At 70.5% G+C, this 111,696-nt stretch carries 114 protein-coding genes (2 of these 114 only partly in view); 75 read left to right on the top strand and 39 right to left on the bottom strand.

Annotated elements, in window-relative coordinates:
- The 8 genes in view from ACTOWY_RS05750 to ACTOWY_RS05715 are tightly spaced (at most 39 nt apart) and all read left to right on the top strand, a layout consistent with a single transcriptional unit that may run on beyond the window.
- Window positions 1-2,041 carry the 3' portion of a hypothetical protein gene (locus ACTOWY_RS05750; RefSeq protein ID WP_441308551.1) on the top strand. Its footprint begins 593 nt before the window's first position, so 2,041 of the gene's 2,634 nt are visible here — the last part of the coding sequence; its start codon lies beyond the left edge, outside the window; its stop codon occupies window positions 2,039-2,041.
- 15 nt (window positions 2,042-2,056) lie between these two features.
- Window positions 2,057-4,378 (top strand): carbohydrate binding domain-containing protein, encoded by a 2,322-nt coding sequence (locus ACTOWY_RS05745; RefSeq protein ID WP_441308550.1) that lies wholly within the window; start codon window positions 2,057-2,059, stop codon window positions 4,376-4,378.
- Window positions 4,379-4,391: 13 nt separating this feature from the next.
- A complete protein-coding gene (locus ACTOWY_RS05740) occupies window positions 4,392-4,859 on the top strand; it encodes a hypothetical protein (RefSeq protein WP_441308549.1) in 468 nt (155 codons plus the stop codon).
- An 8-nt stretch (window positions 4,860-4,867) separates the two neighbouring features.
- Window positions 4,868-5,398: a hypothetical protein gene (locus tag ACTOWY_RS05735; protein WP_441308548.1), complete on the top strand. Its 531-nt coding sequence runs from the start codon at window positions 4,868-4,870 to the stop codon at window positions 5,396-5,398.
- A 26-nt stretch (window positions 5,399-5,424) separates the two neighbouring features.
- A complete protein-coding gene (locus tag ACTOWY_RS05730) occupies window positions 5,425-5,682 on the top strand; it encodes a hypothetical protein (RefSeq protein ID WP_441308547.1) in 258 nt (85 codons plus the stop codon).
- Window positions 5,679-6,503, top strand: coding sequence for a hypothetical protein (locus ACTOWY_RS05725; protein WP_441308546.1), 825 nt, complete (start codon window positions 5,679-5,681; stop codon window positions 6,501-6,503). Before ACTOWY_RS05730 ends, ACTOWY_RS05725 begins: the two co-directional genes overlap by 4 nt.
- A 39-nt stretch (window positions 6,504-6,542) precedes the next feature.
- A complete protein-coding gene (locus tag ACTOWY_RS05720) occupies window positions 6,543-7,394 on the top strand; it encodes an N-acetylmuramoyl-L-alanine amidase (protein ID WP_441308545.1) in 852 nt (283 codons plus the stop codon).
- Entirely contained in the window at window positions 7,391-7,621 is a 231-nt protein-coding gene (locus tag ACTOWY_RS05715) for a hypothetical protein (protein ID WP_441308544.1), read from the top strand. Before ACTOWY_RS05720 ends, ACTOWY_RS05715 begins: the two co-directional genes overlap by 4 nt.
- A 240-nt stretch (window positions 7,622-7,861) precedes the next feature.
- Here ACTOWY_RS05715 and ACTOWY_RS05710 read toward each other — a convergent pair whose 3' ends face one another.
- From ACTOWY_RS05710 to ACTOWY_RS05690, 5 genes are all read right to left on the bottom strand, one after another.
- A complete protein-coding gene (locus ACTOWY_RS05710) occupies window positions 7,862-8,119 on the bottom strand; it encodes a hypothetical protein (protein WP_441308543.1) in 258 nt (85 codons plus the stop codon).
- The gene (locus ACTOWY_RS05705) at window positions 8,116-8,400 is read right to left on the bottom strand and encodes a hypothetical protein (RefSeq protein ID WP_441308542.1); all 285 of its coding nucleotides are present in this window, start codon (window positions 8,398-8,400) and stop codon (window positions 8,116-8,118) included. Before ACTOWY_RS05705 ends, ACTOWY_RS05710 begins: the two co-directional genes overlap by 4 nt.
- Window positions 8,401-8,898: 498 nt before the next feature.
- A complete protein-coding gene (locus ACTOWY_RS05700; protein ID WP_247762671.1) occupies window positions 8,899-9,096 on the bottom strand; it encodes a hypothetical protein in 198 nt (65 codons plus the stop codon).
- Window positions 9,093-9,374, bottom strand: coding sequence for a hypothetical protein (locus tag ACTOWY_RS05695; RefSeq protein WP_441308541.1), 282 nt, complete (start codon window positions 9,372-9,374; stop codon window positions 9,093-9,095). The genes ACTOWY_RS05700 and ACTOWY_RS05695 overlap by 4 nt, the downstream gene beginning before the upstream one ends.
- Window positions 9,375-9,675: 301 nt before the next feature.
- Entirely contained in the window at window positions 9,676-10,890 is a 1,215-nt protein-coding gene (locus ACTOWY_RS05690) for a helix-turn-helix domain-containing protein (RefSeq protein ID WP_441308540.1), read from the bottom strand.
- A gap of 368 nt (window positions 10,891-11,258) precedes the next feature.
- On the opposite strand from ACTOWY_RS05690, the gene ACTOWY_RS05685 reads away from it, so the two are divergent.
- The 7 genes from ACTOWY_RS05685 to ACTOWY_RS05655 are packed head-to-tail and all read left to right on the top strand — an operon-like array spanning window position 11,259 to window position 18,250.
- Complete coding sequence (locus ACTOWY_RS05685) at window positions 11,259-11,945, top strand: DUF2848 domain-containing protein (protein ID WP_441308539.1); 687 nt, start codon at window positions 11,259-11,261, stop codon at window positions 11,943-11,945.
- Between the two features lie 44 nt (window positions 11,946-11,989).
- Window positions 11,990-13,588, top strand: coding sequence for an ABC transporter substrate-binding protein (locus ACTOWY_RS05680; RefSeq protein WP_441308538.1), 1,599 nt, complete (start codon window positions 11,990-11,992; stop codon window positions 13,586-13,588).
- Window positions 13,585-14,580 (top strand): ABC transporter permease, encoded by a 996-nt coding sequence (locus ACTOWY_RS05675; protein ID WP_441308537.1) that lies wholly within the window; start codon window positions 13,585-13,587, stop codon window positions 14,578-14,580. The genes ACTOWY_RS05680 and ACTOWY_RS05675 overlap by 4 nt, the downstream gene beginning before the upstream one ends.
- The gene (locus ACTOWY_RS05670) at window positions 14,573-15,481 is read left to right on the top strand and encodes an ABC transporter permease (protein ID WP_441308536.1); all 909 of its coding nucleotides are present in this window, start codon (window positions 14,573-14,575) and stop codon (window positions 15,479-15,481) included. The genes ACTOWY_RS05675 and ACTOWY_RS05670 overlap by 8 nt, the downstream gene beginning before the upstream one ends.
- Window positions 15,478-16,425, top strand: coding sequence for an ABC transporter ATP-binding protein (locus ACTOWY_RS05665; RefSeq protein ID WP_441308535.1), 948 nt, complete (start codon window positions 15,478-15,480; stop codon window positions 16,423-16,425). The genes ACTOWY_RS05670 and ACTOWY_RS05665 overlap by 4 nt, the downstream gene beginning before the upstream one ends.
- A complete protein-coding gene (locus ACTOWY_RS05660; RefSeq protein ID WP_441308534.1) occupies window positions 16,419-17,078 on the top strand; it encodes an ABC transporter ATP-binding protein in 660 nt (219 codons plus the stop codon). The genes ACTOWY_RS05665 and ACTOWY_RS05660 overlap by 7 nt, the downstream gene beginning before the upstream one ends.
- Window positions 17,075-18,250, top strand: coding sequence for an aminotransferase class V-fold PLP-dependent enzyme (locus ACTOWY_RS05655; protein ID WP_441308533.1), 1,176 nt, complete (start codon window positions 17,075-17,077; stop codon window positions 18,248-18,250). The genes ACTOWY_RS05660 and ACTOWY_RS05655 overlap by 4 nt, the downstream gene beginning before the upstream one ends.
- Before the next feature lie 60 nt (window positions 18,251-18,310).
- Here ACTOWY_RS05655 and ACTOWY_RS05650 read toward each other — a convergent pair whose 3' ends face one another.
- The 4 genes from ACTOWY_RS05650 to ACTOWY_RS05635 form a co-directional block, all read right to left on the bottom strand.
- Window positions 18,311-19,396 (bottom strand): S1 family peptidase, encoded by a 1,086-nt coding sequence (locus ACTOWY_RS05650; RefSeq protein ID WP_441308532.1) that lies wholly within the window; start codon window positions 19,394-19,396, stop codon window positions 18,311-18,313.
- 287 nt (window positions 19,397-19,683) lie between these two features.
- On the bottom strand, window positions 19,684-20,979 hold the full coding sequence (locus ACTOWY_RS05645) for a M14 family metallopeptidase (protein WP_441308531.1): 1,296 nt from the start codon (window positions 20,977-20,979) through the stop codon (window positions 19,684-19,686).
- Window positions 20,980-21,065: 86 nt separating this feature from the next.
- Window positions 21,066-22,079, bottom strand: coding sequence for a M14 family metallopeptidase (locus tag ACTOWY_RS05640; RefSeq protein WP_441308833.1), 1,014 nt, complete (start codon window positions 22,077-22,079; stop codon window positions 21,066-21,068).
- A gap of 168 nt (window positions 22,080-22,247) precedes the next feature.
- Window positions 22,248-23,561, bottom strand: a complete 1,314-nt coding sequence (locus tag ACTOWY_RS05635; protein WP_441308530.1) for a M14 family zinc carboxypeptidase — start codon at window positions 23,559-23,561, stop codon at window positions 22,248-22,250.
- A 305-nt stretch (window positions 23,562-23,866) separates the two neighbouring features.
- On the opposite strand from ACTOWY_RS05635, the gene hisD reads away from it, so the two are divergent.
- The 5 genes from hisD (at window position 23,867) to ACTOWY_RS05610 (ending at window position 27,491) form a co-directional block, all read left to right on the top strand.
- Window positions 23,867-25,189, top strand: a complete 1,323-nt coding sequence (hisD, locus tag ACTOWY_RS05630) for a histidinol dehydrogenase (protein WP_441308529.1) — start codon at window positions 23,867-23,869, stop codon at window positions 25,187-25,189.
- Complete coding sequence (locus ACTOWY_RS05625) at window positions 25,186-26,304, top strand: histidinol-phosphate transaminase (RefSeq protein WP_441308528.1); 1,119 nt, start codon at window positions 25,186-25,188, stop codon at window positions 26,302-26,304. Before hisD ends, ACTOWY_RS05625 begins: the two co-directional genes overlap by 4 nt.
- The gene (gene hisB / locus ACTOWY_RS05620; protein ID WP_441308527.1) at window positions 26,301-26,900 is read left to right on the top strand and encodes an imidazoleglycerol-phosphate dehydratase HisB; all 600 of its coding nucleotides are present in this window, start codon (window positions 26,301-26,303) and stop codon (window positions 26,898-26,900) included. The genes ACTOWY_RS05625 and hisB overlap by 4 nt, the downstream gene beginning before the upstream one ends.
- Before the next feature lie 61 nt (window positions 26,901-26,961).
- Complete coding sequence (locus ACTOWY_RS05615) at window positions 26,962-27,120, top strand: hypothetical protein (protein WP_441308526.1); 159 nt, start codon at window positions 26,962-26,964, stop codon at window positions 27,118-27,120.
- Between the two features lie 2 nt (window positions 27,121-27,122).
- The gene (locus ACTOWY_RS05610; RefSeq protein ID WP_441308525.1) at window positions 27,123-27,491 is read left to right on the top strand and encodes a hypothetical protein; all 369 of its coding nucleotides are present in this window, start codon (window positions 27,123-27,125) and stop codon (window positions 27,489-27,491) included.
- On the opposite strand, the gene ACTOWY_RS05605 is transcribed toward ACTOWY_RS05610, so the two are convergent.
- Window positions 27,492-28,322, bottom strand: a complete 831-nt coding sequence (locus ACTOWY_RS05605; protein ID WP_441308524.1) for a MerR family transcriptional regulator — start codon at window positions 28,320-28,322, stop codon at window positions 27,492-27,494. It lies immediately after the preceding gene.
- Window positions 28,323-28,359: 37 nt separating this feature from the next.
- The gene (gene soxR, locus ACTOWY_RS05600) at window positions 28,360-28,821 is read right to left on the bottom strand and encodes a redox-sensitive transcriptional activator SoxR (RefSeq protein WP_441308523.1); all 462 of its coding nucleotides are present in this window, start codon (window positions 28,819-28,821) and stop codon (window positions 28,360-28,362) included.
- Window positions 28,822-28,880: 59 nt separating this feature from the next.
- On the opposite strand from soxR, the gene ACTOWY_RS05595 reads away from it, so the two are divergent.
- The 4 genes from ACTOWY_RS05595 to priA are packed head-to-tail and all read left to right on the top strand — an operon-like array spanning window position 28,881 to window position 31,864.
- Window positions 28,881-29,573: a transketolase gene (locus tag ACTOWY_RS05595; protein WP_441308832.1), complete on the top strand. Its 693-nt coding sequence runs from the start codon at window positions 28,881-28,883 to the stop codon at window positions 29,571-29,573.
- Window positions 29,570-30,481 (top strand): transketolase family protein, encoded by a 912-nt coding sequence (locus ACTOWY_RS05590; protein ID WP_441308522.1) that lies wholly within the window; start codon window positions 29,570-29,572, stop codon window positions 30,479-30,481. Before ACTOWY_RS05595 ends, ACTOWY_RS05590 begins: the two co-directional genes overlap by 4 nt.
- A gap of 9 nt (window positions 30,482-30,490) precedes the next feature.
- Window positions 30,491-31,123 carry an imidazole glycerol phosphate synthase subunit HisH gene (gene hisH, locus ACTOWY_RS05585; protein WP_247760326.1) on the top strand — a complete coding sequence of 211 codons (633 nt, stop codon included), beginning with the start codon at window positions 30,491-30,493 and terminating at the stop codon, window positions 31,121-31,123.
- Between the two features lie 9 nt (window positions 31,124-31,132).
- Window positions 31,133-31,864 carry a bifunctional 1-(5-phosphoribosyl)-5-((5-phosphoribosylamino)methylideneamino)imidazole-4-carboxamide isomerase/phosphoribosylanthranilate isomerase PriA gene (priA, locus tag ACTOWY_RS05580; RefSeq protein ID WP_441308521.1) on the top strand — a complete coding sequence of 244 codons (732 nt, stop codon included), beginning with the start codon at window positions 31,133-31,135 and terminating at the stop codon, window positions 31,862-31,864.
- Here priA and ACTOWY_RS05575 read toward each other — a convergent pair.
- Entirely contained in the window at window positions 31,861-32,262 is a 402-nt protein-coding gene (locus tag ACTOWY_RS05575; RefSeq protein WP_441308520.1) for a PPOX class F420-dependent oxidoreductase, read from the bottom strand. The two genes, priA and ACTOWY_RS05575, sit on opposite strands and share 4 nt — an antisense overlap.
- 245 nt (window positions 32,263-32,507) lie before the next feature.
- Here ACTOWY_RS05575 and hisF point away from each other — a divergent pair, with 245 nt between their 5' ends.
- From hisF to ACTOWY_RS05550, 5 genes are all read left to right on the top strand, one after another.
- The gene (gene hisF, locus ACTOWY_RS05570) at window positions 32,508-33,281 is read left to right on the top strand and encodes an imidazole glycerol phosphate synthase subunit HisF (RefSeq protein ID WP_441308519.1); all 774 of its coding nucleotides are present in this window, start codon (window positions 32,508-32,510) and stop codon (window positions 33,279-33,281) included.
- A complete protein-coding gene (gene hisI / locus ACTOWY_RS05565; protein WP_441308518.1) occupies window positions 33,278-33,631 on the top strand; it encodes a phosphoribosyl-AMP cyclohydrolase in 354 nt (117 codons plus the stop codon). Before hisF ends, hisI begins: the two co-directional genes overlap by 4 nt.
- Before the next feature lie 62 nt (window positions 33,632-33,693).
- Window positions 33,694-33,993 carry a hypothetical protein gene (locus ACTOWY_RS05560; protein ID WP_441308517.1) on the top strand — a complete coding sequence of 100 codons (300 nt, stop codon included), beginning with the start codon at window positions 33,694-33,696 and terminating at the stop codon, window positions 33,991-33,993.
- Window positions 33,990-35,663, top strand: coding sequence for an alpha/beta hydrolase (locus tag ACTOWY_RS05555; RefSeq protein ID WP_441308516.1), 1,674 nt, complete (start codon window positions 33,990-33,992; stop codon window positions 35,661-35,663). The genes ACTOWY_RS05560 and ACTOWY_RS05555 overlap by 4 nt, the downstream gene beginning before the upstream one ends.
- Window positions 35,641-36,174, top strand: coding sequence for a hypothetical protein (locus tag ACTOWY_RS05550; protein WP_441308515.1), 534 nt, complete (start codon window positions 35,641-35,643; stop codon window positions 36,172-36,174). The genes ACTOWY_RS05555 and ACTOWY_RS05550 overlap by 23 nt, the downstream gene beginning before the upstream one ends.
- Here ACTOWY_RS05550 and ACTOWY_RS05545 read toward each other — a convergent pair.
- Complete coding sequence (locus ACTOWY_RS05545) at window positions 36,171-36,785, bottom strand: TetR/AcrR family transcriptional regulator (RefSeq protein WP_441308831.1); 615 nt, start codon at window positions 36,783-36,785, stop codon at window positions 36,171-36,173. The two genes, ACTOWY_RS05550 and ACTOWY_RS05545, sit on opposite strands and share 4 nt — an antisense overlap.
- Before the next feature lie 33 nt (window positions 36,786-36,818).
- Between ACTOWY_RS05545 and ACTOWY_RS05540 the strand changes: the two genes are divergently transcribed.
- From ACTOWY_RS05540 to ACTOWY_RS05500, 9 genes are all read left to right on the top strand, one after another.
- Complete coding sequence (locus tag ACTOWY_RS05540; RefSeq protein ID WP_441308514.1) at window positions 36,819-38,375, top strand: anthranilate synthase component I; 1,557 nt, start codon at window positions 36,819-36,821, stop codon at window positions 38,373-38,375.
- Window positions 38,365-38,940, top strand: a complete 576-nt coding sequence (locus tag ACTOWY_RS05535; protein ID WP_441308513.1) for a Trp biosynthesis-associated membrane protein — start codon at window positions 38,365-38,367, stop codon at window positions 38,938-38,940. Before ACTOWY_RS05540 ends, ACTOWY_RS05535 begins: the two co-directional genes overlap by 11 nt.
- Window positions 38,941-39,024: 84 nt before the next feature.
- Window positions 39,025-39,834, top strand: a complete 810-nt coding sequence (trpC, locus tag ACTOWY_RS05530; protein ID WP_441308512.1) for an indole-3-glycerol phosphate synthase TrpC — start codon at window positions 39,025-39,027, stop codon at window positions 39,832-39,834.
- Between the two features lie 26 nt (window positions 39,835-39,860).
- Complete coding sequence (gene trpB, locus ACTOWY_RS05525) at window positions 39,861-41,090, top strand: tryptophan synthase subunit beta (RefSeq protein WP_441308511.1); 1,230 nt, start codon at window positions 39,861-39,863, stop codon at window positions 41,088-41,090.
- Entirely contained in the window at window positions 41,090-41,887 is a 798-nt protein-coding gene (trpA, locus tag ACTOWY_RS05520; RefSeq protein ID WP_441308510.1) for a tryptophan synthase subunit alpha, read from the top strand. The genes trpB and trpA overlap by 1 nt, the downstream gene beginning before the upstream one ends.
- A gap of 133 nt (window positions 41,888-42,020) precedes the next feature.
- Complete coding sequence (locus ACTOWY_RS05515) at window positions 42,021-42,584, top strand: Uma2 family endonuclease (protein WP_441308509.1); 564 nt, start codon at window positions 42,021-42,023, stop codon at window positions 42,582-42,584.
- 85 nt (window positions 42,585-42,669) lie between these two features.
- Window positions 42,670-43,707: a prolipoprotein diacylglyceryl transferase gene (gene lgt / locus ACTOWY_RS05510; RefSeq protein WP_441308830.1), complete on the top strand. Its 1,038-nt coding sequence runs from the start codon at window positions 42,670-42,672 to the stop codon at window positions 43,705-43,707.
- A 186-nt stretch (window positions 43,708-43,893) separates the two neighbouring features.
- The gene (locus tag ACTOWY_RS05505) at window positions 43,894-44,556 is read left to right on the top strand and encodes a response regulator transcription factor (RefSeq protein ID WP_185008462.1); all 663 of its coding nucleotides are present in this window, start codon (window positions 43,894-43,896) and stop codon (window positions 44,554-44,556) included.
- Window positions 44,557-44,565: 9 nt separating this feature from the next.
- Entirely contained in the window at window positions 44,566-46,098 is a 1,533-nt protein-coding gene (locus tag ACTOWY_RS05500) for a HAMP domain-containing sensor histidine kinase (RefSeq protein WP_441308508.1), read from the top strand.
- Between the two features lie 18 nt (window positions 46,099-46,116).
- Here the strand turns inward: ACTOWY_RS05500 and ACTOWY_RS05495 are convergent, their stop codons facing one another.
- A complete protein-coding gene (locus tag ACTOWY_RS05495) occupies window positions 46,117-47,073 on the bottom strand; it encodes a TAXI family TRAP transporter solute-binding subunit (RefSeq protein ID WP_441308506.1) in 957 nt (318 codons plus the stop codon).
- Window positions 47,074-47,260: 187 nt separating this feature from the next.
- On the opposite strand from ACTOWY_RS05495, the gene dctA reads away from it, so the two are divergent.
- From dctA to ACTOWY_RS05470, 5 genes are all read left to right on the top strand, one after another.
- Window positions 47,261-48,634 carry a C4-dicarboxylate transporter DctA gene (gene dctA, locus ACTOWY_RS05490; RefSeq protein ID WP_441308505.1) on the top strand — a complete coding sequence of 458 codons (1,374 nt, stop codon included), beginning with the start codon at window positions 47,261-47,263 and terminating at the stop codon, window positions 48,632-48,634.
- 164 nt (window positions 48,635-48,798) lie between these two features.
- Window positions 48,799-49,497, top strand: coding sequence for a hypothetical protein (locus tag ACTOWY_RS05485; protein WP_441308504.1), 699 nt, complete (start codon window positions 48,799-48,801; stop codon window positions 49,495-49,497).
- Window positions 49,494-49,805 carry a hypothetical protein gene (locus ACTOWY_RS05480; RefSeq protein ID WP_441308503.1) on the top strand — a complete coding sequence of 104 codons (312 nt, stop codon included), beginning with the start codon at window positions 49,494-49,496 and terminating at the stop codon, window positions 49,803-49,805. The genes ACTOWY_RS05485 and ACTOWY_RS05480 overlap by 4 nt, the downstream gene beginning before the upstream one ends.
- A gap of 8 nt (window positions 49,806-49,813) precedes the next feature.
- Window positions 49,814-50,575: a WXG100 family type VII secretion target gene (locus ACTOWY_RS05475; RefSeq protein WP_441308502.1), complete on the top strand. Its 762-nt coding sequence runs from the start codon at window positions 49,814-49,816 to the stop codon at window positions 50,573-50,575.
- Between the two features lie 32 nt (window positions 50,576-50,607).
- The gene (locus tag ACTOWY_RS05470) at window positions 50,608-51,087 is read left to right on the top strand and encodes a hypothetical protein (RefSeq protein WP_441308501.1); all 480 of its coding nucleotides are present in this window, start codon (window positions 50,608-50,610) and stop codon (window positions 51,085-51,087) included.
- Window position 51,088: 1 nt separating this feature from the next.
- Here ACTOWY_RS05470 and ACTOWY_RS05465 read toward each other — a convergent pair whose 3' ends face one another.
- From ACTOWY_RS05465 to ACTOWY_RS05455, 3 genes are read right to left on the bottom strand one after another with little or no spacing between them, the layout of a single operon-like run.
- Entirely contained in the window at window positions 51,089-51,859 is a 771-nt protein-coding gene (locus tag ACTOWY_RS05465) for an ABC transporter ATP-binding protein (RefSeq protein WP_441308500.1), read from the bottom strand.
- Window positions 51,859-52,884 (bottom strand): FecCD family ABC transporter permease, encoded by a 1,026-nt coding sequence (locus ACTOWY_RS05460; protein WP_441308498.1) that lies wholly within the window; start codon window positions 52,882-52,884, stop codon window positions 51,859-51,861. Before ACTOWY_RS05460 ends, ACTOWY_RS05465 begins: the two co-directional genes overlap by 1 nt.
- Complete coding sequence (locus tag ACTOWY_RS05455; protein ID WP_441308497.1) at window positions 52,881-53,831, bottom strand: ABC transporter substrate-binding protein; 951 nt, start codon at window positions 53,829-53,831, stop codon at window positions 52,881-52,883. The genes ACTOWY_RS05460 and ACTOWY_RS05455 overlap by 4 nt, the downstream gene beginning before the upstream one ends.
- Before the next feature lie 309 nt (window positions 53,832-54,140).
- On the opposite strand from ACTOWY_RS05455, the gene gltB reads away from it, so the two are divergent.
- The 4 genes from gltB (at window position 54,141) to ACTOWY_RS05435 (ending at window position 62,316) form a co-directional block, all read left to right on the top strand.
- Window positions 54,141-58,709: a glutamate synthase large subunit gene (gene gltB, locus ACTOWY_RS05450; RefSeq protein WP_441308496.1), complete on the top strand. Its 4,569-nt coding sequence runs from the start codon at window positions 54,141-54,143 to the stop codon at window positions 58,707-58,709.
- The gene (locus ACTOWY_RS05445; RefSeq protein ID WP_441308495.1) at window positions 58,702-60,207 is read left to right on the top strand and encodes a glutamate synthase subunit beta; all 1,506 of its coding nucleotides are present in this window, start codon (window positions 58,702-58,704) and stop codon (window positions 60,205-60,207) included. Before gltB ends, ACTOWY_RS05445 begins: the two co-directional genes overlap by 8 nt.
- Window positions 60,208-61,018: 811 nt before the next feature.
- Window positions 61,019-61,672 (top strand): DUF2461 domain-containing protein, encoded by a 654-nt coding sequence (locus tag ACTOWY_RS05440; RefSeq protein WP_441308494.1) that lies wholly within the window; start codon window positions 61,019-61,021, stop codon window positions 61,670-61,672.
- Entirely contained in the window at window positions 61,672-62,316 is a 645-nt protein-coding gene (locus ACTOWY_RS05435) for a DUF2461 domain-containing protein (protein ID WP_441308829.1), read from the top strand. Before ACTOWY_RS05440 ends, ACTOWY_RS05435 begins: the two co-directional genes overlap by 1 nt.
- Window positions 62,317-62,436: 120 nt before the next feature.
- Here the strand turns inward: ACTOWY_RS05435 and ACTOWY_RS05430 are convergent, their stop codons facing one another.
- From ACTOWY_RS05430 to ACTOWY_RS05400, 7 genes are all read right to left on the bottom strand, one after another.
- Entirely contained in the window at window positions 62,437-63,180 is a 744-nt protein-coding gene (locus ACTOWY_RS05430; RefSeq protein ID WP_441308493.1) for an urease accessory protein UreD, read from the bottom strand.
- Window positions 63,180-63,869 (bottom strand): urease accessory protein UreG, encoded by a 690-nt coding sequence (ureG, locus tag ACTOWY_RS05425; protein WP_441308492.1) that lies wholly within the window; start codon window positions 63,867-63,869, stop codon window positions 63,180-63,182. Before ureG ends, ACTOWY_RS05430 begins: the two co-directional genes overlap by 1 nt.
- 10 nt (window positions 63,870-63,879) lie before the next feature.
- Window positions 63,880-64,554 (bottom strand): urease accessory protein UreF, encoded by a 675-nt coding sequence (locus ACTOWY_RS05420; RefSeq protein WP_441308491.1) that lies wholly within the window; start codon window positions 64,552-64,554, stop codon window positions 63,880-63,882.
- A complete protein-coding gene (locus ACTOWY_RS05415) occupies window positions 64,554-66,275 on the bottom strand; it encodes an urease subunit alpha (RefSeq protein ID WP_441308490.1) in 1,722 nt (573 codons plus the stop codon). Before ACTOWY_RS05415 ends, ACTOWY_RS05420 begins: the two co-directional genes overlap by 1 nt.
- Window positions 66,272-66,571, bottom strand: a complete 300-nt coding sequence (locus tag ACTOWY_RS05410) for an urease subunit beta (RefSeq protein ID WP_441308489.1) — start codon at window positions 66,569-66,571, stop codon at window positions 66,272-66,274. Before ACTOWY_RS05410 ends, ACTOWY_RS05415 begins: the two co-directional genes overlap by 4 nt.
- Window positions 66,568-66,870: an urease subunit gamma gene (locus tag ACTOWY_RS05405; RefSeq protein ID WP_441308488.1), complete on the bottom strand. Its 303-nt coding sequence runs from the start codon at window positions 66,868-66,870 to the stop codon at window positions 66,568-66,570. Before ACTOWY_RS05405 ends, ACTOWY_RS05410 begins: the two co-directional genes overlap by 4 nt.
- A 63-nt stretch (window positions 66,871-66,933) precedes the next feature.
- The gene (locus ACTOWY_RS05400) at window positions 66,934-67,236 is read right to left on the bottom strand and encodes a VanZ family protein (protein ID WP_441308487.1); all 303 of its coding nucleotides are present in this window, start codon (window positions 67,234-67,236) and stop codon (window positions 66,934-66,936) included.
- Between the two features lie 154 nt (window positions 67,237-67,390).
- On the opposite strand from ACTOWY_RS05400, the gene pyk reads away from it, so the two are divergent.
- Window positions 67,391-68,821 carry a pyruvate kinase gene (gene pyk / locus ACTOWY_RS05395; RefSeq protein ID WP_441308486.1) on the top strand — a complete coding sequence of 477 codons (1,431 nt, stop codon included), beginning with the start codon at window positions 67,391-67,393 and terminating at the stop codon, window positions 68,819-68,821.
- 42 nt (window positions 68,822-68,863) lie between these two features.
- Window positions 68,864-69,823 (top strand): acyl-CoA thioesterase II, encoded by a 960-nt coding sequence (gene tesB / locus ACTOWY_RS05390; RefSeq protein WP_441308485.1) that lies wholly within the window; start codon window positions 68,864-68,866, stop codon window positions 69,821-69,823.
- A gap of 70 nt (window positions 69,824-69,893) precedes the next feature.
- On the opposite strand, the gene ACTOWY_RS05385 is transcribed toward tesB, so the two are convergent.
- The 3 genes from ACTOWY_RS05385 to ACTOWY_RS05375 all read right to left on the bottom strand — a co-directional run bounded on the left by ACTOWY_RS05385 (window position 69,894) and on the right by ACTOWY_RS05375 (window position 72,390).
- Window positions 69,894-70,193 carry a DUF2218 domain-containing protein gene (locus ACTOWY_RS05385; RefSeq protein ID WP_441308484.1) on the bottom strand — a complete coding sequence of 100 codons (300 nt, stop codon included), beginning with the start codon at window positions 70,191-70,193 and terminating at the stop codon, window positions 69,894-69,896.
- Between the two features lie 100 nt (window positions 70,194-70,293).
- Entirely contained in the window at window positions 70,294-71,592 is a 1,299-nt protein-coding gene (locus ACTOWY_RS05380; RefSeq protein WP_441308483.1) for an MFS transporter, read from the bottom strand.
- 54 nt (window positions 71,593-71,646) lie between these two features.
- Window positions 71,647-72,390 carry a zf-HC2 domain-containing protein gene (locus ACTOWY_RS05375; protein WP_441308828.1) on the bottom strand — a complete coding sequence of 248 codons (744 nt, stop codon included), beginning with the start codon at window positions 72,388-72,390 and terminating at the stop codon, window positions 71,647-71,649.
- A 70-nt stretch (window positions 72,391-72,460) separates the two neighbouring features.
- On the opposite strand from ACTOWY_RS05375, the gene ACTOWY_RS05370 reads away from it, so the two are divergent.
- The 3 genes from ACTOWY_RS05370 to ACTOWY_RS05360 all read left to right on the top strand — a co-directional run bounded on the left by ACTOWY_RS05370 (window position 72,461) and on the right by ACTOWY_RS05360 (window position 76,076).
- Window positions 72,461-73,021: a sigma-70 family RNA polymerase sigma factor gene (locus tag ACTOWY_RS05370; RefSeq protein ID WP_441308482.1), complete on the top strand. Its 561-nt coding sequence runs from the start codon at window positions 72,461-72,463 to the stop codon at window positions 73,019-73,021.
- Between the two features lie 679 nt (window positions 73,022-73,700).
- Window positions 73,701-74,948, top strand: a complete 1,248-nt coding sequence (locus ACTOWY_RS05365) for a cytochrome P450 family protein (RefSeq protein WP_441308481.1) — start codon at window positions 73,701-73,703, stop codon at window positions 74,946-74,948.
- Window positions 74,949-75,071: 123 nt separating this feature from the next.
- Entirely contained in the window at window positions 75,072-76,076 is a 1,005-nt protein-coding gene (locus tag ACTOWY_RS05360) for an L-tyrosine/L-tryptophan isonitrile synthase family protein (protein ID WP_441308480.1), read from the top strand.
- Here the strand turns inward: ACTOWY_RS05360 and ACTOWY_RS05355 are convergent.
- Genes ACTOWY_RS05355 through ACTOWY_RS05345 form a run of 3 tightly spaced genes read right to left on the bottom strand, consistent with a single transcriptional unit; the run spans window position 76,036 to window position 79,390 of the window.
- Window positions 76,036-77,079, bottom strand: a complete 1,044-nt coding sequence (locus ACTOWY_RS05355; RefSeq protein WP_441308479.1) for an ABC transporter ATP-binding protein — start codon at window positions 77,077-77,079, stop codon at window positions 76,036-76,038. The genes ACTOWY_RS05360 and ACTOWY_RS05355 overlap by 41 nt on opposite strands.
- Window positions 77,079-78,191, bottom strand: a complete 1,113-nt coding sequence (locus ACTOWY_RS05350) for a FecCD family ABC transporter permease (RefSeq protein ID WP_441308478.1) — start codon at window positions 78,189-78,191, stop codon at window positions 77,079-77,081. Before ACTOWY_RS05350 ends, ACTOWY_RS05355 begins: the two co-directional genes overlap by 1 nt.
- Entirely contained in the window at window positions 78,191-79,390 is a 1,200-nt protein-coding gene (locus ACTOWY_RS05345) for an ABC transporter substrate-binding protein (RefSeq protein ID WP_441308477.1), read from the bottom strand. Before ACTOWY_RS05345 ends, ACTOWY_RS05350 begins: the two co-directional genes overlap by 1 nt.
- Before the next feature lie 206 nt (window positions 79,391-79,596).
- Here ACTOWY_RS05345 and ACTOWY_RS05340 point away from each other — a divergent pair, with 206 nt between their 5' ends.
- The 17 genes from ACTOWY_RS05340 (at window position 79,597) to ACTOWY_RS05260 (ending at window position 95,538) form a co-directional block, all read left to right on the top strand.
- Window positions 79,597-79,947 (top strand): helix-turn-helix domain-containing protein, encoded by a 351-nt coding sequence (locus tag ACTOWY_RS05340; RefSeq protein WP_441308476.1) that lies wholly within the window; start codon window positions 79,597-79,599, stop codon window positions 79,945-79,947.
- A 16-nt stretch (window positions 79,948-79,963) separates the two neighbouring features.
- On the top strand, window positions 79,964-80,830 hold the full coding sequence (locus ACTOWY_RS05335) for an ImmA/IrrE family metallo-endopeptidase (protein WP_441308827.1): 867 nt from the start codon (window positions 79,964-79,966) through the stop codon (window positions 80,828-80,830).
- Window positions 80,827-81,447: a hypothetical protein gene (locus tag ACTOWY_RS05330; RefSeq protein WP_441308475.1), complete on the top strand. Its 621-nt coding sequence runs from the start codon at window positions 80,827-80,829 to the stop codon at window positions 81,445-81,447. Before ACTOWY_RS05335 ends, ACTOWY_RS05330 begins: the two co-directional genes overlap by 4 nt.
- Window positions 81,448-81,585: 138 nt before the next feature.
- Window positions 81,586-82,638, top strand: a complete 1,053-nt coding sequence (gene hisC / locus ACTOWY_RS05325; protein ID WP_441308474.1) for a histidinol-phosphate transaminase — start codon at window positions 81,586-81,588, stop codon at window positions 82,636-82,638.
- Window positions 82,639-82,642: 4 nt separating this feature from the next.
- A complete protein-coding gene (locus ACTOWY_RS05320; protein WP_441308473.1) occupies window positions 82,643-83,677 on the top strand; it encodes an HAD-IIA family hydrolase in 1,035 nt (344 codons plus the stop codon).
- Window positions 83,678-83,790: 113 nt separating this feature from the next.
- Window positions 83,791-84,354, top strand: a complete 564-nt coding sequence (locus ACTOWY_RS05315; RefSeq protein ID WP_441308472.1) for a YbaB/EbfC family nucleoid-associated protein — start codon at window positions 83,791-83,793, stop codon at window positions 84,352-84,354.
- Complete coding sequence (locus tag ACTOWY_RS05310; protein WP_441308471.1) at window positions 84,354-84,680, top strand: hypothetical protein; 327 nt, start codon at window positions 84,354-84,356, stop codon at window positions 84,678-84,680. Before ACTOWY_RS05315 ends, ACTOWY_RS05310 begins: the two co-directional genes overlap by 1 nt.
- Window positions 84,677-85,885 (top strand): WXG100 family type VII secretion target, encoded by a 1,209-nt coding sequence (locus ACTOWY_RS05305; protein ID WP_441308470.1) that lies wholly within the window; start codon window positions 84,677-84,679, stop codon window positions 85,883-85,885. Before ACTOWY_RS05310 ends, ACTOWY_RS05305 begins: the two co-directional genes overlap by 4 nt.
- Window positions 85,885-86,460, top strand: coding sequence for a hypothetical protein (locus ACTOWY_RS05300; protein WP_441308469.1), 576 nt, complete (start codon window positions 85,885-85,887; stop codon window positions 86,458-86,460). The genes ACTOWY_RS05305 and ACTOWY_RS05300 overlap by 1 nt, the downstream gene beginning before the upstream one ends.
- 199 nt (window positions 86,461-86,659) lie before the next feature.
- Window positions 86,660-87,019, top strand: a complete 360-nt coding sequence (locus ACTOWY_RS05295) for a hypothetical protein (protein WP_441308468.1) — start codon at window positions 86,660-86,662, stop codon at window positions 87,017-87,019.
- A 25-nt stretch (window positions 87,020-87,044) separates the two neighbouring features.
- Complete coding sequence (locus ACTOWY_RS05290; protein WP_441308826.1) at window positions 87,045-87,632, top strand: DUF3558 domain-containing protein; 588 nt, start codon at window positions 87,045-87,047, stop codon at window positions 87,630-87,632.
- The gene (locus ACTOWY_RS05285; RefSeq protein WP_441308467.1) at window positions 87,625-88,860 is read left to right on the top strand and encodes a hypothetical protein; all 1,236 of its coding nucleotides are present in this window, start codon (window positions 87,625-87,627) and stop codon (window positions 88,858-88,860) included. The genes ACTOWY_RS05290 and ACTOWY_RS05285 overlap by 8 nt, the downstream gene beginning before the upstream one ends.
- A gap of 28 nt (window positions 88,861-88,888) precedes the next feature.
- Window positions 88,889-89,677 (top strand): ESX secretion-associated protein EspG, encoded by a 789-nt coding sequence (locus ACTOWY_RS05280; RefSeq protein WP_441308466.1) that lies wholly within the window; start codon window positions 88,889-88,891, stop codon window positions 89,675-89,677.
- Window positions 89,678-89,940: 263 nt separating this feature from the next.
- A complete protein-coding gene (locus ACTOWY_RS05275; RefSeq protein ID WP_441308825.1) occupies window positions 89,941-92,262 on the top strand; it encodes a chitinase C-terminal domain-containing protein in 2,322 nt (773 codons plus the stop codon).
- Window positions 92,263-92,338: 76 nt separating this feature from the next.
- Window positions 92,339-93,211 (top strand): DUF4429 domain-containing protein, encoded by an 873-nt coding sequence (locus ACTOWY_RS05270; protein ID WP_441308465.1) that lies wholly within the window; start codon window positions 92,339-92,341, stop codon window positions 93,209-93,211.
- A gap of 76 nt (window positions 93,212-93,287) precedes the next feature.
- Window positions 93,288-94,835: a D-alanyl-D-alanine carboxypeptidase/D-alanyl-D-alanine endopeptidase gene (gene dacB, locus ACTOWY_RS05265; protein WP_441308464.1), complete on the top strand. Its 1,548-nt coding sequence runs from the start codon at window positions 93,288-93,290 to the stop codon at window positions 94,833-94,835.
- Window positions 94,836-94,863: 28 nt separating this feature from the next.
- Complete coding sequence (locus tag ACTOWY_RS05260) at window positions 94,864-95,538, top strand: class I SAM-dependent methyltransferase (RefSeq protein WP_441308463.1); 675 nt, start codon at window positions 94,864-94,866, stop codon at window positions 95,536-95,538.
- Here the strand turns inward: ACTOWY_RS05260 and ACTOWY_RS05255 are convergent.
- Both ACTOWY_RS05255 and ACTOWY_RS05250 read right to left on the bottom strand, forming a co-directional pair.
- Window positions 95,535-96,341, bottom strand: a complete 807-nt coding sequence (locus ACTOWY_RS05255; protein ID WP_441308462.1) for a SigB/SigF/SigG family RNA polymerase sigma factor — start codon at window positions 96,339-96,341, stop codon at window positions 95,535-95,537. The two genes, ACTOWY_RS05260 and ACTOWY_RS05255, sit on opposite strands and share 4 nt — an antisense overlap.
- The gene (locus ACTOWY_RS05250; RefSeq protein WP_441308461.1) at window positions 96,338-96,769 is read right to left on the bottom strand and encodes an ATP-binding protein; all 432 of its coding nucleotides are present in this window, start codon (window positions 96,767-96,769) and stop codon (window positions 96,338-96,340) included. The genes ACTOWY_RS05255 and ACTOWY_RS05250 overlap by 4 nt, the downstream gene beginning before the upstream one ends.
- 200 nt (window positions 96,770-96,969) lie before the next feature.
- Between ACTOWY_RS05250 and ACTOWY_RS05245 the strand changes: the two genes are divergently transcribed.
- Entirely contained in the window at window positions 96,970-98,028 is a 1,059-nt protein-coding gene (locus tag ACTOWY_RS05245; RefSeq protein ID WP_441308460.1) for a glycosyltransferase, read from the top strand.
- A gap of 6 nt (window positions 98,029-98,034) precedes the next feature.
- On the opposite strand, the gene ACTOWY_RS05240 is transcribed toward ACTOWY_RS05245, so the two are convergent.
- Both ACTOWY_RS05240 and ACTOWY_RS05235 read right to left on the bottom strand, forming a co-directional pair.
- On the bottom strand, window positions 98,035-98,418 hold the full coding sequence (locus ACTOWY_RS05240; protein WP_441308459.1) for an STAS domain-containing protein: 384 nt from the start codon (window positions 98,416-98,418) through the stop codon (window positions 98,035-98,037).
- A 271-nt stretch (window positions 98,419-98,689) separates the two neighbouring features.
- Window positions 98,690-101,005, bottom strand: a complete 2,316-nt coding sequence (locus ACTOWY_RS05235; protein WP_441308458.1) for a SulP family inorganic anion transporter — start codon at window positions 101,003-101,005, stop codon at window positions 98,690-98,692.
- A gap of 479 nt (window positions 101,006-101,484) precedes the next feature.
- Between ACTOWY_RS05235 and ACTOWY_RS05230 the strand changes: the two genes are divergently transcribed.
- Window positions 101,485-102,141 (top strand): DedA family protein, encoded by a 657-nt coding sequence (locus ACTOWY_RS05230; protein WP_441308457.1) that lies wholly within the window; start codon window positions 101,485-101,487, stop codon window positions 102,139-102,141.
- Between the two features lies 1 nt (window position 102,142).
- On the opposite strand, the gene ACTOWY_RS05225 is transcribed toward ACTOWY_RS05230, so the two are convergent.
- The 3 genes from ACTOWY_RS05225 to ACTOWY_RS05215 form a co-directional block, all read right to left on the bottom strand.
- On the bottom strand, window positions 102,143-105,268 hold the full coding sequence (locus ACTOWY_RS05225) for a BTAD domain-containing putative transcriptional regulator (protein ID WP_441308456.1): 3,126 nt from the start codon (window positions 105,266-105,268) through the stop codon (window positions 102,143-102,145).
- 54 nt (window positions 105,269-105,322) lie between these two features.
- Window positions 105,323-106,582, bottom strand: a complete 1,260-nt coding sequence (locus ACTOWY_RS05220; RefSeq protein WP_441308455.1) for a nitric oxide synthase oxygenase — start codon at window positions 106,580-106,582, stop codon at window positions 105,323-105,325.
- A 271-nt stretch (window positions 106,583-106,853) separates the two neighbouring features.
- Window positions 106,854-107,147: a hypothetical protein gene (locus tag ACTOWY_RS05215; RefSeq protein WP_441308454.1), complete on the bottom strand. Its 294-nt coding sequence runs from the start codon at window positions 107,145-107,147 to the stop codon at window positions 106,854-106,856.
- A 27-nt stretch (window positions 107,148-107,174) separates the two neighbouring features.
- On the opposite strand from ACTOWY_RS05215, the gene ACTOWY_RS05210 reads away from it, so the two are divergent.
- The gene (locus ACTOWY_RS05210) at window positions 107,175-108,512 is read left to right on the top strand and encodes a helix-turn-helix domain-containing protein (protein WP_441308453.1); all 1,338 of its coding nucleotides are present in this window, start codon (window positions 107,175-107,177) and stop codon (window positions 108,510-108,512) included.
- 486 nt (window positions 108,513-108,998) lie between these two features.
- Entirely contained in the window at window positions 108,999-109,790 is a 792-nt protein-coding gene (locus ACTOWY_RS05205) for a response regulator (RefSeq protein WP_441308452.1), read from the top strand.
- 31 nt (window positions 109,791-109,821) lie between these two features.
- Here ACTOWY_RS05205 and ACTOWY_RS05200 read toward each other — a convergent pair whose 3' ends face one another.
- The gene (locus tag ACTOWY_RS05200; RefSeq protein ID WP_441308451.1) at window positions 109,822-110,307 is read right to left on the bottom strand and encodes a GNAT family N-acetyltransferase; all 486 of its coding nucleotides are present in this window, start codon (window positions 110,305-110,307) and stop codon (window positions 109,822-109,824) included.
- Between the two features lie 151 nt (window positions 110,308-110,458).
- Between ACTOWY_RS05200 and ACTOWY_RS05195 the strand changes: the two genes are divergently transcribed.
- On the top strand, window positions 110,459-111,079 hold the full coding sequence (locus ACTOWY_RS05195) for an alpha/beta hydrolase (RefSeq protein WP_185008359.1): 621 nt from the start codon (window positions 110,459-110,461) through the stop codon (window positions 111,077-111,079).
- 9 nt (window positions 111,080-111,088) lie between these two features.
- Here ACTOWY_RS05195 and ACTOWY_RS05190 read toward each other — a convergent pair whose 3' ends face one another.
- Window positions 111,089-111,472: a hypothetical protein gene (locus ACTOWY_RS05190; protein ID WP_441308450.1), complete on the bottom strand. Its 384-nt coding sequence runs from the start codon at window positions 111,470-111,472 to the stop codon at window positions 111,089-111,091.
- A gap of 161 nt (window positions 111,473-111,633) precedes the next feature.
- Here ACTOWY_RS05190 and ACTOWY_RS05185 point away from each other — a divergent pair, with 161 nt between their 5' ends.
- Window positions 111,634-111,696 carry the 5' end (the start) of a GmrSD restriction endonuclease domain-containing protein gene (locus ACTOWY_RS05185; protein WP_441308449.1) on the top strand. 606 nt of this gene lie beyond the right edge of the window, so the window shows 63 of its 669 coding nt (coding positions 1-63); it begins with the start codon at window positions 111,634-111,636; its stop codon lies off the right edge, out of view.

Here is a 111,696-nt window from a genome sequence, read left to right as displayed (position 1 = left end):
GAGTGGACTCGGCGGGCTGCTGCGCAGCATCCTCCCGGCCGCCGGGGCGCTGATCCGCCAGCTCTCCGACGCCGCGTCCGGCAGCTTCGGCGCCATCAGCGGTGCCGTGCTGGGCGCGGTCCAGGTTTTCGGGCAGCTCTCCGGCGGGGCGCTGCCGGTGCTGTCCGTGGCGCTGACCGCGGCGGCCAGCGTCCTGGAGGGCATCACCTCGGTGCTGTCCCCCTTCGCCGGGATCCTCGGCGCGGTCACCGGCGCGATCCTGGCCGGCGCGGCAGCCTGGAAAATCTGGACCGCCGCCTCCGCCGGGATCGAAACCCTCGTGGGCGGGATCGACCGCGTGCGCACGAAGATGGCCGCGGCCACCACCGGTGCCAGCGGCTTCTTCGGCCGGTTGCGCGGTGTGGCCGGGATGCTGGGCGGCCCGCTGGGGCTGGCCATCACCGGCGTCACGGTGGGCCTGGGGCTGCTCGGCGGCGCCCAGGAGTCCAGCGCCGAAGCCGCCAGCCGGCACGCCTCCTTCACCCAGACACTCTCCGCCGCTCTGCGGGAGTCCGGCGGAGTGATCGATGCCAACGTCCGCAAGCAGGTCGCCGGCAACGAGGGCACCACCGAGGCGATCAAGAACGCCCGTGAGTTCGGGATCGCCAGCGGCCAGGTAGTGGACGCGGTAACCGGGCAGGGCACCGCCCTGGAAGACCTGCGCCGCAAGCTGGAAGGCATCGCCAATGCCAACAAGCTGATCGGCAAGGACGCCGAGACCGGCCTCGATGTGTGGATGGGCGGCTACAACAAGACCGGTGAGGCGGCCAACGCCCTGGCCGCCGAACTGGGCACGCTGGCCGGTAAGACCAAAGAGCAGCTGGCGGCCGAGAAGGAGTACGCGGCCGCGACCCAGACCGTGGGCCGGTCCCTGCTGGAGTCCAGTGGCGCGGGCAAACAGTTCGGCGCGGCGATCAAGACCCTCTCCGATGCCATGGCCACTGGTGATGAGAAAGCCAGGGCGCTGGTGGACGCGCTGAACGCGTTGTCGGGGACGGACATCTCCCTGGAGCAGAGCACCGCCAAGATCCACGACGGCCTGGCCAAGCTCGGCGACATGTTCGACAAGAGCGTGGTGAAGTCCGACGGGTGGGGCAAGTCGCTGATCACCCAGGACGGGCACGTCAACACCGCCACCAAGAACGGCCGGGGCCTCCTGGACGTCATGACCGGGCTGCGCGATTCCACCGCCGAGGCCGCGCAGAAAACCTATGATCTGGCCATCGCGCAGGGGGACTCGATCCCGGTCGCGATGGACAAGGCGACCAAGGTGGTGCAGACCAGCCGCGACGGCATTCTCAAACATGCCAAGGCATTGGGCCTGAACAAGGACGAAGCCAAGTTGCTGGCCGACCAGTACGACATCTACCCCGAGCTGATCGCGACCTTGATCAAGCAGCCGGGCATGCCGGAAGCCCAGCGCGAGCTGACGGTGCTGGGCGCGCTACTCAAGGGCATCCCGCCGGACAAGCCGGTGCGGATCAAGAGCTTGTCCGAAGAGGCGCAGCGGATGGTCGAGCATTTCGGCGGCACGGTGGAACGCCTCAAGGACGGCGATGTGCTCGTCACCGCGAACACCCGGCCCGCGCTCAACGCGATCAGCAACATCCCGCGCTCCTTGCAGGGCACCATCCACTACTACGCCTCCGTGCACGCCGGGGCGCTCAAGTCCGGCAACGGCATCGCGGGGGGCCGGGCCGCCGGTGGCCCGGTCAAGGCCGGCCAGGTGTACATGGTCGGTGAGCAGGGTGTGGAGCTATTCCGCCCTGATCAGAACGGCACGATCATCCCCAACGACGCCACCGAGCGCGTCCTGGGTGGCCGTGCCCCCACCCAGGTGCTTGTGCCCGCCCCTCGCACCCCGTCCGGCACTGGCGCGATGACGGTGACCATCAACATCCACGGCGCCACCGACGCCAGGGCCGTCGCCGAGGAGATCCGGCGCTCGCTGCTGCAGCTGCGCCGCGAACTCGGCGGTGCCGGCCTGGGCTTCGACGACTAGCGGGGAGGTGAGCTGATGCCGTCGGTGCCCGTGGTCGAAGTCGCCTTCTCCACCGATCCGCTCTCGGTCACTCCGGTGTGGACCGACATCACCCGGCATGTCCTGCTGGACCAGGGCATCGCGATCCGCCGGGGCCGCAGCGACGAGCTGGCCACCATCCAGGCAGGGACCTGCCGGATGAGCCTGGGCAACCGCGACGGCCGTTTCACCCCAGGCAACTCCTCCAGCCCCTACTACCCGTATGTGCGCCGGGGCCGGCGGATGCGCGTGCGCCAGGTCCACGTCGAGACCAACTACATCACCAACCCCAGCATGGAGACCGACGCCGCCGATTGGAGCGCGGCCGGGACGGTGCTGCCCACCGTGGCACAGTCCGCGACCCGCGCCCACCACGGCACCAAGTCGCTGTTGGTCACCTGGGGTACCGGCGGGACCGGCCCGGCCGCCCAGATCACCCTGCTCGGCCTGGAAGTCGGCACGGCCTACACCGCCACCGCGTGGGTGTGGGTCGCGGCCAGCTCGGTGGCGGTGCGCCTGGGCGTCTCCGGCATCGCCACCGGCACCGCCAGCACCACCACCGGCGCCTGGGAGCAGATCAGCTACACCTGGACGGCGACCGCGGTCCAGCACATCCTGCAGCTGACCCCGGCCACCGCGGCGACCTCCGGGCATCAGGTCTGGCTGGATGAGGTGATGGTCGGCGCCGGGTCCAGCCCGGTCACCTTCTCCGCCACCGCCGCGCTCGTCTCCTCCCGCTACAACGGGTTCGTCAACGGCTGGCCGGTGCACTGGCCCGGTGGCGCGCTCATGTCCGCGGTCGACCTCGGCGCCGCCGATCTGTTCCGGCGCCTCAACCAGCGCAAGCTCCGCAGCCTGCTGGAGGAAGAGGTCCTGGTCGACGCGCCGTTGGCCTACTACCCGATGTCCGAGCCCCGCGATTCGCTGTACTGCGGCGACATCTCCGGCAACGCCGGCGGCGCCAGCCTCGGCCTGGTCCAGGCCGGCAGCGGCGGCACCCTGGAGTTCGGCGGCTCCACCGGCCCGGCCGCCGACGGCCTGGCCGCGCCGAAGTTCACCCCCGTCGATGCGAACAACGGGATGTACTTCTTCGCTGATCTGTCCAGTGAGATCGAGGCGGCCACCGCCACCGGGTACATCAGCCTGGAGTGCTGGCTTTCCACCGACACCCAGGGCCGGACGCTGATGATGGTCCGCTCCAGCGACCACGCCTTCAAAGCCACCCTCAGCCTGGAGTCGGGCACCGGCAAACTGAAGATCGTCTTCCGTCAGCAACTGGCCAGCGCCACGGTGGTGTGGAACACCGGCAACTTGGCCGATGGCAGTGTGCACCACGTCGTCTACGAGGAGTCCGGATCCGGCGGGCGGGTGTGGGTCGACGGTGTCGACAAAGGACTCGACGCCGCTGTCCTGTTGCTGGCCAACCTGCGGCGCCTGGAGATCGGCGGCACCGACGGCGTCACCCTGTGGAGTGGGGGCGGGATCAGCCACGTGGCGATCTACGCCACCGGCGGCGGGCTGGGCGGCACACGCATCGGCACGCACAACACCGCCGGTGCCAACGGTTTCGCCGGTGAGGGCGGCAACGCTCGGGCACCGCGGCTGGCCGCCTACGCCGGCGCCATCAGCGTGGCCACCCAGGGATCGACCTGGACCCAGCTGGCATCCCAAGGAGCCGGCGGCAAGACGGTGCTGGCCATGATGCAGGAAGCCGCCGCGACCGAGTCCGCACAGGTTTTCGCCGCCCGCTCCAACGGCATCACCTACCAATCCCGCGACGTGCGCTACAACCGGGCCGCCTCGGTGACCCTGGCCGCGGTCGATCTCGAAGCCGACATCGCCTGGGCCGATGACGATCAGTTCCTGTTCAACGTCGTCAACGGCTCCCGCCCCAACGGACCGGCGATCCGGGTCCGTGACACCGCCTCGATCACCGCGAACGGCACCTACGAATCCGACCTGAATCTGTTGCACTACAACGATTCCAACCTTTTGGACGCGGTCAACTGGCGGTTGAACCGGCACGCCGATCCGGCACCACGGCTCAACAGGCTGCCCATCGAGGGGGCACGCCTGCCCACCGCGACCTACCGGGCGTTGCTGGAGGTGACCATCAGCGACGTCATCGCCGTCACCGGCCTGCAATCCCAGGCCCCCGCCTCCTCGGCCACGGTCACCGTCGAGGGCTACACCGAGCTGATCAAACCCGGCCAGCACTTCTGGTCCTTCGACACCTCCCCGAGCGTGGTGGATCAGGTGTGGGTCCTGGACTCCTCGACCTACTCGGTGCTGGGCACCTCCACCCGGCTGGCCCTATGAGAACGGAGGCGGCATGCCCCCGATCGAGTCCGTTGAGAGCCGGTGGCCAGACCCACCACCGGGCTGGTCCACACAGGACTGGCGCACCACCCCGGCCGCCGAACGCCACCTCCATGTGATGCGCGAGTTGCTGGCCCGCAATGGTTTGCCGAGGCCAACCGGGATGGATGAGACCCAGCAGGTGCACGCGCGCCTGGACCACGGCCGGTGGCTGGTGCAGTGCCCCGGCTGCGCCAGCGCCCAGCACGCCGCGCACAGCGATCCACGGTTCTACTGCGTGAACTGCGGCAACCGCGGCAGCGGCCAGTGGTGGCCGGTGGTGTGGCCGGCCGAACGGACGGAGGTGGAGACCCAGGCGCAGGCCCGCTCCGGCCCAGTGATGTGGGCCCACGCCCAGGACCCCTCGCTCGCTGCCCGGGATGTGCGGCAACGCATCGACCCGCCGCGCCGCCCGGCCCGGCCACCACACCCGGGGAGGTGAGCTGAGCGATGGCAGTTCCCGCACCACGCACCTGGCTGGCCGGGGAAACCGTGAACGCCGGGCACATGAACACCGAGATCAACACCGCGATCACCTGGCTGATCTCCGGATTCCCGCTGTTCCGGGCGGTGCAGTCCGCCTCCCAGGTCATCAACAACACCACGTGGACGAGCCTGACGTTCGCGACCGAGGACATCGACAGGGACAACGGACACTCCACCAGCGTCAACACCAGCCGCTACACCGCCCAAACCGCCGGGCGCTACCGCGTCAACGGCGGGGTCACCTTCAACTTCACCGGCACCTCCATCGTGGCCACCCGCTTGGCCGTCAACGGCACTGCGGTCAACGGCAGCGCGCAGTTCCACGGCAAGTCGAACAACAACTTCAGCTCCGCGCGCACCGACGACATCGTCTACCTGGGCATCGGTGACTACGTCGAGGTGCAGGCCTGGCACGACGCGGGTGCGGCCTGGGGGACCGAGGTCTCCGGCGGGGACGTCGCCCCGCACTTCCGGGCGCAATGGATCTCGTCCTAACAGGACGCCGACCGGTTGAGGTGATCATGGGTGACCTCATCGCGCTGCTCCCCGCGATCGGATCCTTGATCACCGCGCTCGGAGCGACGTTCGCCTTGGTGTACAACACCATTCGCACCAGCCGCCGTGAGCGCCGCCGGGCCGCGGACACCGCATCGACGGCCACCACCGACTCGGTGCTGGAGGCGATGCGCACGGCCACCGAGGACGGTGTGATCACCGCGGAGGAACTCAAAGAGATCATCAACCGCCTGGCCTCCGAGCCCGAGGAGGGCGAGTCGTGACCGATGACCAGCTGCGCGCCGTCGCCGAGCCAGCGGCCGCACGCGCGCGGGACCGCCGCGGCCACCGCTGGAACTGGATCCTCGGTGGCCTCGCTGCCCTGGCCATGGTGGCCTTCGCCGTGCAGTACCTCACCGACCGCGCCGGGCTGCGCTCCGAAGTGGACAGCCTCTCCGCGCGGGCTGAGGTGTTGCAGTCCCACGCGGCCGCAGCCGACGCCGCGGCCCGCGCCCTGGATCAGCAGATCCGCGCGCTCGGGCAGACCCCGGTGGTCACCCCTCGCCCGGACCCGCCCGCCCCGACGCCGGCACGGGGGATCGCCGGGACCACGGTCACCAACGACGGGCGCCTGCTGGTGGCCTACTCCGATGGCGTGACCGAGGACAAGGGCCGCATCCTCGGCAAGGACGGCAAGGACGGGGTCAGCCCGCCAGGCATCACTGGCGCCGAGCTGCTCGACGGCGTGCTGGTGCTGCGCTGGTCGGATGGCCGTGCCGAGATCCTCGGCCGGGTCATCGGCCCCACCGGCGCGACCGGCCGCGGCCTGCGCTCGGTGACCGTGGCCGAGGGGCGCCTGGTGGTCACCTACGACGACGGCACCACCCAGGACGCGGGAGCCCTGCCGCCCGGCCCACCGGGCCCGCCCGGACCGGCGGGTCGCGGGATCACCCGCACCGAGGTGCGCGAGTGCCGCTGGTACGTCACGTACTCCACCGGCGAGACCGAGGACGCGGGACCGGCCTGCGCCACCGCCACCCCCACGACCGTGCCGAGTTCGACACCGAGGGCCAGGCCGACGACGGCACCGACCCGCACCAGGTGACGTCTGGACTTCTGGTTTCGCGACTTGATCGGAGGCCACATGATCGCGTCCCCACACCACAGCAGCCGCCGCGGCGCCCGCGTGCGCCTGGTCGTCCTCCACACCGCCGAGGGCGCCCGCACCGTCGGCGATCTCGGCCGGTTTTTCCAGGGCAAGGTCCCGGCATCCAGCCACGTGGGCATCGACGACCACCGGATCGAGCAGTACGTGCCCTACGACCGCGCGGCGTGGACCCTGCTCTCGGGGAACCCGGTCAGCGACAACGCCGAGCTGTGCGGCTTCGCCAAGTGGACCCGGGCGGAGTGGTTGCAGCGCCCGCGGATGCTCGAACTCGCCGCGCAGTGGATCGGCGAACGCTGCCGCGCGCGGAACATCCCGCTGCGCAAGCTCACCCCCGCGCAGGTCGCCGCCGGGGAGTCCGGAGTGTGCGGGCACCACGACTGGACAGTCGGCAAACGCGAGGGCTCCCACTGGGATCCCGGCCCCCACTTCCCCTGGGACCTGGTGCTGAACCTGGCCGCCGGGGGCCACATCGAGGAGGACGAGTTGCCCACACCGAAAGAGGTCGCCGCCGCGACGCTGGACATGCCGCTGGGGCCGGGCGCCGACCCGGACTCGCTCTCGGCGTTCGTGGTCCGCAACCGCGACGTGGCCGAGAAGATCGACGAGCTGCTGGAGCTGTTCCGCCCCGGCATCGAGGGGGTCCGCCACCACGGGCGCGCGTTCGCGCTCCTGGTCGCGGCCGCCGAACGCGATGAGGTCGACGAAGCCGAGATCGCCGCCGCCCTCGATCTCGCCGAACTCGGCGACCAGGTGCTGGCTGGGCTGTACCGCGCGGCCGCGGACGAACTCGCCCGCCGCCGTCCCGCCGGAGAGGCGGACCCGGCATGACCCAGCCCGTCCCGGCCGGGGACGCCCGGTCCCGCGCGCTGCGCACACTCGGCCAGAACTTGCTGATCGATGTCGGCCTGGCCGTGCTGGTCGTGGCCCTGCCGCTGATCTCGTCCGAGACCATCGCCTGGTCCCTGGTGCTGGCCTCGGTCGGCCGGACCGCGCTGGCGACCGCGGTGGCCTATTTGCACCGCACCCTGGACGCCTACCGCACCGCACAGCGGTAGGCCCGGCTGCTCCTCAGCCGGTCCCACAACAACGCGCCCCACCCTCCCGCGCCGGGAGGGTGGGGCGCGCTTTTTCTTGTGCTGCCCCAGAATCAGGTCCGGTCGGCGTCGATCTTCACCTGGTCGGCCGGGACGGTCTGGTCCATGGTTCCTGCCTCGTGAATCGCGAATCGCGAATCGCGAATCGGTACTTGCCCTGGCACCGCCTGCCGGAGGCTGTCGGGTCAGACCGGCCTGGTGTTACCGCCAGCGTTGACGCTGCTCCGCCTCGTCCTGCTCGATCTTCCGGTGGCAGTCCTCGCACACCTCCACCACCGGCGCGTCCGACAGCGGCGGGGTCAGCGGGCTGCGGTCGAGCAGCTCCACGACCGACACCACCCAGCAGCACCGCGCCGAGACCACCGGCAGGGCGCTGTCCAGCGTGGCCGAGTACACCTGGTGCGCCCGCTCGACGGTGCCGGACTTGCCGCGTACCCACCGGTACAGCGGGCTGGTCACCCGTACCGCCACAGCGTGCTGGGCTGCTCGCGCGCGCCGCGCGGCCGCGCGGCCGGGTCGGGCAGTAGTGACCCGATCTCCACCATGCACGCCCCGCAGCCCGGTGACACGGGGCCGGTCAGCACCGTCCAGCAGGTCGTGGGCGCGGTGTGTGTGCAGACCGCGCTGAGGCTCTTCTTCGTCGAGTCCGTGACCTCGGTCAGCATCATCGCGTGGGCCAGGCCGTCATAGGTGCTGCGCCGCCACACGCACGGCACGGGCGCTGGTGTCGGTGTGCTCATGCTGACCCCCGCGCGGAGACGGCGACGGGTGGGGGGCCGGAGGCCGCCGCCGTCTCCACTGCCCGACCGCGCCGCACGGGGTGGTGCCCGTGTGCTGCGGTCGGATCCGACGGCCGAGGGGGGAATGCCGCCGGGGTTGGTGGGGCGGAGACGGGAGCAGGCAGGCCACCGCCCCGCTCGACCGTCCCCACCCATGCGCCGCGCCGGCCAGCACGGCGCACCACCACACGGGACCCAGCCAGCACGACCTGGGATCCCGCTACCGGCCCTGCGCCCACACAAAACGCAGGGACCGGATCCTGTTCAACCTGGGTGCTGGCGGTGAGGCCAGCCTCGCGGAACTGCCGCACCAGACTCGGCGTCGAGTCACGTCCTCGCAGGACGCGGGTGGCATGGCGGGCGGCCGCGCGCCGGAGGGTTGCGCGCACCGGCTCGGACACCAACGCCCGGTAGGCCAGCGCGAGGACCGGCAGCAGCACCGCCACCCGGAAGACCAGCTCATCCATTGTTCGACTCCCGCCGGACCGGGCTGGGATACATCGGCAGGGAGGTCGCGTCCTCGCGGTCGAGCAGCTCGGCCACCGACACCGAGCCGGGGAAGACAGCGGGCCGCCCGCCGCGGCGGATCGCCAGCACCGCAAACAGCGGCACCCCGACCGCCGCCGTGATGGCGACGAACCACAGGGCCGCGCTCATCGCGGCCGCCGCTTGGGTTTGCCCCGGCCGTCAAAGTCGGGTGCCCAGCCCTCGCCGGGCTCTTCTGCACCGTGCGACCACGACTTCGGGAGCGCGGCGATCACGTGATTGCGGTGCCGCGCCCCCTCCTCCGCCGAGAGGATGACGGGCTCGTCCGCACCGATCTGGAGATGAAGCCGGTCGTCGGGAAGCTGTCGAGTGGTGATGGCCCGCGGCTGTCCCTGTCGGCCGACGCCGACAGCCCGCCGTTCCGGGCCTGGAAGTTGCTGTTCTGTCATCGCCCTGCCTCCCCACCTGTCGGCTGAACAGGAAGGCCCCCGGGTCGCTATGTGGGGACACGCGACCCGGGGGCCCGTCTCAGGAGTGCGGGGCAGAGCCTCCGCCATCGGCGAGCACGTCGGTGGGGACCGGAGCACCTGGCCACAGGCAGTCCGTGTCGGAGCACAGCATGCCGTACTCGACGGGGAAGCTGGAATTTCCGTCCATCGCGACTTCTCCTTCTGTCACGACGAACGGTATGACCAGCAAAAACGCGCTTGTGCCCTACAAGGGCACAAGCGCGTTGTTCGCTCGGACGGGTTAAGCGGTCATCCCCATGCGGTACGCGAGACCCCGAAGATCGTGACTGACAGCTTCTCGGCACACCCGGTTGAGCAGCCCCGTGACGGTGGCCCTCGCGAAGTTGTTCGACCGCACCCGAAGCGGGGCCAACGCCTCGCCCTTGCGGAACTCCGCAACTGCATCGGCCTCACGTCCACGCACCTCGGCAAGTGCCCGGCCGCGGTCGATACAGAACTTCGCCGCGCGCTCCGGGTTGGTGATCGCGGCAAGGTTGACGCTGTCGCCGAACCGAATCGACTCCTCGTAGTCGCCACGTTCCAGAGCCGTGCTCGCCTGGTAGAGGAGCACGTTCGTCGGGCCGAAGGTCGCGACAGTCGGACTACAGTCACCAGCCCGCTTGGCCACCTCCGCGGCTGCGGCCAGTCGCTCGTCCGCCTCGGCCGCACGGCCGGTGACCGCAGCGGTGAGCGCGGAGACCAGGCACAGCGAGCCGTATGCGGCGATGGCTGGGTCACCCTCGATCCGGCCTGTGAGCGACCGGGCCACGTCGGCGCTCTCGGACGCGATGCGATAGGCGTGCGCCATCGCGTCGTTGCCCATGGGCAGAAGAGCGTGAGCCAACGAGAACTTAGCGACCGCCGTCCACCCGTCACCCAGTTCGGTCGCAACCTGAACCGCGCGATCTGATGCGGTGTACGCCTCCATCGAATAGGAGAAGGCGTGCATCAGCGCCGACGCCGAAACGAGCGTGTGGATCAGCGCCTGCATGGCCTCGACACGCTCTTCGCCTCGTTCCTGGACGACCGCCGTGTGAAGTCCAGTCACCAAGCTGGGGAGAATCCGGCCGAGCGCGGCGAAATCACAATCGGTTCGGTACCCGATCGCTTGTTGCGTTTCCGCAACCAACTGCCGCACCGGCCGCCTGGCCCCCTCGGCAGGCTTGCCGAACTCTGTGGTGACCAAGGCGACCCGGAGCGCTGGAAGTGTGGCTTGCGCTTCAGCCATGGCCGGGTCGGTCGACTGCGAAGGCTGGCCGGTCAATGCGGACGGCGCAACTTCGAACGCGGCCGCCAGCGCGCAGATCGTGCTACGCGAATTCAGCGGCTGCTCGTCTCGTTCCAGGCGTCCGTAGTAGGAGGCGCTGATTCCGGCCAGCCCGGCGATCTGCCGCATGTTCTTGCCGCGGATCGCGCGCAGTTCGCGCAGGCGTTGACCATCTGTCAGTTCGTGCACGGGTGTCCCCTTCCGCGCCTAACGTGGCCTTCACGATAGCGCCCCCGGCGACGCCCCGGGCAGGTGCCGTCAACGGACTGTTGCCAAGCAGCTACCCAGGGGCGCGCCGCCCGAGGCTCGTTCGTCCCAGAAATCCACCCAGTTGAACCCGCTCGAAGATCAGCATCACGCGCGGCCCTGTGCAGGTCAGCGACGTGTCAGGGGCGCTTGACGCCCGGCTTTCTACGACAAGCGGTACACAGCGAAGTCGTACCACTCAAGGGCAGTGCCACTGAGGCTCGCGGTGAAGGCCCTGATCAGGGATCGCCGGTTATGCATGCCTAATACTTGCTGTATACAAGACGTATGCGCAAGAGCGGAGAGGCACGATGACCCAACTCAGCTTCGAACTGCCCGGCGGCGAGACCGTCCGGACCACGGTGAACACGCTGCTCAACGCCGGGTACGCCGGGCGCAGCCAGGCCGAGGTGGCCGCGCACGTGGCCGAGCTGGCCGAGCTGGGCGTGCCCGCGCCGAGCGTCACCCCGTGCCTCTACCCGGTCGCGCCCTACCTGGCCCAGCAGACCGGCGAGGTGCCGGTGCAGCACGAGCGGACCTCCGGCGAGGCCGAGTGGGCCCTGGTCATCACCGAGGCCGGGGTGCTGCTCACGGTGGCCTGCGACCACACCGACCGCGCCCTGGAGGTGCACGGCGTGGCCTGGAGCAAGCAGGCCGGGCCGGATGTGCTGGGCAGGCAGGCCTGGCGCCTGGACGAGGTGGCCGACCGGGTGGACCGGCTCACCCTGACCGCCTGGGTCACCGGCGCCGACGGCGTCGAGCGGCTGATCCAGCAGGGCAGCATGGGCGATCTGCTCACCCCGGCCTACTGGCTGGAGCGGCTGCGCGCGGACGGACTGGCCGAACCGGGCACCGTGCTGCTCTCCGGCACCATCCCGATGCGGCCCGGCGTGGACCAGTTCGCCGACGCCTGGCGGGTCGAGCTGGGCGATCCGGACACCGGCGCGCGCATTTCCTGTGCCTACACCGTGCGAAGGCTGCCTGCGCCAGTCGGCTGAACCGGGGGTGCTAATGCAAGAGAGTGGCAGCTAGGGTCTGCGGCGTGAAGCGCCGACAGGTTGCCCTCCTGCTGCCCACCGTGATCGCATCCGTCGCGGTCGCCGCCGCCTGCACCACGCCGACGGCGGCGCCCGACCGCAAGGCGGGCACGGACCGCACCGCGATGACCCTCGCCGACGGCTACGAGCCGGAAAGCCTCAACCCGCTGCTCGGCTACGGCGAGGAAGGCGTGTCCAAGCTCTTCGACGGCCTGGTCGAGCACCAGGCGGACCGCTCGGTGCGCCCGGTGCTGGCCGCCGACCTGCCCAAGCCCGGACCGGACGGCAAATCCTGGACGGTGAAGCTGCGCACCGGGATCAAGTTCCACGACGGCACCCCGTTCACCGCCGAGGACGTGGTGGCCACCTACCGCGCGGTGCTCGACCCGGCCTACGCCTCGACCGTGAAGTCCTCCTTCGGCATGCTCACCGGTGTTGTGCAGGTCGACCCGGAGACCGTGCGGTTCGACCTCGCCTACCCCTACACCCCGTTCGCGCACAAGCTGGTGCTCGGCATCGTGCCGAACGAGGCCCTCGCCCAGCCCGGCCCGCTGGACAAGAACCCCTTCGGCGCCAAGCCGGTCGGCACCGGCCCGTACAAGCTGGAGGAGTGGCGCAAGGGCGAGAAGATGGTGCTGGCCGCCAACGACGCCTACTTCGAGCGGGTGCCCAAGGTCCGCAAGGTCACCGTGGTCTTCGCCACCGACGACAACGCGCGCGCCCAGCGGATGAAGGCCGGGGAGTTCGACGGCACCGCGCTGCCGCCCGCGCTGGCCAAGACCTTCGAGGGCAACGGTTACCGGCAGATCACCCACCGCAGCGCGGACTACCGCACGGTCACCATGCCGATGGCCAACCCGGTCACCGCGGACAAGGGCTTGCGACTGGCGCTCAACCACGCGGTGGACCGGCAGGGCATGATCAACGCCTTCCTGGCCGGCAAGGGCGCGCCCGCGTCCACGCCGATCCCGCAGGCGCTGCCGGAGTTCGTCGAGCCCGCCGCGCAGTTCCGGTTCGACCGGCCCGAGGCCGAGCGGATCCTGGACCAGACCGGCTGGGTCAAGCGGGACAACGGAATGCGCGCCCGCGGCGACCTCGCGGCCAGCTTCACGCTGATGTACCCGGTGGGCGACGCGGTGCGCAAGGACCTCGCGCAGGCCTTCGCCTCCGACGCCAAGGCGGTCGGCATCGAGGTCAGGCTGGAGGGCCTGGGCTGGGAGGCGATCGAGCCGCGGATGGGCCGGGACGCCCTGGTGCTGGGCGGTGGCAACCCGTTCGACCCGGACCTGAAGTCCTACCCGTTGCTGCACAGCAGTTTCGGCGGCGATGGCTTCAACAACCCGGGCCGCTACTCGAATCCGGCCGTGGACCGCGCCCTGGAAGCCGGTCGCCGCGAGGCCGATCCGGCCCAGCGGGTGGCCCAGTACCGGGAGTTCCAGCGCGCCTACGCCGCTGACCCCGGCATGGTGTTCCTGGCCTTCCTGGACCACACCTACGTGGTGCGCGAGGGCTGGACCGGCTACCAGGAAGTGGTCGACCCGCACACGCACGGCCTCACCTGGGGCCCGTGGTGGAACCTCCAGGACTGGACCCCGCAGGGGTGAGCGCCGGCGCTCCCAGCCGGGCCAGGGCCATCGGGCTGCTCGCCCTGCGCAGGCTGGCCTTCGCGATCCCGGTGCTGCTGGTGGTCGCGGTCGCGGTGTTCCTGCTCGGCGCCGCCTCCCCGTTCGACCCGGTGTACCAGTACTACGGGGTGCAGATCTTCGGCGCGGGCGCGGCGGACCTGGCCGCGGCGCGGGCCCAGCTCGGGCTCGACGATTCGGTGTTCGTCCAATTCGGACGGTGGGCCGGGACCCTGCTCAGCGGGGATCTGGGCGCCAGCCGGTCCTTCCGGCAGCCGGTGGCCGAGGTGATCGCCGAACGACTGCCCTGGACCCTGCTGCTGGTCACCGCAGGCCTGCTGCTGGCGGTGCTGATCGCGCTGGTGTTCGGGGTGCTCGCGGCCTGGCGGCAGGGTGGCTGGCTGGACCGGGCGGTGACCGCGACCGGCCATGCGCTGGAAGGGATTCCGCCGTTCGTGCTCGGCCTGGTCGCGGTGGCGGTGTTCACCCTCGGCCTGGGCTGGCTGCCCGGCGGCGGGCTCACCGACGCCGGTGCGGAGGCGAGTGCCGGCCAGGTGGCCGCGCACCTGGTGCTGCCCGCGGTGGTGCTCGGGGTGTCGCAGTCGCCGTGGCTGATCCTGCACATCCGGCAGTCGCTGCTGACCGTGCTGGCCGAGGACCACGTGACCGGCGCGCGGGCGCGCGGGCTGGGCGAGTCGATGGTGGTGCTGCGGCACGCGCTGCCGACCGCGTTGCTGCCGTTCGTGACCCTGCTCGGGGCGCGGGTGCCGGAGCTGGTGACCGGGGCGGTGCTGGTCGAGGAGGTCTTCTCCTGGCCGGGAGTGGCCGGGGCGGTGGTGAAATCGGCGCTGGCGGTGGACTTCCCGCTGCTGGTCGCGTTGTCGTTGCTGGCGACCGCGGCGGTGCTGATCGGCTCGCTGCTGGCCGATGTGGCCGCCGCGCTGCTGGACCCGAGGGTGGCCACCGATGGCTGAAGGTCAAGTGCTGGAACGGGAATGGCGATCGGCCGCGCGCAAGCGGGCCGGTACGCCGCGGGGCAAAGGCGCGGCGGGACGGGCCCGGCTGCGGTTGTGGCTGGGCCTTGGCACCATGCTGGGGCTGGTGCTGGGCGCGATCCTGTTGCCCTGGCTGGGTGGACTGGACGAGTCCGTTGTGGACTATCACTCGATCCGGCTGGGCCCCAGTGCCGAGCACCCCTTCGGCACCGACGGCGGTGGGCGGGACCTGCTGCTGCGGACCTTCGCCGGACTGCGCGTCTCGCTGCTCGTGGCGGCGCTGTGCGCGGTGCTGTCCACCGTGCTCGGGGTGCTCATCGGCGGGCTGTCCGGACTCCTCGGCGGCTGGCCGGACCGGTTGCTGATGCGACTGGTCGACACCGTCAACGCGGTGCCACACCTGTTGCTGGGCATCGTGATCGTCGCGCTCTACCGGGGCAGCCTGACCGCGGTGGTCGCCTCGATCGCGCTGACGCACTGGACCACGGTGGCCCGGATCGTGCGCGCCGAGGTGCTCTCGTTGCGGCAGCGGCCCTTCGTGGACGCGGCGATCTCCGGCGGCTCCTCCCGGTGGCGGGTGCTGCGGCGGCACCTGCTGCCCGCGGTGGTGCCGCAGGCGGCGGTGTCCGCGGTGCTGTTGCTGCCGCACGCGGTGTGGCACGAGACCGCGCTGAGCTTCCTCGGCCTCGGCCTGCCACCGCACCTGGCCAGCATCGGCAACATCCTCACCGAAGGCAGGCAGGCCGTGCTGCTGGGCGCCTGGTGGATCGTGGCCCTGCCCTCGGTGGTGCTGGTGGTGGCCACCCTGGCGGTCTCCGGGGTGGCCGCGGTGTGGCGGGACCGCCTCGTCCCGCGCCGACGATCGGAGCTGGCGCTGTGAGCCCCCTGCTGGATGTGCGTGCGCTGTCCGTGCGGTTCCGGCTCGGCCGGGGCAGGCCCGAGGTGCACGCGGTCACCGACGTCTCCTTCGCATTGGCCCCCGGCGAGTTGCTCGCGCTGGTGGGCGAGAGCGGGTGCGGCAAGTCGGTACTGGCCTCGGCGCTGCTGGGCTTGTTGCCGGGCAACGCGATCCTGCGGGGCGAGGCGGTGCTAGCGACCCCAGGGCAGCAGCCGGTCGAACTGGTGAGCGCGCCGGAAAGCGTGTTGTCGCAACGAGTGCGCGGGCGGCTCGTGGGCCTGGTGCCGCAGTCTGCGGCCGCGCACCTGACACCGGTGCGCACCGCGGGGGCGCAACTGGTCGAGGCGGTGCGGGTGCTGCGGCCCGAGGAGCCCGACCCGCACTGGATCGCGGAGGGCCTGGCGGAGCGGGTCGGGCTGGATCCGGTGTTCCTGAAGCGGTATCCGCACGAGCTGTCCGGCGGCACCGCGCAACGCGTGGCGGTCGCCCTCGCGCTGGCCGGGGACCCGCCGGTGGTGCTGGCCGATGAGCCCACCGCCGGACTGGACCGCCCCCTGGTCGAGCGGACCGTGGACCTCCTGGCCGGACTGGCCGAGGAGGGCCGGGCGGTGCTGCTGATCACGCACGACCTGGCCGCGGCCAGCCGGGTGGCCACCGACCTCGCGGTGATGTACGCGAGCAGACTGGTCGAACGCGGCCCGGCCGCCGAACTCTTCGGCACGCCCTGGCATCCCTACACCGAAGGGCTGCTCGGCGCGTTGCCCACCGGCGGATTCCGGGCTATTCCTGGACATCCGCCGGAGCTGACCGCGCTGCCCGAGGGCTGCGCGTTCCGGCCGCGGTGTCCGGTGGCCGCGGACTGCGGCGGGAACCCGGAGCTGGTACGGCACGGAGATCGCTACCTCGCCTGCGGGCAACCGTGCTGAGCGGGACCGGCCTGGTCGCCGGATACCGCGTCGGGGTGCCCGTGCTGTCCGAAGTGGACATTCAGATCGCGCGCGGTGAAGTGGTCGGGCTCGCCGGGCCCAGTGGGTGTGGCAAGTCGACCCTGGCCAGGGTGCTGACCTTGCTGATGGCGCCGTGGGCCGGGCAGGTCAGCGTGGACGGCGAGCCGGTGCGCGGGTTCCGGCACGCCGCGCCGCGGGCCCAGCGGACCGCGATCGGAGTGGTCTTCCAGCAGCCCCGGCTCAGCGTGGACCCGCGCTTCACCCTGCACCAGATCGTGGCCGAACCCTTGCGCGCCAACCGGAAACACCCGGTGGACGAGCGGGTGGCCGAGCTGACCGACCAGGTCGGGCTCACCGCGGAACTGCTGCGCAGACGGCCGCACGAGGTCAGCGACGGGCAACTGCAACGGGCCTGCCTGGCCAGGGCGCTCGCCCTCGAACCGCGCTACCTGGTCTGCGACGAGATGACCGCGATGCTGGACGCCTCCACCACCGCCGCACTGGTCGGCGTGGTGGCCGACCACAGCAACTCCACCGGAACCGGGGTGCTGGCGATCAGCCACGACGAGCCGCTGCTGTCGGTGTGGGCGGACCGGGTGGTGCGGTGGCAGATGACAGGGGAGGAACAGTGATCGATCTCGACCGGGTCCGCGCGGACACACCGGGCTGCCAGGAGCAGGTTTTCCTGGACAGCGCGGGAAGTTCGCTGCCACCCGAACCCGTGCTGGCCGAGGTCGTCGGTCACCTGAAACGGGAAGCGGAGGTCGGCGGCTACCGGGCGGCGGCCGAACGGGGCGCGGACCTGGACGCGGGATACCAGGTCGCCGCGGACTTCTTCGGTTGCGCGCCAACCGATATCGCCTTCACCGACAGCGCCACCCGGTCCTGGCTGCTCGGCATGTCCGCGGTGCCACTGGCCGCGGGCGACCGGATCCTTCTCAGCCAGGTCGAGTACGGCAGCAACGCGATCGGGCTGATGCAGCGGGCCGAGGAGGTCGGCGCCACCGTCGAACTGGTGCCCAGCGCCGCGGACGGCGCGATCTGCGTGCGAGCGCTCAAGGAACTCCTGGACGAGCGGGTCAAGCTGGTCTCGGTGGTGCACATGCCCACCAACGGCGGGCTGGTCAACCCGGCCAAGGAGATCATCGACGCCGCGCACGAGGTCGGCGCGCTCACCCTCCTGGACGCCTGCCAGACCGCCGGGCAGCGGCGGGTGCGACTGGACGAGCTGGGCGCGGACCTGATCTCGGTCACCGGCCGCAAATGGCTGCGCGGGCCACGCGGCACCGGGGTGCTCATCGTCAATCCCGTTGCCGCGCACCGGCTCCGGCCGCCGCTGATCGACCAGCACTCGGCCGACTGGATCGGGCTCGGCCAGTGGACCCTGCGCCCGGACGCCCGCGTGCACGAGCTGTGGGAGTACTCCGTGGCCGACCGGCTCGGCCTGATCGCGGCCCTGCGGTACGCCGATGAGCTGGGTATCGACGACATCCAGGCCGCCGTGGTCGAACGCGCCGAACTGCTGCGCGCCGAACTGTCCGCACTGCCCGGGGTCACCGTGCACGACCTGGGCACCGAACGCGGCGGGATCGTCAGCTTCAGCCTGGCCGGGATGGACGGCATGGACGTCAAGAAAGCCTTGCTGGCCAAGAACATCACCCTGTCCGTCGGCGGACCCACCGGGGCGCTGCTGGACATGACCGCGCGCGGGCTGAGCCAGGTGATCCGGGCCTCGCCGCACTACTTCGTCAGCCACGCCCAGCTCACCCGGTTCGTGGCCGCCGTCGCCGCCCTCACCGGCTGACCGAACGCGGGGCCACCGTCCGAAGTGGACGGTGACCCCGCGGGTTCAGGCTTGGCTACCTCAGCTGGTCACCAGGCGCAGGCCGTAGGCGCCCAGGATCTCGTTCACCGGCTGGAAGTAGATGATGCCCGCGGCCAGGTCGCCACCGGAGGTGACACCCTGGGCCTGGTTGCCGGAGATGAACGACCCACCCGAGTCACCGCGGTCGGCGCGGGCGTTGGTGCGGGTCAGGCCGGTGACCGCGCCCTGGGCGTAGTTCACCGTCTGGTTCTTGGCCTGCACCGAGCCACAGGTCCAGCTGGTGGTCGAACCCGACTTGCAGATCGAGGCGCCCACCGCGGCCTCCGAGGAGCCCGCCACCCGGACGGTGCCGCCGCTGTAGTTGTTCACCACACCGCGCGGGGTCCAGTTCGCGTTCACCGCGACCCAGGCGTAGTCGTTGCCAGGGAAGGAAGAACCGCGGAAGGTGCCCTGCGCGACCTGGTTGAAGCCCTGGGTCGCGGTGCCGGTCCGGCCGCAGTGCCCGGCGGTGACGAACCCGCCCTGCACCGAGAAACCGACCGAGCAGCGGCCGCCCATGTAGTAGGCGTCGCCACCGCGCACGTCGTAGAGCGGCTCGTTCTTCGCCGCGGCCTCGACCACGGAGACCGCGCCGCGGTCCACCCCGGTCCTGGCCACGAAGTCGGCGGCCTTGGCGGCCTGGCCCGGCTGCACGTTGACCACGACGCGGTTGTTGGCCACGTCCACGTACCAGCCGGAGACGTCGGCGGGCGCCTGGTCCTGGTTGAGCCGGGAGACGACCGAGTCCAGCTTGTTCGCGCTGTGCGCCACGAACTTCGGCTCGGCGCCCGCCGCGCGGACTTCGGCGGCCTTGGCCGCGTCCGTCACGCCGACCACCAGTTTCGCCTGGCCTGCGGCGAAGTGCGCGCCACCGAAGGAGTCGGCCAGCGCGGTGCGCAGGCTCTGCTCGACCGTGCCCGCCTTGGCTTCGGCGGCGACCCGCTGTACCGCCTGGTCAGCGGTGAGGCCGAGGTCGTGCTGCATGGCCTCCAGCATCCCCTGGTTCAGCAGGGGGGAGGACTCGGCGGCGGCCGGCAGGGTGGCCGCCACGGTCGCACCGACCGCGAGCGCGAGTGCGGAGGTCACGATTTTTGCGCGTGCGTTCATCATCAGGGTTTCTCCAGTGCAGTGGTTACAGGGGGACCACGCTGGACAACCGGCGGAGACCTTGTTCGTTGTCCGTGAGATGAACGGTATGGAACCTGCCGCAAACGTTGGCAGGTCCGATCGTATTGGTGCCACAGCAGTATTGAAGGCGGCCATTCTGTTTAAAGGAGAACTTGCGGCAGGAGGAGTCCACAAAGGAAGAACCCCTGGTCGCCGGAGGACGGTGGCGACCAGGGGTTCCGCTGGGGTTTTCGTGGTTCAGCAGATCAGCAGGTCTTGCCGATCACCCGCGGCACACAGTCCGCATAGGACAGCATGAGATCCACCGCGCGGTCGTTGCGAGCAGTCTCACGATTGATCACGGTGTCATTCGGGTAGAAGCCGCCGATGCCGGGACCGCCGCCGTACATCTCGAAGGTGTAGGACCAGATCTTGTGCTGGCCCCACATCCAGTCGGTGATGTCGCCGTCGGTGACGTAGAGGTCGCTGCCCTGCTCCGGCTTGTAGTTGTTGGTCGCCGCCATCTGCCTGCCCAGGGTCTGGAAGGTCCGGGCCTCGTCGGCGTTGAGACCGGGTGCGGTGTCGGCCTTGGTCCAGCCGAAGGGCCACAGCACCAGTTCGCCGTAGGTGTGGAAGTCGATGTTGGCGGTGATCTGCTGCTTGCCGCCGACCACCCTGGAGTTGACGAAGTTGCTCAGCGCCCTGGTCTCCGGCGCGGAGAACGCGGACGGGCCGCGGTAGGTCTCACTGCTCGGCGAACCGCTGGAACCACCGCAGCAACCCCACTTGTAGCCCCAGTTGCGGTTGGGGTCGGTGCCCTGGCCCTGCCGGTTCTTGCGCCAGCTGCGGAAGCTGCCGGAGGCGATGTCGTACTCCGCGCCATCGGGGTTGACGCTGGGGATCACCCAGATCTCCCTGGTGTCCACGAAGTTCTTGATCGCCGGGTTGCTCGCGTAGTTGTCGGTGAACCGGTTCACGATCTGCAGGCACATCTCCACGGTCAGGTGCTCGCGGGCGTGCAGGTTGCAGTTGAACAGGACCTCGGGCTCGTTCTCGTCGGCAGCCACGTTGTCGCTGATCTTGACCATCCACAGGTCGCGGCCCTCGTGCGACTTGCCGATGCTGCGCAGTTGCGCGATCGAGGGGTGATCCGTCTGCGCCTTGCGGATGTTCGCGGTCATCTCCGCGAAGTTGTGGTACCCGGCGTAGCCCGACGGGAAGTCGGCGACCCCGAGGTCACCGCTACGGCCGGGCGTGAGGGCCTTCAGCTGCTCCTCGACCGTGCCCTGCGAGGTGAGGCTGAAGCCCTTGGCGCGCAAGGTCTTCGCCTGTTCGGCGCTGGCGGCCACGGTCATCTTGCCGTGCTGCGCGGAGAGCACGTCCACGCCGGTGTTCGCGACTTCGGTGCGCGCGTCGGCGGTGTGTGTGCCGCCGACCTCGTACACCACGTCACCAGGGGCGGCGGCCTGCGCGGGTGGCGCGCTGACCGAGCCGAGCGGGAGGAGCAGGGCGAGACCGGCGGCCGCGACCGCGGTCGCGACTCTGCGGCGGATCCGCAACATGGTGGCTCCGTTTCTGACAACGTACGCAGGGGTGAGTCGAGAGTGGTTGCGGGGCAAGGGCTCGGCAACCCGTCGGAAGTAGGGGGTCAGCAGGTGCCGCCGACGATGCGCGGCACGCAGTCGGCGTAGGTCAGGATCAGGTCGACGGCCTTGTCGTTGCGGGTGGTCTCCCGGCCGATCAGCTCATCCGGCGGGTAGAAGCCGTACTGGCCGCCGAACATCTCGAAGGTGAAGCTCCAGATCTTGTGCTGGCCCCACATCCAGTCCCGGATCCCGCCGTCGGTGATGTAGAGATCGCTGGCCTGCTGCGGCTTGTACCCGTTGGTGGCCGCCATCTGGGTGCCGAGTTCCTTGAACGCCTTGAGTTCGGCGGCGTTGAGGCCGGGCGCGGTGTCGTCCTTGGTGTAGCCGAACGGCCACATGATCAGCTCGCCGTAGGTGTGCCAGTCGATGTGCGTGGTGATCTGCTGCCTGCCGCCGACCACTCTGGAGTTGACGAAGTTGCTGACCGCCCTGGTCTCCGGCGCGGAGAAGGCCGCGGTGCCCCGGTAGTCGGTGCTGGTCGGGGTGGAGCTGGAACCGCCGCAGCAGCCCCACTTGTAACCCCAGTTGCGGTTGAGGTCGGTGCCGAAGCTGCCGCCGGCGTTGGGCTGGCGGTTCTTCCGCCAGGACCGGTAGGAGCCGGTGGCGATGTCGTACTCGGAGCCGTCCGGGTTCACGTTGGAGGCGACCCAGATCTCCCTGGTGTCCACGAACTTCTTGATCGCCGGGTCGGTGGCGTAGCCCTCGGTGAGCCGGTTGATGATGCGCAGGCACATCTCCACGGTCAGGTGCTCCCGCGCGTGCTGGCTACAGGTGAACAGCACCTCGGGCTCGTTCTCGTCCGCGCCCACGTTGTCGCTGATCTTGGTCAGCCACAGGTCGCGGTTCTCGTGCGATTTGCCGATGCTGGTGGTGCTGGCCAGTCCGGGGTGATTCGTGCCGATCTTGCGCAGTTCGGCGCCCAGCTCGGTGAAGTTGTGGTAGCCGGAGTCCGCAGGCGGGAAGTCCATGATCCGGGCCGGGGCGGCGGGTTTGGCGGTGGCGGACAACGGGATCATCGTGCCCAGGGCGAGGGCGGCGCCCAGTGCGACGGCGAGTCCTCGGGAGAGACGTCTGCGCGACATGTGTCCTTCTTCGTTGCGGTGGCAGGGAATGGTGGAACAGGTACGCCGAATCCGGCCGCCCACTTCGGTGTGGGACGGCCGGACGCGGACCTGGTCAGTGGGTCAGCAGGTCTTGCCGATCACGCGCGGCACGCAGTCGGCGTAGGTCAGCATGAGGTCGACCGCCCGGTCGTTGCGGCTGGTCTCCCGGTTGATCACCTCATCGGGTGGGTAGAAGCCGCCGCCCCAGATCGAACTCGGGAACATCTCGAAGGTGTAGGACCAGATCTTGTGCCTGCCCCACATCCAGTCGATGCTGCTGCCGTCGGTGATGTAGAGGTCGCTGGACTGCTGCGGCTTGTAGTTGTTGGTCGCCGCCATCTGCCTGCCCAGGGTCTGGAAGGTGCGGGCGTCGTCGGCGGTCAGGCCGGGACCGGTGTCCGCGGTGGTGTAGCCGTAGGGCCAGAGCACCAGCTCGGAGAAGGTGTGGAAGTCGATGTTGGCGGTGATCTGCTGCTTGCCGCCGACCACCCGGGAGTTCACGAAGTCCCGCAGCCGCGCGGTTTCCGGCGCGGAGAAGGCCGACGGGCCGCGGTAGGTGTCACTGGAGGTGCTGCCGCTGGAACCGCCGCAGCAGCCCCAGTTGTAGTCCCAGTTCCGGTTGAGGTCGGTGCCTGCCGGGGCCTGCCGGTTCTTCCGCCAGGACCGGTAGGAGCCGGTGGCCACGTCGTACTCGGAGCCGTCCGGGTTGACGCTGGGGATCACCCAGATCTCCCGGCTGTCCACAAAGGACTTGATCGCCGGATCGGTGGTGTAGCCGTCGGTGAACCGGTTCACGATGCGCAGGCACATCTCCACGGTGAGGTGCTCGCGGGCGTGCTGGTTGCAGTTGAACAGGACCTCGGGCTCGTTCTCGTCCGTGGCCACGTTGTCGCTGATCTTGATCATCCACAGGTCGCGGTTCTCGTGCGACTTGCCGATGCTGCGCAGTTGCGCGATGCCGGGGTGGTCCGCCTCGGCCTTGCGCAGCTCCGCGGTGACCTCGGCGAAGTTGTGATAGGCCGCGTCGGCAGGGGGGAAGTCGGCGATCCCGAGATCACCGTGGCTGTGGTCCCCGTGCTCGCCCGCGGCCCGGAACTCCACCTCGAAGCCCTTGGCGCGCAGCACCCGCACCTCGGCCTCGCTCGCCCGGACGCTCATCACGTCCCCGTCGGCGCCCATGACGTCGATGCCGGTCCGGGCCACCGCGCTGCGGAGTTCCGGGGTGCCGACCTTGTGCACGAGATAGATCGCCTTGGCCGCGTGTGCGGCCGCGGCCGCCGCGCTGCTCTCGGCGGGACTGGGGGTGGTGGCGCTGGTCGTCATCGGGGTAGCCAGCAGGAGCGCCGCGCAGGCCGCGGTTGCCGTCGCCAGCAGGGTGCGACGTCTGGTCAACATCGTGCCTCCGATCTTTGACGGAGCGTGATGAGACTTCAGCGTCAGGTAGCCGCGGGTCTGTGGACAACCCGCCCCTCGGCGGGATTGTTCACCAGTTTTTCCCCGTTGACGGGTCGCGGGCGGTCCGGAGCGGGCCTCCGGCGCCACCCCGGGTGGCGGGATGATTTCCGCCGGGACGGCCGCCTGGCCGGAATGGATCCAGCGCGGGCTCGCCGGGCCGTGATAACGCGCACCACCGGACCAGGCCCGCGCGCGGACCGATTAGGCTGGGTACCTGCGTAAACCGTCTACCACGAGGAACCACGATGCTGCGCCGCACCGACCTCCGAGGTCGAGTCCCCTCCGCCGCCGAGCTGCGCGCCACGCTGCCGCGCGCCGAGGTCGACGTGGATGCGGTCCTGCATCAGGTCCGGCCGGTGGTGGAGGCGGTGCGCGCGACCGGGGTGACCGCGGCGCTGGAGTACACCGAACGCTTCGACGGGGTCCGCCCCGCCGCCATCCGGGTGCCGGTGGCCAAGCTGGGCGAGTCCCTGACCGCGCTGGACCCGGCGGTGCGCGCGGCGCTGGAGGAGTCGATCCGGCGGGCCACCCTGGTGCACGCCGATCAGCGGCGGGTGGACAAGACCACCCAGGTGGTGCCCGGCGGCACCGTGACCGAGCGCTGGGTGCCGGTCGGGCGGGTCGGGCTGTACGTGCCCGGCGGGCTCGCCGTCTACCCCTCCAGCGTGATCATGAACGTGGTGCCTGCCCAGCAGGCCGGGGTGGAGTCGCTGGTGGTGTGCTCGCCGCCGCAGGCGGAGTTCGGTGGACTGCCGCACCCGGCGATCCTGGCCGCCTGCGCGCTGCTCGGGGTCACCGAGGTGTGGGCGGTCGGCGGCGCGCAGGCGATCGCGCTGGCCGCGTACGGCGGCACCGACACCGATGGGTCCGAGCTGACGCCGGTGGACCTGATCACCGGGCCGGGCAACGTGTACGTGACCGCGGCCAAGCGACTGCTGCGCGGACTGGTCGGCATCGACTCCGAGGCCGGACCGACCGAGATCGCGGTGCTGGCCGACAGTACCGCCGACCCCGCGCATGTGGCCGCGGACCTGATCAGCCAGGCCGAGCACGACACCCTGGCCGCCAGCGTGCTGGTCACCACCTCGGTGGAACTGGCCGAGGCGGTGGACGCCGAACTCGGGCGCCAGGTGGCCGCGACCAAGCACACCGAACGGATCCGGATCGCCCTCGGTGGCCCGCAGTCCGGCTGCGTGCTGGTGTCCACTGTGGACGACGGACTGCGGGTGGTGGACGCCTACGCGGCCGAGCACCTGGAGATCCAGACCGTGGACGCGGCGGCGGTGGCGGCCAGGGTGCGCAACGCCGGGGCGATCTTCGTCGGGGCCTACGCGCCGGTCTCCCTCGGCGACTACTGCGCCGGATCCAACCACGTGCTGCCCACCGGCGGCTGCGCCCGGCACTCCTCCGGGCTGAGCGTGCAGACCTTCCTGCGCGGCATCCACGTCATCGACTACAGCGAGCAGGCCCTGCGCGAGGTCGCCGCGGCGGTGGTCGCGCTGGCCGACGCCGAGGACCTGCCTGCGCACGGCCAGGCCGTCACCGCCCGCTTCGGCGGTACGTCATGAGCGAGATCATCGGCGCCGGGGTGCGGCTGGACGAGCTGCCGCTGCGGGCGGATCTGCGTGGCCGCTCGCCCTACGGCGCGCCGCAGCTGGACGTGCCGGTCCGGCTCAACACCAACGAGAACCCGTACCCGCCGCCACCCGAACTCATCGAGGACGTGGCCAGGGCGGCGCGCGCGGCGGCGGAAACCCTGCACCGCTACCCGGACCGGGACGCGGTCGAGCTGCGCACCGCCCTGGCGGCCTATCTCAGCACGGCCACCGGCGTCGGACTGAACACGGCGAACCTGTGGGCGGCCAACGGGTCCAACGAGATCCTGCAGCAGATCCTGCAGGCCTTCGGCGGGCCGGGCCGCACCGCGGTCGGCTTCGAGCCCTCCTACTCGATGCACCCGATCATCGCCGCCGGCACCCGCACCGACTGGCTGCCCACGCCGCGCCGGGCCGACTTCACCCTGGACCCGGACGCCGCGGCCGCGGCCATCGCCGACCGCGCGCCGGATGTGGTGTTCCTGACCAGCCCCAACAATCCCACCGGCGGCTCCATCCCGGCGGCGGACCTGCGGCGGCTGATCGAGGCCGCGCCAGGGATCGTGGTGGTGGACGAGGCCTACGCCGAGTTCTCCGCGCGGGAGAGCGCGATCGGGCTGCTGGCGGAGTTCGGCGGCAAGCTCATCGTCACCCGCACCATGAGCAAGGCATTCGCCTTCGCCGGTGGCCGCCTCGGCTACCTGGCCGCCGCACCCGCGGTGGTGGACGCGCTGCTGCTGGTCCGGCTGCCCTACCACCTGTCCACGCTCACCCAGGCCGCAGCCACCGCCGCGCTGCGGCACGCCGAGGGCACCCTGGACTCGGTGCACAAGCTCATCGCCGAACGCGAACGCGTGGTGGAGTCCCTGGCGGACATGGGATTCCGGGTTACCCCCAGCGACGCGAACTTTGTCCTTTTCGGACAGTTCGCGGACGCGCCTGCCGCCTGGCTGTCCTATGTGGACCGTGGGGTGCTGATCAGGGACGTCGGCATCGCCGGGCAGCTGCGGGTGACCATCGGCACGCCCGAGGAGAACGACGCCTTCCTTGCCGCGAGCAAGGAGATCTTTGTGGAGGTGACACAGTGAACCGGATCGCCAGGGTCGAGCGGACCACCAAGGAGTCCTCGATCGTGGTCGAACTCGACCTCGACGGGGCTGGCAAGGTCGACATCGAGACCGGTGTCCCCTTCTACGACCACATGCTGCACGCGCTCGGCTCGCACGCCGCCTTCGACCTGACCGTGCGCGCCACCGGCGACACCCACATCGACGCGCACCACACCGTCGAGGACACCGCGATCGTGCTCGGCCAGGCCCTGCGCCAGGCCATCGGCGACGCGGCCGGGGTGCGCCGCTTCGGCGACGCCTGGATCCCGATGGACGAGACCCTCGCGCACGCCGCGATCGACCTGTCCGGGCGGCCCTACTGCGTGCACACCGGCGAACCGGAGCTGCTGGCCGGATTCACCATCGGCAACAACTACCCGGCCGTGCTGAACCGGCACGTGTTCGAGTCGCTGGCCTTCCACGCCCGGATCGCCTTGCACGTCCGGGTGATCCACGGCCGGGACCCGCACCACATCACCGAGGCCCAGTACAAGGCCATCGCCAGGGCGCTGCGCGCGGCGGTGGAACCCGACCCGCGGATCTCCGGAATCCCGTCCACGAAGGGCGTGCTCTGAGCGGCTCCGCTACCCTGCTGGTCGTTTGCCCCCGCGGGGGCTGGGAACCGGAAGGTGTGTCGTGGTCGTCAAGGACTGGGTGTGGCTGATCCTGCTCGGGCTGGCTGGCTTCCTGCTGGGCGGGGTGTACGTGACCTGGAAGTCCTCGAGGATGTTCGCCTTCGTGCTGCTCGCGGGCGCGATCCTGGCCGCGGCGGGCGCGGTCACCTGGATGATCTGACGGTGACCGCGCCCATTCCGAGATCAGCCGGAATCCTGACCGGTCAGGCCAGGGCGGTGTTGCTGGAGCGCTTCGGCCACCTCGTCGAGGCCGTGTTCAGCTACGGCGCCGTCGAGATCGACCCGGCCCACCTGGTGCTGTGGGTGCTGCTCAAGGGACCGGCGGACGGCCTGCCCGAGTGGTACCAGCCGCACCGCCAGCCCCGCCCGGCCGGACTGCCAGCGGAGCTGCTCGACACCGTGGACGCGATGCGCGCCGCGGTGGTGGACTGCTTCCGCGACCACTGGCCGGACCCCGATGAGCTGCTGATCGGCTTCGACTCGGCCGAGCGGGTCCGCGACCACGGCGGGTACCAGTACTTCCGGGGCTGATCAGGCCTGGGCGAGCGGCTGCTGCAGTTCGGTGACCCAGTCGGACTGGTCGTGGTCCGGCCCGGCCACCAGGTAGAACTCCCTGGACGGGCCTGCCGGGCGGTAGCCGTTGGTCTCCACCCACTTGGCCAGGGCCTGGAACGGGCCGCCGATCTCCATCATCGAGCCGTGGTGCACCAGGGTGGCGGCCTGGGGCACCTCGGGCAGGTCCACGATGGCGAACTCCTGGCCGGGCGCGGCCTCGGTGTTCACCGGGACCCCGGCGTGGATGATGATCGGGCCGTCCTCGCCCTCGGGCAGCTCGTAGTAGGCGATGGTCGGGCCCACCGGGTGCACCCCGGCCTGGCCCAGGACCGCGAACAGCCGGTCGTACAGCGGGCCGATCACCGGGCTGATGCTGCCCGGCGCGAAGTCCGAGGCGGTGCCGGTCAGCTCGGCGATGCGGACCGCGGGCAGGTTCTTGACGACGACGTCGGTGCTGGGCATGCGCCCCTCGCTCTCGATGATGCGGAGCCTCGCCTCGACCTGGTTCAGCCGCTGCCGGGCCGCCGCGATGTCCGCGGCCAGCTCGGTCCGGCGCAACCGCAGCATCCCGCGCAGCTCGGCCGCGTCCACCTGCTCGTCCAGGATCGAGCGCACCTGGTCCAGGGTGAAACCCAGGTCCTTCAACGCGATCACCCGGTTCAACCGGGACAGCTGATCGACCCGGTAGTAGCGGTAGCCGGTGGTCTGGTCCACCCGGTCGGGGGTGAGCAGGCCGAGCTGGTCGTAGTGCCGCAGCATGCGGACGGACACGTGTCCGTGCCTGGCGAAGTCTCCGATACTCAACATGACGAGAGCCGTTGTAGGACCTGACACCGTGTCAGAGTCAACGCCCGCCCTCCACCCGCGGCTTCAGCCCGGGCGAACCCGGGCCGTAGGCGGCCATCGCGTCGTCGGCGTTGTGCAGGAAACAGGACCGCAGGGACAGGCAGCCGCAGCCGATGCAGCCGGTGAGCCGGTCCCGGAGCAGTTGCAGCGCCTCGATCCGGGCGTTCAGCTCCTCCCGCCAGGTGCTGGACAGCCTGGCCCAGTCCGCCTTGGTCGGATTGCGGCCCTCCGGCAGGGTGGCGAGGGCACTCTGGATGTCCTCCAGGGTCAGGCCGACCCGTTGCGCGGCCCGGATGAAGGCCAGTCGCCGCAGTACCGACCGGTGGTATCGCCGCTGGTTGCCCGCGCTCCGCTCGGAGAAGACCAGGTGCTTCTCCTCGTAGAACCGCAGCGCGGTGTGGGGCACTCCGCTGCGTTCGGCGACCTCGCCGATCGTCAGCCAGTTGGGCAGGGCTTCCATGAACGCTTGACCTCCAGTTTGGTCGAGGTTACATGCTCGGAGCCATGACAGCGAAGGAAATGACCACACCGCGGGCCTTCGCCGAGCTGCCCGCGCTGATCGCCAGGATGACCGGCGACGAGAAGCACAGCGCCGCCGCCAACTCGACCATGGACGTGCTGTGGGTGCTCTACGACCGCGTCCTCAACGTCTCCCCGGACCGCCAGGACGACCCGGACCGGGACCGCTTCTACCTGTCCAAGGGCCACGGCCCGATGGCCTTCTACGCGGTGCTGGCCGCCAAGGGCTTCCTGGACGAGTCCGTTGTGGACGACTGGACCGCGTTCGACTCCCCGCTGGGCCAGCACCCGGACCGGGTCCTGGTGCCCGGCGCGGAGATCAGCAGCGGTTCCCTCGGCCACGGCCTGCCCCTCGCCGTGGGCACCGTGCTCGGCCTGCGCGCCCAGGGCCGCACCGGCGTCCGGGTGGTCGTGCTGGTCGGTGACGCCGAACTGGACGAGGGCAGCAACCACGAGGCCATCGCACTGGCCGGGCGACTCGGCCTGGACCAGCTCACCGTGGTGGCGGTCAACAACTTCTCCGGCACGCACGGCTGGCCCGGCGGCATCGCCGACCGCTTCACCGTGGAGGGCTGGGCCGGTCGCACCGTGGATGGCCGCGACCACGACGACCTGTACAGCGCGTTCACCACCCCGCGCCCCGGGCGTCCGCTCGTGGTCGAGGCCCTGATCGGACTGGAGGGTTCGGAATGACCAGCACGACGACCACCACCATGCGCGAGGTGTTCGCCCAGACCGTGTCCGAGGCCATGGACACCGACCCGCGGATCGCGGTCGTGCTGGCCGAGATCTCCAGGGACGCCTTCGCGCCCACCGCCGCCCGGCACCCGGACCGGGTGATCAACGTGGGCATCCGGGAGCAGCTCATGGTCAGCGTCGGCGGCGGCCTGGCCCTGTCCGGGATGCGGCCGGTGGTGCACACCTACGGCCCGTTCCTGGTGGAGCGGCCGTTCGAGCAGATCAAACTGGACCTCGGGCACCAGGACGTGGGCGCGGTGCTGGTCAGCATCGGCGGCTCCTACGACGACCCGGTGTGGGGCCGCACCCACCAGGTGCCCGGCGACGTGGCGCTGTTCGACACCCTGCCCGGCTGGACCGTGCACACCCCCGGTCACCCCGCCGAGGTGCCCGCGCTGCTGGAACCCGCGCTGGCCGGGGACGACCTGGTCTACCTGCGCCTGTCCACCCGCACCAACACCCGGCCCTACGCCGGGGGACCCGGGTTCACCACCCTGCGCCGCGGCCGCCGGGGCGTCGTGCTCGCCGTGGGCACCACCGCGGACGCCGTGCTCGCCGGCACCGAGGGCCAGGACGTGACCGTGCTCTACGCGGCCACCGTGCGCCCCTTCGACGGCGCGGGCCTGCGGGCCGCGATCGAGCAGGTCGACCGGCCCGATGTGGTGCTGGTCGAGCCGTACCTGCGCGGCACCTCCGCGCTGCCGGTCAGCGACGCGCTGCGCCGTCAGCCGCACCGGTTGCTCTCCCTCGGCGTCAGCCGGGACAGCGAGGTCAGGGCGTACGGGACGCCCGAGCAGCACGACGTGCTGCACGGACTCGACGCGGGCGGTATCGCCAAGGCCGTCCGCGAGTTCCTTGGCTAGGCTGTGCCGGTGACCAGCGTCGTTGTACTGGACTACGGATTCGGCAACATCCGCTCCGCTGAACGCGCCCTGCGCCGGGTCGGCGCCCAGGTCGAGGTGACCGCCGACCCCAGGGTGGCCCAGGCCGCCGACGGGCTCGTGGTGCCCGGCGTCGGCGCGTTCGGGGCCTGCATGGCCGGACTCCGCAAGGTCCATGGCGAGAAGGTCATCGGGCAGCGACTGGCCGGGGGCAGGCCGGTGCTGGGCATCTGCGTGGGACTGCAGATCCTGTTCGAGAAGGGCGTCGAGCACGGCACCGAGGCCGAAGGCTGCGGGGAGTGGCCGGGCACGGTCGAGCGGCTCACCGCCCCGGTGCTGCCGCACATGGGCTGGAACACCGTGCGCGCGCCGGCCGGGTCCACCCTGTTCGCCGGGCTGGACGAGCAGACCCGGTTCTACTTCGTGCACTCCTACGGCGTGCGCGAGTGGACCCTGGACCCCGAACCGCCGCTGCCCAAGCCGCTGGTCACCTGGGCGCACCACGGCGAGGACTTCGTGGCCGCGGTGGAGAACGGGCCGCTGTGCGCCACCCAGTTCCACCCGGAGAAGTCCGGCGACGCCGGGGCGCACCTGCTGGAGAACTGGCTCAAGTCCGTCGTTTAGGCTTCCCGGGTGACGTTTACGCTGCTCCCGGCCGTTGATGTGGCCGAAGGCAAGGCTGTCCGCCTGGTCCAGGGCGAGGCAGGCACCGAGACCTCCTACGGCGAGCCGTGGCAGGCCGCGCTGGCCTGGCAGGACGGCGGCGCCGAGTGGATCCACCTGGTCGACCTGGACGCCGCCTTCGGCCGGGGCAGCAACCGCGAACTGGTCGCGGACGTGGTCGGGCGCCTGGACGTCAAGGTCGAACTCTCCGGCGGCATCCGCGACGACGACTCGCTCAAGGCCGCGCTGGCCACCGGCTGCGCCAGGGTCAACCTGGGCACCGCCGCGCTGGAGGACCCCCGCTGGTGCGCCAAGGCCATCGCCGAATACGGCGAGAAGATCGCGGTCGGCCTGGACGTGCGGATCACCGCCGCCGGGCACCGGGTGGCCGGCCGCGGCTGGACCACCGACGGCGGCGACCTGTGGGAGGTACTGGCCCGCCTGGACCGCGACGGCTGCCCGCGCTACGTGGTCACCGACGTCAGCAAGGACGGCACCCTGCAGGGCCCCAACGTCGACCTGCTGCGCGAGGTCTGCACCCGCACCGAGGCCCCGGTGATCGCTTCTGGGGGCATCTCCAGCGTCGGCGACCTGGTCAAGCTGGCCGAACTGGCCCCGCTGGGCCTGGAGGGCTCGATCATCGGCAAGGCGCTCTACGCCGGCGCCTTCACCCTGCCCGAGGCCCTCGCCGCGGTCGGCTAATCCAGTTCGTCCGGCGGGTCCGGCGTGGTCCGCGGGTCCAGCTCGATCCGGATCCCGATCGTCCGGCCCGCCGCGGGCTTGGCGCGCAACGTGGTCAGGCGGCCGAGCAGCCCGTACTTCTTGTTGATCATCCGCACCACCTTCGCGGTGCCCTCGGCGTCGACCAGCGTCGCCGTCGCGGGCACCGCGGGCCCGGTCTGGCTGCCACGCACCGTGCACGGCGCCACCCGCACGGTGCCATCCCGCCGCAGCCGCTTGACCTTGCCCGCCTCGGCGTTCGACCAGGCGTAGAGCAGCTCGCCCTCGGCGACCACCCAGACCGGCGTGTCCACCGCGGTGCCATCGCGGCGGAAGGTGGTCAACAGGATGTACTTCGCCGAGCTGAGATCGCTGGTCACAGCCGCCAGCCTAGGCCCACCAGGGGGTGCTTGGCGTGGCGCGACCCGGTCCGGCCCTTGTTGCGAAACAGGCGTGGCGCGCAGCGACACGGCGGGCTCTTCACCAGCGGCGGGGTGCCGATTTTTCGCGTTGCCTTGTCGTGGTCTCGACGCATCCGAAGCTTGCTTCGCGTGCGGCGAGGCCACGACGAGGCGACTTAGAGGCGAAAAATCCAGCGCGCGGAGCGCGCCAATAAGATACAGCCATGTCCGTCGCTGTTCGTGTCATCCCCTGCCTGGACGTCGATCGGGGCCGGGTCGTCAAGGGCGTCAACTTCACCAACCTCATCGACGCGGGCGACCCGGTGGCGCTGGCCACCGCCTACGACGCCGAACATGCCGACGAACTGACCTTCCTGGACGTCACCGCCTCCGCCGGCAACCGCGAGACCACCTACGACGTGGTCCGGCGCACCGCCGAGCAGGTGTTCATCCCGCTCACCGTCGGCGGCGGCGTGCGCAGCGTGGAGGACGTGGACAAGTTGCTGCGCGCGGGCGCGGACAAGGTCAGCTTCAACACCGCCGCCATCGCCCGCCCCGAACTGCTGCGCGAGGCCGCCGAACGCTTCGGCGCCCAGTGCGTGGTGCTGTCCGTGGACGCCCGCCGGGTGCCCGAGGGCGGCAAACCCACCCCCTCCGGCTTCGAGGTCACCACGCACGGCGGCCGCACCGGCACCGGCATCGACGCGATCGAGTGGTCCGCCCGCGGCCAGGAACTCGGCGTCGGCGAGGTCCTGCTCAACTCGATGGACGCCGACGGCACCAAGGCGGGCTTCGACCTGGAACTGATCCGCGCGGTCCGCGGCGTCATCGACGTGCCACTGATCGCCAGCGGCGGCGCGGGCGCGGTCGAGCACTTCCCGCCCGCGGTGCAAGCCGGCGCCGACGCCGTGCTCGCCGCCAGCGTCTTCCACTTCGGCCAGCTGCGGATCAGCGAGGTCAAGGACGCCCTGCGCGCCGCGGGGGTGACCGTCCGATGACCAGCCCCCTGGACCCGGCCCTGGCCGCCCGCCTCAAACGCAACCCCGACGGCCTGGTGTGCGCGGTCGCCCAGCAACGCGGCACCGGCGAGGTGCTCATGGTCGCCTGGATGGATGACGAGGCCCTGCACCGCACGCTGACCACCCGCAAGGCCACGTACTACTCGCGCAGCAGGCAGTCGTACTGGGTGAAGGGGGAGACCTCGGGGCACACCCAGCACGTGCACGAGGTCCGGCTGGACTGCGACGGTGACACGTTGCTGCTGGTGGTGGACCAGGTGGGCGCGGCCTGCCACACGGGGGAGCGGACCTGCTTCGACGCGGACGTGCTCCTCCGAATGGAGGACTGAGCTGGGCCTGTTCAGGGGAGTCGCTGCTACGGTCGCTGGGAGGAGCGATCAAGGGGGGAACCTTGACGGGGAAGCTCGCGGTCAGCGCCGACCAGCTCACCGGAGCAGGCCGGGACCTGCTGGCCTTGGCCGACCAGGCACATCGGGACATCCGCGCCAACAGTGGCGCGCAAGACGGCGACGCGGCGGCGAACACCTCGTTCGCGCTGGCCCAGGCCTTGGCCCAGTGCGAGGACACCTGGTCGCTGGCCCTCACCGGGATCGCGACCAAGCTCGCCGTGGCGGGCGACACCCTGGAGCTGAACGCCCGGACCTACGCCGAGGCGGAGGCCACCGCGCGCGGTGGGCTGACGCCGCGATGACCACGGTCGAGGAACTGCGCGAGGCCGAACCCACGGTGTTCACCCGGTCCGCGCAACGCTGGCAGGACCTGGCGAAGTCGATGACCGCCCGCGCCGAGGAGGCCACCCGGGCGCTGGGCGCGTTGGGGCGGTGGCGCGGGGCAGCGGCGGAACAGGCCAAGCAGCAGATCAGCGGCCAGCGCACCCGGCTGAGTGACCTCGCGCGGGGCCTCACCGGCATCCCGCCGGTGCTGCGCGACGCGGGCGAGCGCCTGACCCGGCTGCAGGAGCTCCTGCGCACCGCGCTGCACACCGCGCACCTCCATCGCCTGCGCGTGTCCAGCGACGGCTACGTCGCCGACGACGCGGTGGTCGTGGCCACCCCGTCCCAGGCGGGTCATCCGGACCGGGCGCGACTGTGCGCCGAACTGACCATTACCCTGCGGGACGCCCTCCGGCAGGCCGCCACCGTGGACGCCGAGGCCGCCGCGGCGGTGCGCCGGATCACCCAGGAAGCCACCGGCATGGCACCGGGCGGCATCCAGGTGTGCACCCCGGTGAGCGGCACCGTCCCGGCCGCGGGCACCTCGCCCGCCGAGGTGAAGCGGTGGTGGGACGGGCTGAGCATCGCCGATCGCGAGTCGCTGCTGGCCACCGACGGCGCCCGGATCGGCGCGCTGGACGGCATTCCGGCCGTGGTGCGGGACCGGGCGAACCGGGTGGTGCTGGCGGGGTTACAGGCCAGTGTGAGCGAGGAGCGCACGCGGTTGGAGGCCAAGCCCTACCGGACACCGGATGACCTGACGCGGCTGGAGGAGTTGCGGAAGAAGGGCGAGGGCCTGGACGCCATCGCGAAGCGGCTGGCCACCGCGCCCAGCGACCGCCAACAGCAGCCGTTCCTGCTGCGGGTCAGCGCCGACGGCCAGGGGCGGGCGGTGGTGGCGATGGGCGATCCGGACCGGTCGGCGAACGTGGCCACGCTGGTGCCGGGCACCTTCTCCGGCCTCGCCGGTGGCGCGAGCTACCTCAAGCACGCCGACGCCATGGCCTACGCGGCTGCACAGGCGGGGTCGCCGTCGACCTCGGTGATCAGCTGGATCGGTTATGACGCCCCGCAGAGCCTGGTCCCTGGGGCGGCCCAGGACAGCTACGCCGACAACGCCAGGGCCGACCTGGCCCGGTTCCAGGACGGCCTGCGAGTCACCCATGACGGCCCGCCTTCGCACAACACCGTCGTCGGGCACAGCTACGGCTCCACCGTGGTCGGGCACACCGCCCGGGACCTGGGGATCAAGGCTGACGAGCTGGTCTTCATCGGCAGCCCGGGAGTCGGTGTCGAGCGGGCCGATCAGCTCAACATGCCGCCGGATCGCGTGCACGCCAGTGTCGCCGAGCACGACATCATCAAGACCACCAACACCCGGATCCCGGTGGCGGGGCTGCCGCCCGGCGTGCCGGACCCGATGGTGCCAGGGCCGGTACAGCCAGGTCCGCGGCTGGATATCGATCCGCACGGCCCCGACCCGGCCGGTTCTGGGTTCGGGGGCAAGGTGTTCACCTCCGACCCCGGCACTCCCGGCCCGTCCATTCTGGGTGGGCTCAGCGAAGCGGCCCACAACGAATACTGGGAAGAGAACAACAAGTCGTTGCGGAACATGGGGAGGATCATTGCCGGGCAGCCGACGAACTAGCCGCCTGTTCCTCGGCGTGATCATCGCCGTGGTGGCGGTGCTGGTGGCAGGGGTTGCCGTGTACGTCTACCAGTGGAGCAGGAGAGGCATGCAGCCGACCATCACCGCCGAGGAGGGTGCCCGCCAGGTCGAGGAGTACGTGCGGCAGGCCGCCGCGCACCTGCCTGCCCACGCCCGTCTGGTCAATTCGGGTGGCAATGAGAAGACCAGCACCGACCCCTGCGACCTGCCGTCCGACCACGGACCGCAGGGGCGGGTCCAGGTGTCGGTCAGTTACCAGATCCATGATCTGGACCCAGCCAAGTTCAACGAGTACTTCGACGCGCTGAAGGCATTCTGGACCGGCAACGGCTACACCGTGCTGGACGACTCCCGTCCGAAGGACTGGTACCTGTGGACGCAGCAGGAACCGGATGAGTTCCGGTTCAGCCTGCAAGGAAACGACCTCGGCAAGCTCTACCTCGGCGGCGTCTCGCCGTGCCTGTGGCCCAACGGCACCCCGCCGTCCTAACCCGCCCCCAGCTCCCCCGTCAGATACCGCTGCAACGTCGGCGCCACCGCCGCCACCACCGTGTCGTGATCCGCCGAGGCCAGCGGCTCCACCTTGATCACGTACCGCATCATCCCCAGCCCCGCGACCTGCGAGCCGACCAGCGCCGCGCGGAACTCCGGCCGGTCCGCCTCGATCGCCCGCGCGATCCGGCCGAACAGGGCGTGCGTGATGAACTCGCGCAGCATGGCCGCGGCGTCGTCGTGGCTGGAGGCGCTGCGCATCAGGGCCACGAACGGGCCGCCGCCGGTCTCGTCCCAGACCGTGACGAAACGGCGGACGATGCGGGCGCCGAGTTCCTCCTTGGGGCCGGGGATGACCGTTTCCAGTATTTGTTCCGGGGTGATCGGCATCTGCACGGCGGCGGCGAAGAGGCTTTCCTTGCCGCCGAACCAGTGGTTGACCATCGCCGGGTCGACCTGGGCCCTGGCCGCGATCATCCGCACGGTGGCGCCGTCGTAGCCCTGTTCGGTGAACACCGCCCGTGCGGCGCTCAGCAGCGCCCCCTTGGTGTCCTCGCCCGCGGGGCGGCGCCCGCGTCGTCTGGGTGCAGTGCTCTCGGCCACCGGCACATCATCTACCACCGACCCGGCACAATGTCCCCCATGGTCAGCGCGGTCAGCCCCACAGTCACCAGCACCCGCCCCGGCGGCACGCCGATGGGCGAGATCAGCCCCGGCCGGGAGGAGTTCCGCGAACTCGCCCGCGGCCGCAGGGTGATCCCGGTGGTGCGCCGGCTGCTCGCCGACGGCGAGACCCCGCTCGGGGTGTACCGCAAACTCGCCGCCAGCAGGCCCGGCACCTTCCTGTTCGAGTCCGCCGAGAACGGGCGCTCCTGGTCCCGCTGGTCCTTCGTGGGCGTGCGCAGCCCGGCCGCGCTCACCGTGGCCGGCGGCGAGGCGGTGTGGACCGGCACGCCGCCGGTGGGCATGCCCAGTGGCGGCGATCCCCTGGTGGCGCTGCGGGAGACCGTCGAGGCGCTGCACACCGATCCGCTGCCCGGACTGCCGCCGCTGACCGGCGGCATGGTCGGCTACCTCGGCTACGACACCGTGCGCCGCCTGGAACGGCTGCCCAGCCTGGCCGCAGCCGACCTGGACATCCCCGAACTGGTCATGCTGCTGGCCACCGACCTGGCCGCGCTGGACCACCACGAGGGCGTCATCACCCTCATCGCCAACGCGGTGAACTGGGACGACACCGACGAGCGGGTGGACGCCGCCTACGACGACGCGGTGGCCCGGCTGGAGGAGATGACCGCGAACCTGTGCACCGCGGCCGCGCCCACCGCCGCGGTCTTCCAGCGCCCGCAGCCGCGCTTCGACCGGCAGCGCACCAGCACGGACTACCGGGCCGCGGTGGAGACCGCCAAGGAGGCCATCCGGGCGGGCGAGGCGTTCCAGATCGTGATCTCGCAACGGTTCGAAGTGGACACCGACGCCGACGCGCTGGACGTCTACCGGGTGCTGCGCACCACCAACCCCAGCCCGTACATGTACCTGCTGCGGCTGGACGGGTTCGACATCGTGGGATCCAGTCCCGAGGCGTTGGTCACAGTCCGGGACGGCAAGGTGACCACCCACCCCATCGCGGGCACCCGCTGGCGCGGCGCCGACGACGAGGAGGACGCGCTGCTGGCCAAGGACCTGCTCTCGGATGAGAAGGAACGCGCCGAGCACCTGATGCTGGTCGACCTGGCCCGCAACGACCTCGGCCGGGTCTGCACGCCCGGCTCGGTGCACGTGGTCGATTTCTTCAGCGTGGAGCGGTACAGCCACGTCATGCACATCGTCTCCGCGGTCACCGGTGAACTGGCCCCCGGCCGCACCGCCTTCGACGCGGTCACCGCTTGCTTCCCGGCTGGCACCCTCTCCGGCGCGCCCAAGCCGAGGGCGATGGAGCTGATCGAGGAACTGGAGCCCAGCCGCCGCGCCCTCTACGGCGGGGTGGTCGGCTACCTCGACTTCGCCGGGGACGCCGACACCGCGATCGCCATCCGCACCGCGCTGATGAAGCAGGGCCGGGCCTACGTGCAGGCGGGCGCGGGCGTGGTGGCCGATTCCGACCCGGTCGCCGAGGACACCGAATGCCTCAACAAGGCCCGCGCGGTGCTGGCCGCGATCGCCACCGCGGAGACCCTGGAGCTGGCCAGTGAGCGCTGATCCGGAACCCACCGGCGAACCGGAGGCCGCACCCGCGCCGCGACGGCCGGGTGCCGGTCCACTGTGGACTGTCGTGCTGCTGCTCGCGGTCACCGCCGGTCTGCTCTGGGGCGCCAGTGGACTGGCCGCCGGACTGGCCCCGGCGGCCGGACTGGCCGCCTTCGCGGTGGCCGCGATCGCCGGTGTGCTGGCCGCCGGCGGCTGGTTCCGGCGGGTGCTCGGCGGGATCGTCGCGGTGGTCGCCTGCGGCGGCGCGGTGTTGCTGTGGGACGGGTTCTCCTCGCACTCCGTGGCTGGTTCAGCACTCGCGGTGCTTGGCCTGCTGACCCTGCTGGGCAGTGGGATCCTGGTGCTGGTCAAGGGGCGCCGGATGCCGCGGATGGGTGGAAAATATGCCGCGTCAAGCCAGGTCCGCCGATCGGTTGACGCTGATCGTCGCCTGTGGGACAGCCTGGACTCGGGGGCGGATCCCACCCTGCGCGACACCGCCGAAACGACGAACGACCTTGCTACCCAGGGCGGATCTGCCGACCCGATGCCAGAAGCCGACCGGCGGCGGGGTTAGCATCCTTTCGGCGCTTCGGCGCGGCGGGAAGGGGTTTCAAGTGCGGGAGCTTGCGAGCGAGCTGAGGCAAAACGGGGAGTGCGCGTGAGCATCCTGGAGGAGATTGTCGAGGGTGCGCGCGCGGATCTGGCCGTCCGGGAGGCGGAGGTCCCCTTCGAGTTGATCAAGGAACGCGCCCAGCTGGCGCCTGCGGCCAAGGATGTGATGGCGGCGCTGCGCGCGCCAGGGGTCGGCGTGATCGCGGAGGTCAAGCGGCGCAGTCCGTCCAAGGGCGACCTCGCCGACATCCCGGAGCCTGCCGAGCTGGCCAAGGACTACGCGGCAGGCGGCGCGCGGGTGATCAGCGTGCTGACCGAGGGCCGTCGCTTCGGCGGCTCGCTGGCCGATCTGGCCGCGGTGCGCGCGGTGGTCGATGTTCCGTTGCTGCGCAAGGACTTCATCGTCACCCCGTACCAGGTGCACGAGGCGCGGGCCTACGGCGCGGACATGGTGCTGCTGATCGTGGCGGCGCTGGAGCAGTTCGCGCTGGAGTCGCTGCTGGACCGGGTCGAATCGCTCGGGATGACCGCGCTGGTCGAGGTGCACACCGCGGAGGAGGCCGACCGCGCGCTGGAGGCCGGGGCCAAGGTGATCGGGATCAACGCCCGCAACCTGCACACCCTGGAAGTCGACCGGGACGTGTTCGGGCGGATCGCGCCCGGCCTGCCCTGGGAGGTCATCAAGATCGCCGAGTCCGGTGTGCGCGGTCCCGGCGACCTGATGGCCTTCGCCGGGGTCGGCGCGGACGCGGTGCTGGTCGGCGAGGGCCTGGTGACCAGCGGTGACCCCAGGGCCGCGGTGACCCAGTTGGTGACCGCGGGATCGCACCCCGCGTGCCCGCGACCCAGTCGCTGAACTCGCTCTAGGAGAGCAAGCAGAACATGAGCGTCAACCAGTCCGAACAGCTCGTCGAACACGGCCCGGACGACCGGGGCCACTTCGGCCCCTACGGCGGCCGGTTCATGCCGGAGGCCCTGGTCGCCGCACTGGACGAGCTGTCAGCGGCCTACGAGTCGGCCAGGGTGGACCCGGAGTTCACCGGCGAGCTGGACCGGTTGCTCAAGGACTACGCGGGCCGCCCGTCCCCGCTCACCGACGCCCCGCGCTTCGGCGAGCACGCGGGCGGCGCGCGGATCCTGCTCAAGCGCGAGGACCTCAACCACACCGGCTCGCACAAGATCAACAATGTGCTGGGCCAGGCGTTGCTGACCAAGCGGATGGGCAAGACCCGGGTGATCGCGGAGACCGGGGCCGGGCAGCACGGGGTGGCCACGGCCACCGCCTGCGCGCTGCTCGGGCTGGAATGCCTGGTCTACATGGGCGAGGTCGACACCGAGCGGCAGGCGCTCAACGTGGCCCGGATGCGGCTGCTGGGCGCCGAGGTCATCCCGGTCAAGACCGGGTCGCGCACGCTCAAGGACGCGATCAACGAGGCGCTGCGGGACTGGGTGGCCAACGTCGACCGCACGCACTACCTGCTCGGCACCGCGGCCGGTCCGCACCCGTTCCCGGTGATCGTCCGCAACCTGCACAAGGTCATCGGGCAGGAGTCCAGGGCACAGGTCCTGGAACGCACCGGGAAGCTGCCGGACGTGGTGGCGGCCTGCGTGGGCGGCGGGTCCAACGCGATCGGCATCTTCCACGGCTTCATCGACGACCCGGCCGTGCGGCTGGTCGGCCTGGAACCCGGCGGCGAGGGCCTGGACAGCGGACGGCACGGCGCCACGCTGTCCGCTGGCAGCCCCGGCGTGCTGCACGGCACCCGGTCCTACCTGCTGCAGGACGAGGACGGGCAGATCACCGAGGCGCACTCGATCTCCGCAGGGCTGGACTACCCGGGGGTCGGGCCGGAGCACTCCTGGCTCAAGGACATCGGGCGGGCCGAGTACCGGCCGGTGACCGACGCCGAGGCGATGGCCGCCTTCCAGCTGCTCTGCCGCACCGAGGGCATCATCCCGGCCATCGAGTCCGCGCACGCGCTGGCCGGCGCGCTCAAGCTCGGCCAGGAACTCGGACCCGAGGGCACCATCCTGGTGTGCCTGTCCGGGCGCGGGGACAAGGACGTGCACACGGCGTCGAAGTGGTTCGGCCTGGTCGGAGAGGACGCCTGATGTCGCGGCTCGCCCCGCTGTTCGAGACCTGCCGCGGTGAAGCTCGCGCGGCCCTGGTCGGCTACCTGCCCGCGGGCTACCCCACGGTCGCCGAGGGCACCGCGCTGCTCTCGGCGATGCTGGACGGCGGCTGCGACCTGGTCGAGGTCGGCCTGCCGCACTCCGATCCGGTGATGGACGGCCCCACCGTCGAGGCCGCCGCGCACCAGGCGCTGCGCAACGGCTTCCGGGTCCGGGACCTGTTCCCCACCGTCGAGGCGCTGGCCGCCAAGGGCGGTCGCGCGGTGGTCATGACCTACTGGAACCCGGTGCACCGCTACGGCGTGGACGCCTTCGCCCGCGACCTGGCCGCCGCCGGTGGCCTGGGCGTGATCACCCCCGACCTGATCCCGGACGAGGCCGAGGACTGGCTGGCCGCCGCCGAGACGCACGACCTGGACCGGATCTTCCTGGTCGCCCCCGCCTCCACCGACGAACGCCTGGTCCGCGCGGCCAAGGCCAGCCGGGGATTCCTCTACGCCGCCTCCACCATGGGCGTCACCGGCGCCCGGGAGACGGTCAGCAGCATGGCCCCGGCCCTGGTCGGCCGCCTCCGGCAGCACACCGACATCCCGGTCGGCGTCGGCCTGGGCGTGCGCTCCGGCGCGCAGGCGGCCGAGGTGGCGGCCTTCGCGGACGCGGTCATCGTCGGCTCGGCCTTCGTCTCGGCCACCGCGCGTGGCGAACAGGGCGTGCGTGACCTGGCCGGGGAACTCGCCGCGGGGGTGCGCGGGGCCAGCCAAGCCACGACCGGGTGAAGCGGTTCAGCTGAGGGCGGATCCGGGCCGGAACTGTCAGGGGCACCCGCCAGGATCGCCCCATGACATCCGCAGCACCCGGTCCGGCGTGTCAGACTGGACAGCGCCGGGCGAATCTCGGAGGTGACTCGCAATGGCCCTGCCCGCGGACACTGCACCTGACGCGTTCCCCGTCCACGCCGAGCCGTGGACGTTGGACGAGGTCCTCGCGATGCCCGAAGACCAAGGGCAACGCGTCGAACTCATCGACGGGACGGTCGTCGTGAGCCCGGCTCCGAGCGCTCGGCACCAGCGGGTCCTGCACCGTCTGCAGCTGCGGCTCGATGGCATGGTGCCGCCGCACTGCGAGCTAATCCCTGGTGTCAACGTGGTGCTCAATGGCGAGCGGATGCTCATCCCCGACCTCGCCGTGACCACCAACCCCGGGGCCGACGAGGTCTATTACCAAGGCGACGACCTGTTGTTGGCGATGGAGATCATTTCACCCTCGTCCAAGGTGTACGACCGGGCGTTGAAGCGGCAGCTTTACGCCGAGGCCAGGGTGCCGTACTTCGTGCTTGTCGACCCGGTGGCCAGCCCGGTTTCCGCGATTGTCTATGAACTGGTCGAGGACGAGTACCGCGAGTTCGCCAGAGCCGAGAACGGCAGGCTGGAGCTGGAACGGCCATTCCCGGTGAAGGTCGACCTCGGATCGTGATCGGTAGTTCCCCTCCCAGCACACCGTGAGCTGACGCCGGGGGGCTACGGTGTGGCCTGTGACTGGCGCGACGCTGACCGCACTGATGGCTGATTCCTCGGCCTTCCTGGCGACCATCCCCAGCCCTGACCGCGGCGTGTGGCAGCTCGGGCCGTTCCCGCTGCGTGCCTACGCCCTGTGCATCATCGCGGGCATCGTCATCGCGATCTGGTGGGGCGAACGCCGCCTCATCGCCCGCGGCGGCGAGTCCGGCACGGTGGTGGACGTCGCGGTGTACGCGGTGCCCTTCGGGCTCGTCGGCGGCAGGCTGTACCACGTGGCCACGGACTGGCCCAAGTACTTCGGCCCCGACGGCAACCCGATCGAGGCCCTCTACATCTGGAACGGCGGCCTGGGCATCTGGGGCGCCATCGCGCTAGGCGCGGTCGGCGCGCTGATCGGCTGCCGCCGACGAGGCGTCCCCCTAGCCGTCTTCGCCGACGCGGTCGCCCCCGGCATCGTGGTCGCCCAGGCGGTAGGCCGCCTCGGCAACTGGTTCAACCAGGAACTCTTCGGCGGCCCCACCGACCTGCCATGGGGCCTGGAGATCTACCGCCGGATCGACCCGGAAACCGGCCTGCCCGACGCGCTGGGCGGCGTCGCCGTCGATCACACCCCCATCGCGGTCGTGCACCCCACGTTCCTCTACGAACTCATCTGGAACCTGGGCGTGGCCCTGCTGCTGGTCTGGGCCGACCGCAAGTTCCGGCTCGGCCACGGCCGCGTTTTCGCCCTCTACGTCGCCGGGTACACCGCGGGCCGCTTCTGGATCGAGATCATGCGCACCGACACCGCCACCCTGGTGTTCGGCGTCCGGATCAACGTCATCGTCAGCGCCGTGGTCTTCCTGGGCGCCCTCGCCTACCTGCTCCTGGTCCGCGGCAAGCGCGAGGACCCAGCCGACTGGCGCCAGGACCCAGCCCCGGACGAGGACGACCCCGCCAAGCCCACCCCCGAAGGCGAAGAACCCCCCGCCGGCCTGGGCCCCAAGCCCGAGGAAGCCAAGGTTCCCGCGGACACCCCGTCCGACAAAGCCCCATCGGACCCGGTGACCCGCAAGGAAGACCCCAAGCCCGAAGCCTGACCCGCCCACAACGGCCAACACTCCGGCAAAGCTTCAAGCCTATCGGCGTGTTGGCCGTTCTGGTACGCCTCGTTGGCCGTTGTGGGGCGCGGGTACCGCCCGTGATTCGAAATCCGGCAAGTCCGAGTCGATCTCGGCGGCGTAGTGGACATCAGTGCCCGCCGCCGCGGCCTAGTATCGATCCTCATGCGGATCCTCGTAGTGGAGGACGACGACCGGGTGGCGCGCGGGCTGGTGACCGCGTTGCAGCACGCCGGCTACGAAGTCCTCCGCGCCGCCACCGCGGCCGCCGCGCTGCAGGCGGCCCCGGCTGATGTGGTGCTGCTCGACCTCGGCCTGCCCGACGCCGACGGTCTGGACGTGCTGCGCAAACTCCGGCAACGCGAGGGCACCGCGGTCATCGCGGTCACCGCGCGCAGCGAGGAACGCGAACGCGTGCTCGGCCTGCGCAGCGGCGCCGACGACTACGTGGTCAAACCTTTCGGCACCGCTGAGCTGCTGGCCCGGATCGAGGCCGTGCTGCGCCGCACCAGGGCCGCCCGCGCGGACAGCGAGGAGCACGAGGTGATGGAGGTCGGCCCGCTGCGGCTGGACCTCGGCTCGCGCACCGCCACCGTCTCCGGCGAGCAGATCACGCTCACCCGCAAGGAGTTCGACGTGCTCGCCCTGCTCGCCGCCCGGCCGGGCAGCGTGGTCAGCCGGGACCGCATCCTGGACCAGGTCTGGCACGCCAGCTGGGAGGCCCGCTCCCGCAGCCTGGACACCCACATCGCCACCCTGCGCGGCAAGCTCGGCCCGTTCGTGCGCATCGAGACCGTGCGCGGCGTCGGCTACCGCATGGCCCGGTAGGGGGCCGGGGTGCTCCGCAGGCTGCTCGCGGTGCTGGTGCCGTTGCTGGTGGCGATGGCCGCCACCTTCGGGGTGCCACTGGCCGCCGCGATCGGTCAGCAGGAGACCCAGTCGGTCTACCTGGACCGGCTCAGCGACGCCAGCCGGTTCGCCGCGCTCGCCGAGAACGTGCTCGCGCTGGACCGCACCGCCCCGCTGCAGGACGAGCTGACCCGCTACCACCGGCTCTACAACATCCCCGCCGTGCTGGTCGACCCCGGCGGCAACGTGATGCTGCCCGCCGACACCCCCATCGACCTCAACACCCCCGGCGTGCGCGAGGGCCTGAGCGTGGCCTTCGCCGGCTACCGCCCCAACCCGCCGGGCGTGGTCTGGCCATGGCAGACCACCCCGCTGGTGGTGGTCGAACCGGTCGGCCGGGACAGCCAGGTGGTGGCCGCCGTGGTCACCGTGTCCCCCTCGGACAGCCTGCGCCACCAGATCGTCAACACCTGGCTGCTGCTCGCGCTCAACGGCCTGGTCCCGCTGCTCGCCCTGATCGGCGCCGCCTGGCCGGTCTCCCGCTGGATCCTGCGCCCCATCCGCCGCCTGGACGAGGTCACCGCCCGGGTCGCCAGCGGCCGCCTGGACGCCCGCGCCGACGTGCACGGACCACCCGAACTGCGCACCCTGGCCAGCTCCTTCAACACCATGGTCGACGTGGTCGGCCGGGCCCTGCGCAGGCAGCGGGACTTCGTCGCCGACGCCTCCCACCAGCTACGCAACCCCCTGGCCAGCCTGCGCCTGGCGGTGGAGAACCTGGAACCGCACCTGCCGGACGAACCAGCCCGCCAGGCCCACCAGCTCGCGGTGGAGGAGGCCGAGGAGATGGGCCGGGTGCTGGACGCCCTGCTCGCCGCCACCCGGCTGGACAGCGCCGCCGCGGCCGAACCGGTCGAGCTGGACGAACTCGTCGCCGCGCACGAACCGGCCTGGCAGGCCAACGCGCAACGCGCCGCGATCCGGCTGCGCCTGGACATCCCCGAGGGCCTGCGCGTGCTCGAACCACCCGGCGGGCTGGGCAGCGTGCTGGACGAACTGGTCGGCAACGCGATCCGGCTCTCCGGCGGCACCAGGGTCCGGGTCTGGGCCCGGCACGAGGACCCGGCCGAACGCACCGACGACGGCCAGGTGGAACTGCACGTCATCGACGACGGCGTCGGCCTGGACGAAGCCGAGCTTTCCGTCGCGCTGCACCGGTTCTGGCGCTCACCTAAACACCAGAACATCTCCGGCACCGGCCTTGGCCTGGCCATCTGCAGCGAACTGGTCACCTCGGCCGGCGGCGAGTTCCGGCTGCACCAGGCGCACCCGCACGGCCTGGACGTGGCCATCCGGCTGCCGGTCGCGCCAGCCGAACAGCTCTTCGACCCCACTGACCCGGCCGACGGCCGCCCCGACGGCGAGCGCAAACACCTGTCCCGCCCGCCGGTGGCCCCGCCCGAGGACGAGGACGACCCGCCGCCACCGTCGCCACCCAGCAGCCTGCCCGCGGGCATCTGACCCGGCCCGCGACCGGCCTCAAACTAGGCGCTTGTACTCCCGGAACCAGGCCGCCGCGCCAGGGTGCAGCGGCACCGGCCCGGTGGCGATCCCGGTGCTGCGGTTGATCCGCCGCGCCTCCGGATGGTTGATCGCGATCGAGTCGGCCTGGGAGAACACCGTGTTGGCCACGATCTTCACCACCTCCGCGGGCAGATCCTCCCTGGCCACCAGCAGGTTGGGCACCGACACGGTGCGGGCGGGCTGGACGTAGGAGCCGTAGGTGGTCTTCGGGATGGTCGCCGGCACGTACGCCGAGGAGTCGCCGCTGGCCAGCACCTCCGCCTGCTCGGCAAGCGGCACCAGCCGGATCGCCACCTGCCGCCGGATCATCTCGCTGATCGCCGGGGTCGGGATGCCGGTGAGGGTGAAGAAGGCGTCGATCGTGCCCTCCTCCAGCTGCTTGGCCGCCTCGGACTGGGTCAGCCGCACCTCGTTGAAGTTCAGCCCGGCGATCCGGCGCAACTTCTCCACCGTGTACTCGGTGCCAGAGCCCGCCGCGCCGATCGCCACCCGCAGCCCTGGCAGGTCCTTCGCGCCGCGCACCTTGGAGTTGTTGAGCACCACCAGGTGCAGGAAGCTGTCGTAGAGCCGCCCGACCGCGCTCACCCCGAGCACCGGGCTGGTCTGGCGGGCCAGCATGGCATCCAGGGAGACGAACCCGAGCTGGGCCTGGTTGGTGCTGAGCAGCGTCAGGTTCTCCACCGAGGCGCCGCTGGGCCGGGTGCGCACCGCGGTGCGCTGGAGGTACTTCTGCAGCTCGTCGGCCAGCGCGCCGCCGATCTCCCGGTACACCGCGCCCGGTGGCCCGGTGGCCAGCACCAATTCCGGCAGATCGGGCAGGGTGTTGGGCGTGCAACTGCCCACGGTGGCGGTCACCAGCGCGCCGGCTCCGCCCAGCAACAGCGCGCGGCGGGTCAGCGCTGGATGCGGCATCCTCACAGGCTAGTCCGTCAGGATGAACCGGGCACGCATACTACGGGCCGGCGCTGTTCTGGTAACGGCCTTATCACCGCGCCCGGAAATTTGTCAGGACAGTCTCAAGTTTCGCCCCGGTCGCTTGCCGGTGAACTTCTCCGGTCACGAGCATTCGGCGCGGACAAGGACCAATGTCGAGGAGGACATGTTGGCAACGACCGCTGCCGGGGGGCGAACGCGGAAGCCGATCTACCGGCACCTCTATTTCTGGGTGCTGGTCTCGATCGCGGCGGGGATCCTGGTCGGGATCCTGTTCCCCGCGCAGGCAGCCGGGCTGAAGTGGCTCGCGGACCTGTTCATCAACCTGGTGAAGATGGTCATCGCGCCCACGATCTTCTGCACGATCGTCGTCGGCATCGCGGGGCTGGGCAACCTCGCCAAGGCGGGCGGCCTGGCACTGCGCACCATCATGTACTTCATCGTGATGACGCTGATCGCGCTGGTGATCGGCATGATCGTGGTGAACATCCTGCAGCCGGGTGTCGGCCTGGACATGCAGCCCAGCGCCGCCGACCTCAAGGCTGGCGCGGACGCGCAGAAGAAGGCGGCGGGCACCGAGGGCTTCACCGGGTTCATCCTGCACCTGGTCCCGGAGTCCTTCGTCGGCGCGTTCACCGGCGGCCAGCTGATCCAGGTGCTGGTGCTCGCGGTGCTGGTCGCGGTCGCGATCGGCATGATGGGCGAGCGCGGCGCCAAGGCCCTGCAGGCGCTGGACACCGTCGCCAAGATCATGTTCGGCGTCATCAAGATCGTCATGTACGCGGCGCCGGTCGGCGCCTTCGGCGGCATGGCTTACACGATCGGCACCAACGGCGCGAAGGTGCTGACCTCGCTGGCGTTCCTGATGATCGCCTTCTACCTGACCTGCGTGCTGTTCATCATCCTGGTGCTCGGCGGCGTGGCGAAACTGGCCGGGTTCAACATCTTCCGGTTCATCCGCTTCATCAAGGACGAGCTGCTGATCGTGCTGGGCACCTCCTCCAGTGAGGCGGTGCTGCCGCGGATGCTGGTCAAACTGGAGGCCGCGGGCGCGCAGAAGTCGGTGGTCGGCCTGACCATCCCGACCGGCTACTCGTTCAACCTGGACGGCACCTGCATCTACCTGACCATGGGCGCCCTGTTCATCGCCCAGGCCACCGGCGCGCACCTGCCGCTGTGGACCCAGATCGGCCTGCTGCTGTTCATGCTGCTCTCCAGCAAGGGCGCCGCGGGCGTCACCGGAGCAGGCCTGGTCACCCTGGCCGCCTCCCTGGTCGCCTTCCAGAACGTCATCCCCGAGGCCAGCATCGGCATCGCCCTGATCGCCGGCATCGACCGCTTCATGTCCGAGGCGAGAGCCCTCACCAACCTGATCGGCAACGGCGTGGGCACCCTGGTGGTCGCCAGGTGGCAGAACGCGCTGGACCGGGAACAGCTGGACCGGGTGCTCCGCGATCCGTCCCTGGTGGACATGGACGAGCTGATGAAGGTCGAGAACGGCGTGGGGGAGAAGAAGGACAAGGCGGAGAGTTCTTCTTAGCGCCGGCTTCCGCCGCTATCGCACTGAGGCCGTGGGCCGGGTTCGCGTTTCGCGAGTCCGGCCCACGGCGCTTTTGTGCCGGAGCGTGATCGGTTGTGTGGGTGCGGTGACGGTATATCGGGTACGTTCGGCTTGCTGACTTCATTCCAGAGGGGGGAATGCCGATGAGTGACGATCAACGCTGGGGTTTTGAGGACGCCGACGACTGGGAGCCGACGCCGAAGGCCGGCCGAGTCCCGGAGCCGGAGGCGACCGAGCCGGACGGGATCACCGGGCAGGACGCCGACCGGGTGGTGACCGTGGCGGTGGGGGAGCTGGGCGAGGTGTTGTCGGTCCGGCTGGCGGCGGACTGGCGCCGCTCGGTGGATCCCAGGTCGTTGCAGGGCAGCGTGCTGAGCGCGGCCAACAACGCGACGATGCAGGCACTGGCCAAGCAAGTCGACGAGGTGCGACAGACCGACGTCCCGGCCTGGCCGTCCCCGACCAGGCCACCGGAGACCACACCACTCACCGCGGACGCGGCCTTCCGGCTGATGGACGCGGTGGACGCCGAACTGGCCACCCTGACCGATCGGCTGGCCTCGGTCCAGAACCAGCGGACCGAGGTGGCGAGCGCGGGCGGGCACGTGCGCGGCACCGCGATGAACGGCCAGGTCAGCACGCTGACGGTGGACCCGTACTGGGCTGACTCGGCACGCAACCCGGAGATCGAAGGCGAGTTGATCGAGGTGCTGCGCGAGCTGCGTCGCCGGAGCACCCCCGACCCGGAACTCACCAAGTGGCCGACCAGCCCGGCGATCACCGAACTGACCGCACTGGTGAGCGACCCGACCCTGCTGCTGCGCCGATTGGGGCTGTCATGACCGACCTTTCCGCGGCCTATGCGGCCCTGCGCGCTGACGCCGTCCGCTGGGACGAGGCGGCGGACGCCCTGGAGGAGCCCCGCCGCGCGCTGGACGGACTGCACCTCGGCGTACCCGAGCTGTCTTCCTTGGCGGCGAAGGAAGGGCTGGACCAGACCTATCAGCAGGCGCGCACAACGATGGCCGACATGATCGGCAAGGCCACGGAGACCTTCCGGCTGATCGGCGAGACCCTGCGGCAGGCCGCGGACACCTATCAGCGCGAGGAAGAAGCCAACCTGCACACGCTGAAGAACACCACGAAGTAGGGGGAGCCGTGAACGACGCTGTGCAGCGGGCAAATGAGCGCATCCGTGAGGTGGACGAGGGGCTGAAGAAGTTCTTCGTCCAAGTGCGGCAGGGGATCGACAGCTTGCCGGAGCCCTTGCGCTGGATCGTCCCGCGGGTCGATCTCATGTTGGAGCCGCTTGTCCGGCAACAGGTGGAGCTGGGGCGGCGAATCGACGAGGTGCTCGACGCGTTCGGCGACCACAAGCGGGTCAAACGGGCCGCCGAACAGTGGTCGGCTCAGATCGCGGGCAAGCTGAACGACATCGCGGGCGATCTCGACCAGAGCAAGATGGAGACCACCATGGAGTGGGAAGGCCGGGCGGCCGAGGCATACCGGCTCACCATCCCGACTCAGGTCAGTGGCCTGACCGGGCTGAAGGATCTCGCCAGCCAGATGCGCGCCTCCCTGGTCAGTCTGGGCAACTCGCTGGAGGGCTTCGTGGTGGGCGTCATCATCGCGATCGGCATCGCGGCCGTCAGCCTCATCACGGGTTTGGCCTTGATCGGCACGGTGGCCGGAATCCCGGTCGGGGTTGTCGTTCTCCTCACCGCGCTGCCGATCGTGCTGGGTCTGCTGGGCACTCTCTTCACCGCACTGCTCTCACACGTCAACACCTGCAAGGCAGAGCAGTCCTCGATCCAGGAGAAGCTCAGGATGGTCGGCACGACCTGGTCGCAGGCCCGGATCGGGCAGATGGGCGACGCCAGCGTGCTGGATGGCGACGGTTCCGACTGGAAGCCGCGGTAGTGGCGATCTATGTCGGACGGCCGCCGGTCTGGGTGCCGATCCCCGCCGAACAAGCGCGTCGGCTGCGCACCCTCGGCGGCTGGTTCGCCATGCTCATCGGGTCCTCAGCGGTGGTGCTGGCGGCGGTGGTGTTGCTGCTCGGTGGGCAGTTGACCACCGGTCCTGGCGAGTTCGTCGTGCTGGTCGACATGCTGGCGCTTGCCCTGGACGCCGTCCTGGCCTTGACCGGGTTTCTCTTCCTGAACCCGTGGCGGCATTTGCGGGGTAACCACATCGAGCTTCTGTTGGTGCAGCGAAGTCGACAGATGCTGGGGCTCGGGTGGGGACTGATGATGTTCTTCGCGCTGGGCCTGACCTTCTTCCTGCTGGTCGTCCTGCGGGCCGAGGTCAGGCGGGGCGGGCAGATCGACGGCTGGGACTGGGTGTTCGTGGTGGTCGCCTACCTGCCGATCGTGTTGCAGGGCATGGCGTTCTTCCTCGGCCGGCGCCTGTACCCCCGCCCCAACCTCTGACTCACCCCGCCCGCACCGGCGTCACCACCCGGCTCCCGTCCGGCGCCGTCAGCACCTCCGCCCGCGCCCCGTAATGCCGCGAAACCCGTTCCGCCGTCAGCACTTCCGCCGGTGTCCCGGTCGCGACCACCTTCCCACCGTCCAGCATCAGCAGCTGATCCGCGTACTGCCCGGCCAGGGTCAGATCGTGCAGTGTGCTCACCACCGTCGTCCCGTCCGCCAGCCGCAACCGGTCCACCAGGTCCAGCAGCGACTGGGCGTGCCCGATGTCCAGCCCGGTCGTCGGCTCGTCCAGCAACAGCAACCCGGCCTGCTGCGCCAATACCCTGGCCAGCACCGCGCGCTGGCGCTCCCCGCCGGAGAGTGTCGGGAGTGGACGGTCGGCCAGGTGGGCGAGGTCAAGGCGGGCAAGGACATCCGCGACCAGGGTCAGGTCGGTGGGGCCTTCGCGGGCCAGGAAGCCCAGGTGCGGGGTTCGGCCGAGGAGGGCGTAGTCGGTGACGGTGAGGCCCTCGGGCAGGGTCGGGGTTTGGGGGGCGTAACCGATCCGGCGGGCTCGGGCGCGGTTGGTCAGGGCGGTCACGGGGGTGCCGGCCAGGGTGATGGCGCCGGTGTGCGGGACGGCGTTGGCGACGGCTTTGAGCAGGGTGGATTTGCCCGCGCCGTTGGGGCCGATCACGGCCAGCCAACTGCCCGGCGCAACGGTGACCGTGACGTCGGCTACCGCGATCCGCCCGTGGTAGCCCGCGGACACCTGGTTGATCTCCAGCATCAGACCCTCCGGGAGCGGCGCAGCACGACGGCGAAGAACGGGGCGCCGGTGAAGGCCGTGATGACGCCGATGGGCAGCTCGCCCGGCGCGATCACGGTGCGGGCCACCATGTCGGCCAGCACCACGAAGCTCGCGCCGCCCAGCAACGACAACGGCACCAGCACCCGGTAGCTGCCCGCGACCAGCAACCTGACCACGTGCGGCACCACGATCCCGACGAAGCCGATCAGTCCGCTCACCGACACCGCCGCGGCGGTGGCCAGGGACGCGGCGCCCAGCACGATCAGCCGGACCCGGCGCGGGTGCAGGCCCAGCGCGGCCGCCTCCTCATCGCCCACGCCCAGCACGTCCAGCAGCCTGCCGCTGACGCACAACACGAAGCTGGACAGGGCGATGTAGGGCAGCACCACCAGGACCTGGGACCAGCCGGCGCCGCCCAGCCCGCCGAGCATCCAGGTGTAGATGGTGCGCAGGCTGTCCACGTCCAGGGTTTGCACGAAGGTCTGCAGCGCGGTGAGGAACGCGGCCACCGCCACCCCGGCCAGCACCAGGGTCGCGGTGCCCGGACCGGCCGAGCGGCCCAGCGCCCAGGTCAAGCCGACGCCGAGCACCGCGCCGGCGAAGGCGGCGATGGGCAGCGCGCCCAAGCCGGTGCTGAAGGTGGGCACGGCGAACACGGCCAGGGTGGCGCCCAGGCCGGCGCCGGCCGCCGCGCCCAGCAGGTACGGGTCGGCCAGCGGGTTGCGGAAGACGCCCTGGAAGGCGGCGCCGGAGGAGGCCAGCGCGGCGCCGACCAGGCAGGCCAGCACCACCCTTGGCACCCGCAGCTCCCACAGGATCGCGGCCTCGCGCGCGGACAGCGGCGACACCCCGCCGGTGAGCTGGGCGAGGATCTCGCCCAGCACCCGTTGCCAGCCCAGGTCGATCGCGCCGAGCAGCACCGCGAGGGTCACCACCGCCAGCAACAGCAGCAGGGTGAGTGCCAGGTGGGTGAACCGGAGCCGGGTGGGGACGGCGGCGGTCACTTCTTCCCGGCGGCGGTCACGGCCTGGGACACGGTGCGCACCAGGTCGACCACGCGCGGTCCCCAGCGGGAGGCGATGTCGTCGTCCAGGGCCACCACGCCGCCCTCGCGCACCGCGGGCACCGTCGACCAGCCCGGCCTGCCACCCACCGCGGCCGCGTTCTGGCCGCAGCAGCGCACATCGGCCAGGAAGATCAGCCGCGGTGCGGCGTTGACCACCTGCTCGGCGGAGAGCTGCGGGTAGCCGCTGCCCGTCTTGTCCGCCGCGTCGGCGATGTTGACCAGGCCGAACTGGGCGTAGATCTGACCGATGAAGGTCTTGGAGGTCACGGTGTAGAAGGTCGGATCCAGCTCGTGGTAGTACTTCAGCCCCTCGGCGGGCCGCGGTGTCTCCCGGACCAGCTTGCTGATCTCGCCCTTCATCTTGTTCACCACGTCGTTGGCCGGGGTGCCCTGCCCGGTGGCCTGACCCAGGATGCTGATCTGCCCGTACGCCTCGTCCAGGGTCTTGGCCGCGGGCAGCAGCAGCACCGGGATCTTCAGCTTCTCCAGCCCGGCCACCACGCCCTCGACGTCGTTGGAGGCGATCACCAGGTCCGGCTGGTGCCCGGCGATGGCCTCCACGTTCGGCTTGAACCCGGACAGCGTGGTCTTGGGCGCCTCGGCCGGGAAGTTGGACTGATCGTCCACGGCCACCACCTGCTTGCCCGCCCCGATCGCGAACAGGCTCTCCGTGCTGGTCGGGTTCAGCGAGACGATCCGCTCCGGCCGCTTGGCCAGGGTGAGCGGTTTGCCGCCCGGCGCGGCCACTTCCACCGGGAACGGCGCCTCCGCCGCGCCCGAGGTTTGGCTGGGGGCGGGATCGGGAACCCGGCTCGCGCACCCGCCAACGAGGGCGATGGCGCTGACGGCGATGAGTGCTGCGCGGAAACCACGGGGAAGTCGCATCGAGTCCTCTGCGGTCGATCGGGTGAAAACTGCCCGGGACGTTACCGCTGTGTTCCGCTCCGTACCCAGGGAAGCACCAGGACACGCGTACTGTTGGGTCTGCGGCTATGTCGCACGGAGCAGGTAAATCGTTACGGCGCAATGACGGACATCACCCTAGGAGGGGTGTTTCCAGGTTTCCTGCCTGTTACAGTCCGGATTACCTGTCGCTACCGGCGCGTACGCCCCGGTGCGACCTCGCGGGCCACCGTCGTCCCGTGCCCAGCATTCCACCACCTGAGCACGGAACACGACGAGGGAGGTCTCAGCGTGATCTTCTCCGCCATCCCCGCCCAGCAGGGCTTGTACGACCCGGCCGACGAACGAGACGCCTGCGGTGTCGCCATGGTCGCCGACATCCAGGGCCGCCGTTCGCACGGGATCGTGATCGACGCCCTGACGGCGCTGGCGAACCTCGAACACCGCGGCGCCGCCGGCGCCGAGCCCACGAGCGGGGACGGGGCAGGCATTCTGTTGCAGCTACCCGATGAGCTGCTGCGGGCCGAGTGCGCGAACCTGCCGGAACCGGCCCCCTCCGGCGATCACACCTACGCCGCGGGCATCGCGTTCCTGCCCGCCGAGGACGACCTGCGGGTCAAGGCGGTCGCGCTGATCGAGCGGATCGCGGCCGAGGAGGGCCTGCGGGTGCTCGGCTGGCGCGAGGTGCCGGTCAGCCCGGAGGCGGCAGGCGTCGGACCGACCGCGCTGTCGGTCATGCCGCACTTCTCGATGCTGCTGGTGACCGCGGCCGAACCGGGCGCCGACGGCCGATGTCGGGCCGGCGTGCAGCTGGACCGCCTCGCCTTCGCACTGCGCAAGCGCGCCGAGCACGAGAGCGAGCAGGAGGGCTGCGGTGTGTACTTCCCGTCGCTGTCCGCCCGCACGCTGGTGTACAAGGGAATGCTCACCACCGCGCAGCTTCCCGCGTTCTTCCTCGACCTGACCGACACCCGGCTGGCCAGCGCGATCGCGTTGGTGCACAGCAGGTTCTCCACCAACACCTTCCCCTCGTGGCCGCTGGCGCACCCGTTCCGGTTCGTCGCGCACAACGGTGAGATCAACACCATCCGCGGCAACCGCAACCGCATGCGCGCCCGCGAGGCCCTGCTGGAAAGCGACCTCATCCCCGGCGACCTGAGCAGGCTCTACCCGATCTGCACCGGCGACGGCTCGGACTCCGCCTCCTTCGACGAGGTCCTGGAACTGCTGCACCTGGGTGGCCGCACCCTGCCGCACGCGGTGCTGATGATGGTCCCCGAGGCGTGGGAGAACCACGCCACCATGGACCCGGCCCGCCGCTCCTTCTACCAGTTCCACGCCAGCCTGATGGAACCGTGGGACGGCCCGGCCTGCGTCACCTTCACCGACGGCACCCTGGTCGGCGCGGTGCTCGACCGCAACGGCCTGCGCCCGGCCCGCTGGTGGCAGACCGCCGACGGCCGGGTGGTGCTGGCCTCCGAGACCGGTGTGCTCGACGTGCCCGCGGACCAGGTGGTGGCCAAGGGCCGGCTGCGGCCGGGCCGGATGTTCCTGGTGGACACCGCCGCCGGGCGGATCGTGGACGACAACGAGGTGAAGTCCGACCTCGCCGCAGGCCTGCCCTATGACGAATGGCTGCACGCCGGCCTGCTCAACCTGGCCGACCTGCCCGACCGCGAACACGTGGTGCAGAGCCACGAATCCGTGGTGCGCCGCCAGCTCACCTTCGGCTACACCGAGGAAGAGCTGCGCGTGCTGCTCACCCCGATGGCGGTCAGCGGGCTGGAACCGTTGGGCTCCATGGGATCGGACACCCCGATCGCGGCGATGTCGCAGCGTTCCCGGATGCTGTATGACTACTTCGCCCAGCACTTCGCCCAGGTCACCAACCCGCCGCTGGACGCGATCCGGGAGGAGATCGTCACCTCGGTCGCCAGGGTGATGGGCCCCGAGCGCAACCTGCTCGACCCCGGCCCCTCCTCCTGCCGGCACATCCAGCTGCCGTACCCGGTCATCGACAACGACGAGCTGGCCAAGCTCATCCACGTCAACGACGACGGCGACCTGCCCGGCTTCGCCTGCGCTGTCCTCAGTGGACTGTACGAAGTGGACGGTGGCGCGGACGCGCTGGCTGCCGCGATCGAACGGGTCCGCCGGGAGGCCTCGGAGGCCATCGCCAACGGCGCGCGCATCCTGGTGCTCTCCGACCGGGACTCCGATCACCGGCTGGCCCCGATCCCATCCCTGCTGCTGGTCTCCGCGGTGCACCACCACCTGGTGCGCACCAAGGAGCGGCTGCGGGTGGCGCTGGTGGTCGAGTCCGGCGACGCCCGCGAGGTGCACCACATCGCGCTGCTGCTGGGTTACGGCGCGGCCGCGGTCAACCCGTACCTGGCCTTCGAGACCATCGAGGACATGGTCAACCGCGGTGCGGTGACCGGCATCGAGGGCCGCAAAGCGGTGCGCAACTACGTGAGCGCGCTGGTCAAGGGCGTGCTCAAGGTGATGTCCAAGATGGGCATCTCCACCGTGGGCGCCTACACCGCCGCGCAGGTCTTCGAGGCGGTCGGGCTGGCCACCGACGTGGTCGCCGAGTACTTCGTGGGCACCGCCTCCAAACTCGGCGGCGTCGGCCTGGACGTGCTCGCCGCCGAAGTGGCGCAACGACATCGGCTGGCCTACCCGGACAATCCGACCGACCGCGCGCACCGCGGCCTGCCGGTGGGCGGCGAGTACTTCTACCGCCGTGAGGGCGAGCTGCACCTGTTCAACCCGGAGACAGTGTTCCTGCTCCAGCACGCCACCAAGACCCGGCAGTACGACGTCTATCGGCGCTACACCGCCGAATGCGACCGCCTGGCCCAGGAGGGCGGTGCGCTGCGCGGGCTGTTCGAGCTGAAGGCCGAAGGCCGCAAGCCGGTGCCGATCGAGGAGGTCGAACCGGCCAGCGCGATCGTCAAGCGGTTCAACACCGGCGCGATGTCCTACGGCTCGATCTCGGCCGAGGCGCACGAAACCCTCGCGGTGGCGATGAACCGGCTCGGTGGACGCTCCAACAGCGGTGAGGGCGGCGAGGACCCCGAACGCCTCTACGACCCGGCGCGGCGCTCCGCGGTCAAGCAGGTCGCCAGCGGCCGGTTCGGTGTCACCAGTGAATATCTGGTCAACAGCACCGATATCCAGATCAAGATGGCCCAGGGCGCCAAGCCCGGCGAGGGCGGTCAGCTGCCCGGGTACAAGGTGTACCCGTGGATCGCGCGCACCCGGCACTCCACGCCAGGGGTCTCGCTGATCTCGCCGCCGCCGCACCACGACATCTACTCCATCGAGGACCTGGCCCAGCTCATCCACGACCTGAAGAACGCCAACGAGCAGGCGCGGGTGCACGTCAAGCTGGTCAGCGAGGTCGGCATCGGCACCGTGGCCGCGGGCGTGGCCAAGGCGCACGCGGACGTCATCCTGGTCTCCGGCCACGACGGCGGCACCGGCGCCTCCCCGCTCACCTCGCTCAAGCACTGCGGCACGCCCTGGGAGATCGGGCTGGCCGAGGCGCAGCAGACGTTGGTGCTCAACGGTTTGCGCGACCGGATCACCCTGCAGGTGGACGGCGCGATGAAGACCGGGCGGGACGTGCTGGTCGCCGCGCTGCTCGGCGCGGAGGAGTTCGGCTTCGCCACCGCGCCGCTGATCGTGGCCGGTTGCGTGATGATGCGGGTCTGCCACCTGGACACCTGTCCGGTCGGCGTGGCCACCCAGAACCCGGAGCTGCGCAAGCGGTACACCGGCAAGGCCGAGTTCGTGGAGAACTTCTTCTACTTCGTCGCCGAAGAGGTCCGCGAATACCTTGCCGCCCTTGGCTTCCGCAATCTGGACGAGGCCATCGGGCACGCCGAGCTGCTCGGCCGGGACCAGGCCATCGAGCACTGGAAGGCGGCCGGTCTGGACCTGTCGCCGATCTTCGAGGTCGTCGAGGGCCCGCAGGGCAGCGCCAAGCGCCGGGTTCGCGATCAGGACCACGGCCTGGACAAGGCACTGGACCGCACCCTGATCCAGCTCGCCGAGGCGGCGCTGGAGGACGCGCACCCGGTGCGGCTGGAACTGCCGGTGCGCAACGTCAACCGCACCGTGGGCACCCTGCTCGGCTCCGAGGTCACCCGCCGCTTCGGCGGCTCCGGCCTGCCGGACGGGACCATCCACATCAGACTGGACGGCTCCGCCGGGCAGTCCCTCGGCGCGTTCCTGCCCGCCGGGATCACCATCGAGATGGTCGGCGACACCAACGACTACGTCGGCAAGGGCCTCTCCGGCGGCCGGATCATCGTGCGCCCGCACGACGACGCGCCGTTCAGGGCCGAGCTGCAGGTGATCGCGGGCAACGTGATCGGCTACGGCGCCACCGGCGGCGAGATCTTCCTGCGCGGCCAGGTCGGCGAACGCTTCTGCGTGCGCAACTCCGGCGCCACCGCGGTGGCCGAGGGCGCGGGCGACCACGCCTTCGAGTACATGACCGGCGGCCGGGCCGTGGTGCTCGGGCCGACCGGCCGCAACGTGGCCGCCGGCATGTCCGGTGGCATCGCCTTCGTGCTGGACCTGGATCCGGTGAAGGTCAACACCGCGATGGTGGAACTCCAGCGGCCCAACGCGGATGACCTCCGCTGGCTGCGGGAGACCGTCGCGAAGCACCACCAGCTCACCGGATCCACGGTGGCGGCGTCGCTGCTCGGGGACTGGCCGCGCCGCTCGGCGGCGTTCACCAAGGTCATGCCCAGCGACTACCAGCGAGTCCTCGAAGCGGTGCGGATCGCGCGCGCCGAGGGTCGCGATGTGGACGAGGCGATCATGGAGGCTTCCCGTGGCTGACCCGAACGGATTCCTGAAGCACGCCCGCACCGAACCGGCCAAGCGCCCCGCGGGCGAGCGGACCGCGGACTGGCATGAGGTGTACGCCGAGGTGGAGCCGAAGGTTCGCGAGGACCAGGTGCGCACCCAGGCGACCCGCTGCATGGACTGCGGGATCCCCTTCTGCCACAGCGGTTCCGCCGGTTGCCCGCTGGGCAACCTGATCCCGGAGTGGAACGACCTGGTCCGCCGCGGCGACTGGGCTCAGGCCGGGGATCGCTTGCACGGCACCAACAACTTCCCCGAGTTCACCGGCAGACTCTGTCCCGCGCCCTGTGAGTCCGCCTGCGTGCTCGCGATCTCGCCACTCTCCGGCGGCGCGGTGGCGATCAAGCGGGTGGAACAGGCCATCGCGGACCAGGTGTGGGAGATGGGCACGGTCGGCCCGAACCCGCCGTCGGTGCACTCCGGCAAGAAGGTCGCCGTGGTCGGCTCCGGCCCCGCGGGGCTGGCCGCCGCCCAGCAACTCACCAGGGCGGGCCACGAGGTCACCGTGTACGAGCGGGACGATCGCCTCGGCGGCCTGCTCCGCTACGGCATCCCCGAGTTCAAGATGGAAAAGCGGGTCCTGGACCGCCGACTGTCCCAGTTGCGCGCCGAGGGCACCAAGTTCATCACCAACTGCGAGGTCGGCGCGGACCTGACCGTCGAGCAACTCCGCGCCGAGTTCGACGCCGTGGTGCTCGCCGTCGGCGCCCTGCGCGGCCGGGACGCCCCGGACATCCCCGGCCGGAACCTGGCCGGCGTCCACCTGGCGATGGAACACCTGGTGCCCGCCAACAAGTTCTGCGAAGGCGACGGCCCCACCCACATCGACGCCGCCGGCAAGCACGTGGTCATCATCGGCGGCGGCGACACCGCCGCGGACTGCCTCGGCACCGCCCACCGCCAGGGTGCGGCGGGCGTGCTCCAGCTCGACCAGTACCCCATGCCGCCCACCACCCGCGACGAAGACCGCTCGCCGTGGCCGGTGTGGCCGGTGGTTCTGCACACCTACCCAGCCCACGACGAGGGCGGCGAACGCAAGTTCGCGGTGGCCGTGGAGGAGTTCGTGGACAACGGCGAAGGCCAGGTCCGCGCGGTCCGCCTGCGCAAGGTCCGGGTGGAGAAGGACGCCGAAGGCCGCCGCGCGGTCATCCCCGTCTCCGCCGAGGTCGAAGAACTCCCCTGCGACCTGGCCCTGCTGGCCATCGGCTTCGAGGGCGTGGAACACATGCCCCTGCTGCCCGGCCTGGGCATCGAGCTGAACAAGCGCGGCTCGATCTCCTGCGGCTCCGACTGGCAGACCGACGCCCCCGGCGTCTTCGTCTGCGGCGACGCCCACCGAGGAGCGTCCCTGGTGGTCTGGGCGATCGCCGAGGGCCGCTCAGCCGCCCACGCGGTAGACACCTACCTCACCGGCGCCAGCACCCTCCCCTCCCCAGTCCGCCCCAACCTGGTCCCCCTGGCAGTCCGCTAAACCAGCCAACACCCCGTACAACAACGGCCAACACGCCGACAGAGCCTGAAACCCCGCCAGCGTGTTGGCCGTTGTGGACGGTGTGTTGGCCGTTATGGACGCCGAGTTGGCCGTTGTCGTACGGCACGTTGGCCGTTGTTGTACGCCGTAGGCCGCCGCGACCGGGCGAAGCCCGCGACGGGCAGCGGGGATGGGGAACCGCCCACGAGCACTGCTCTTCGCTCTTGACTTTGTTCTTCCCCCATCCTTTGATTTCTGCCCGTCCGTCGAGGACGCTCTTGATCTTCGCTCTTGACTTTCAACCCGAAGATCAAAAAGGGATGGCCTCGCCGGCCGGGCAGACCACCGGAGGGGTGGGGCAGATCAAGAGCCGGGCGAGCAGGTTGCGGGGCGGGGTCTGTGCTGCCGACTCAAGACCCAGCGTGGCTCCGAGGGCTCGCGTGTTCTCCGTACGGCCTTCCGCCAGCCAACCACACCTCACCGAGCGGCCCCCGTTGCGGCTCCGAGGGCAGGTGGAGGCAGGTTGCAGGGGCCACTCGGCGAGGCGCGGTCTGCATGCTCCAGGCCGTACGGAGAACACGCGAGGGCCCTCGTCGTGGGGGTTTCACCCCTCCGCCCCGTCCCGCCCCGTCCCACAACGGCCAACGACCCGTACGACAACGGCCAACTCGGCGTCCATAACGGCCAACTCGCCGTCCGCAACGGCCAACTCGCCGTCCGCAACGGCCAACTCGCCGTACGACAACGGCCAACACTTGGGAGGGGTTGACCGGATCGGGGGGTGTCGGGGGGCGGTCGTAGGCTGGCCGGTATGGAGTTCTCGGGTTTCGGCGAGTATGCGGTCGACTTCTTCGACGGTCTGGTGGCCGACAACTCCAAGTCCTACTGGACCGACAACAAGCCCACCTACGACCGCGACATCCGCGCCCCCATGGAACGCCTGCTCACCGAACTCGAACCGGAGTTCGGCGCGGGCAAGGTGTTCCGTCCCTACCGCGATGTCCGCTTCAGCAAGGACAAGCGGCCGTACAAGGACCATTGCGGCGGCGTCGTCGAGCAGGGGCGTGGCGGCGGGGCCTGGTACGTGGAGGTCGGCGCCGAGGGGTTGATGATCGGCGGCGGGTCCTTCGCGATGGCGCCGGACCAGCTCGCCCGTTACCGCGCCGCCGTGGACGACGAGCGGCGCGGACAGCGGTTCCGCGTCATCCTGGCCACACTGGTCAAGGCGGGCTGGGAGGTGTGCGGCGACGTCATGAAGACCAAACCTCGCGGCGTCGACCCCGAACATCCGCGCCTGGACCTGTTGCGGCACCGCTCCATCTACGTCGCCCGGCGGTGGCCGCCGGATGATGACCTGCACGGCCCGGAATGCCTGGAGCGGGTCCGGCTGGGCTGGCGGGAACTGAACGCGATCAACGAATGGTGTGCCGACCATGTCGGCCTCAGCGACCAGTGGCGGCGATGATGGGATTCACCGGGTTCGGCGAGCACGCCGTGGACTTCTACGACGGCCTGGAGGCTGACAACTCCAAGGCCTACTGGACCGATCACAAGGACACCTACGACCAGGACGTCCGGGCGCCGATGCTCGCGTTGCTGGCCGAGCTGGAAGGCGAGTTCGGCGCGGGCAAGTTGTTCCGGCCGTACCGGGATATCCGGTTCAGTCATGACAAGTCGCCGTACAAGACCGCGGCGGGCGCGCTGGCCGGGGGCGAGCTGGGCGAGTCCACCTACTACGTGCAGATCTCCGCGAACGGGCTGATGCTCGCCGGTGGCTGCTACCGGCTGGCAACCGACCAGGTGGCCCGGTATCGCGCCGCAGTGGCCGAGGACCGGCGCGGCGGCGAACTGGTCAAGATCCTGGCCAAGCTGACCAAGGCGGGCTGGGAGGTGCAGGGCGATGTCATGAAGACCCGCCCGCGCGGCGTCGAGCCCGACCACCCCCGGGTCGACCTGTTGCGGCACCGTTCGCTGCACGCGAGCCGAGCCTGGGAACCCGGCGACTACCTGCACGAACGTGAGTGCCTGACCCGGGTGCGCAAGCACTGGCGGGCGCTGGCCCCGCTGACCGCCTGGCTCGCCGACCACGTCGGTCCCCCCAACGGCTGACGCGGCCGGCGAGCCACCGCCCGTCGGACAACTCCGGGCGGCAGCACCGTTCTACGCCGACCGCGTTGTCCGGCGCCGGGGCCGATCACCGGACAACGCCATCGCCGGACAACCTCCGCCTCACCCGGACAGCTTGTCCAGCCAGCCCTCGGTCAACTCGGCCAGCCCGGCCGCCGCCGCCACCGTGTCCGCGGCCAGCGCGCTGACCAGCGCGGCCTCCGGCAGCACGTGCACCGCGCCCCGGCCGCCGGACAACACTCGTTCCGGCGGCGTCAGTCCGGGCGCGGCCACCAGCACGGTGGCCAGCACCCGGGCCTCGCCGAGCAGGGCGGGGGAGCGGTAGCCGGCCGGGTCCAGCAGCGTGGTCGTGGTGCGCAGCAACGGCCGCCCGGCCCGGCGCACCCGCCAGCGCTGCACCGCCCGGCCTGCCGGTTCCGCGTGCCTGCCGAGCACGGTGGTCTCCCGCCAGCACAGCGTCGCGTCCGCGGCCAGCTCGATCTCGGTGCTCGCGTGCAGCAGGCACCCGGCGGCGAGCACCGTCGGCTCCAGCCCGACCTCCAGCACCGCGCCCGGGCCGACCGTGGCACACATCCGCACACTCGCCGCCTGCCCGTCGAGATCCGGTTGCACCAGTTGCGCGCTGGTCGAGCGCAGCCGCAGGGCCGCCCCCGGCCCGACCTCCAGGGTCAGGCTCAGTTCGTCGCCGCCGAGCGGGCCACCGGCCGAGCCGACCAGGCAGACCTGCGCGCCCGGTCCGGTGGCGCGGATCCGGCGCAGGGTCAGCGGCGGGCGGGAGCGCTGCACTGTCACCACGGACCGGCCGTCCGGGGCGGCCAGCACGGTCAGCGCCGCGTCCGCGCGCATCAGTGCTGGTGCGCGGGTGTCAGCTCGGCCAGCATCTGGCGCACCCAGGCCGTCACGCCACTGGCCGCCGGGTCCGCGGTCAGCGAGCTGAACAGCACCGGCAGCTCGCCCCGGACCGCCGCCGCGTCCCTGGCCATCACGTCCAGGTCCGCGCCGACCAGCGGGGCCAGATCGGTCTTGTTGATCACCAGCAGGTCGGCCAGGGTCACCCCCGGCCCGCCCTTACGCGGGACCTTGTCGCCACCGGCCACGTCCACCACGAAGATCTGCCGGTCCACCAGGCCCTTGCTGAAGGTCGCGGTCAGGTTGTCCCCGCCGCTTTCCACCAGCACCAGGTCGAAGGCCCCGTGCCGGGCCTCCAGGTCCTCGATGGCGTCCAGGTTCGCGGTGATGTCGTCCCGGATCGCGGTGTGCGGACAGCAGCCGGTCTTGACCGCGCTGATCCGGTCATCGGGCAGGATCGCGTTGCGGCGCAGGAACTCCGCGTCCTCGGTGGTGTAGATGTCGTTGGTCACCACGCCGAGCCGCAGTTCCGTGCGCAGGGTCCGGCAGAGCGCGGCGACCAGCGCGGTCTTGCCGGAGCCGACCGGGCCGCCGATGCCGATCCGCGGGCTCGCGCCGAGCCGGTGCAGGTGCGCGTGCGGGTCCGGACCGTCGTCGTGCGGGCCGTCACCGTGGTAGGCGCCCATGGAACTCCTTTCAGGACACGAAAAGCGTGTCGGTGAGCGTGGGATGGGTGTCGGCGAGGATGTCCAGCGCGGGCGCGCCTTCAGCCGGGAGTTCGTTCCAGGGCACGGGAATGGCGGCGGCAGCCGCGACGCTGTCCACTGTGGACGCAAGCGAGCTGAGCACGGACTGGACCGCGAACGGGTCGAAGGCCAGCAGCCGGATCGCGGCCGAGGCCGGGCCGGTCACCGCGGCCAGCGCGATGGCCACGGCGGCGTCCTCGGCGGTCGCGCCGAGTATCGCCGCGCCCGCGCCGAACGCGAGCGGATGATGGGCTCCGGCCGGACATCCGGCCCGCAACGCCGCGACGGTGGCGTCGCGGGGCAAGGCGCGCAACAACCCTCGCCCCTGCTGTCGCGAAGCCAGCCGCTGCCCGGCCGCCGGAGTCCGCGCGTCCAGTTCCGCGTCCAGTTCCGCCCAGCAAGCCGCGTCCCCACCATCAAGAGACTCCGCCAGCCGGGTCGCCGCCGCCGCGAACGCCGCCGCCACCAACCCGGCCGACACCAGCCGCCCGCGCAGGAACCCGTGCAGCGACGGCACATCCACCACCGCCCCGGCCCGCACCGCCGCCTCCACGCTGCCCGAGTGCACGTGGCCGCCCGCGGGCAGCCGGGCGTCCGCGAGCAGCAGCAGTCCCGCCGCGACCATCAGAACAGGAAGTACCGCTGCGCCATCGGCAGCGATTCGGCAGGCTTCGGCTCCACCACATCGCCGTCGACACGCACGGTGAAGGTGTCCGGATCCACCTCGATCCGGGGCAGCGCCGTGTTGTTCGGCAGGTCCGCCTTGCCGCGGGAGCGCGTGTTCGCCACCGGCACCAGTTTCCGCCGCACGTCCAGGCGTTCCGCGAGTCCGTCTTCGAGGGCCGCCGGGGCCACGAAGTGCACCGAGGAATGCGCCGCCGCAACGGGTTCCGCGCCCCACATCGGCCGGGCGAACACCGGTTGCGGGGTCGGGATGGACGCGCCGGGGTCACCCATCGCGGCCCAGGCGATCAGCCCGCCCTTGACCACCACGTGCGGGCGCACGCCGAAGAACGCGGGCTCCCACAGCACCAGGTCCGCCAGTTTGCCCGGTTCTACCGAGCCCACCTCGTCGTCCAGGCCGTGCGCCACCGCGGGGCAGATCGTGTACTTGGCGACATACCGCCGCGCGCGCAGGTTGTCCGAGCCGCCGTCGCCGGGCAGCGCGCCCCGGCGGAGCTTGTTGACGTGCGCGGTCTGCCAGGTGCGCACGATGGTCTCGCCGATCCGGCCCATCGCCTGGGAATCCGAGCTGATGATGGAGATCGCGCCCAGGTCGTGCAGCACGTCCTCGGCGGCCATGGTGCTCGGGCGCATCCGGGACTCGGCGAAGGCCAGGTCCTCCGGCAGCGTCGGGTCCAGGTGGTGGCACACCATCAGCATGTCCAGGTGCTCGTCCAGGGTGTTCACCGTGAACGGCCGGGTCGGGTTGGTCGAGGAGGGCAGCACGAACGCCTCCCCGGCCATCTTGATCACATCCGGCGCGTGCCCGCCACCGGCGCCCTCGGTGTGGTAGGCGTGGATCGAGCGTCCGGCGATGGCGTCCACTGTGGACTCCAGGAAACCGGCCTCGTTCAACGTGTCGGTGTGGATGGCCACCTGCACCCCGGAGGCGTCCGCGACCCGTAGGCAGGCGTCGATCGCGGCGGGCGTGGTGCCCCAGTCCTCGTGCAGTTTGAACCCGCTCGCCCCGGCCCGCAGCTGCTCCCACAGCGCTTCCTCGCGGACGGTGTTCCCCTTGCCCAGCAAGGCCACGTTGACCGGATAGCCGTCCAGCGCGACCAGCATCCGCTCCAGGTGCCAGGACCCGGGGGTGACCGTGGTGGCCCTGGTCCCGTCGGCCGGGCCGGTGCCGCCGCCGACCACCGTGGTGACCCCGGCGGCCAGTGCCTCGGGCAGCTGCTGCGGGCAGATCAGGTGCACGTGCGCGTCCACCGCGCCCGCGGTCAGGATCATCCCGTTGCCCGCCAGCACCTCGGTGGACGGCCCGATCACCAGTTGCGGGTGCACCCCGTCCATGGTGTCCGGGTTGCCTGCCTTGCCCAGTGCGACGATCCGCCCGTCCCGCACGCCCACATCGGCCTTGATCACACCCCAGTGGTCCAGCACCACCGCGCCGGTGATCACCAGATCGGGCGCGCCTTCGGCCCTGGTGGCCGCGGACTGGCCCATCGACTCGCGGATCACCTTGCCGCCGCCGAAGACCACCTCCTCACCGGCCCGACCGGGTCCGCCGCAGCGGTCCTCGGTCACCTCGATCAGCAGGTTGGTGTCGGCCAGCCGCACCCGGTCGCCCGTGGTCGGGCCGTACCTGGCCGCGTACCCGGCCCGGTCCATCGAACTCACTCCGGCCTCCGCAGGCTCAGTCCCGGCACCACACCCAGGCCGGCCAGCGGCACCAGGTCCACCTCGCGCACCACGCCCGGCTCGAACCGCACCGAGGTGCCTGCCGGGATGTCCAGCCGGTGTCCCTCAGCGGCCGCGCGGTCGAATTCCAGCGCGGCGTTGACCTCGGCGAAGTGGTAGTGCGAGCCGACCTGGGCCGGCCGGTCGCCGGTGTTGGTCACCCGCAGCCGCCGCCGCGGCGCGCCCGCGTTCAGCTCGATCCGGCCGGCCGCCGGGATGATCTCGCCGGGGATCACGGGATCGGCTCGTGGATGGTGACCAGCTTGGTCCCGTCCGGGAAGGTCGCCTCGACCTGCACCGAGTGCAGCATCTCCGGCACGCCTTCCAGGACGTCCGCCCGGCTCAGCACACTCCGGCCGGACTCCATCAGTTCGGCCACCGTGTTCCCGTCCCGGGCGCCCTCCATGACGAAGGAGCTGAGCAGGGCGACCGCCTCGGGGTAGTTCAGCCGCAACCCGCGGGCGCGGCGCCGGGCCGCGAGGTCGGCGGCCACGTGGACGAGCAGTTTCTCCTGCTCGCGGGGCGACAGACGCATCCTTCAGAACCTAGGCGTTGATCGTCGCCGTTCCAACGCCCAGGCGGCTCACCCGGACGGAGTTCACCCGTCGGAAACATTCCCCCGATCGCGTGACCGCCGCCAGGACCGCACCAGCAGCCACCCCGCCAGCGTGACCGCGGCCCCGAGCAGGTCGGCGAGCGCGTCCGGCAGCCCGCCAGTCCGGCCGATCGGCAGCACCGCCTGCAGGAACTCCGACAGCCCCGCCCACACCACCAGCCCGGCCACCAGGAACGGCAGCCGGAAGCCGGCGATCATGCCGGTCACCGCCAGTAGCGCGAACAGGCTGAAGTGGATCACTTTGTCCGTGCCGGGCGGCGCCGAGGGCACACCTGACGCGGGCATGAACAAAACCACAACGCTCAGTAGCGAAGCGGCGACAAAAGGGACCACCCGAACGTTCGCTTGACGCACAGTTCTTCATCTTGCCGGAACAAGGTGGACAAGTTCCCGTATCGGTACCGTGATCGGTACAGCCGGGCAGCTAAGCTGCTGGACCGTGAGCCGACGAGCGAAGATCGTCTGTACGATGGGGCCCGCTACGGGGACCCCTGAGAAGGTGCGCGACCTGGTTGCCGCTGGCATGGACGTCGCCCGGCTGAACTTCAGTCACGGCACCCATGCCGACCACAAGCAGATCTATGACATCGTGCGCCAGGCCAGTGACGAGGCCGGCAAGGCGGTCGGCATCATGGCCGACCTGCAAGGACCCAAGATCCGGCTGGGGCGTTTCGCCAACGGGCCGGTCGAATGGCGCACCGGCGACCGGGTGCGGATCACGGTCGAGGACATCTCGGGCACCCATGACCGGGTGTCCACCACCTACAAGGGGCTGGCCGAGGACGCCAAGCCGGGCGACCGCATGCTGGTCGACGACGGCAAGGTCGGCCTGGTCGTGGTCGGCGTCGAGGGCCAGGACGTGGTCTGCGACGTGACCGAGGGCGGCACGGTCAGCGACAACAAGGGCATCTCCCTGCCCGGCATGGACGTGTCCGTGCCCGCGCTGAGCGAGAAGGACATCGAGGACCTGGAGTTCGCGCTCACCCTGCGGGTGGACTTCATCGCGCTGTCCTTCGTGCGCTCGCCCGCCGACATCGACCTGGTGCACCAGGTGATGGACCGGGTCGGCAACGGCCGCCTGCCGGTGATCGCCAAGCTGGAGAAGCCGGAGGCGGTCGACAACCTGGAGGCCGTCGTGCTGGCCTTCGACGGCATCATGGTGGCCCGCGGCGACCTGGGCGTCGAGCTGCCCCTGGAGCACGTGCCGGTGGTGCAGAAGCGGGCGGTGCAGATCGCCCGCGAGAACGCCAAGCCGGTCATCGTGGCCACCCAGATGCTGGACTCGATGATCCAGAACTCCCGCCCCACCAGGGCGGAGGCCTCCGACGTGGCCAACGCGGTGCTCGACGGCGCTGACGCGGTCATGCTCTCCGGCGAGACCAGTGTCGGGCGCTACCCGATCGAGACCGTCGAGACCATGGCGCGGATCGTCCGGTACGTGGAGACCGAGACCACCACGGACACGGTGCCGCCGCTGACCCACGTGCCGCGCACCAAGCGGGGCGTGATCTCCTACGCCGCCCGCGACATCGGCGAGCGGCTCAACGCCAAGGCCCTGGTCGCTTTCACCCAGTCCGGTGACACCGTGCGGCGGCTGGCCCGCCTGCACACCACGCTGCCGCTGCTGGCCTTCACCCCGGAGGCCGAGGTGCGCAGCCAGCTGTCGCTGAGCTGGGGCGTGGAGACCTTCCTGGTGCCCGAGGTGGACTCCACCGACGCCATGGTCCGGCAGTGCGATCACGCGATGCTGTCCATTGGCCGGTACGCCCCCGGCGACCTTGTGGTCATCGTCGCAGGTTCCCCGCCCGGGACCGTGGGCTCGACTAACCTCATCCGAGTACACCGCCTGGGTGAAGAGGACCACGCCTGAGTCACTCGCCTGGGCCTAGCGCCCATAGGGGAGTGTCCTGACGTGACTGAGGCAGCCCGCGCCGCAGCCGCTGACCCGTCCGGGGCCGAGGGAGCGCATCCCGCGCCCTTGGCCCTGGACGGAGTCCCGCACGGCCAGCCGATCCTCGACCGCCTGGTCGCGCTGCTCGACCTGGAGAAGATCGAGGAGAACATCTTCCGCGGGGTCAGTCCCGCGGTCTCGCCGACCAGGGTGTTCGGCGGCCAGGTCGCCGGTCAGGCGCTGGTCGCGGCCGGTCGCACGGTGCCGCCGGAGCGCAAGGTGCACTCGTTGCACGCCTACTTCATCCGCGGCGGCGACCCGAGGGTCCCGATCGTGTACGAGGTGGACCGGATCCGGGACGGCCGTTCCTTCACCACCCGCCGGGTGGTGGCCATCCAGCACGGCAAGGCGATCTTCTCGCTGTCCGCCTCCTTCCAGGTGGTCGAGGAGGGCCTCGAACACGCCAACGAGATGCCGAAGGTGGCCGCGCCGGAGACCCTGCCAACGTATGCGGAGCGCACCGCGCCCTACCGCGAGCAGCTCAAGGCGTGGGCGACCATGCCGCGGCCGATCGACGTCCGCTACGTGACCGACCCGCCCTGGGTGTCCAAGGACTCGGGCCCCCGGCCGGAGGCCAACAACCAGGTCTGGATGCGCGCCGACGGCAAGCTGCCCGACGACGACCTGCTGCACGTGTGCCTGCTGGCCTACTGCTCGGACATGACCCTGCTGGACGGGGTCCTCGCCCGGCACGGCCTGAACTGGGGTTCCGACGGCGTCATCGGCGCCAGCCTGGACCACGCGATGTGGTTCCACCGGCCGTTCCGCGCGGACGAGTGGCTGCTCTACGACTGCGTGTCGCCGAGCGCCTCGGGCGGCCGCGGCCTCGCCACCGGCCGCTTCTTCTCCGCCGACGGCCAGCTGGTCGCCACGGTGGTGCAGGAGGGCCTCATGCGGCTCGCGACGGAGTCCCCGCTCTAGCCGCCGAGTTGGCCAAACTCGTACGCCAAGTTGGCCGAAGTGGGCGTACGAGTTGGCCCAAGTGGGCGGGTCAGCGCCGGGTCCAGGTGACCACGAGTTCGTCGCGCTGGCCGAAGCGGATCAGGTGGCTGGCCACCACGTGCTCCATCCGGTCCAGGTTCTCGGTGGAGTCGGCGTGCACGCGCAGGCGCAGCACGCCGTCCTCCGCGGTCAGCTCGCAGCTGCCCGCGGCGAACTTCAGGTCGCCGCGTTCCTCGGTGAACTCGGCGGACTCGATCTTGTGCGCGAAGTGCTTGCAGAGCTGGGTGAGGTAGCGCCCCGGGCGGTCCGTGGTGACCGCGGCCTCGGCGCTGATCAGGTTGGTCGTCATGTCCTGAGCATAGCTAACGGCTTGTTAGGTTCGCCTTAGTTGAACCACGCCCCGGTGTGCCCCGTGCGGCCCAGGCGGAACACGGCCGCCCGCACGGGCGCTAGCCGACGGCCGTGAGCACCTTGGGCCGGACCGAGAGCAACGCGGGCAGCGCGGCCACGGCGGCCAGCACGGCCAGTCCCAGGGCCAGCCGCATGCCGGGCAGGGTGTACCCGCTCATCGCCCACAGGGTGGTGGCCAGCGCCGGACCCAGGGCGAAGCCGATGCTGCGGGCGAGCTGCACGGTCGCGGACGTGGTGGCGATCTGGCTTCGGGGCGCGGCGCCCATGGCCAGGGACTGCACCGGGCCGCCGTAGAGCCCCATGCCCAGTCCGGCCGCGAACAACCGCCAGCCCAGGTCGAACGGCTGCCAGGACTCGTCCAGCGGCAGCACCAGCAGCAGTCCGGCGGCCACCACCGCCACGCCGAGCAGGCCGGTGCGGCGGGCGCCCCAGCGGTCGCCGAGCAGGCCGCCGAGCGGTCCGGCCAGCGCCATGCCCACCGGGAAGGCCAGGATGGTCAGGCCGGTGGTGGACGGATCGGCGTGCAGCACACGTTGCAGGTAGAACGGCAGGATCAGGTTCATCGCGGCGAAAGCCAGGCCCACGGCCAGCAAGGTCAGGTGCGGACCGGCCATTCCAGGGCGGCGCAACAACTCCAGCACCGCGACGCTGGTGGAACGCCTGCGCCACACCAGGAACAGCGGCACCGCGAGCAGCGACAGGGCGAGCCAGGGCAGGCCGTCGCGGGCGGCGAAGGTGACCCCGAGCAGCACCGCGGACACCGCACCCGCCACCAGCGCGGCCTCGGCCAGCCAGCTCCGGTCCGGCCACCGCAGTGGGCGATCCGCAGGGATGGCGTGCAGCCCGATTGCCAGCACCAGCAGGCAGATCGGCGTGTTCAGCAGGAACACCGCGGGCCAGCCGGAGATCTCCAGCAGCACCCCGCCCAGCGCCGGACCGGTGAGCGCGCCCAGCGGGGCGAGCGTGGCCAGCACACTCATCGCCCGCGCCCTGGCCTCCGGCCGCACCGCCCTGGCGGCCAGCGCCGGGGTCAGCGCGAGCATCAGCGCGCCGAAGCAGCCCTGCGCGATCCGCACCGCCAGCAGCAGCGCGAAATCACCACTGGCCGCCCCGGCCAGACTCATCAGCGCGAAGCCGCCGACCGCCAGCGCCAGCGCGGGCCGGGTGCCGACCCGGTCCAGCCAGCGGCCGCTGGGCAGCACCAGCGCGATCAACGGCAGCTGGTAGGCCAGCACAATCCATTGGGCCGCGCCCGGGTCGACGCCGAATTCGTGTTGCATCGTCGGTAACGCGATGTTCACGCTGTTCATCGTCAACAAGGATGTGAACGCGACCATTCCGGCGGCGAACACCAGCGACCATTGATTGCGCTGGTTAATTTCCGGCATCAATCAGGCCACATGCTGCCGGTCGCGCGCACTGGCCGCGCCCGGCCTGCCGGGATTGAGCCGGGGAATATCGGACACCGGAAACAACGGTCCGTGCGGATTGTCGTACTCCTCGTAGTCGGCCCGGTCCGCGGGAGCGGGCCGGTGCCGGGAGTCGCCGAAGCGGGCCAGCAGCACGATCAGCACCAGTCCGGCCAGTGCCACCAGGTGCGCGGCCACCCTGGTCGGCGCGACCCCGCCGCGCACCAGGTCGAGCAGGCTCACCCCGAACAGCACCACCACGAACGTGCCCAGCACCGGCACCAGACCGGCCACCTGCCGGGTGCGCAGCGCGGCCCAGCCGAAGGCCACCCCGAGCGCCAGGTTCCAGGCCGCGCTCTCGTGTGAGAGGTGGGTGGCGCCCGCGGCCAGCAGCCCGCCGCCGTGGTGGTCGCCGCCGCCGGGGCTGAGGAAGACCGACATGGCCAGGGTGACCTGGGCGATGCCGAGCAGGCCCAGCGCCCAGCGCAACGCGGCGAGCAGGCTCACCCCGCGCCGTGGCGGCAGCTCGGCCAGCACGGCCGCGACCAGGTCCGGCCCGGACTCGGCCACCCCGGTCCTGGCCAGCCGAGTGATCCGCGCTGCCCGGTCGTACCAGGCAGAACAGTCCGCGCAGGCGTCCAGGTGCGCGTCCAGCCGGGCGGCCTCGGGCGGCTCCTCGCCGTCCAGCCGGGCGGAGAGCAGCTCCTGGTAGTTCGAGCAGTCCACGTGTCTCAAGGTCGGACTGAACCCTCGTCCGGTTCCCTCCGTTCCCACTTTCGTGGTTAAAGTTCCGGCCATGGCCGATGACACCCAGATCACCGAGTGGGCGCTGGCCGCCGGCCGGGGCGACCAGGTCGCGGCCGCCGCCTTCATCCGGGCCACCCAGCGCGAGGTCTGGCGCTTCCTGGTGCACCTGGCGGGCCGGGACGAGGCGGAGGACCTCACCCAGGAGACCTTCGTCCGGGCGCTGCGCAGCGTGCACCGCTTCGCCGGCCGCAGCCACGCCCGCACCTGGCTGCTCTCCATCGCCCGCCGGGTCGCGGTGGACCAGATCCGCTCGGCGATGGCCCGGCCGCGGATCTCCGGCGGGGTCGACTGGCAGGACACCGCCGAGCGCGCCACCCCGCTCACCCCTGGCGTGGACGAGGCCGTCGCGCTCCAGCTGGCCGTGCGCGAACTGGGCGAGGACCAGCGCGCCGCGTTCGTGTTGACGCAGGTCATCGGCCTGGGCTACGCCGAGGCCGCCGAGGTCTGCGGCTGCCCGGTGGGCACCATCCGGTCCAGGGTGGCCCGCGCCCGGCAGGAGCTGGTGCTGGCCCTCGGCGAGGGGACCCGGCGCTCCGCCGCCAGCGAGTGACCGCCTGGCCGGTCGACCGGCGCTCCGGCCCGGCGCCCGGGATGCTCCGATTGCCCCATGGGGTCCGTTTCCCGATGTCGACTTTCCAAAGGCGAGAGCGCTCCCGTGTTCAGTTGGTTGACAGCTCTTGAGCGGGGTCACCCGCGGCGCTCGGTCGTATCCGACTGACTGACCTGCCGGGATGTCCGAAGGTACGACGTCCCAACGGCTCAGTGTGCATCGTTTGTCGGGCCATCCAACCTTCGTTGTAGACGTTTTCAAGGAGCGATCCAAGAATCTGAACCAGCGGCCCGGCAGTTCTGGCCGCTGCTAAGTTCCCTCAACGGATTCACTTACCGGGTTTTCGTGCTACCAAAGAGTAAAGCCGGTCGTTCAGCAAGAGCGCGGTATGCGTCCTCCTCCTCCAAGGACGCCTGCCGCCGAACGGCGCAGGCAGGACCGTGAGTACCGGCACAACAACGCCGGGGAACTCGCCATGGGCTGTTACCGACCCATGGTTGTGGACTAAAGGAGGAGCCTTGCTGCATTCGGATCACTCGCTGTGCCCCGTTCGACCGCCAACGTGCGAGCCGCCAGTGGTCAGCTCACCCACACCCCGAATCGGGTCGCGCCCTCCGCACGTCGCGCCCTGCGCCGGGTTCAGCCGCCGATGACCCACGGACACCGAGGACGGACCAAGATGGAACCGGTCTTCTTACACACGAGAGAGTTCAAACGCGACCCGTACCCGACCTACGCGCGGCTACGGGAGCAGGGCCCGGTGCACCGGGTCGCCTTCCCCAGCGGGGTGGTGGGCTGGCTGGTCACCGGCTATGACGCGGCCGTGTCCACCCTGGCCGATCCGCGCCTGTCCAAGGACCACCGCCACGGCGGTGAGCAGTGGCGACGGCTTTCCGCGAGCATGCCGGAGCCCTACCACGGCAGGCTGCAGGCGCACCTGCTGCACCAGGATCCGCCCACGCACACCAGGATGCGCAAGCACGTCACCGATTCCTTCTCCCCGCGCCGGATGGCCGCGCTGCGGGCCAAGGTGGAGCGGATCGCCGAGTCCCTGCTCGACGATGTGGTGGCCGAGGTCGCCAGGGGTGGCAGCGCGGACCTGGTCGAGCACTTCGCCGCGGAGTTCCCGTTCCTGGCGCTGAGCGAGGTGCTGGGCATCAACGCCGATTTCCGGGAGCGGTTCCAGCCGGAGTGGCGCAAGGTGGTGGCCCCGGTGGGTCCCACCGAGCCGGGCAGGCCCGCGTACCTGGCACTGCTGGAGGGGTGCCAGGACTACATCGCGGAACTGGTGGCGCACAAGCGGGAACACCCCGCCGACGACCTGCTCTCCGCACTGGTGCGAGCCGGCGACGCGGGCGATCTGGCCGATCACGAGCTGAGTTCGATGATCTTCCAGCTCTTCGCCGCCGGGCAGGAGCCGGTGACCAACCAGATCACCACCATGACCGTGGCGCTGCTGGCCCACCCGGCCGAGTTCGCCGAACTGGCCGCGCGGCCGGAACTGCTGCCCGGCGCGGTGGAGGAGCTGTACCGCTACGACGGTTCGTTCGAGATCACCACCTGGCGCTTCTTCCGCGAGGACAGCGAGTTGCACGGGGTGCCGATCCCGGCTGGCGAGTCGGTCATCGTCTCCCTGGGCGCGGCCAACCGGGACGGGCGGCGGTTCGCCGATCCCGACCGGCTGGACTTCACCCGCTCCCCGAACCCGCATGTCGCCTTCGGGCACGGCATCCACTTCTGTCCCGGCGCCGCACTGGCCCGGATCCAGGGCCAGACCGCGGTGTCCGCGCTGATCCGCCGCCTGCCGGGGCTGCGGCTGGCGGTGGCCGCCGAGGACCTGGAGTGGATCCAGGCCGTGCTGGGCCGAGGGGTGGCCCGGCTGCCGGTGACCTTCGAGCCGGCGCAGGCCCAGCCCGCGTTCGCCTGAAACCAACGATCTTCGCCGGGCCGTGACGCCCGGTGGCCTTGTCCGACAACCACATTCCCCTCATCTCGCCGGGCGCGCACCCGGTGCGATGGGCGCTGTACGCAGCATGCCTGGAGGCACGCCATGAGTCCCACCACGACCATTTCCACTACCCAGTCCGCGCCTGTCGGCGCCGATCGCGCCGGAGTCGACCAGGTCGGCGACGTGACCGGCACCTGCGAGTCGATCCTGCGGATCCTGTTGCCGTACCGGCGCGCGGAGTCCGAGGACACCTATACCGACAGCGAGGTCGGCACCGCCTTCGCCGAGCAGCTCTCCCAGCTCCGCGAGTTCGTCGCCGCCGGTGAGCCGATCATGTTCACGCTGCCGGCCTTCCCGTGCAAATCACCCAACACCGACAAGGTGTTCGGCCACCTGCCCGACCTCGGCGAGCTGCTCTCGCTGCGTTTCCTGCACGGGCTGACCGAGCGGGTCCGCGAGGTCTACCCGCCCGGCGCGCGGATGCTGATCTGCTCCGACGGGCACGTCTTCGGCGACCTGATCAAGGTGCCGGACCAGCACATCGACGAGTACGCCGAGACCCTGCGGCAGATGATCACCTGGGGCGGCTTCGACTCGATCGACACCTTCAGCCTGGAGAACGTCTACGGGGACGCGGGATTCGAGGAGAAGCGGCGCATCCTCACCGCGGAGTTCGCCGAGTCGGAGGAGTCGCTGCGGGAGGAGGTCCGCGCGGGCGGCAAGGCGTTGCGGCTCTACCGCGGCATCACCCGGTTCCTGGTCGAGGACGCCGGTGACTTCGACGGCACCAAGTCGGCGCTGCAGCGGGAATGCCGCCAGCGCGCCTACGGGGTGATCCAGCGCAGCCGGGCCTGGGGCGACCTGATCGCCAAGTACCACGCCAAGCAGGTCCGGCTCTCCATCCACCCGCAGCCGGTGGGCGGGCCCAAGTTCGGCATCATGCTGCTCGGTTCGCCGGACTGCTGGCTGACCCCGTGGCACTCGGTGGCCGTGCAGCAGCGCGGGGAACGCAACTACACCCTGATGAAGCGGATCGACGCGGCCAAGGTGGGCGAGCCGGTGCACCTCAACGGTCGTCCGTCGCATTACGTGGCGGTGTCCGCCTGACCGTGTCCACGACCCCGGCGAGGCAGTCGTGCTCGCTGTTCCCCGCGGTCGTGGACACCTTCCAGCGGTGGCCGTCGGCGGTGCGGTGCCAGCCCACCTCCACCTCGGCCACCGCGGCCGTGTCGTCGATCCGGTAGCCGCAGCGTTGCAGCGCCCGCCGGGTCCACACCTCGGTCAGCTCGTCACCCGCGCCGGTGACCCTTGCCGTGCCGTGGGTTTCGGTGCGCACCTGAAATCCACCGGCGAGTGGGTCGAAGGTGTGGTCGCGGCCGCCGAAGGCCCGTTCCAGGACACCGTCCAGGACCAGGTCCTCCGGCGCGCCCGCGATCACGCGCCCGCCGGGCAGCACCAGCCACACCACGTCGGCGTTGCGCAGCGCCAGTTCCACGTCGTGGGTGGACAACAGGACCGCCAGCCGGGTGGCCCGGCCCAGGCCGCGCAGCATCGCGGTCAGCTCGGCTCGCCGCGGCGCGTCGAGGAACGCGGTGGGCTCGTCCAGCAGCAGCACGTCCGGCTGCTGGGCGAGCGCCCGCGCGACCATCAGCCGCTGCCGTTCGCCGTCGCTCAGCTCGTCCAGCATCCGCTCGGCCAGTGATTCCGCCCCGGCAAGCTGAAGTGCTTCCCGCACAATGACTTTGTCCGCCGCGCTGAGTGTGCCGGACCAGCCGGTGTAGGGCGCGCGGCCGAGTTCGACCAGGTCGATCCCGCGCAGGTTGCCGACCTGGATCCGGGTGGTGAGCACCACGGCCAGCCGCCGTGCCCGCTCCACTCTGGACAGTCCGGTCAGCGGGACCCCGGTGAGGTCGACGGATCCGGCCAGCGGCGGCTGCATCCCGGCCAGGGTGCGCATCAGGGTGGACTTGCCGGTGCCGTTGACCCCGAGCAGGCACACGAGTTCTCCGGCGCGCAGACCGAGGTCCACTTCGGACAGTACCGTCCTGTTCCGGCGGCGGACCCGGTAGCCGACGGCGAGTCCGTTGGCACGCAACACCTCTGGCTGCATCACACCTCCAGTCCGCGGCCGCCGCGGCCCAGTCGCACCAGCACCCAGGTGACCACCGGCGCGCCCAGCAGGGCGAGGGTGGTGTTCAGCGGTAGCACCGCCTCGCTGCCCGGCAGCTGGCTCAGGATGCTGGCGGCCACCGCGATGGTGGCGCCCAGCACGGCCGCGCCGGGGATCAGGTAGCGGTGGTCGGCGGTGCGCAGCAGGCCGCGGGCCAGATGCGGGGCGGCGATGCCGAGGAAGGCGATCGGCCCGGCGTGCGCGGTGACCGCCCCGGCCAGCAGCGCGGCCCCGGCCATCAGCGTCCAGCGGAAGGCCCGCACGGACACCCCGAGCGATTCGGCGTAGCCCTCGCCGAGCAGGAACAGGTTGAGCCGCTTGACCGAGAGCACCGCGAGCAGGAGTCCGGCCAGCACCATGCCCGCCAGCACCGGCAGGGCCTGCCAGGTGACGCTCTGGAAACTGCCAGCGCTCCAGTCGGTGAAGGTCTTCACCGCCTCGGGCTGGGCGTAGTAGACCAGCATGTCGACCATGGCCAGCACAAACGCGTTGACCATCACGCCGATCACGATGACGATCACGGTGCTCCGGATCAGCGCGGCCACCAGCAGCATCACCGCCATCACCGCGGCGGCCCCGAGCGCGGCCGCGGTGACCGTGCCCAGTCCCTCCATTGTGGACAGTGCGACGCCACCGGTGAGCGCGCTGCCGCCGCCGAGCAGCACCAGACTGACGCCGAAACTGGCCCCCGCGTTGACCCCCAGCAGGTGCGGATCGGCGAGGGGGTTGCGGAACAGGGTCTGCATCTTCAGCCCGGCCACGCCCAGCGCGGCCCCGGCGAGCAGTCCGGTCAGCGCGCGCGGGATGCGGATCTCGGTGACGATGAACGCCCAGGACGCGGTTTCCGTTGGCTCGCCGAGGATCGCGCGCACCACGTCGGGCACCGGGATGCGCACCGAGCCAAGGCTGACCGCGAGCACGGCGAGCAGGACGGCGACGCCGCCGAGCCCGGCCAGCAGCGCGACCCGCCACCCAGCCCGAACGGGAACCCGGGCTGGCTGGGGGGCGGCTGTGGGTGGGATCTCGGTGCCCGGCAGCGTCGCCTGGCTCATCAGCCGGCCTCGATCCGGCGGAGGAAGGCCAGCTGGTGACCGGGCTGGATCTCCGGATGCAGCACGCTGACCAGATCGGCCAGCAGCTTGTCCGGGTTGACCAGCCCGGCGGCCGCGTACACCCGCGGATCGGCCCGGTCGATGCCCTTGCCGCTGGTCAGCGCGGTGATCCGGCTCAGCCGCGGTTCGGCTTCGAGGATCTTCTTCACGGTCATGCCCTTGCCGACGAAGTCCGGCCGGAACCAGAACTCCGCGCTCGCGCCCTGCTCGATCATGGTCTCCATCGGCAGCCGCTGCAGGGCCTTGCCGGGCAGGTCGAACACGGTGCGCCCGCCGGCGTCACGCACCAGGGTCGGTTCCAGGTAGTCGTGCTGCGGGGCCAGGAAGTCCCGGCCGTGCCCGTTGATGCCCACCAGCACCGAGGGTTTCCCTTGCGCGGCAGTGGCTTTCGCGCTCAGCTCGCGGTAGCGGGTGTGCACCCCGGTGTAGTGCGCGTTCGCCTTGGCCTCGGAGTTGGTGAACAGCGACAGGAATTTCACCGCTTCCGCGCTGCCCAGCGGCGGCTCGTTGAACGGGTCGTAGAAGACCACGCCGACCCCGCCCTGGCCGAGTTTGTCGAAGCGCGCCTTGTCCCCGCTGGCGGCGAACATGACCTCCGGCCCGAGGTTGAGCACCCGCTCGGTGTCCAGCTTGTCGCCGTGCCCGACCCCGATCGCGGTCTTGTCCACGATCCGCTTGCTGACCCGCGGCAGGTGGATCGGCGCGGTGTCGGTATTGGGGAACTCGCCGTACCCGGCCAGCACCTCCGGCGCGAGCACCTCGAACGCGCCGAGCAGGGTGGCCGGATTGTCGATGGCCTTGCGCACCGGCACCCGGATCGCGGTGGCCCCGGCGAGGTCCCCGGCCAGCTCGGGTTTCGGGGTCCCGCACTGGTAGAGCACGTAGCTGCGCGGCGCGGTGTCGTTCTGCTCCAGGCTGGTCTTCGGCCCGGCGTTGACCTTGAGCAGCTTGTAGTGCTGCCGGTACTCCACCCGCCACTGCGTCGAGACCTGCGCACTCACCTTGTCCGGGAAGTAGTCCCGCCCGGCCTCGTAGTCCCGCGCACACCCCGCGTCCCCTGGTTCGGCCGCCGGAGCGCCCGCGCAGGCGCCCAGGAGCAACAGGCTGGTGGCGGCCAGCGCGAGGGACAAGCGGGGCATGCGTGACTCCTGGAGGTGCGGCATCGGCTCTCGATGGTGATAGTCGGGCCGGGACCGGATTCAGTTCCCCGGAGTTCACCGGACCTCGATCGGAGTTGATCCGGTGGTGCGCGGTCAGCCGGGTGATCGTCGGGAACTGGCCGCCCTGGCGCTGTGCGGCATATTTCGCTACCCTGAATCAGCTAGCCTGATCATGATTCAGTCCGATGGGGGTGGTCACGATGACAACGGATGCCGGAGCGCGCATTGAGCGCGCCCGCGTTGCCGCGGGCTTGAGTCAACGCGCCCTTGCGGATGCGACTGGCATCTCGCAACCCACGTTGTCGCGGATCATCTCCGGGGACAGGTCGGCGAAGATGCCCGAGGTGGTGGCGATCGCCTGGGCGACGGGGCACACCGTCGCCCAGCTCGCCGAGGACGGATCGGTGGCCGACCGCGTGCAATGCGTCGCGCGCGCGACCAGTGATTCAGGTATGGAAGGTATGCGTGAAGCGTTGCTGCACTTTGTGGAACTGGACGCCTACCTCGATGACCAGGCCATCCCGGCCACCGTCTGAGGCGAGTTAGTTGATCGTGAACGCCGAGGCTGAAGGGCGTACCGCCGCCGCACGGTTCCGCCGGGACCACCATCTTGGCGTGCAGCCACTGGGTGACCTGGTGGCCATCATCGAGCAGGCGACCGACATCGACGTCGCGGTACTCGATGCCGGCCCCGATGAACATGGCCTGACGATGCGGGATCCTGCCCGCGATGCCGTGTTCATCGGCGTCGCACGTACCCAGAACCCGATGAGACAACGCAGCACACTGGCTCATGAACTCGGCCACGTGCTTTTCGCTGACTGGGCTGACGGTTGTGCGGGCAACTGGAGTGACCGAAGCCCGTCGGAGATTCGGGCTGACGCTTTCGCCCGGCACCTGCTGGTGCCAGTCGAGGGCTTGCGTGAGCTTCTGGGTGACCGAGGTTTCGTGACCCAATCCATCCTCTCCGAGGTTGTTCAGCGATTCCTGGTGTCACCCCAGATCGCCGCAATCGCTCTACAGCAAGCCCAGTACATCGATGAAGGAACCAAACTGGAGTGGATGGCGCTCACCGCGCCGAAACTGGCTGCCAGGTTCGGCTGGAGCGATCAGTACCGGGCATTGCGGGCCGACTCTGATCAGCGGAGGGCGCCGCAGCGTTTGCTGGCTCGCGCGATCAACGGTTACGCGGAGGGGGTGCTGTCCGCGCAGGCGATCGCCACCTTGCGCGGCATCACGCTGGAGGCCGCTGAGGCCGACTTGCGTGAGGCAGGTGTAGTCCCAGTTGACCGACCGGTCGTGTGGGCCGACCCCGCCGAATTGCCCGACGTGGACGTGGATCTTGCTGCCTTGGCCGCGGACCTGGACGCGCCGGACGATGATGGTGATCCGCCGACAGCGGAGCCAGTCTCGGGATGAGCCATCGACCAATCATCGACGCTGGGCCCGGTCTCAATTTCTTCGCCATTAACCAGGAACGTCTCCTCATCAGCATCCTTGGCAAGCTCAGCGCCCCGGAGACAGTGGCAGCAGAGGTGCTCCGCAAGTCTCGGCAGGATGAACGTTTCAGCAGCGCTGCCAAGGTCTGGCGCACACTGACGCCCACCTGGATGCAGGTACTGTCCGATCGGCAGACACCCGAACTCGCCGCTGCCGTCCACCGGATCACCCGCCAGTCCATGGAACAACGGCTGAGACACCCGAAGGACCTGGGTGAGACGATGGTCATCGCGCATGCGGTCGTCGCAGCCGAAGCCGGCGATACGGTGACAGTTCTCATCGACGATGGTTCCGGGGCGCGAATCGCCAGCGCGGAAATCAACCGACTCAACCGGGTCCGCGTCAGCGGTAAGGCGGTGGGGTCGATCAAGCTGGTGAACACGCTGACTGTCCTGGAGCGCGCGGCAGGCGGTCCTCAACTACCGGACAAGTCCGATATGCGCGCCATTTACGCTCGCCTGCGCGGTCTTGATGATGGCCTGCCTCCGATCGAGGCGACCAGGCTCCTGGCCGCCGCGCTCTGGCCCCGGCGCTGAGCCTGATCGTCCCCGGATGGCTCCATGACCGGGAAGTGTCCGCATGTCGACGCACTGTGACGCGGAACGCAGCCAGCACTGCTTCGGGCGACCTACGCGCTATTCCTTCTGCCTGGTCAGCGATGTAAGGATGCGGATATGCCCGTGCGAGTCAGAGCCGACCTTGCCGCCATGCCCGACTACGTACCCGGCCGGAAGATCGCCGGGGCGATCAACCTGGCCAGCAACGAGGTCTCCTATCCGCCGCCAGCCGCGATCGTGGCCGCGGTCGCCGAGGCCGCCGCCTCGGTGCACCGGTACCCGGCGATGGGCAGTGACGACCTGGCGCAGCGGGTGGCCGCGATCAACGGCGTCGACCCATCGCAGGTCGCGATCGGCTGCGGCTCGGTGGCGCTGTGCCAGCAGCTGGTGCAGGCGCTGTGCACCGCCGAGGACGAGGTGCTCTTCGCCTGGCGCTCCTTCGAGGCGTACCCGATCGTCACCCAGGTGGTCGGCGCGGTCCGGCACACCGTGCCGCTGGCCGCCGGGCACCGGCACGACCTGGCCGCCAGCCTGGAAGCGATCAACGAGCGGACCAAACTGATCTTCGTGAGCAACCCGCTCAACCCGACCGGCACCGCCCTGCGCAAGGCCGAGCTGGTGGACTTCCTGGACCGGGTGCCCGAGGACGTGCTGGTGGTGCTGGACGAGGCCTACCGCGAGTTCGTCACCGACCCGGATGTGCCGGACGGCCTGGAACTGGCCCGCGGCAGGCAGAACGTGGCCGTGCTGCGCACCTTCTCCAAGGCCTACGGACTGGCCGGGTCCCGGGTCGGTTTCTGCGTGGCCTCGCCGGAGGTCGCCGGTGGCGTGCGCAAGGTGGCCATTCCCTTCTCCGTCAACCGGTTCGCGCACGCCGCCGCGCTCGCCTCGCTGGATGTGGAGGACGAGCTGATGGCGCGCTGCCGCCTCATCTCGGCCGAACGCGACCGGGTCCGGGACGAGCTGATCAAGAGCGGTTTCGAGGTGCCGGAGTCGCAGGCCAACTTCGTCTGGCTGCCGCTGGGCGAGCGCGCGGCCGCGTTCAACGAGCACTGCATCGAGCAGAAGGTGGTGCTGCGCTGCTTCGCCGGGGACGGCGTGCGGGTCACCATCGGCACGCCCGAGGAGAACGAGGCGATGCTCGCCGCGGCCCGCACCTTCCCGGGCTGACGCGATGCGGGTCCTGCGAGGCAGCGCGACGCCCCTGGCGCAGCGCTACCGCACCGCACTGCTGGACCTGGACGGCGTGGTCTACCGCGGCTCGGTCGCGGTCGACCACGCCGCGCAGGCCCTCACCGAGGCGCGCCGCCACGCCCTGCGGACCCTGTTCGTCACCAACAACGCCTCCCGCACCCCGGCCGAGGTGGCCACCCTGATCAGCGGTTTCGGCCTGCCGGTCGAACCCGACGAGGTGGTCACCTCCGCCCAGGCCGCCGCCAGGCTGGCCGCGGACCAGGTCCCGCCCGGCTCGCCGGTGCTGATCGTGGGCGGCCCCTCGCTGGAGATCGCGCTCACCGAGGTGGGCCTGCGCCCGGTCCGCTCGGCCACCGACAACCCGGCCGCGGTGGTCCAGGGCTTCGCCCCGGACGTGGACTGGCGCCAGCTCGCCGAAGCCTCCTACGCGGTGGCCACCGGCATCCCGTGGATCGTGTCCAACATGGACCTCGCGGTGCCCAGGGAGGGCGGCATCGCCCCCGGCAACGGCGCCCTGGCCACCGCGGTCCGCCTGGCCACCGGCAAGGATCCGCTGGTCGCCGGCAAACCACAGCAGGCCATCTTCGCCGAGTCCATCCGCCGCAGCGAGGGCCCGCACCTGGTCGTCGGCGACGGTCTGATCACCGACATCGAGGGCGCCAACGCCAGCGGCCTGGACAGCCTGCTGGTGCTCACCGGCGTCACCACCGTCCGCGCCCTGGCCACCGCCCCGCCCCAGCACCGCCCCACCTACCTCGCCGCCGACCTCCGCGGCCTGCTGCACCCACACGCGGACCTGAGCACCACCGGCACCACCGTCCACTGTGGAACCTGGACCGCCAGGGCAGACCACGGCGAACTCCACCTCACCACCACCGACCCCGCCAACCTGGTCGACGGCGCCAGAGCCCTGTGCGCCACCGCCTGGCTGACCGCGGACTCCGAAGTGGACTGTGCCATCGAGCCCGCCCTCGACCACTGGACCGCCCTGGGCGACAACCCTCGCGCCGCCTGACCCGGCCGAGGTAAAACAGCACGATTCCCACCACGACCGCCGACTGCTCCTGCTACGTTCCGAACAGCGCTGGGGGGCGACTGCACACACGGGCGAGCGCAGGGGGAACACACATGTCGACCGAATTCGACGACCTGGTGGCCGAGTTCGAACGGTTCCAGGAACACGGCCGCAAAGCCGAACAACGACTGGCCGCCTACGACGGCATGCGCGAGGAAATAGCCGCCGTCGAAGCCACCGCCACCTCTCCTGACCGCTCGGTCACGGTCACCGCGGGTCCAGGTGGGGCCATCAAGAACCTCCAGTTCACCGAGGAAGCCCTCCGCCGAGGCCCGCAGGCCCTGGCCGCCACGGTGATGGCCACCATCCAGACCGCCGTCGCGGAGGGCGCCCGCCGCCAGGCGGAAACCGTCCAACGCTACGTCGGCGACGACCTCAACGTGCTGGACCAGGTCCTGGAAACCCAGGCCGAGATGCTGGGCGTCCCGGTCGAGCAGCTCCGCGCGATCACTTCCGCGCCACCGGTTGCCCGGCGTGCCGCCGAGGAGGAGGACTTCGCGGATCGGGAGTTCCTCAGCGACAAGCCAGGCTCGGCCCGCGCGCAGGCCCCGCCACCACCGCCGGTGAGTCAGGGGGAGGAGTTCCTCCGCAAGCTGTATGACGGGGAGGATCACTGATGAGCGGCAAGCTGCGGACGAATCTGGCCGCGATTGACGGGTGTGCGGGGAAGGTCAAGGGGCTGGCCGGCAAGGCGGACGCCTTCGAGGGCAAACTGGCCGGAGTCGAGGTGCCCGAACTGGCCTGGGGCCTGATCGGGCAGCCGCTCGCGCTCTTCTACCGCCCGATGGTCGCCGACTTCCGCGACTTCCTGCGTCAGCTGGCCGAGGGCACCGGCAACGCGGCGGAGAAACTCGGTGAATGCGCCGCCGCCTACCGCGAGGCCGACGAGTCGGCCCAGCAGACGGCCAAGCAGCTCAAGGGGAAGCTGGGTGGGTCGCGATGAGTACCCCTGGCTACTGGGAGGGCACCGTCGCCCCGAACCTGCCCGCGGGCCTGGGCAGTGCGGTCAAGCTCGCGGACAAGGTCAACAAGCTCGACTTCACCAAGGACGCGGTCACGGTCGGCATCGAGGTCTCGGCGGTCGCCGCCGACGCCACGAGCCTGGTCAGCTCCTGCGTCGGCACCGCCGTGAGCGCGGCCGCTGATCCACTCGGCTGGCTGATCAACCAGGGCCTGGGCTTCCTGATCAACATCTGCACGCCGCTGAAACAGGCCATCCAGCTCGTCTCCGGCAACTCGGAGGCGCTGGCGAAATCCGCGCAGGGCTTCGCTGACCTGGGCAAGGAGATCGTCGGCCTGGGCAAGGAACTGAGCGCCACCCTGAAGGAAGACCTCAAGGACTGGCAGGGCACCGCCGCCGACGCGGCCCGGACCCGGATGGCCGGATTTCTGGCAGGGGTGGCGGGCGCCGCTGACAAGGCGGGTGACATCGGCGGTCTGCTCCAGATCTTCAGCATGGTCATCAAGGTGGTGGAGGAGTTCATCCGAGGGTTGCTGGCCGACCTGATCGAGTGGCTGATCATCACCTGGCTCGCCGCACTGGCCACCGCACCGATCACCCTCGGTGGTTCCACGGCCGTGGCCAGCGGGGTGACCGCCTACAAGGTCGCCAGCACCACGGTGAAAACCACCCAGAAGGTGACCAGGCTCAGCAAACTGATCAACAAGATCAAGGCGCTGCTCGCCAAGCTCCAGGGCTGGCTGAAGAACTCCAGGATCGGCCAGGAGTTCATGAACACCGCCTCCGGCAAGGGCGGCAAGGGGCTGGAGAAGATCCAGGACTCGGCGCTGGCCAAGGCCACGGACAAGGTCAACAAGAAGCTGCCGGAAAGCGCCCAACGGGAACTCACCCGGGAGGAGTTCCGCAAGACGCTGGAGCAGAGCAGCACCTCGACCCTGGGGGCGGTGCGGGCCGGTCTCGGTCAGAAGGTCGGCGAGTCGCTCAAGGAACAGACCAAGAAGATCGTCGGGATGGACAGGGTCAAGACGGGGTTCGACTCGGAGGGCAAGCCGACGGACATGGTCGATCCAAGCAAGATCGCCGGCAAGGCGGCGGGCTACGCCAAGGACGGAAAGAAGGCCCTTGACCATTCCAGCCAGGGGACTGATCAGGATGAGGACAAGACGCGGCGGGATCTTGATCTCTGATGGAGCTGGAGTTGCTGCTGGCCATACTGGTCGGCGTTGTCCCGGTGTTCGGCCCGGCGGCCTGGATGTTCGTGCACACGATGCGGGCCGAGGCATTCCGCAAGTTTCACCTGCGCTGGCTGGCGAAGAAGCACGGCTGGAAGTACAAGGTCTCGCAGTTCGTTTCCGCGGAGCGGGAGACCATCCGGTTCTCCGGCGGGTATCGGAGCCAGCGCTTCCGGTGTCGGGAAGTGCGTAATACCGACGGTGACTCCGGGGAGTCCTTCAAGGTCTCGATGGAGTTTCCCGGGTTCGGCCATCTTCCGGACTGCGAGATCCGCTATCACCGGATCCGGTGCCGGGTTGAGGTGTGGCGCGGGGATGCCCGGATCCTCACCGAGACGGATCTGCGCTGGTGGATGCTGCGCCGGCCGGTCACCTCGTGTCATGTGGAGGTGACTGACGGGGTGTTGCGCGCGAAGTGGGGATACCAGTTCCACGGCGGTGTGTTCCGGCGCAAGTTCGCCTTCCTGCTGGGAGTGGCCAAGCGGCTAGAACAGGTGGCTGGCACCTCCTCACCGGGATCGGAGATATGACTGGAGAGGCACGCCCATGACAAATCGTGTTGGTGCATTGCCGGGAAGTTGGTGCGATGTGCCGTTCGGGTGGGAGTGTGGCCACAACCGTGGCTCGCAAGTCTGATTTTTGCCACTGCGTACCGCTTTTCTTGCTACCGTCTGCACTGCGCTGGGGGGCGACGGTGGGTGAGCAGGCGAGCGCAGGGGGTGTTCTACGATGGGTGGCCGACAGGTCGACATCGATTTCGGGGGCGGCGGCCGGTTCCGCGTCGAGGTCGCGAACCTGCTGGAGATGATCAAGCGGTTCGAGGGGGTGAAGCGGATGGCTCGTCAGGCGAACGCCCTGGCCAGGCAAACTGCCGTTGATCGGACGCCACCCGGCGAGGATCCGTTCAGTTCTCAGGCGATCGACGCGATCTGCGAGAAGGCGTCAGACGCCGATGGTTGTCACGGAAAGGCGAACCAGGCGTATCAGGACGAGATTCAGAAGACGATCGACATGCTCTGGTCGACATACAACCAGTACGCGACCAGCGAGGAGCGCAGCCGTGCCACCCTGGACAAGTCGAAGGGCTGACTCAGTGCTTTCTCGTTCGACCAAGATGGTGCTGGCTGGAGTCGTGGGGGCGGTCCTGCTGACCGGATGCGGACCGTCGAACCCGGGGCCCACAGGTACGGCTCAGCCGACTTCAAGTAGAGCCGGAAGCGGTGCGCCTCCGCTCGCCCAGCCGGAGCTCGACACCGGCCGGTTCAAGGGGAGTCCATGTGGGCTGTTGACTGCTGGTCAGAGCGCACAGGTTGCCAGCGGCGTGGTTGGCGAGGTGTGGCCGGAGAGCATTCTGGGGCCGTCCTGTCAATGGGACGCGGGTAGCAAGCCTGGAGGGCTCTATTTCTCGGTGACGATCAACACCAAGTCGGGCGGACTGGATGGGATCTACGAGATGCGGTCAGGTGCCAGGGTGTTCGAGTCGACGCAGGTCGGGGCCTATCCGGCGGTCGTGACCATGCCTGAGGATCTTCGTGACCGTGGGCAGTGTGTGTTGGAAACCGCGGTTGCGAAAGCGGTCACGATCAGGGTCGATTTGACGCTGAACGGCGGAACGCACAAGCCCGCCGACTACGCGACCCCGTGTCCGAGGGCGGTCAAGATTTCCGAGTTGGTGTTGGAGACGCTCAAGGGCGGTGGCTGAGATGGGCTTCCTCGACAAGGTCGGCGAGGTCGCCAGCGGTGCCTGGCAGGGCGTCAAGGACGGCTACAACTGGGCGATGGGGAATGTGCGTCCCGCCGGTCACGGTGGTGATCAGATTTACCAGTGGTTCCACCAGGGCAAGGGCACCGAGCCCACGGTGAGTCCCAAGCAAAAGCTGTGGGGCGATGTGGCGCGCAAATACGACGATATGCAGCGTGAGGTCGAGGCGATCCTGCGGGACTTCGGCTCCTGGCAGGGAAAGGCCGCGGATACCGCGCGGGAATCCGTCCTGCCACTGGCGAAGTACGCGGAAGCGGCCAAACAGGTGGCCGAGCAGACCGGGGGGAAGGTCGGCAACCAGGGCAACGACTGGCATGGGGCCAAGCACAAGCTCCGGCCGGTGTCCGGCGAGATGCCGCAGAACAACATTATCAACCGGCTCACCCCTGGTGAGACCGATCTGGATCGCGACATTCAGAAGTTCAAGTCCGACACCAGCCACAACCAGGTGGTGCTCGCGGGGTACGGCGTTGCCACCAACGGCAACCTGACCACCATGCCGTCCTGGGCGCCGCCTGCCACCGCGACGGGTGACACCTCGCTGGTCCAGACCCCGCCAGGTGGTGGCGGGGGATCCGACCGGGGACGGGATCCGGGGCGCGGTGGCATCCGTCCTGGCGGCAGTGGGTCCTGGCCCGGCGGTCAGGGCCGTACCGGAGTGGACCAGCCACCCCGTGGCGGCGACCTGCCACCCGGTGGTCGCGGTGACCAGCCACCGCCGGGAGGCGGCACCGACCTGCCGCCCGGGGGTGGGCCGGTTCAGCGGCCAGCACCGATTGATGGCACCCCGGTGCAGTCCGTTGAGGACCCGGTCCGGCCGCCCGGTGGTGGCGGCCAGTACGGCGGCGGTGGACTTGGCGGCGGTGGCGCAGGCGGTGCTGGTTACGGCGGCGGGTTCGCGGGCGCTGGGTTCGGACCTGGCGGCAGCGGCGGCGGTTCTGGCGGCCGGGCCGGGGTTGGGGGTTTCGGGCCGACCGGTACCGCGGGGGCGGCGGCAACGGCTGGGCGCCCCGGTGCCCCGGGCATGGGCGCTGGGCCGATGGGTGGCGGCGCGGGGGCTCGGGGCGAGGAGGACAAGGAACATCAGCGGCCGGACTGGCTGGTGGAGTCCGAGGAGTTCTGGGGCATCGACGGTTACGTCGCGCCTCCGGTCATCGGTGAGTCCTGAGCAGCACCAAGCAACAGGGGGCGGATTCATGCTGCGCGCTCGCGTGGTGATCTCGGCGCTGGCCTATGACCTCGTCTGGGAGGCCGAGCGGCTCGGGGACCAGCACAACGCGTTGATCACCGATTCGCCGGGGAGCACCTGGGAGGAGCGGATCGAGGTCGCCAAGCGAGTGCTCGGGGAGTTGACCGCGGCCGGGCTGGCCGACGGCACGGACGTGCGCCCGGACCTGGTGGCCGCGCTTCGGCTGCTCGCCAGGCCACAGCGGGAGGTCTACGGCTGGTTCTCCCCGGACGCCCAGGCGCCGCCGGTGGGGGTGCTCGCCGCGACGGCCGGAACCGACGCGGTGCTGGCGATTTTGCACGACGGCTGGCTGACCCTCGAACCGGTGGACCCCGACCGGCTTCCCGAGGCGGTGGCCCGGCTGCTGCCGGAGTGCCCGCCGCTGCGCACTCCGGTACTCAGCTTCCCGCAGGAGGAACAGGCGGGCCGGTCCACCGCCGAGGGTCCGGTGCTGCGCCCGGCTGGTGGCCCGCGAGGACATGCGGCGACCGCGGAGCGTGCGCGGCGGCTGTTCGCGCAATCGAAGCTGGGCGCGGGCCAGTTCCGGGTAGCCAGCCGGACTCCGCGTGGTTCTCGCGAGATCGCGGAGTTCCCCTTGGACTACGTCGACACCGCGGCCGGCCGGTATCTCAGCGGTCGGCAGCGCGGTCCGGACGGGGCGGTGTGGAGCCTGGTCCTGCCCGGCGGTCCGCGGGAACTCACCGACCGCCTGCGCGCGCAGTTCGCCGGGCCGCTGGTTCGCTTGCTCCCTGCCTGACCAGGGCCTGAGAGCGCGACCATCGGGCAACCGGTCGCATTCCGTGCCGCCAACCGGGCCAGTCCTTCTCTTCGGCGAATCCCAGTGGTCCAGACCTATTGACGGCCATGGTCTAAACCTCTTACCTTTCGGGCACCCTGCACCACTGTGTGACCCCGCACACCCGCGCACACAGCCGCCTCCGCCGCCGCTTTCCCTGGAGGTGAATCGTGATCAGGAAGGTGCCGATTTTCGCTGCCCTGGTTGCCTTGCTGGCCAGTTTGATGTTCGTCGTGGGGCAGAGCCCGGAGTCGCGGGCCGAAGTGCCGGACACCGCGGCCAACGAGGACTGCCGTCCCGACGGGCTCTACCGCACGCCGAATGTGAACGTGCCCTACTGCCTGGCCTATGACGCCGAGGGCAGGGAGAAGATGGGGGCTGATCACCCGCGCCGGATCATCGGCTACTTCACCAGCTGGCGTACCGGCAAGAACGGGCAGCCCGCCTACCTGGCCAAGGACATTCCCTGGACCAAGGTCACCCACCTCAACTACGCCTTCGCGCACATCGGCGCGGACAACAAGGCGTCGGTCGGGGCCGCCGGGGCAGGCAACCCCTCGATCGGGATGGAATGGCCGGGGGTCACCGGGGCGGAGATGGATCCGTCCTTGCCCTACAAGGGGCATTTCAACCTGCTCAACAAGTACAAGAAGCAGTTCCCTGACGTGAAGTCGCTGATCTCCATCGGTGGCTGGGCGGAGACCGGCGGGTTCATCGACGACAACGGCAACCGGGTCGCCAGCGGTGGTTTCTACACCATGACCGACAGCCAGTCGACCATCAACACCTTCGCCGACTCGGTGGTGGATCTGGTGCGCCGCTACGGTTTCAACGGCGCGGACATCGACTACGAGTACGCGACCTCGATGCCGAACTCGGGCAATCCGCTGGACTTCTCCTTCTCCAACCCGCGCCGGGCCAAGCTGATGGCCGGGTACAACGCGCTGATGAAGACCCTGCGGGAGAAGCTGGACGCGGCCAGTGCCGCGGACGGCAAGTACTACCTGCTGACCGTGGCCGCGCCCTCCTCCGGCTACATGCTGCGCGGCATGGAGACCTACCAGGTCCTGCAGTACCTGGACTACGTCAACGTGATGTCCTATGACCTGCACGGGGCGTGGAACCACTTCGTCGGGCCCAACGCCTCGCTCCTCGACGACGGCAAGGACGCCGAACTGGCCGCGGCCAACGTCTACAGCACACCGCAGTACGGCGGGATCGGTTACCTCAACGGGGACTGGTCCTACCACTACTTCCGCGGCGCCATGCAGGCCGGGCGGATCAACCTCGGCGTGCCCTACTATACCCGCGGCTGGCGCGGCGTGAGCGGTGGCACCAACGGGTTGTGGGGCAAGGCCGCGTTGCCGGACCAGAGCAAGTGCCCGGCCGGCACCGGGGGTTCGGTCGGGTCGACCACGCCGTGCGGCAATGGCGCGGTGGGCGCGGACAACATCTGGCACGACCTGGACACCGCGAACAAGGAGATCCCGGCGGGCTCGAACCCGTTGTGGCACGCCAAGAACCTCCAGGACGGCAAGCTCGGCAGCTATGCCGCGCAGTACGGGCTGACCCCGGCGACCGACCCGGATGACGCGATCACCGGGACCTACGTCCGCAACTACGACAACGGGCTGGTCGCGCCCTGGCTGTGGAACGAGCAGAAGAAGGTGTTCCTGTCCACAGAGGACGAAGTGTCCATCGCGGCCAAGGCGCAGTACGTGCTCGACCGCGGGCTGGGCGGCATCATGATCTGGGAGCTGGCGGGCGACTACGCCAAGGACACCGCCAAGAACGAGTACTTCATGGGCTCGACCCTGACCACCACGCTGTACGACAAGTTCCGCACCGGCGCGGCCTACGGCAACCGCAAGGCCAAGCACACCACCCCGGCGGAAACCCTTGACGTGTCAGTGGATCTGGGTCAGTTCCCGGTCGGCGACGCGAACTACCCGATCAGCCCCAAGGCGAAGATCACCAACAACTCCGCGGTGACCATCCCTGGCGGGGCCGATCTCCAGTTCGACTACGGCACCTCGGCGCCCGCCAACATCCAGCAGCAGTCCGGCTGGACCCTGGCGGTGACCCGGACCGACCACAGTGGACCGAACATCGGTGGCCTCAAGGGCGATCTGCACCGGATCTCGTTGAAGCTGCCCAGCTGGCAGAGCCTGGCGCCGGGCGCGAGCGCGGAGGTGGCGATCGTCTACTACCTGCCGATCACCAACCCGTCCAACCTCACGCTGACCTTCGGCGGCAAGACCTACGGGCTCAAGCAGGACCACGCGCGTGGCGCGGGTGGCACCCCGACCACGACCAGCACCAGCACGACCACGAGCACCACGACCAGCACCACCGGCACCACGACCACGACCACCACCCCGCCGCCGACGTGTTCGGTGGCGGCCTGGGCAGGCGGCTCGACCTACACCCAGGGCAACGAGGTCTCGCACAAGGGCAAGAAGTGGCGGGCCAAGTGGTGGACCAAGGGCGAGGAGCCCGGCAGCACCGGCGAATGGGGGGTGTGGCAGGACCTCGGCGCCTGCTGAACCACCGGGTGAGCTGAGTGTGCGGGGCGGTCCGGGTGTGCCACCGGGCCGCCCCGCCGCACGCTAGATTCCGGTGGTGACTTACGGGTTGGAGCTGGCGGGGGACAACGCCACCTGGTTCTTCGAGACCGGGCACCTCCGGATCGTCTACCGCGGTGGACTGCGGGCCAGCGGACTGCTCAAGAAACTCGGCGAGCGGACCGTGCCGGATCTCGCCATCGCCGACGTCGCGGTCACCGCCGACCGCAAGACCACCACCCTGCAACTGCGGCTACGCCCCGGCGCCTGCCCCTACCTGGAGGCCGCCGGCGGTCAGCTGCCCGACCGCGGCGATCCGTACCGGCTGGTCGTGCCCGCGTCCAACCGCGACCTGGCCGAGCACTACGGCGAGGACATCCGCACCCGCGTCTCGCTCAACCCCGACGCCGGCCTGCCCGCGCCGCGATTCCTGCTCGCCGCCCCCGCCGTGCCCTGCCGCATCCGCGGCTACGACAGCAACGTCAGCTTCGACGGCCGGGTGGTGCTGTTCGAGCCGATCGCAGGCGAGGCGCACCCGCAGAAGCTGGTCGCCGGACCGCGGAGTGTGCCGATCGGCTCGGTGCTCGGCCTGGACTGGGCCACCCCCGCCGGTGGCGGCGGGCACCTGCGGCTGCGCACCACCGACGCGCCGGAGTACAGCCTCGGCCCGGAGGTCGACCCGTGCGCGGTGACCTTCGGCCTCGGCGCCGGCATGACCGCCGAATCCCTGCCCTTCGCCGCCGCCGTGCTGGCCGCGCTCCCCGAGGCCCAGGCGGAACTGCCCGCGGGCGCACCGGCCGGGGCGAGCCTGGCCGCTATCGCCGAGGAGGTGGTGGGCGCGATCCGCAAGCTCGGCGAACTGCGTGACCTCGGCCTGCTCACCGAGGCCGAGTTCAGCGCGAAGAAGGCCGAGCTGCTCGGCCGGTTGTAGCAGGCGGGAGCGCCGTTCGGGGGAAAAGCGGGCCGGACGCATTGCCTCACCGCGGGATCGGGGCCAGGTTCACCGCATGCCACGACCACGCCTGCTCGCCATCCTGTGCGCCACCGCGCTGCTCGGTGGGCTCGTCACCGGCAGCGCCGCCGCGGGCGACGATCCGAGCATCCAGTCGCTGACCACCGACCTGGACCAGATCCTGGCCGACCCCCGGCTGGCCGGTGCGGGCGCCGGAGTCGTGGTGCGTTCGGTGGACAGCGGCCAGGTGCTCTACCGGCGCGGCGGCGCGGACCGGCTGCAACCGGCCTCCAACGCGAAACTGCTGACCTCCGCGGCCGCCCTGGAGGTCCTCGGCCCCGACCACCGCTTCACCACCAGCGTCCTGGCCGACAGCTCGCTGCGCGGCAACGTCCTGCACGGCGACCTCTACCTGCGTGGCAGTGGTGACCCCACCACCCTGGCCGCCGACTACGACGCGCTGGCCCAACGCATCGCCGACACCGGGATCAAGGTGGTCACCGGCAAGGTGGTGGCCGACGACTCCGCCTTCGACCCGGTCCGCCTCGGCGTCAGCTGGGCCTGGGACGACGAGCCGTTCTACTACTCCGCCCAGGTCGGCGCGCTCACCGTGGCCCCGGACACCGACTACGACGCGGGCACCGTGATCGTCCGGGTCCGCCCGGCCGCGGCAGGCCAGAAACCGGCCATCGAACTGTCCCCGCCAACCTCGGTCATCACCATCGACAACCGGGCCACCACCGGCGCCCCCGGCTCGGCGAGCAGCATCGCGGTGGAACGTCAGCACGGGACCAACACCGTCGTGATCACCGGATCCGCGCCCGCCAACGGGAATCCGAGCGCGCATTTCTCCACTGTGGACGATCCGGCCCGCTACGCCGCCGACGTTTTCCGGGCCGCGCTGACCCGCCGCGGCATCCAGGTCCTGGACCCCAAGCTGGGCACCGGCGTCACCCCGGCGCACTTCACCGAACTCGCCGCGCACCGCTCCATGCCCCTGTCGCAGCTGCTGGTGCCGTTCATGAAGCTCAGCAACAACGGCCACGCCGAGATCCTGGTCAAGGCCATGGGCAAAGCCGTGCACGGCAAGGGCACCTGGGCCGACGGCATCCGCGCGATGACCCCGAAACTGGCCGCGCTGGGCCTGCCCGCCAACGCCTACCGGCTGGTCGACGGCTCCGGACTGTCCAGAATGGACATGGTCAGCGCGGACCAGCTCACCGCCCTGCTCGCCGCCGCCCGCACCCGCCCCTGGTACCCGGTCTGGCACCACTCGCTGCCGGTGGCAGGCCACCCGGACCGAATGGTCGGCGGCACCCTGCGCACCCGGCTGCGCGGCACCCCCGCCGAGGGCAGGATCCGGGCCAAGACCGGCTCGCTGACCGCGGTGAGCGCGCTGTCCGGGTACGCCACCGGCGCCGACGGCAAGGACCTGGCCTTCGCCGTGGTCACCAACAACGTGCTCAGCGGCACCAAGGACCTGGAGGACCGGATCGCGCTGCGCCTGGCCATGCACCCGGCCGGTCCGGCCGCCCGCTCCATCCCCCTGGAACCACCGGCCGGGGACCCGTGGCTGGAATGCTCCTGGCGCAAAGCCTGCTGAGCGGCCCGGGTAGGTCCACACTCGGGGTATGGGCATTCCGCGCGACTACGACGACAACCCGGATCGCTACCGGCGGGGGATGACCGCCTCGCCGGGCGCGCCGGACCTGTACGCGCTGCTCGCCGCCGAACTACCCGCCGGCGCCGCGGTGCTGGACCTGGGCTGCGCCGAAGGCGTGCTCAGCCACGCCGTCACCGCCCGCGGCGACGGTCCGCGCCTGGTCGTGGGCCTGGACCGGTCGGCGACCATGCTGCGCGCGCACCCCGGCCCCGCGGTGCGCGGCTGCGTCACCGCGCTGCCCTTCGGCGACGGCAGCTTCGACGTGGTGGTGGCCGTCAACTGCCTCTGCCACCTGGGAGATCCGCGCCCGGCCCTGCGCGAGGCCCGCCGGGTGCTGGTCCAGGGCGGCCTGTTCCTGGCCGCGACCATCGCGCACACCGACTCACCCGAACTGGCCGCGGTGTGGCGGCCCGGCCGCACCGCCTTCGACGCCGAACAGGCGCCCGAGCTGGTCCGTACGGTCTTCCCCGACGTCGAGATCCGGCCATGGGACGAGCCCATGGTCCACTTGCCGGACACCCGCGCGGTGCGCGACTACCTGGTGGCCCGGCTGATGCCGCCGACCGAGGCCGAGATCAGCGCGCGCTGGGTCGAGGTCCCACTGACCGTGACCAAGCGGGGCGCGCTGATCCTGGCTCGTTAACCAGACTCCTCGTCCATCAGCTTCTCCCGCAGCGTGGCCAGGGTGCGGCCGAGCAGCCGGGAGACGTGCATCTGCGAGATGCCCACCCGGTCGGCGATCTGGGTCTGCGTCATGTTGCCGAAGAACCGCAGCACCACGATGGTCCGCTCCCGCTCCGGCAACTGGGCCAGCAGCGGCTGCAGCGACTCCCGGTACTCGACCTCGGCCAGACCCTCGTCCTCCTCGCCGAGCGCGTCGCCGAGGGACACCGAATCGTCGTCGGCGATGAGCAGGTCGTCCAGGGAGGCGCTGCGATAGGCGTTGGTGGCCTCCAGTCCCTCGTAGACCTCCTCGCGGGTCAATCCGAGGTGCCCGGCGATCTCACTGGGCGTCGGCGCGCGTCCGAGCCGCTGGGACAGCTCGCTGGTGGCCGCGCTGATCGACAGGTGCAGCTCCTTGAGCCGCCGGGGCACCCGCACCGCCCAGCTGGCGTCCCGGAAGTGCCTGCGCACCTCGCCCATCACGGTGGGCACCGCGAAGGACAGGAAGTCCACCCCGCGTTCGGCGTCGAACCGGTCCACCGCGTTGATCAGGCCCAGGGTGGCGACCTGGGTCAGGTCTTCCTGGGGTTCGCCGCGCTGGCTGAACCGGCGCGCGATGTGCTTGGCCACCGGCAGGTACCCGGTGACCAGCTGGTCGCGCAACCGCTGCCGGCCCGGATCCTCCGCTGGCAGCGCGGCCAGCTCGCTGAACAGCGGCTTGAGGTGGTCGTATCGGCCGGAGTCGCCGGAACCCGGCTCGGCCGCGTTGTCGGCCTGGGTCACCCGCCCACCACCGAGTTGCTCCTCTTCGCCAGCTCGATCCGGACCAGGTGGAAACCGCCCTGGGCCGGTTCGACGCTGGCCTGCACCGAGTCGGCGAGCGTGCTCAGCACCTGCCAGCCGAAGGAGTCCTTGCGCGGCAACGCCTCCGAGGCCGACAGCACCCCGGCGCGCACCGTGATCTCCCCGGCGCCCGGCCGGAACTCGCAGCTCAGCACCACTCCGGGCGCGGCGAGGCGGACCAGGGTCGAGCAGACCTCGTCCACCGCCAGCTTGAGGTCGGCGATCGCGTCCAGGTCGAAGTCCTCGCGCATGGCGAGGTCGGCGGCGACCGCGCGTACCGCGGAGATCTGCACCGCGGTGGCGGCGATGCGCACCTCCACCGGGGGAATGGCCGGTTCGGAAGTCGAATCGGGCTGCGACACGGTCACCTCGACATCTCGGCAAAGCAGTGGTGGGACGCGAACACGCTACGACATCTGGACATTCATCACCTCGGCTGGCTCGACAAGCATGGACATACCCCGGCGCGGAACGCGCCAACCCTGGACGATTCGCCGCGATGCCACCCGGTTTGGCGACCGGTTTAGCGACCGGGCGGTTCGAGAACCCCGGGGGTGGAGGTGCTCTGATGAGGATCGCGATGGTGTCCGACCCGACCGTCTCCGACCAGGATCCCCAGGTGACCCGGCTCGCCGCCGGGCTGACCGGGGCTGGTCACCGGGTCACCGTGTACACCCGTTCGGACCGGGAAACGCTGCCGATGGGCGAGTTCACCGAGTTCCTCGCCCGCCGCTTCCGGCAGCGGCCGCCGGACCTGGTGCACGCGCACTGCTGGACCGCCGGACTGGCCGCGCTGACCGCCGCAGGCGGCACCGGCGCGCCGCTGGTGCAGACCTACCACGGCCTCGGCGAGGCGGGCGGCGATCGCCACACGATCGAGCGGTTGCTGGGCCGCCGGGTCAGCCTGGTGCTGGCCGGGGCCACCGAGGAACGGGACCGGCTGGTGCGGATGGGTGTGCCCAGGGGCCGGATCTCGGTGGTGCCCAACGGAATCGACCTGCAGCGCTTCCATCCCGACGGCGAGGTGGCCGCGCGCGGCGCCCGGCACCGGCTGCTCGGCCTCGGCCAGGTGCGCGCGGCCGACGGCTTCGACCGGCTCATCGAGGTGCTGCCCATGCTGCCGGACACCGAACTCGTGCTGGCAATCCCGTCCGACCGGTCCACAGTGGACGGAAACGAGCTGAGTGGCCTGCGGGAACTGGCGCAGGCCCGTGGCGTGGCCGACCGGGTGCATCTGCTCGGCCCGGTCACCGCCCGCGCGCTGCCCGCCCTGCTGCGCTCCGCGGACGCGCTGATGTGTTTGCCCCGCAACGGTTCCAGTGGTTCGCAGGCGCTGGCCGCGATGGCCTGCGGCACCGCCGTGATCACCACCGCCGGTGGCGAGGTGGCCGACACCGTGGTGCACGGGGTGACCGGCTTGCACGTGCGTCCGGAGGATCCGCGCGGGCTGGCCAAGGAGTTGCGCGCCTTCCTGGCCGATCCGGCCATGGTCGAGGCGTGCGGGGCGGCCGGACGGGACCGGGTCAGTGCCCGCTACTCCTGGGACCGGGTGGTCGCCGACACCGACCGGATCTATGAGCGGATCGTCTCCGCCGCGGCCATCCCGCAACAGCGGCGCGGCCGGTGAGCGCGCTCAGGCCAGCGCGCCGTCGAGGGTCTGGTGGATGTCGAAGACCTCGCCGAGCCCGGTGGCGTGCAACGGCCTGGTCACCGCGTGCGTGGCGCAGACCAGCCGCAGCTCGGCGTCCTGGCTGTGCACCACCTGGCGGGCCTCCACCAGCGCGGCCAGGCCGCTGGAGCCGAGGAAGCTGACCCCGGACAGGTCCAGCACCAGGCGGCGGCAGGTCGCGTCCACCTCGGCGCCGAGCAGTTCCTGGAAGGCCGGGGTGGAGGACATGTCCAGCTCGCCGACCACGGTGATCACCACGATGCCGCCGGGGCGGTGCGCGGCGGTGGCATCGGCCACCTCGGACCCGGGCAGGTCCACCGGAAGTGTGTCCTGGATGTACTCGGTCACGGCGCCTCCTCCTGCCCCACTCGCGTGAATCGCTGCGTCGAGCCGCATCGGCAAGGCGGGTAGTGCGGTATCCGGCGACTGGGCTGGGCCCATGCGCCGACACGGCCATTTGGCCGTAGCCCCACCCACCGTAGAGACGCCGTGCACGAGTGACAACCGCCCCAGGTAGGTGACCGTGCGTATCCGGACCGCGGTCCCGCCGCTGACCTGCGGAGGGTGCCGATCCGGCGAATTTCGCGGAACTCGTCACCCTCCGCCGTCATCATCGGCGCTAGGTGGTCGCGCCGGAGGTGATCGGGGTGAGCCGTCCGGACTGCTGGTCCACCAGGTACAGCCGCGGGCCCGCGATGTCGAAGAACATGCCGACCAGGTTCAGCCGCCCGTCCTGCACGGCCTCCCGCACCAGCGGGAAGGTGAGCAGGTTGTCCAGCTGTTGCACCACGTTGGCCACGCTGAGCCGGTCGTGCACGGCCAGTCCGGCGTCCTCGTCCACGGCGTGGAAGCGGATCAGGCTGGGCTGGATGTGCCGCAGCCACTCGGCCAGCCGGGAGCCGGAGCGGACCCCGCCGGACAGGCCGGCCTTCATCGCGCCGCAGTCGGAATGCCCGCACACCACGATGCTGGCCACCTTGAGCACGTCCACCGCGTACTCCACGGCCGCGCCCACCGAGGCGTCCTCGGGTCCCTCGTCGTGCCGGGGCACCAGGTTGCCGATGTTGCGCAGGGTGAACAGGTCGCCCGGACCACTGGTGGTGATCAGGTTGGGCACCACCCTGGAGTCCGCGCAGGTGACGAAGAGCTGCCGCGGGCTCTGTCCGTTGGCGGCCAGTTCGGCGAAGAAGGGCCGGGCCAGCGGCGCGCAGCTGCGCTCGAACTCGTGCATGCCCAGCAGCAGCGAGTCGTCCAGGGCCATGGATTCGTTACGCGGCAACGGGATCGCCGAGACCGCGGGGTCCTCGCCGTCCCGGTGCTGCCACACCGACCAGGGCGCGAACCAGCGCAGCAGCGGGCCGGGCAGCGAGCGGCGCTGTTCCGGGCGGCTGTCCTGGGCGCGGTGGTACCAGGTGTCCCGGTCCTCGCTCACCGTGACCGTGCCGCCCAGGCGTTCGTGCGTGCGGCACCAGCCGTGGATGGCCTCGTAGGCGGCGTGGTCCAGGTAGTCCACGTGCAGGGTGAGCAGCACCTCGGCCCGTTCCGGCACCCGGCGCAGCTCGCTGGTCAGCCGGGCCACGCCGAGGAAGACCAGCGATCCGCGCACGGTGACCGACCACCGGCTGTCCTCCTCGGCCGGTTCGCTCACCCGGATCGTGGCGTGCGTCAGCCGGTAGAGGGCGAGGGCGAGCGCGAGCAGGATGCCCAGCGTGACGCCCTGCACCAGGTCCAGGAAGACCACGCCGCCGAAGGTGATGGCGTACACCGGGAACTCGCGGTGCCGCCACAGTTCGCGCATGTGCGTGAGCCGGACCAGCTGCACGCCGGAGACCACCAGCACCGCGGCCAGCGCCGCGAGGGGGATCTGCTCCAGGAGCCCGGCCAGCAGCAGCACGAAGGCGGCCACCCACAGTCCGTGCAGGATGGTCGAGGCCCGGCTGCGCGCGCCGGCGGCGACGTTGGCAGAGGAGCGCACGATGCCGCCGGCGATGGGCAGTCCGCCGAGCGCGCCGGAGGCCATGTTGGCCACACCCTGGGCGACCAGTTCGCGGTCCAGGTCGGCGCGCGGGCCGGTGTGCAGCCGGTCCACCGCGACCGCCGACAGCAGTGATTCGACACTGGCCACCGCGGCGACCAGCAGCACCGACAACACGATCCCGCTGGGTGTGCCTGCGGGCAGCGCGGGCAGGGTGAAGGCGGATAGGGGCGCGTCCGGCAGGTTCACCCTGGGCAGGGTCAGCTCGAAGATCGAGGCCACCGCGGTCGCCGCGGTCACCGCGACCAGCGCGGCGGGCACCAGGCGCACCTTGGGCAGGCGCGGCCACAGCAGCAGCACGGCGATGGCGACCAGGCCGACGGCGAAGGCGGCGTCGTGGTGCGCGCCGATCTGGGCTGGCAGGTCGCGCAGGTTGGCCAGCACCGAGGTCTGTGGCTGACCGCCGAGCACCACGTGCAGCTGGCTGATCGCGATGACCACGCCGATCCCGGCGAGCAGCCCGTGCACGACGGCAGGGGAGAGGGACAGGGCGGCCCGGCCGACCTTGGACAGGCCCAGCAGCAGTTGCAACAACCCCGCGGCGATGGTGATCCCGGCGGTGGCGGCGAATCCGTACTGGTGGACGAGCCCGGCGACGATGACGGTCAGACCGGTGGCGGCCCCGCTGATCTGGAGCGGGGACCCGCTGAGCGAGCCGGCGACCACTCCGCCGACGACGGCGGCGATCAGGCCTGCCATCAGCGGGGCGCCGGAGGCGGCGGCGATGCCGAGGGAGAGCGGCACGGCGGTGAGCAGGACGACGAGTGAGGCGGGCAGATCGTGGCGGAGCAGGCTGACCAGGCGGTTCTTCCCGGATAGGCCGGGCGGTGAGTGGACCGGCGGCCGGCTCGAGGTGGTGTGCTCGCTGCTGCGGTGCCGGGGACGGGGTGCGCTGATCATGGCGCGGTGAACCTCCGATGGATGTGCGGTATCGCGTGCCGCCGCGGACTGCGGACCACGCGCGTCAGCCCCGGGCACACGGACCCGGTGCGGTGGGGGGAGACGGATTTACGGCCTGCGCGTCAGCGCCGACGCGCGAGCGGACATCAGCGGCAGGTTCGCCAAGCCCAAGCGGGCGCGGGTAACGGCTCGGCGCACCGAGTCCTTGCCATGCGCGACCTCCGACTGATGATCAACACGGGGGAAGTTATCCGAGTTTTCCGCCGCTGTGTCCATCGTCACATGCCTGGTGATCTTCTTGTAGACCCGTCAACCAGTCGGGAGCGGAAGTTCACACCCCTCGGGGACAACCCCTGACCCGCTGGTCACCACCCTTAGACGAAAGTCAGGGGCCGGATAACCGGAAGTCCGGGACGCCGGTGTGTCCGGTTCTGAAAGACTTGCCCCGCATCCACACCACACGAGGGGACAAGAAAGCCATGGGGTTCATCACCGAGGCGCTGGAGTCGATCGCCGGCCTGCCCAAGCCCGCCGTCCTGATCGCCACCGGCCTGCTCACCTTCGGCGAGTGCGCCATCGGCCTGGGCTTCATCGTCCCCGGCGACACCGGCCTGCTGGTCGCCGCGACCACGGTCAAGACGGTGCCGTTCTTCCTGACCATGTGGGTGGTCATGACCATCTGCGCCGCCGCGGGCGACTCGGTCGGCTACCTGCTGGGCCGCAAGTTCGGCGTCAAACTGAGAAACACCAAACTGGTGGCCAAGATGGGCGCCGACAACTGGGACAAGGCAACGGACCTGATCCGCCGCCGAGGAGCCTGGGCGGTCTTCTTCGCCCGCTTCCTCCCGGTGGTCCGCACCCTGACCCCGGCCGCCGCCGGCACCTCCGGCCTGGCCTACCGCAAGTTCCTGCCCGCCTCGATCATCGGCGCCACCCTGTGGTCCCTGCTGCACATCGGCATCGGCGCGGGCCTGGGCGAGGCCGCCAAGCGCGTCGAGGGCATCCTCGGCACGGCGAGCTGGGTCCTGCTGGCGGTGCTCGCGATCGTGATCGTGACCCTGGTGCTGCGCAAGCGCGCCAAGAACAAGGCCGAGGCCGCCGCGACTCCGGAACCGCAGCTGGAAGCCGCGAACTGAACTAGCTCTCCCGCTCCGCCTCGGCGATGCGAGCCAGCACCTCCAGGGTGCGCTCCTCGCCGGGGCGGTGCCCGGTTTCCCGGTGACTGGCAAGGGCTTTGGCCGCCTGTGACCTGGCTTCGGCCAGCTCGCCGAGATCGAGGCTGATCCGGGCCAGCGAGGTGTGCGCCTGCCCGATCCGGACCCCGTAACCGACCTCGGCGGCCAGCGCGAGCGCGGCTTGGGCGTGCGCCAGCGCGATCTCCGGCGCACCCATGGCCTGGTGCGTGTCGGCCAGCCCGAGCAACGCCTCGACCTCGTACAGCGCCAACCCGGTGTCCTGGCTCAGCTCCCGTGCCCGCTGGTGGTTGGCGATCGCCTGATGGAACCGCCCGCGTTTGGCCGCGACCACCGCCTGCACGTTGTGGCCCTGCGCCAGCTCCTTGCGGTCGGCCGCGGATTCGGCCTGGGCCAGCGCCGTGCCTGCCAGCTCCTCAGCGCGGTCCAGCTCGTCCAGATCGGCCCGCACCAGGGCGAGCCCGACGAGGGTGTTGATCCCGCCGTACCGGCCGCCCATCCGGTCCAGGAGCGTCATCGTCTCCTCCAGCCAGGTCAGCGCCCCGTCAAGATCGCCCAGTTCGCGCAGGACATAGCCGATGTTGTTGTACAGCACCATTTCCGAGTTGACCAGGCCGTGACTGCGGGCGATCTCCAGCGCCCGCAGGTAGCACTCCCGCGCCTGGGCCAGGTGCCCCAGTTCCCGCAGTGTCACCCCGAAGTTGCTCAGCAATGGCACCTGCCGGAACTCATCGCCCAGCTCGGTGAGCATCGCCAGCGCCTCCCGGTAGCAGGCGATCGCCTGCCGGTGCGCCCGCCGGTCCACGTGGTTGATGCCCAGGTTCGCGATCACATTGGCCAGCCGCACCTGCTCCGGGCTGCCCGCCAGTCCTGCCCTGGCCAGCTCCAGGTGCTTGATCGAGGTGCCCTGCTGGCCGAGGAACCAGTGCAGCACCCCAAGTCCATGGTTCAGAAAGGCTTGTGCGACCGGATCGCCCAGCCTGGTCGCGCAGCGCAGACCGACGGTCGCCGTGATCAGCCAGTCGCCGAGCATCCTGGTGTGCTGGAAGTAGCCGCGCAGGGTGTCGGCCAGCCGCCAGCCACATCGGTCCCGGCCTTCATCCGCCGCCCGCAGCACCCCGGCCACCAGGTTTGGCCGCTCCACGTCGAACCAGTGCCGGGCGGCGAGGTGATCGGGAAAGCCGCTCGGCCCGGTGCCAGGCGGGGGATCGCCGAGGTCGACCCTGGCCACCTCCCGGTACAGCAGCTCGGTGGCCCGGTCCGCGCCGAAGAGGTAGAAGTCGAACCAGCGCTCGAAAGCCGCCGCCCTGGACTCTGCCGATTCCTCGGCGTGGCAACGGTCTTCGGCGTAGAGCCGGATCAGATCGTGCAACTGGAACCGGCCATCGTCCTGCCGCTGCACCAGATTCGCTTTGGCCAGTTCCTCCAGCAAGACCCCGGCCCGCCGCTCCGGCACCCCGATCAGCGCCGCCGCGGAGCCCGCGGTGAAATCCGGTCCCGGCACCAGCCCCAGGAACCGGAACAACCGCTGGTGCTCCGCGGACAGCGTCCGGTAGGAGCGGTCGAACGCCTGCTGGACCGCGGCCTCCCGGTCCCCGTCAATGGCCAGGGCGGCCAGCCGGTTCCCTCCCCGCATCTGCCGGACCTGGTGCGCCAGGCTGACCCCTGGCATGTCGGCCAGGTTCGCCGCCACGATCCGCAACGCCAGTGGCAGGTGCGCGCACAACCGGGCCAGCTCGTCCAGCGCCGCGGGCTCGTCATCGCCGAGGATCCCGGCCAGCAGCCCGTGCGAGTCCTCATGCCGCAGCACGTCCACCGACACCGGCGTGCCCACCCCCGGCAGCTCGTGCCGACTGGTCACCAGCGCCGCGCACCCCGGTTCGGCCGGCAGCAGCGGCAGCACCTGCTCCGCCGCCGAGGCGTTGTCCAGCAACACCAGCACCCGCCGCCCGCGCAGCACCGCCCGGAACAACTCCGCCTGCTGCTCCTGCTCCAGCGGGATCTGCGCCGGTGGCACGCCCAGTCCGCGCAGGAACCGGGCCAGCACGTCGGTCGGCCGCAGGGCCGCCTCGGTGGCGTAGCCGTGCAGGTTGACATGCAGTTGCCCGTCCGGGAAGTCCGCGCGCAGCCGGTGGCCGACGCGCACCGCGAGCGCGGTCTTGCCCACCCCCGGCGGACCGGAGACCAGCACCGGGCCGCCGCGGCGGAGTTCCGCGGCGATGCGCAGGCCCAGGCGGTCGCGGCCGACGAAGTCACCGATGTCCGGCGGGAGTTGACAGACCGGCTGCCAGGCCGGGAGCGCGGTTGTCAGCACGGTGGGCGCGGTCAGTTCCGGGTCGTTGGTCAGCACGGACTGGCGGAGGTCGCGCAGCCGCGGGCTGGGCTCGACGCCGAGTTCCTGGCGCAGCACGTCCGCGGCGCGCTGGTAGGTCTCCAGGGCTTCGGCCTGGCGCTGGGTGCGGTAGAGGGCGAGCATCAGCTGCCGCCAGAACTCCTCGCGCAGCGGGTGTTCGGCTGTCGCCTTCCACAGATCGGGGACCAGCGGTTCGTGCCTGCCCAGGGCCAGTTCGGCGTCGAAGCGCAGGGCGAGGGCGTCCAGGCGTTCGGTGTCGAGCGGGTCGGCGTAGTCCCGGCGCAGCGCGGGCGAGGCGATGTCGGCCAGCGCCGGGCCGCGCCACAGCGCCAGCGCGGACTGCACGATCGCGGTGCGTTCGGCCAGGTCGGCGGTCTGCCGGGCGGCGGCCAGCAGCTGCCGGAAGCGGTGCGCGTCCGCGGTCTCCGGCGCGACCTCCAGACGGTAGCCGCCGGCCACGGTGCTGATCAGCTCCGCGCCCAGCAGCCTGCGCAGCCTGCGCACATAGGTTTGCAGGGCGCCGCGCGGATGTGCGGGACGATCTTCGTCATCCCACAGGTAGCCGACCAGCTCCGTGGCCTCGACCCGTTGCCCGGCCCGCAACACCAGGCACGCCAGGAGTGTTCGATGTTTTGCCGCCTCCACCGGCGCGGACCGTCCGGACAGGACGATCTCCACCGGTCCGAGCAGGCGGAATTCCACGCCGCGACCAGCCATTCTTGCCCCCCTTTGTAGTCCTTTCGGACCACACCCGGGAGAAAGGCTAGCTGGTCAGCCGCTCAGCCGTCGCCGAAAAGCGGCAAACAGCCCACGCCGGGCCGCGGCCGCCACATCGGGTGCGGCCGGGAACCGGTGCGGGGCGCCGTGCTGACCGCGCTGGGCCGCGTCCGGGTCCAGCACGAACTCCGGGCGCAGGTGCTGGGTCTCGTAGTAGCGGTGGAAGACCGGGGTCAGCGAGCCGGACATCGGCGGCACGATCCAGCTCCAGTCCGCGGGGCACTGCCGCCCCGCCTTCTCCTCCTTCTGGATGTGGGTGAGGAAGCGCTCGGACTCGGTGTGGTGGTCGGTGATGGTCACCCCGGCCGAGGCGTAGGAGTGCAGCACCGCCCGGTTGATCTCCACCAGCGCGCGGTCCCGCCACAGCGTGGCCTCCGAGCTGGTGTCCAGGCCCAGGCGCTCGCCGATCTCGGGGAGCATGTCGTAGCGGTCGGCGTCGGCGAGGTTGCGCGCGCCGATCTCGGTGCCCATGTACCAGCCGTTGAACGGGGCGGCCGGGTAGGAGACGCCACCGATGGACAGCCGCATGTTGCTGATCGCGGGCACCGCGTGCCAGCGCAGGCTGAGGTCGGTGAACCAGGGCAGGTCGGGGTGTTCGAGCGGGATCTCCATGACCACGTCCCTGGGCACCGGGAACAGCCGGACGCCCTCGTGCGCGGTCTCCACGGCCAGCGGCAGCAGGTCGAACGGGCTGCGCTGGGTCGGCGGCCGCCAGCCGAGTTCGGTCACCGCGTCGGTGAGCCCGGCGTAGCGCGGGTCGCCGACCACGTTGCCGAAGGCGTCCCGGTAGCCGGCGTAGCGGACGAGTTGCTCGTTCCAGATGCACGGGCCGGGCTGCTCGGGGGTGTCCGGCGCGAACACGGTCATGACGGGCCGGACCCGGCCCGCGTTGGTGGCCAGGCGCAGGTGCTCCACGCACTCGGCGGCGATGTCCGCGGCGTCCCGGACATGCCGCAGGTCGCGCACGGTCAGGCTGCGCCAGTACAGGCGGCCGATGCACCGGGCGCTGTTGCGCCAGGCGACCCGCGCGCCGAAGCCGAGTTCGTCGGGAGTGTGCAGGTAGGTGCCGCGCAGGGCGATCTCGGCACGGACGGCGGACAACCGGGGCTCCACCGGCCCGGCCTGCGGGTTCTCCTCGTGGAAGAGCCGGAGGAACTCCTCCGCCTCATCCACGTCGACACCCGCACCCCCACCCACCCGAGCCCCCGTACCCTGGGGCGCCCCGTGGGAGACGGGGCAGACCAGAGGGGCCATCGGTCGCTCGCTGAGGGTAGTCACGGCGCGGAAACTTAACCCGGCAAACATGTCACCGGTGACCGCCAGATGGGCCACGAGCTGCGGTTTGGCGTAGCACACTATCGAGGAATCTAGTTACGGAGAGTGTGTTACTTGACCGGTGCGGGGCGGGGCTTGAGGGACTGTCAGGGTGGTGCGGGGTGGGTCTGGACACGAGAAACGGGTTGTCTCGCCGCCGCCGAGACAACCCGTTCTGCGCGCTCTGACTGCTACCCGTGCCTGAGGAAACTCAGACTTTGCCTGGGAAGACGATGTCGTTCGTGTGCGCTGGTGGGGCAGGGAAGGTGATGTCCGCGTCCGTGGACTTGGCGCCCGACTGTGCCGGACTTGGGAACGTGATGTCCGCGTCCCGCTCGTCCGTGGGCTTCGGCCCCGGTCGGCTCGGGCTCGGGAAGGTGATGTCGAGCGTCGTGTCACGGTCTGGCGCGGCCACATGCGTCGAATAGGTATCGGTGGATTGAGCCGCGCCGTCAGCGAGTGGAACAATTCCCGCGTAAAGTGTCATCAGAAGGGCAACGAACATGCCTGCCTCCTTGGGTAGCTTTCTGTCATGAGTTCTGTCGAGCGTGTCAGCACCGAGCGCGAGCTTCCGGCGTCGTTCGGCGAGCGTTTGCGGGCTCTGCGAACCGCGCGGGGGCTCACACAACGTGATCTCGCAGGTGAGGGGCTGTCCAGCAGTTACCTGTCTCGCCTGGAGTCCGGCCAGCGGATGCCGACGTCGAAGGTTGTCGAGCAGCTCGCGGCCCGGCTCGGAGTCTCGGCCGACTCCTTCGCGGGGCTGAACAACGGCGCCCGCACCGGTGGCGGCGCCTTCTTGGCCGGTGCGGTCCGGGTGTTCGACCACCTGCTCGCCGGCCGGACCGCGGCTGCGCTTGAGGTCCTTGACGACCTGCGTCCGCACCTGCGGGACCCGGACGCCCGCTGGCTGGTGGAGTACGCCGCGGCGGCCTGCGCCAGCAGGCTCGGCCGCACCAACGAGGTGTTCCAGCGCCTGTCGGACATCGAACCCATGTACCGCGGCCTGCCGGGCACGGCGAAGGCACTTGGGTCGATGCTCCAGGCCACCGCGGCCCGTGAGCTGGGCCGAAACCGGGAAGCGATCGAGCTCGGTCAGCGCGCCGTGGCCGAGGCCGACGCCCTTGAAGCCGAGAGCGACCTCGCCGCTGAACAGGTCATCCTGCTCCGCGTGCGCTCGCGCACCACGCTCGCCGCCGGTCTCACAGTGGCCGGGCGTCTCGAAGAAGTCTTCGAGACCAGCGAAGAGGCCATCAAGATGATCAAGCAGTACGAGCGGTCCGACGCCCAGGACTCTCGTACCTCTCATCTCACCGACGAGCTCAGCGTCGTCAGTCACTGGACCTACGCGGTGGCACTGGCCCGTCACGGTGAGGTCGAGGCGGCCGGCAGGCACCTGGCCGAGGCACTGGGCGCGGACAAGGATGTCATCGGGTTCGAGCTGTGGTGCCGGGTGCGGTTGGCTGTGGTTTCCCTGTTCCTGGAGGCCGGAGTTCCCAGCGAGAACCCGCCCGAGGTGTTGCTCAACGAGGTCGCCGCGGTGCGGCACGCCGCCAGGGGACAGCTCGACGCTCAGATCTTCACCCTGCGCGCTGAGCTCGCTCTGCGGGCCGGGGACATCGAGGCTGCTCTGGAGCATGCCCAGGCCGCACTCGAATCGGGCATGCTCGGCTCCGCCGACCGGATCCGCACCCTGATGACCGTGGTCAAGGTGAGTACCGACCTGGGGCTGGAGGAGAGGCGACTTTCCGCCCTTGACGAGCTGCTCGCGCACCTCGACACCGCCGATCCGGAGGAAGTCCGGCCCGCGTTGCTCAAGGAAGTCGCTGCGCTGTCCGTGCGGACCTTGCGCAACCACCACGGGCGGTCCTGACGTCCTGGACGTGACTGGCACGGCTGTCACCGCCGCGCGGACGTTTGCGCGCGCGGCGGTTCGGCACTTTCCACGCACAGTCATGTCTAACCCAAATGGGTGTCGACGCGGATCTGCATGCTGTGCCTCTGGTGAGTGTCGTAGCGGCCGTGGTGTTCACCCACGGTGGTTATGAGGCGAGGGTAAGAGTCCCATTCGTGCTGCGTCAACGTGACAGGCCGGGGTTCGCGGGGGTGTCAACTGGTTGGCAACCCCTCGATCGGGGGGTTTGGTGACTGTGGGTGGTGGGTGGGGTGGCCTGGCGGATCCCGACGAATGTCGGTTGTGACATCAACGGGTGATCTGAACGGGGCTGGTGGCGGTGGGTTGTTGACTAGTTAATTGACCATCAGTCAGGCGGTCGGTACCATGCTGTTGTCATCGTTTGTCAACTCGATGATCAGCATTTGCCAGTCATGACTGGGGCCGTCTGAGCAGGGGTGTGTCATGTCGCTGAGCCAGCGTCCAGGCGGGGTGCGACCGGGGAGCTTCGGCCAGTCCTCGCGTGATGGGGAACCGCGCGCGCAGGCAATCAAGGTGCTGGTCGTCGACCGGCACCCGATCGTCGCGGACGGGCTGCGCGCCTGCTTCGCCCAACACTCCGACATCGAGTTCGCCGGCGCGCTCCAGGACGCCGCGCACATCGTGGACGAGGTGACCGCCCGGCGTCCCGATGTCGTGCTGGTCGATCTCGACCTGGGGGAGGTGGACGGACTGGAGGTGGTCAAGGCGGTGCTGCGCACCCGGCTGCCGATCGTCGCCGTCGTCTTCTCCGACCAGCGTTCCCGGGTCGGCGCGGCCCTGCAGGCAGGCGCCATGGGCTTCGTGCTCAAGTGCGCCACCGGCGAGGAGATCGTCTCCGCGATCCGCCAGGCCCGCAGCGGTGTCACGTCGATGTCACCGCAGTTGTCACCGCTGACAGTCACACCGCTGCCGCGGGCCCAGATACGGTCCGTGTTGTCCGGTCGGGAACTGGACGTGCTGCGACTCGTGGCCGAAGGTCACACCAACGCCGAGATCGGCCGGCGGCTCTTCGTCGCCGAGACCACGGTCAAGACCCACCTGCAGCGGATCTTCGCCAAGCTGCACGTCAGCGACCGGGCCGCGGCCGTGGCCACCGCGCTGGCCACCGGCCTGCTGGTCGCCGGGCCGGACGGCTTCGGCGGGCAGGTCTACTCCTTCCGCCCGCACAACGTCGCGGTCATGCCGCTGCGGCAGCAGGCCGTCGGCGGTAACTGACCAGCGAGGTTCCCGACCACACGGGCCCGGCTCAGAACAGGGCGGGCACCGGGATGTGCAGCACGCCGGACTCCGCGCCGTCCAGCACGGCCAGACCGGCGCGCCGCGCGGCCCGGTGCAGGCCGGCGCGCTCGGGCAGGCACCACGCGCTGAGCAGGGTCAGCCCGCGTTCGCCCGCGGCGCTCACCAGGCCGCGCAGCAACGCCGAACCGACACCCCGGTGCTGCCACGCGTCCTCGACCAGCAGCGCGATCTCCGCGGTGCCGGGGGTCGGCATGAAGATCAGCTGACCCATGCCGACCACGTGGTCCCCGCGTGGATCGGGCCGCACCGCCAGCAACGCGGCGCCCCGGCGTGGCACCAGCAGCCGGGCCACCCAGCGCGGCGGGATGTGCGAGCCGTCGGCGTGGTAGCGGGAACGCAGGCTCGCGGGTGAACAGCGGGCGTGCATGGCCAGGGTCTCCGGCAGATCCGCGAAGGTCGCGGACCGCAGGCGCAACTCGCCGGGCATCTGCATGCGCCCAGCGTGGTCCTGCCGTGTTGCCGGTCCGGTTCACCGCTGTTGCGCCCAGGTGAGTCCTCTCCAGGGCAGTCGTTTGGCCGGAACTTCGGGCACACTGGTGTCGTTGAAGCAAACAGAACAGTTCTGTTTGAGGTGGGGGCGCCGAATGCGGTACCAGGTCGCTGTCGAGGGCGGGGCGATCGAGGTGGTGGTACACCGGCCGGTCTGGCTGGGGCCACTGCCCTGTTACCTGCACCTGCCCAGCGGATATGACAGCCAGGGCGAACTGTCCGATCTCGCCACCGAGGCGGGCTGCGCGATCGTCTCCGTCGAGCACCGGCTCGGCCGCGGGCTGCCCTTCCCGGTCGCTCTTGAGGACTGCTACTCGGCGCTGATGTGGTTGCTGGACAACGCCGCGCTGCTGGAACTGGACGCCACCCGGCTCGCCGTCGGCGGCGCGCGCGAGGGCGCGGACCTGGCCGCGGCACTGCCTTTACTGATCAAGGAACGTGGTGGCCCGGCGATCGGCCTGCAGATCCTGGAGCTGCCAACGCTGACCCCGGACCCGGCCGCCGACCTGGCCGGACTGCCGCCCGCGCTGATCGCGGTCGGCGAGGCGGACGCCGGCCGGGTGGCCGCGGAACGCTATGCCCGGCGACTCACCAAGGCCGGAGTGCCCAGCACCCTGCACCGGCTCGGCCCGGATTCCTTCGCGGCGCTGCCCTGGCGGATCGAACTGGCCCGCACCCTGCGGGCCGCGCACGTGGCGACCCGGCTGCCCGCCTAGGACAGGGACCTAGCGGACGCGGCGGTCCCTGGCGCAGGTCCACAGGCACAGGAACTGCATGCTGATGCCGACCGCGAGCACGATCGCCATGTCGAATGCCTCGGCGCTGGCCGCCAGCATCGCGAACGCGGCGACCAGTACCATGATCAGCGCGAGCGCCTGCGGCCGCAGGTTCCAGGAGCGGCGGCGGATGGGCGCGGACGGCGTGCGCAGGGCGCGCTCGGGCCGGGTGGCCGGGCGCGGCGGATGGGTGAACGGCACGGTCGGCACCCGCCGGGCGCGTTTCACCGGCTGCCACTGGAGTTCGACACGCACGCGCTGACGTTCCGGGCTGGGCGCGAGCAGGGCGGTACCGTCGTCGGGACCGCCGGGGCGGGGTGGCGCTGCGTTCACCGGACCGTCGTTTCCTCAATCACCCTGTGGTTGCGTCAACAAACGTTGTCGCATCGTTGCTTTTTCGGGTTGACTTTAGTGCCTTTGGTCTAGTTGTCGACCCCGAATGTTGGTACTTGACTCTCGAAAGTGCGCTAGGTCACGTTCGGATGGGGTGCGGAATGCGGCGTTGGTTCCTGGTCGCGCTGGCGGCGGGACTGGCATTCACAGCGGGTTGTACGGCC

It is taken from the genome of Crossiella sp. CA198, from assembly GCF_052078295.1.
Classification (GTDB): domain Bacteria; phylum Actinomycetota; class Actinomycetes; order Mycobacteriales; family Pseudonocardiaceae; genus Crossiella.
The sequence above is the reverse complement of the archived record's forward strand: the minus strand, read 5'-3'. Positions and strand labels throughout refer to the sequence as shown.

Coding starts and splice junctions, on each gene's coding strand:
- ACTOWY_RS05340 (WP_441308476.1), top strand. CDS start 79,597: ATGGGGGTGGTCACGATGACAACGGATGCCGGAGCGCGCATTGAGCGC.
- ACTOWY_RS05695 (WP_441308541.1), bottom strand. CDS start 9,374: ATGACAGAACAGCAACTTCCAGGCCCGGAACGGCGGGCTGTCGGCGTC.
- ACTOWY_RS05260 (WP_441308463.1), top strand. CDS start 94,864: ATGGGCATTCCGCGCGACTACGACGACAACCCGGATCGCTACCGGCGG.
- ACTOWY_RS05400 (WP_441308487.1), bottom strand. CDS start 67,236: ATGCCCGCGTCAGGTGTGCCCTCGGCGCCGCCCGGCACGGACAAAGTG.
- ACTOWY_RS05280 (WP_441308466.1), top strand. CDS start 88,889: ATGCTGCGCGCTCGCGTGGTGATCTCGGCGCTGGCCTATGACCTCGTC.
- ACTOWY_RS05480 (WP_441308503.1), top strand. CDS start 49,494: ATGACCGACCTTTCCGCGGCCTATGCGGCCCTGCGCGCTGACGCCGTC.
- soxR (WP_441308523.1), bottom strand. CDS start 28,821: ATGGAAGCCCTGCCCAACTGGCTGACGATCGGCGAGGTCGCCGAACGC.
- dctA (WP_441308505.1), top strand. CDS start 47,261: ATGTTGGCAACGACCGCTGCCGGGGGGCGAACGCGGAAGCCGATCTAC.
- ACTOWY_RS05515 (WP_441308509.1), top strand. CDS start 42,021: ATGGCCCTGCCCGCGGACACTGCACCTGACGCGTTCCCCGTCCACGCC.
- ACTOWY_RS05720 (WP_441308545.1), top strand. CDS start 6,543: ATGATCGCGTCCCCACACCACAGCAGCCGCCGCGGCGCCCGCGTGCGC.
- ACTOWY_RS05540 (WP_441308514.1), top strand. CDS start 36,819: ATGGTCAGCGCGGTCAGCCCCACAGTCACCAGCACCCGCCCCGGCGGC.
- ACTOWY_RS05275 (WP_441308825.1), top strand. CDS start 89,941: ATGTTCGTCGTGGGGCAGAGCCCGGAGTCGCGGGCCGAAGTGCCGGAC.
- ACTOWY_RS05625 (WP_441308528.1), top strand. CDS start 25,186: ATGAGCGAGATCATCGGCGCCGGGGTGCGGCTGGACGAGCTGCCGCTG.
- ACTOWY_RS05715 (WP_441308544.1), top strand. CDS start 7,391: ATGACCCAGCCCGTCCCGGCCGGGGACGCCCGGTCCCGCGCGCTGCGC.
- ACTOWY_RS05670 (WP_441308536.1), top strand. CDS start 14,573: ATGGCTGAAGGTCAAGTGCTGGAACGGGAATGGCGATCGGCCGCGCGC.
- ACTOWY_RS05360 (WP_441308480.1), top strand. CDS start 75,072: ATGAGTCCCACCACGACCATTTCCACTACCCAGTCCGCGCCTGTCGGC.
- ACTOWY_RS05645 (WP_441308531.1), bottom strand. CDS start 20,979: ATGTTGCGGATCCGCCGCAGAGTCGCGACCGCGGTCGCGGCCGCCGGT.
- ACTOWY_RS05230 (WP_441308457.1), top strand. CDS start 101,485: ATGGGGTTCATCACCGAGGCGCTGGAGTCGATCGCCGGCCTGCCCAAG.
- hisF (WP_441308519.1), top strand. CDS start 32,508: ATGTCCGTCGCTGTTCGTGTCATCCCCTGCCTGGACGTCGATCGGGGC.
- ACTOWY_RS05485 (WP_441308504.1), top strand. CDS start 48,799: ATGAGTGACGATCAACGCTGGGGTTTTGAGGACGCCGACGACTGGGAG.
- ACTOWY_RS05350 (WP_441308478.1), bottom strand. CDS start 78,191: ATGAGCCAGGCGACGCTGCCGGGCACCGAGATCCCACCCACAGCCGCC.
- ACTOWY_RS05225 (WP_441308456.1), bottom strand. CDS start 105,268: ATGGCTGGTCGCGGCGTGGAATTCCGCCTGCTCGGACCGGTGGAGATC.
- ACTOWY_RS05555 (WP_441308516.1), top strand. CDS start 33,990: ATGACCACGGTCGAGGAACTGCGCGAGGCCGAACCCACGGTGTTCACC.
- ACTOWY_RS05385 (WP_441308484.1), bottom strand. CDS start 70,193: ATGACGACCAACCTGATCAGCGCCGAGGCCGCGGTCACCACGGACCGC.
- ACTOWY_RS05745 (WP_441308550.1), top strand. CDS start 2,057: ATGCCGTCGGTGCCCGTGGTCGAAGTCGCCTTCTCCACCGATCCGCTC.
- ACTOWY_RS05405 (WP_441308488.1), bottom strand. CDS start 66,870: ATGCGTCTGTCGCCCCGCGAGCAGGAGAAACTGCTCGTCCACGTGGCC.
- hisC (WP_441308474.1), top strand. CDS start 81,586: ATGCCCGTGCGAGTCAGAGCCGACCTTGCCGCCATGCCCGACTACGTA.
- ACTOWY_RS05220 (WP_441308455.1), bottom strand. CDS start 106,582: ATGGCCCCTCTGGTCTGCCCCGTCTCCCACGGGGCGCCCCAGGGTACG.
- ACTOWY_RS05685 (WP_441308539.1), top strand. CDS start 11,259: ATGACCCAACTCAGCTTCGAACTGCCCGGCGGCGAGACCGTCCGGACC.
- ACTOWY_RS05205 (WP_441308452.1), top strand. CDS start 108,999: ATGTCGCTGAGCCAGCGTCCAGGCGGGGTGCGACCGGGGAGCTTCGGC.
- ACTOWY_RS05465 (WP_441308500.1), bottom strand. CDS start 51,859: ATGCTGGAGATCAACCAGGTGTCCGCGGGCTACCACGGGCGGATCGCG.
- trpA (WP_441308510.1), top strand. CDS start 41,090: ATGTCGCGGCTCGCCCCGCTGTTCGAGACCTGCCGCGGTGAAGCTCGC.
- ACTOWY_RS05440 (WP_441308494.1), top strand. CDS start 61,019: ATGGAGTTCTCGGGTTTCGGCGAGTATGCGGTCGACTTCTTCGACGGT.
- ACTOWY_RS05505 (WP_185008462.1), top strand. CDS start 43,894: ATGCGGATCCTCGTAGTGGAGGACGACGACCGGGTGGCGCGCGGGCTG.
- ureG (WP_441308492.1), bottom strand. CDS start 63,869: ATGGGCGCCTACCACGGTGACGGCCCGCACGACGACGGTCCGGACCCG.
- ACTOWY_RS05495 (WP_441308506.1), bottom strand. CDS start 47,073: ATGCCGCATCCAGCGCTGACCCGCCGCGCGCTGTTGCTGGGCGGAGCC.
- hisD (WP_441308529.1), top strand. CDS start 23,867: ATGCTGCGCCGCACCGACCTCCGAGGTCGAGTCCCCTCCGCCGCCGAG.
- ACTOWY_RS05245 (WP_441308460.1), top strand. CDS start 96,970: ATGAGGATCGCGATGGTGTCCGACCCGACCGTCTCCGACCAGGATCCC.
- ACTOWY_RS05305 (WP_441308470.1), top strand. CDS start 84,677: ATGAGTACCCCTGGCTACTGGGAGGGCACCGTCGCCCCGAACCTGCCC.
- ACTOWY_RS05640 (WP_441308833.1), bottom strand. CDS start 22,079: ATGATCCCGTTGTCCGCCACCGCCAAACCCGCCGCCCCGGCCCGGATC.
- hisI (WP_441308518.1), top strand. CDS start 33,278: ATGACCAGCCCCCTGGACCCGGCCCTGGCCGCCCGCCTCAAACGCAAC.
- ACTOWY_RS05700 (WP_247762671.1), bottom strand. CDS start 9,096: ATGAGCGCGGCCCTGTGGTTCGTCGCCATCACGGCGGCGGTCGGGGTG.
- ACTOWY_RS05595 (WP_441308832.1), top strand. CDS start 28,881: ATGACCACACCGCGGGCCTTCGCCGAGCTGCCCGCGCTGATCGCCAGG.
- ACTOWY_RS05420 (WP_441308491.1), bottom strand. CDS start 64,554: ATGGTCGCGGCGGGACTGCTGCTGCTCGCGGACGCCCGGCTGCCCGCG.
- ACTOWY_RS05730 (WP_441308547.1), top strand. CDS start 5,425: ATGGGTGACCTCATCGCGCTGCTCCCCGCGATCGGATCCTTGATCACC.
- ACTOWY_RS05345 (WP_441308477.1), bottom strand. CDS start 79,390: ATGCCCCGCTTGTCCCTCGCGCTGGCCGCCACCAGCCTGTTGCTCCTG.
- ACTOWY_RS05370 (WP_441308482.1), top strand. CDS start 72,461: ATGGCCGATGACACCCAGATCACCGAGTGGGCGCTGGCCGCCGGCCGG.
- ACTOWY_RS05635 (WP_441308530.1), bottom strand. CDS start 23,561: ATGTTGACCAGACGTCGCACCCTGCTGGCGACGGCAACCGCGGCCTGC.
- ACTOWY_RS05310 (WP_441308471.1), top strand. CDS start 84,354: ATGAGCGGCAAGCTGCGGACGAATCTGGCCGCGATTGACGGGTGTGCG.
- ACTOWY_RS05740 (WP_441308549.1), top strand. CDS start 4,392: ATGCCCCCGATCGAGTCCGTTGAGAGCCGGTGGCCAGACCCACCACCG.
- ACTOWY_RS05705 (WP_441308542.1), bottom strand. CDS start 8,400: ATGAGCACACCGACACCAGCGCCCGTGCCGTGCGTGTGGCGGCGCAGC.
- ACTOWY_RS05590 (WP_441308522.1), top strand. CDS start 29,570: ATGACCAGCACGACGACCACCACCATGCGCGAGGTGTTCGCCCAGACC.
- ACTOWY_RS05235 (WP_441308458.1), bottom strand. CDS start 101,005: ATGATCAGCGCACCCCGTCCCCGGCACCGCAGCAGCGAGCACACCACC.
- ACTOWY_RS05735 (WP_441308548.1), top strand. CDS start 4,868: ATGGCAGTTCCCGCACCACGCACCTGGCTGGCCGGGGAAACCGTGAAC.
- ACTOWY_RS05365 (WP_441308481.1), top strand. CDS start 73,701: ATGGAACCGGTCTTCTTACACACGAGAGAGTTCAAACGCGACCCGTAC.
- ACTOWY_RS05430 (WP_441308493.1), bottom strand. CDS start 63,180: ATGCGCGCGGACGCGGCGCTGACCGTGCTGGCCGCCCCGGACGGCCGG.
- lgt (WP_441308830.1), top strand. CDS start 42,670: ATGGCTGATTCCTCGGCCTTCCTGGCGACCATCCCCAGCCCTGACCGC.
- ACTOWY_RS05315 (WP_441308472.1), top strand. CDS start 83,791: ATGTCGACCGAATTCGACGACCTGGTGGCCGAGTTCGAACGGTTCCAG.
- ACTOWY_RS05215 (WP_441308454.1), bottom strand. CDS start 107,147: ATGTTCGTTGCCCTTCTGATGACACTTTACGCGGGAATTGTTCCACTC.
- ACTOWY_RS05210 (WP_441308453.1), top strand. CDS start 107,175: ATGAGTTCTGTCGAGCGTGTCAGCACCGAGCGCGAGCTTCCGGCGTCG.
- ACTOWY_RS05455 (WP_441308497.1), bottom strand. CDS start 53,831: ATGCGACTTCCCCGTGGTTTCCGCGCAGCACTCATCGCCGTCAGCGCC.
- ACTOWY_RS05290 (WP_441308826.1), top strand. CDS start 87,045: ATGGTGCTGGCTGGAGTCGTGGGGGCGGTCCTGCTGACCGGATGCGGA.
- ACTOWY_RS05300 (WP_441308469.1), top strand. CDS start 85,885: ATGGAGCTGGAGTTGCTGCTGGCCATACTGGTCGGCGTTGTCCCGGTG.
- ACTOWY_RS05355 (WP_441308479.1), bottom strand. CDS start 77,079: ATGCAGCCAGAGGTGTTGCGTGCCAACGGACTCGCCGTCGGCTACCGG.
- trpB (WP_441308511.1), top strand. CDS start 39,861: ATGAGCGTCAACCAGTCCGAACAGCTCGTCGAACACGGCCCGGACGAC.
- dacB (WP_441308464.1), top strand. CDS start 93,288: ATGCCACGACCACGCCTGCTCGCCATCCTGTGCGCCACCGCGCTGCTC.
- ACTOWY_RS05330 (WP_441308475.1), top strand. CDS start 80,827: ATGAGCCATCGACCAATCATCGACGCTGGGCCCGGTCTCAATTTCTTC.
- ACTOWY_RS05200 (WP_441308451.1), bottom strand. CDS start 110,307: ATGCAGATGCCCGGCGAGTTGCGCCTGCGGTCCGCGACCTTCGCGGAT.
- ACTOWY_RS05195 (WP_185008359.1), top strand. CDS start 110,459: ATGCGGTACCAGGTCGCTGTCGAGGGCGGGGCGATCGAGGTGGTGGTA.
- ACTOWY_RS05380 (WP_441308483.1), bottom strand. CDS start 71,592: ATGGTCGCGTTCACATCCTTGTTGACGATGAACAGCGTGAACATCGCG.
- ACTOWY_RS05320 (WP_441308473.1), top strand. CDS start 82,643: ATGCGGGTCCTGCGAGGCAGCGCGACGCCCCTGGCGCAGCGCTACCGC.
- ACTOWY_RS05435 (WP_441308829.1), top strand. CDS start 61,672: ATGGGATTCACCGGGTTCGGCGAGCACGCCGTGGACTTCTACGACGGC.
- ACTOWY_RS05605 (WP_441308524.1), bottom strand. CDS start 28,322: ATGTTGAGTATCGGAGACTTCGCCAGGCACGGACACGTGTCCGTCCGC.
- ACTOWY_RS05295 (WP_441308468.1), top strand. CDS start 86,660: ATGGGTGGCCGACAGGTCGACATCGATTTCGGGGGCGGCGGCCGGTTC.